The sequence below is a fragment of the Burkholderia lata genome, assembly GCF_902499335.1.
GTDB classification, from domain to species: Bacteria; Pseudomonadota; Gammaproteobacteria; order Burkholderiales; family Burkholderiaceae; genus Burkholderia; species Burkholderia lata_B.
In genome coordinates, this window is record NZ_CABVQK010000004.1 from 110811 (window position 1) to 226153 (window position 115343).

General features: G+C 67.6%; 105 protein-coding genes and 1 pseudogene (2 of these 106 cut by a window edge). 50 read left to right on the top strand and 56 right to left on the bottom strand.

The annotated features are described in order from the left end of the window. Together BCO18175_RS11115 and BCO18175_RS11120 are read left to right on the top strand one after the other, a co-directional pair. A protein-coding gene (locus BCO18175_RS11115; protein WP_254608041.1) for a DMT family transporter crosses the window boundary here: on the top strand, window positions 1-117 show its 3' portion. It extends 852 nt beyond the left edge of the window; the window shows 117 of its 969 coding nt (coding positions 853-969); its start codon lies off the left edge, out of view; it ends in the stop codon at window positions 115-117. 200 nt (window positions 118-317) lie between these two features. Continuing rightward, window positions 318-866, top strand: coding sequence for a permease (locus tag BCO18175_RS11120; RefSeq protein WP_174970336.1), 549 nt, complete (start codon window positions 318-320; stop codon window positions 864-866). 97 nt (window positions 867-963) lie between these two features. Here the strand turns inward: BCO18175_RS11120 and BCO18175_RS11125 are convergent, their stop codons facing one another. Further along, window positions 964-1098 carry an entericidin A/B family lipoprotein gene (locus BCO18175_RS11125; protein ID WP_009688930.1) on the bottom strand — a complete coding sequence of 45 codons (135 nt, stop codon included), beginning with the start codon at window positions 1096-1098 and terminating at the stop codon, window positions 964-966. Window positions 1099-1331: 233 nt separating this feature from the next. Here BCO18175_RS11125 and BCO18175_RS11130 point away from each other — a divergent pair, with 233 nt between their 5' ends. After that, on the top strand, window positions 1332-2627 hold the full coding sequence (locus tag BCO18175_RS11130) for an aspartate carbamoyltransferase (protein ID WP_174980677.1): 1296 nt from the start codon (window positions 1332-1334) through the stop codon (window positions 2625-2627). A gap of 113 nt (window positions 2628-2740) precedes the next feature. Here the strand turns inward: BCO18175_RS11130 and BCO18175_RS11135 are convergent, their stop codons facing one another. Then, window positions 2741-3160: a type II toxin-antitoxin system VapC family toxin gene (locus BCO18175_RS11135; protein WP_174980679.1), complete on the bottom strand. Its 420-nt coding sequence runs from the start codon at window positions 3158-3160 to the stop codon at window positions 2741-2743. Then, on the bottom strand, window positions 3157-3396 hold the full coding sequence (locus BCO18175_RS11140; protein ID WP_174914983.1) for a FitA-like ribbon-helix-helix domain-containing protein: 240 nt from the start codon (window positions 3394-3396) through the stop codon (window positions 3157-3159). The genes BCO18175_RS11135 and BCO18175_RS11140 overlap by 4 nt, the downstream gene beginning before the upstream one ends. Before the next feature lie 321 nt (window positions 3397-3717). Between BCO18175_RS11140 and BCO18175_RS11145 the strand changes: the two genes are divergently transcribed. The 5 genes from BCO18175_RS11145 (at window position 3718) to BCO18175_RS11165 (ending at window position 9110) form a co-directional block, all read left to right on the top strand. Continuing rightward, window positions 3718-5961 carry a TonB-dependent receptor gene (locus BCO18175_RS11145; protein ID WP_174980681.1) on the top strand — a complete coding sequence of 748 codons (2244 nt, stop codon included), beginning with the start codon at window positions 3718-3720 and terminating at the stop codon, window positions 5959-5961. Between the two features lie 3 nt (window positions 5962-5964). After that, the gene (locus BCO18175_RS11150; RefSeq protein WP_174980683.1) at window positions 5965-6732 is read left to right on the top strand and encodes a tetratricopeptide repeat protein; all 768 of its coding nucleotides are present in this window, start codon (window positions 5965-5967) and stop codon (window positions 6730-6732) included. Next, on the top strand, window positions 6729-7412 hold the full coding sequence (locus BCO18175_RS11155; protein WP_174980685.1) for a Fe2+-dependent dioxygenase: 684 nt from the start codon (window positions 6729-6731) through the stop codon (window positions 7410-7412). The genes BCO18175_RS11150 and BCO18175_RS11155 overlap by 4 nt, the downstream gene beginning before the upstream one ends. Before the next feature lie 329 nt (window positions 7413-7741). Further along, window positions 7742-8422, top strand: a complete 681-nt coding sequence (locus BCO18175_RS11160; protein ID WP_254608042.1) for a M15 family metallopeptidase — start codon at window positions 7742-7744, stop codon at window positions 8420-8422. Between the two features lie 103 nt (window positions 8423-8525). After that, entirely contained in the window at window positions 8526-9110 is a 585-nt protein-coding gene (locus BCO18175_RS11165; protein ID WP_174980687.1) for a nucleotidyltransferase family protein, read from the top strand. 189 nt (window positions 9111-9299) lie between these two features. Here BCO18175_RS11165 and BCO18175_RS11170 read toward each other — a convergent pair whose 3' ends face one another. Next, on the bottom strand, window positions 9300-10352 hold the full coding sequence (locus BCO18175_RS11170; protein ID WP_174980689.1) for an RNA-guided endonuclease InsQ/TnpB family protein: 1053 nt from the start codon (window positions 10350-10352) through the stop codon (window positions 9300-9302). Window positions 10353-10444: 92 nt separating this feature from the next. Here BCO18175_RS11170 and BCO18175_RS11175 point away from each other — a divergent pair, with 92 nt between their 5' ends. Further along, the gene (locus BCO18175_RS11175; protein ID WP_174981400.1) at window positions 10445-10585 is read left to right on the top strand and encodes a hypothetical protein; all 141 of its coding nucleotides are present in this window, start codon (window positions 10445-10447) and stop codon (window positions 10583-10585) included. A 50-nt stretch (window positions 10586-10635) separates the two neighbouring features. Here BCO18175_RS11175 and BCO18175_RS11180 read toward each other — a convergent pair whose 3' ends face one another. The 8 genes from BCO18175_RS11180 to panE all read right to left on the bottom strand — a co-directional run bounded on the left by BCO18175_RS11180 (window position 10636) and on the right by panE (window position 19892). After that, complete coding sequence (locus tag BCO18175_RS11180) at window positions 10636-11394, bottom strand: SDR family oxidoreductase (RefSeq protein WP_174980691.1); 759 nt, start codon at window positions 11392-11394, stop codon at window positions 10636-10638. Beyond that, entirely contained in the window at window positions 11391-12938 is a 1548-nt protein-coding gene (locus BCO18175_RS11185; RefSeq protein ID WP_174980693.1) for an FGGY-family carbohydrate kinase, read from the bottom strand. Before BCO18175_RS11185 ends, BCO18175_RS11180 begins: the two co-directional genes overlap by 4 nt. 29 nt (window positions 12939-12967) lie before the next feature. Beyond that, window positions 12968-14056: an alcohol dehydrogenase catalytic domain-containing protein gene (locus tag BCO18175_RS11190; RefSeq protein WP_174980695.1), complete on the bottom strand. Its 1089-nt coding sequence runs from the start codon at window positions 14054-14056 to the stop codon at window positions 12968-12970. Between the two features lie 46 nt (window positions 14057-14102). Then, window positions 14103-15116: an ABC transporter permease gene (locus BCO18175_RS11195; protein ID WP_174980697.1), complete on the bottom strand. Its 1014-nt coding sequence runs from the start codon at window positions 15114-15116 to the stop codon at window positions 14103-14105. Next, the gene (locus BCO18175_RS11200; RefSeq protein ID WP_174980699.1) at window positions 15103-16623 is read right to left on the bottom strand and encodes a sugar ABC transporter ATP-binding protein; all 1521 of its coding nucleotides are present in this window, start codon (window positions 16621-16623) and stop codon (window positions 15103-15105) included. Before BCO18175_RS11200 ends, BCO18175_RS11195 begins: the two co-directional genes overlap by 14 nt. Before the next feature lie 62 nt (window positions 16624-16685). Next, the gene (locus BCO18175_RS11205) at window positions 16686-17630 is read right to left on the bottom strand and encodes a substrate-binding domain-containing protein (RefSeq protein ID WP_174980701.1); all 945 of its coding nucleotides are present in this window, start codon (window positions 17628-17630) and stop codon (window positions 16686-16688) included. Between the two features lie 121 nt (window positions 17631-17751). Beyond that, entirely contained in the window at window positions 17752-18711 is a 960-nt protein-coding gene (locus BCO18175_RS11210; RefSeq protein WP_174915007.1) for an AraC family transcriptional regulator, read from the bottom strand. A gap of 233 nt (window positions 18712-18944) precedes the next feature. Further along, window positions 18945-19892, bottom strand: a complete 948-nt coding sequence (panE, locus tag BCO18175_RS11215) for a 2-dehydropantoate 2-reductase (RefSeq protein WP_174980703.1) — start codon at window positions 19890-19892, stop codon at window positions 18945-18947. A gap of 251 nt (window positions 19893-20143) precedes the next feature. Here panE and BCO18175_RS11220 point away from each other — a divergent pair, with 251 nt between their 5' ends. Continuing rightward, a complete protein-coding gene (locus BCO18175_RS11220) occupies window positions 20144-21697 on the top strand; it encodes a methyl-accepting chemotaxis protein (protein ID WP_174980704.1) in 1554 nt (517 codons plus the stop codon). Window positions 21698-21722: 25 nt separating this feature from the next. On the opposite strand, the gene BCO18175_RS11225 is transcribed toward BCO18175_RS11220, so the two are convergent. After that, entirely contained in the window at window positions 21723-22400 is a 678-nt protein-coding gene (locus tag BCO18175_RS11225) for a response regulator transcription factor (protein ID WP_174980706.1), read from the bottom strand. A 404-nt stretch (window positions 22401-22804) separates the two neighbouring features. Here BCO18175_RS11225 and BCO18175_RS11230 point away from each other — a divergent pair, with 404 nt between their 5' ends. Further along, window positions 22805-23299, top strand: coding sequence for a hypothetical protein (locus BCO18175_RS11230; RefSeq protein WP_174980708.1), 495 nt, complete (start codon window positions 22805-22807; stop codon window positions 23297-23299). A 25-nt stretch (window positions 23300-23324) separates the two neighbouring features. Here the strand turns inward: BCO18175_RS11230 and BCO18175_RS11235 are convergent, their stop codons facing one another. The 8 genes from BCO18175_RS11235 to BCO18175_RS40540 form a co-directional block, all read right to left on the bottom strand. Then, window positions 23325-23831, bottom strand: coding sequence for a hypothetical protein (locus tag BCO18175_RS11235; protein WP_174980710.1), 507 nt, complete (start codon window positions 23829-23831; stop codon window positions 23325-23327). Between the two features lie 132 nt (window positions 23832-23963). After that, entirely contained in the window at window positions 23964-25385 is a 1422-nt protein-coding gene (locus BCO18175_RS11240) for a sigma-54 dependent transcriptional regulator (protein ID WP_174980712.1), read from the bottom strand. Between the two features lie 111 nt (window positions 25386-25496). After that, window positions 25497-26081 carry a hypothetical protein gene (locus tag BCO18175_RS11245; RefSeq protein WP_174980713.1) on the bottom strand — a complete coding sequence of 195 codons (585 nt, stop codon included), beginning with the start codon at window positions 26079-26081 and terminating at the stop codon, window positions 25497-25499. A gap of 156 nt (window positions 26082-26237) precedes the next feature. Continuing rightward, window positions 26238-27899 (bottom strand): chemotaxis protein CheA, encoded by a 1662-nt coding sequence (locus BCO18175_RS11250; protein WP_174980715.1) that lies wholly within the window; start codon window positions 27897-27899, stop codon window positions 26238-26240. A gap of 44 nt (window positions 27900-27943) precedes the next feature. Beyond that, window positions 27944-28225, bottom strand: a complete 282-nt coding sequence (locus BCO18175_RS11255; protein WP_174915026.1) for a hypothetical protein — start codon at window positions 28223-28225, stop codon at window positions 27944-27946. A gap of 74 nt (window positions 28226-28299) precedes the next feature. Further along, window positions 28300-28890 (bottom strand): hypothetical protein, encoded by a 591-nt coding sequence (locus BCO18175_RS40985; RefSeq protein WP_174915028.1) that lies wholly within the window; start codon window positions 28888-28890, stop codon window positions 28300-28302. Between the two features lie 111 nt (window positions 28891-29001). Further along, window positions 29002-29325, bottom strand: a complete 324-nt coding sequence (locus tag BCO18175_RS11265; RefSeq protein ID WP_174970316.1) for a hypothetical protein — start codon at window positions 29323-29325, stop codon at window positions 29002-29004. Window positions 29326-30881: 1556 nt separating this feature from the next. Beyond that, window positions 30882-31244 (bottom strand): hypothetical protein, encoded by a 363-nt coding sequence (locus BCO18175_RS40540; protein WP_254608044.1) that lies wholly within the window; start codon window positions 31242-31244, stop codon window positions 30882-30884. A 169-nt stretch (window positions 31245-31413) separates the two neighbouring features. On the opposite strand from BCO18175_RS40540, the gene BCO18175_RS11280 reads away from it, so the two are divergent. From BCO18175_RS11280 to BCO18175_RS11295, 4 genes are read left to right on the top strand one after another with little or no spacing between them, the layout of a single operon-like run. Continuing rightward, window positions 31414-32421: a UDP-glucuronic acid decarboxylase family protein gene (locus tag BCO18175_RS11280; RefSeq protein ID WP_174980717.1), complete on the top strand. Its 1008-nt coding sequence runs from the start codon at window positions 31414-31416 to the stop codon at window positions 32419-32421. After that, window positions 32418-33407, top strand: a complete 990-nt coding sequence (galE, locus tag BCO18175_RS11285) for a UDP-glucose 4-epimerase GalE (protein ID WP_174980718.1) — start codon at window positions 32418-32420, stop codon at window positions 33405-33407. The genes BCO18175_RS11280 and galE overlap by 4 nt, the downstream gene beginning before the upstream one ends. Window positions 33408-33442: 35 nt before the next feature. Then, window positions 33443-34846, top strand: a complete 1404-nt coding sequence (locus BCO18175_RS11290; RefSeq protein WP_174980719.1) for a UDP-glucose dehydrogenase family protein — start codon at window positions 33443-33445, stop codon at window positions 34844-34846. Between the two features lie 26 nt (window positions 34847-34872). Continuing rightward, a complete protein-coding gene (locus BCO18175_RS11295) occupies window positions 34873-37542 on the top strand; it encodes a glycosyltransferase (protein ID WP_174980721.1) in 2670 nt (889 codons plus the stop codon). A gap of 37 nt (window positions 37543-37579) precedes the next feature. Here the strand turns inward: BCO18175_RS11295 and BCO18175_RS11300 are convergent, their stop codons facing one another. Continuing rightward, on the bottom strand, window positions 37580-38503 hold the full coding sequence (locus BCO18175_RS11300; RefSeq protein WP_174980724.1) for an AraC family transcriptional regulator: 924 nt from the start codon (window positions 38501-38503) through the stop codon (window positions 37580-37582). Between the two features lie 181 nt (window positions 38504-38684). Between BCO18175_RS11300 and BCO18175_RS11305 the strand changes: the two genes are divergently transcribed. From BCO18175_RS11305 to BCO18175_RS11335, 7 genes are all read left to right on the top strand, one after another. Then, complete coding sequence (locus BCO18175_RS11305; protein ID WP_174980726.1) at window positions 38685-39146, top strand: (2Fe-2S)-binding protein; 462 nt, start codon at window positions 38685-38687, stop codon at window positions 39144-39146. Window positions 39147-39148: 2 nt separating this feature from the next. Further along, window positions 39149-41359 (top strand): xanthine dehydrogenase family protein molybdopterin-binding subunit, encoded by a 2211-nt coding sequence (locus BCO18175_RS11310; protein ID WP_174980728.1) that lies wholly within the window; start codon window positions 39149-39151, stop codon window positions 41357-41359. A gap of 455 nt (window positions 41360-41814) precedes the next feature. Next, window positions 41815-42213 carry a winged helix-turn-helix domain-containing protein gene (locus tag BCO18175_RS11315; protein ID WP_089448117.1) on the top strand — a complete coding sequence of 133 codons (399 nt, stop codon included), beginning with the start codon at window positions 41815-41817 and terminating at the stop codon, window positions 42211-42213. Between the two features lie 369 nt (window positions 42214-42582). Further along, window positions 42583-43743 carry a type III secretion system cytoplasmic ring protein SctQ gene (gene sctQ, locus BCO18175_RS11320; RefSeq protein ID WP_174980730.1) on the top strand — a complete coding sequence of 387 codons (1161 nt, stop codon included), beginning with the start codon at window positions 42583-42585 and terminating at the stop codon, window positions 43741-43743. 3 nt (window positions 43744-43746) lie between these two features. Further along, window positions 43747-44421, top strand: a complete 675-nt coding sequence (gene sctR, locus BCO18175_RS11325; protein WP_069260399.1) for a type III secretion system export apparatus subunit SctR — start codon at window positions 43747-43749, stop codon at window positions 44419-44421. Then, on the top strand, window positions 44418-45206 hold the full coding sequence (locus BCO18175_RS11330; RefSeq protein ID WP_174980731.1) for a lytic transglycosylase domain-containing protein: 789 nt from the start codon (window positions 44418-44420) through the stop codon (window positions 45204-45206). Before sctR ends, BCO18175_RS11330 begins: the two co-directional genes overlap by 4 nt. A gap of 213 nt (window positions 45207-45419) precedes the next feature. Further along, window positions 45420-57155 carry an LWXIA domain-containing protein gene (locus tag BCO18175_RS11335; protein ID WP_174980732.1) on the top strand — a complete coding sequence of 3912 codons (11736 nt, stop codon included), beginning with the start codon at window positions 45420-45422 and terminating at the stop codon, window positions 57153-57155. A gap of 40 nt (window positions 57156-57195) precedes the next feature. Here BCO18175_RS11335 and asnB read toward each other — a convergent pair whose 3' ends face one another. From asnB to BCO18175_RS11410, 15 genes are all read right to left on the bottom strand, one after another. Next, window positions 57196-59163, bottom strand: coding sequence for an asparagine synthase (glutamine-hydrolyzing) (asnB, locus tag BCO18175_RS11340; RefSeq protein ID WP_174980733.1), 1968 nt, complete (start codon window positions 59161-59163; stop codon window positions 57196-57198). Window positions 59164-59430: 267 nt separating this feature from the next. Continuing rightward, complete coding sequence (locus BCO18175_RS11345) at window positions 59431-60462, bottom strand: EscU/YscU/HrcU family type III secretion system export apparatus switch protein (RefSeq protein ID WP_174980734.1); 1032 nt, start codon at window positions 60460-60462, stop codon at window positions 59431-59433. Between the two features lie 16 nt (window positions 60463-60478). Beyond that, entirely contained in the window at window positions 60479-61288 is an 810-nt protein-coding gene (gene sctT, locus BCO18175_RS11350) for a type III secretion system export apparatus subunit SctT (RefSeq protein ID WP_174980735.1), read from the bottom strand. Then, the gene (locus BCO18175_RS11355) at window positions 61282-61983 is read right to left on the bottom strand and encodes a hypothetical protein (protein WP_174980736.1); all 702 of its coding nucleotides are present in this window, start codon (window positions 61981-61983) and stop codon (window positions 61282-61284) included. The genes sctT and BCO18175_RS11355 overlap by 7 nt, the downstream gene beginning before the upstream one ends. Continuing rightward, window positions 61976-63352 carry a type III secretion system ATPase SctN gene (gene sctN, locus BCO18175_RS11360; RefSeq protein WP_174973628.1) on the bottom strand — a complete coding sequence of 459 codons (1377 nt, stop codon included), beginning with the start codon at window positions 63350-63352 and terminating at the stop codon, window positions 61976-61978. Before sctN ends, BCO18175_RS11355 begins: the two co-directional genes overlap by 8 nt. Continuing rightward, window positions 63349-63978 (bottom strand): type III secretion system stator protein SctL, encoded by a 630-nt coding sequence (gene sctL, locus BCO18175_RS11365; RefSeq protein ID WP_174980737.1) that lies wholly within the window; start codon window positions 63976-63978, stop codon window positions 63349-63351. Before sctL ends, sctN begins: the two co-directional genes overlap by 4 nt. Next, window positions 63960-64709, bottom strand: coding sequence for a SctK family type III secretion system sorting platform protein (locus BCO18175_RS11370; RefSeq protein WP_174980739.1), 750 nt, complete (start codon window positions 64707-64709; stop codon window positions 63960-63962). The genes sctL and BCO18175_RS11370 overlap by 19 nt, the downstream gene beginning before the upstream one ends. Beyond that, on the bottom strand, window positions 64706-65575 hold the full coding sequence (gene sctJ / locus BCO18175_RS11375; RefSeq protein WP_174915063.1) for a type III secretion system inner membrane ring lipoprotein SctJ: 870 nt from the start codon (window positions 65573-65575) through the stop codon (window positions 64706-64708). Before sctJ ends, BCO18175_RS11370 begins: the two co-directional genes overlap by 4 nt. A gap of 52 nt (window positions 65576-65627) precedes the next feature. After that, window positions 65628-66104, bottom strand: coding sequence for a hypothetical protein (locus tag BCO18175_RS11380; RefSeq protein ID WP_174980741.1), 477 nt, complete (start codon window positions 66102-66104; stop codon window positions 65628-65630). Window positions 66105-66252: 148 nt separating this feature from the next. Further along, entirely contained in the window at window positions 66253-66465 is a 213-nt protein-coding gene (locus tag BCO18175_RS11385) for a hypothetical protein (RefSeq protein ID WP_059239740.1), read from the bottom strand. 141 nt (window positions 66466-66606) lie between these two features. Beyond that, a complete protein-coding gene (gene sctD / locus BCO18175_RS11390) occupies window positions 66607-67947 on the bottom strand; it encodes a type III secretion system inner membrane ring subunit SctD (RefSeq protein WP_174980743.1) in 1341 nt (446 codons plus the stop codon). After that, entirely contained in the window at window positions 67928-69964 is a 2037-nt protein-coding gene (sctC, locus tag BCO18175_RS11395) for a type III secretion system outer membrane ring subunit SctC (RefSeq protein WP_174980746.1), read from the bottom strand. Before sctC ends, sctD begins: the two co-directional genes overlap by 20 nt. Continuing rightward, a complete protein-coding gene (sctS, locus tag BCO18175_RS11400; RefSeq protein WP_152856901.1) occupies window positions 69964-70242 on the bottom strand; it encodes a type III secretion system export apparatus subunit SctS in 279 nt (92 codons plus the stop codon). The genes sctC and sctS overlap by 1 nt, the downstream gene beginning before the upstream one ends. Beyond that, the gene (gene sctV / locus BCO18175_RS11405; protein WP_174980748.1) at window positions 70239-72446 is read right to left on the bottom strand and encodes a type III secretion system export apparatus subunit SctV; all 2208 of its coding nucleotides are present in this window, start codon (window positions 72444-72446) and stop codon (window positions 70239-70241) included. Before sctV ends, sctS begins: the two co-directional genes overlap by 4 nt. Before the next feature lie 234 nt (window positions 72447-72680). After that, a complete protein-coding gene (locus tag BCO18175_RS11410) occupies window positions 72681-73529 on the bottom strand; it encodes a helix-turn-helix transcriptional regulator (RefSeq protein WP_174915068.1) in 849 nt (282 codons plus the stop codon). 283 nt (window positions 73530-73812) lie between these two features. On the opposite strand from BCO18175_RS11410, the gene BCO18175_RS11415 reads away from it, so the two are divergent. Further along, a complete protein-coding gene (locus BCO18175_RS11415) occupies window positions 73813-74718 on the top strand; it encodes a helix-turn-helix transcriptional regulator (protein WP_174915069.1) in 906 nt (301 codons plus the stop codon). A 127-nt stretch (window positions 74719-74845) separates the two neighbouring features. On the opposite strand, the gene BCO18175_RS11420 is transcribed toward BCO18175_RS11415, so the two are convergent. Together BCO18175_RS11420 and BCO18175_RS11425 are read right to left on the bottom strand one after the other, a co-directional pair. Then, a complete protein-coding gene (locus BCO18175_RS11420) occupies window positions 74846-76492 on the bottom strand; it encodes an NRAMP family divalent metal transporter (protein ID WP_174980750.1) in 1647 nt (548 codons plus the stop codon). A 117-nt stretch (window positions 76493-76609) separates the two neighbouring features. Beyond that, complete coding sequence (locus BCO18175_RS11425; RefSeq protein WP_165765561.1) at window positions 76610-76747, bottom strand: hypothetical protein; 138 nt, start codon at window positions 76745-76747, stop codon at window positions 76610-76612. Between the two features lie 361 nt (window positions 76748-77108). Here BCO18175_RS11425 and BCO18175_RS11430 point away from each other — a divergent pair, with 361 nt between their 5' ends. From BCO18175_RS11430 to BCO18175_RS11440, 3 genes are all read left to right on the top strand, one after another. Next, a complete protein-coding gene (locus tag BCO18175_RS11430) occupies window positions 77109-77330 on the top strand; it encodes a hypothetical protein (protein WP_174915072.1) in 222 nt (73 codons plus the stop codon). A 487-nt stretch (window positions 77331-77817) separates the two neighbouring features. Continuing rightward, entirely contained in the window at window positions 77818-78087 is a 270-nt protein-coding gene (locus BCO18175_RS11435; RefSeq protein ID WP_174980752.1) for a hypothetical protein, read from the top strand. Between the two features lie 119 nt (window positions 78088-78206). Next, window positions 78207-79691 (top strand): carbohydrate porin, encoded by a 1485-nt coding sequence (locus BCO18175_RS11440; RefSeq protein WP_174980754.1) that lies wholly within the window; start codon window positions 78207-78209, stop codon window positions 79689-79691. Between the two features lie 104 nt (window positions 79692-79795). Here BCO18175_RS11440 and treA read toward each other — a convergent pair whose 3' ends face one another. Both treA and BCO18175_RS11450 read right to left on the bottom strand, forming a co-directional pair. Beyond that, entirely contained in the window at window positions 79796-81547 is a 1752-nt protein-coding gene (gene treA, locus BCO18175_RS11445) for an alpha,alpha-trehalase TreA (RefSeq protein WP_174980756.1), read from the bottom strand. Between the two features lie 136 nt (window positions 81548-81683). Next, window positions 81684-82313, bottom strand: a complete 630-nt coding sequence (locus tag BCO18175_RS11450) for a TetR/AcrR family transcriptional regulator (protein WP_174980758.1) — start codon at window positions 82311-82313, stop codon at window positions 81684-81686. A 22-nt stretch (window positions 82314-82335) separates the two neighbouring features. Between BCO18175_RS11450 and BCO18175_RS11455 the strand changes: the two genes are divergently transcribed. The 3 genes from BCO18175_RS11455 (at window position 82336) to BCO18175_RS11465 (ending at window position 85897) form a co-directional block, all read left to right on the top strand. Continuing rightward, a complete protein-coding gene (locus BCO18175_RS11455) occupies window positions 82336-82887 on the top strand; it encodes a darcynin family protein (RefSeq protein WP_174980760.1) in 552 nt (183 codons plus the stop codon). Window positions 82888-82913: 26 nt separating this feature from the next. Beyond that, entirely contained in the window at window positions 82914-84302 is a 1389-nt protein-coding gene (locus BCO18175_RS11460; protein WP_174915078.1) for an MFS transporter, read from the top strand. Between the two features lie 383 nt (window positions 84303-84685). Next, a complete protein-coding gene (locus BCO18175_RS11465; RefSeq protein WP_174980762.1) occupies window positions 84686-85897 on the top strand; it encodes a winged helix-turn-helix domain-containing protein in 1212 nt (403 codons plus the stop codon). A 51-nt stretch (window positions 85898-85948) separates the two neighbouring features. Here the strand turns inward: BCO18175_RS11465 and BCO18175_RS40545 are convergent, their stop codons facing one another. Beyond that, a complete protein-coding gene (locus BCO18175_RS40545) occupies window positions 85949-86167 on the bottom strand; it encodes a DUF1653 domain-containing protein (protein WP_006480837.1) in 219 nt (72 codons plus the stop codon). A 57-nt stretch (window positions 86168-86224) separates the two neighbouring features. After that, complete coding sequence (locus BCO18175_RS40550) at window positions 86225-86668, bottom strand: GNAT family N-acetyltransferase (RefSeq protein WP_205817950.1); 444 nt, start codon at window positions 86666-86668, stop codon at window positions 86225-86227. A gap of 227 nt (window positions 86669-86895) precedes the next feature. Between BCO18175_RS40550 and BCO18175_RS11475 the strand changes: the two genes are divergently transcribed. Both BCO18175_RS11475 and BCO18175_RS11480 read left to right on the top strand, forming a co-directional pair. Then, the gene (locus BCO18175_RS11475; RefSeq protein ID WP_060968669.1) at window positions 86896-87156 is read left to right on the top strand and encodes a type II toxin-antitoxin system Phd/YefM family antitoxin; all 261 of its coding nucleotides are present in this window, start codon (window positions 86896-86898) and stop codon (window positions 87154-87156) included. After that, window positions 87153-87419: a Txe/YoeB family addiction module toxin gene (locus tag BCO18175_RS11480; RefSeq protein WP_011354451.1), complete on the top strand. Its 267-nt coding sequence runs from the start codon at window positions 87153-87155 to the stop codon at window positions 87417-87419. Before BCO18175_RS11475 ends, BCO18175_RS11480 begins: the two co-directional genes overlap by 4 nt. 14 nt (window positions 87420-87433) lie before the next feature. Here the strand turns inward: BCO18175_RS11480 and BCO18175_RS41105 are convergent, their stop codons facing one another. Then, entirely contained in the window at window positions 87434-87790 is a 357-nt protein-coding gene (locus BCO18175_RS41105; RefSeq protein WP_438820492.1) for a DUF4087 domain-containing protein, read from the bottom strand. On the opposite strand from BCO18175_RS41105, the pseudogene BCO18175_RS11490 reads away from it, so the two are divergent. The 3 genes and pseudogenes from BCO18175_RS11490 to BCO18175_RS11500 form a co-directional block, all read left to right on the top strand. Beyond that, a pseudogene (locus tag BCO18175_RS11490) lies at window positions 87690-87953 on the top strand (substrate-binding domain-containing protein); the annotation flags it as partial. The gene BCO18175_RS41105 and the pseudogene BCO18175_RS11490 sit on opposite strands and share 101 nt — an antisense overlap. Continuing rightward, window positions 87950-88573, top strand: a complete 624-nt coding sequence (locus BCO18175_RS11495) for an HAD hydrolase-like protein (RefSeq protein WP_174915083.1) — start codon at window positions 87950-87952, stop codon at window positions 88571-88573. The pseudogene BCO18175_RS11490 and the gene BCO18175_RS11495, both read left to right, overlap by 4 nt. A gap of 394 nt (window positions 88574-88967) precedes the next feature. After that, window positions 88968-89546: a DUF4142 domain-containing protein gene (locus BCO18175_RS11500; protein WP_174915084.1), complete on the top strand. Its 579-nt coding sequence runs from the start codon at window positions 88968-88970 to the stop codon at window positions 89544-89546. Between the two features lie 98 nt (window positions 89547-89644). Here BCO18175_RS11500 and BCO18175_RS11505 read toward each other — a convergent pair whose 3' ends face one another. Next, complete coding sequence (locus BCO18175_RS11505) at window positions 89645-90244, bottom strand: GNAT family N-acetyltransferase (protein ID WP_174980767.1); 600 nt, start codon at window positions 90242-90244, stop codon at window positions 89645-89647. 55 nt (window positions 90245-90299) lie between these two features. Beyond that, entirely contained in the window at window positions 90300-91214 is a 915-nt protein-coding gene (locus tag BCO18175_RS11510) for a LysR family transcriptional regulator (RefSeq protein WP_174973663.1), read from the bottom strand. Between the two features lie 109 nt (window positions 91215-91323). Between BCO18175_RS11510 and lysA the strand changes: the two genes are divergently transcribed. The 6 genes from lysA (at window position 91324) to BCO18175_RS11540 (ending at window position 97103) form a co-directional block, all read left to right on the top strand. Continuing rightward, on the top strand, window positions 91324-92562 hold the full coding sequence (gene lysA, locus BCO18175_RS11515; protein WP_174980769.1) for a diaminopimelate decarboxylase: 1239 nt from the start codon (window positions 91324-91326) through the stop codon (window positions 92560-92562). A gap of 590 nt (window positions 92563-93152) precedes the next feature. After that, window positions 93153-93953 (top strand): transporter substrate-binding domain-containing protein, encoded by an 801-nt coding sequence (locus tag BCO18175_RS11520; protein WP_174915088.1) that lies wholly within the window; start codon window positions 93153-93155, stop codon window positions 93951-93953. 75 nt (window positions 93954-94028) lie between these two features. Beyond that, window positions 94029-94688, top strand: coding sequence for an amino acid ABC transporter permease (locus BCO18175_RS11525; RefSeq protein WP_174980771.1), 660 nt, complete (start codon window positions 94029-94031; stop codon window positions 94686-94688). Between the two features lie 43 nt (window positions 94689-94731). Beyond that, window positions 94732-95457, top strand: coding sequence for an amino acid ABC transporter ATP-binding protein (locus BCO18175_RS11530; RefSeq protein WP_174981403.1), 726 nt, complete (start codon window positions 94732-94734; stop codon window positions 95455-95457). A 50-nt stretch (window positions 95458-95507) separates the two neighbouring features. Then, entirely contained in the window at window positions 95508-96689 is a 1182-nt protein-coding gene (metC, locus tag BCO18175_RS11535) for a cystathionine beta-lyase (RefSeq protein ID WP_174980773.1), read from the top strand. A 69-nt stretch (window positions 96690-96758) separates the two neighbouring features. Continuing rightward, the gene (locus BCO18175_RS11540) at window positions 96759-97103 is read left to right on the top strand and encodes a DUF3088 domain-containing protein (RefSeq protein WP_174980774.1); all 345 of its coding nucleotides are present in this window, start codon (window positions 96759-96761) and stop codon (window positions 97101-97103) included. 79 nt (window positions 97104-97182) lie between these two features. On the opposite strand, the gene BCO18175_RS11545 is transcribed toward BCO18175_RS11540, so the two are convergent. Then, window positions 97183-97884: a helix-turn-helix transcriptional regulator gene (locus BCO18175_RS11545; protein WP_174981406.1), complete on the bottom strand. Its 702-nt coding sequence runs from the start codon at window positions 97882-97884 to the stop codon at window positions 97183-97185. 77 nt (window positions 97885-97961) lie between these two features. Between BCO18175_RS11545 and BCO18175_RS11550 the strand changes: the two genes are divergently transcribed. Next, entirely contained in the window at window positions 97962-98330 is a 369-nt protein-coding gene (locus tag BCO18175_RS11550) for a VOC family protein (RefSeq protein ID WP_174980776.1), read from the top strand. Between the two features lie 57 nt (window positions 98331-98387). Here the strand turns inward: BCO18175_RS11550 and BCO18175_RS11555 are convergent, their stop codons facing one another. Further along, complete coding sequence (locus tag BCO18175_RS11555) at window positions 98388-99275, bottom strand: DMT family transporter (RefSeq protein WP_174915092.1); 888 nt, start codon at window positions 99273-99275, stop codon at window positions 98388-98390. Between the two features lie 126 nt (window positions 99276-99401). Here BCO18175_RS11555 and BCO18175_RS11560 point away from each other — a divergent pair, with 126 nt between their 5' ends. Beyond that, window positions 99402-100862 carry a PLP-dependent aminotransferase family protein gene (locus tag BCO18175_RS11560; protein ID WP_174980778.1) on the top strand — a complete coding sequence of 487 codons (1461 nt, stop codon included), beginning with the start codon at window positions 99402-99404 and terminating at the stop codon, window positions 100860-100862. 48 nt (window positions 100863-100910) lie between these two features. Here BCO18175_RS11560 and BCO18175_RS11565 read toward each other — a convergent pair whose 3' ends face one another. Further along, window positions 100911-102344, bottom strand: coding sequence for a nicotinate phosphoribosyltransferase (locus BCO18175_RS11565; RefSeq protein ID WP_174980780.1), 1434 nt, complete (start codon window positions 102342-102344; stop codon window positions 100911-100913). A 74-nt stretch (window positions 102345-102418) separates the two neighbouring features. After that, on the bottom strand, window positions 102419-103459 hold the full coding sequence (locus BCO18175_RS11570; protein WP_174980782.1) for a bifunctional nicotinamide-nucleotide adenylyltransferase/Nudix hydroxylase: 1041 nt from the start codon (window positions 103457-103459) through the stop codon (window positions 102419-102421). Window positions 103460-103640: 181 nt separating this feature from the next. Between BCO18175_RS11570 and BCO18175_RS11575 the strand changes: the two genes are divergently transcribed. From BCO18175_RS11575 to BCO18175_RS11585, 3 genes are all read left to right on the top strand, one after another. Further along, window positions 103641-104093: a type II toxin-antitoxin system RatA family toxin gene (locus BCO18175_RS11575; RefSeq protein WP_011354432.1), complete on the top strand. Its 453-nt coding sequence runs from the start codon at window positions 103641-103643 to the stop codon at window positions 104091-104093. 214 nt (window positions 104094-104307) lie between these two features. After that, window positions 104308-105195 (top strand): DUF4261 domain-containing protein, encoded by an 888-nt coding sequence (locus tag BCO18175_RS11580; protein WP_174980784.1) that lies wholly within the window; start codon window positions 104308-104310, stop codon window positions 105193-105195. Between the two features lie 120 nt (window positions 105196-105315). Next, the gene (locus tag BCO18175_RS11585) at window positions 105316-106104 is read left to right on the top strand and encodes a lysozyme inhibitor LprI family protein (protein ID WP_174980786.1); all 789 of its coding nucleotides are present in this window, start codon (window positions 105316-105318) and stop codon (window positions 106102-106104) included. A gap of 76 nt (window positions 106105-106180) precedes the next feature. On the opposite strand, the gene BCO18175_RS11590 is transcribed toward BCO18175_RS11585, so the two are convergent. Genes BCO18175_RS11590 through BCO18175_RS11615 form a run of 6 tightly spaced genes read right to left on the bottom strand, consistent with a single transcriptional unit; the run spans window position 106181 to window position 110113 of the window. After that, entirely contained in the window at window positions 106181-106567 is a 387-nt protein-coding gene (locus tag BCO18175_RS11590) for a hypothetical protein (protein ID WP_174980788.1), read from the bottom strand. Window positions 106568-106593: 26 nt separating this feature from the next. After that, window positions 106594-106977 carry an adenosylmethionine decarboxylase gene (speD, locus tag BCO18175_RS11595; RefSeq protein WP_174980791.1) on the bottom strand — a complete coding sequence of 128 codons (384 nt, stop codon included), beginning with the start codon at window positions 106975-106977 and terminating at the stop codon, window positions 106594-106596. Beyond that, window positions 106974-107123 carry a hypothetical protein gene (locus BCO18175_RS11600; protein ID WP_155291822.1) on the bottom strand — a complete coding sequence of 50 codons (150 nt, stop codon included), beginning with the start codon at window positions 107121-107123 and terminating at the stop codon, window positions 106974-106976. The genes speD and BCO18175_RS11600 overlap by 4 nt, the downstream gene beginning before the upstream one ends. After that, window positions 107120-108637 (bottom strand): DUF4178 domain-containing protein, encoded by a 1518-nt coding sequence (locus BCO18175_RS11605; protein WP_174980793.1) that lies wholly within the window; start codon window positions 108635-108637, stop codon window positions 107120-107122. The genes BCO18175_RS11600 and BCO18175_RS11605 overlap by 4 nt, the downstream gene beginning before the upstream one ends. A 9-nt stretch (window positions 108638-108646) precedes the next feature. Next, window positions 108647-109699 carry an SPFH domain-containing protein gene (locus BCO18175_RS11610; protein WP_174980796.1) on the bottom strand — a complete coding sequence of 351 codons (1053 nt, stop codon included), beginning with the start codon at window positions 109697-109699 and terminating at the stop codon, window positions 108647-108649. Window positions 109700-109726: 27 nt separating this feature from the next. Next, window positions 109727-110113, bottom strand: coding sequence for a DUF350 domain-containing protein (locus tag BCO18175_RS11615; protein WP_011354425.1), 387 nt, complete (start codon window positions 110111-110113; stop codon window positions 109727-109729). 121 nt (window positions 110114-110234) lie between these two features. Between BCO18175_RS11615 and BCO18175_RS11620 the strand changes: the two genes are divergently transcribed. From BCO18175_RS11620 to BCO18175_RS11640, 5 genes are all read left to right on the top strand, one after another. Further along, window positions 110235-111749, top strand: a complete 1515-nt coding sequence (locus BCO18175_RS11620) for a polyamine aminopropyltransferase (RefSeq protein ID WP_174980798.1) — start codon at window positions 110235-110237, stop codon at window positions 111747-111749. Then, window positions 111749-113368, top strand: a complete 1620-nt coding sequence (locus BCO18175_RS11625) for an NAD(P)/FAD-dependent oxidoreductase (protein WP_174980800.1) — start codon at window positions 111749-111751, stop codon at window positions 113366-113368. Before BCO18175_RS11620 ends, BCO18175_RS11625 begins: the two co-directional genes overlap by 1 nt. A gap of 124 nt (window positions 113369-113492) precedes the next feature. Beyond that, window positions 113493-114257: an N-acetylmuramoyl-L-alanine amidase family protein gene (locus BCO18175_RS11630; protein WP_174971783.1), complete on the top strand. Its 765-nt coding sequence runs from the start codon at window positions 113493-113495 to the stop codon at window positions 114255-114257. Between the two features lie 53 nt (window positions 114258-114310). After that, a complete protein-coding gene (locus BCO18175_RS11635; protein WP_174980802.1) occupies window positions 114311-114700 on the top strand; it encodes a lysozyme inhibitor LprI family protein in 390 nt (129 codons plus the stop codon). Between the two features lie 93 nt (window positions 114701-114793). Next, window positions 114794-115343: the 5' portion of a hypothetical protein gene (locus BCO18175_RS11640; protein ID WP_174980805.1), read on the top strand. The gene runs 29 nt beyond the window's last position; only the first 550 of its 579 coding nucleotides appear in the window; its start codon is at window positions 114794-114796; its stop codon lies off the right edge, out of view.

A 115343-nucleotide genomic window follows, 5' to 3' on the forward strand; every position in this document is an offset into this window, starting at 1 on the left:
ATGGTCGTCGGCGCGACGCGGCGGCGCGAACCGCCAGCCGAAGCACGCGATGCGCACCCGGCGAATCCGGCTCGGCAGGCCAGCCCCGAGCCCGCCGCGCAGACCGCCGCCGACTGACTCGCGCTCATCGCCACGTTGCGAAAACGGCGGCGGCTCCGCCCCGCCGCCTGGCCTGTCGATCCCCGCATTCCCGCCACGCGGCCGGCAACTGTAGGAATGTGTCCGCGCGCCGCAAAACCGTTGCGCACCACCCCGCAAGATGCAATATTCGCGTGGCCGGGACCTTTGACAACCATCGAACAACAATCCGCCACGCAATGAACAGGAAGGAAGCCAAAACAAGAATCGCGGTGCTGCTGTCCGCGGGAACGAGGAAGGCCGACGCGCTGGCCGAACTGTCCGGACAGGGACTCAAGGATCGCGTGCTCGCGCACCTGATCGCGTCGCGCCCCGATCCCGAACGCTGCCGCAAGAACAAGCTGCACATCCGGATCCTGGTCGCGCTCGGCATCGCCCAGCTCGCGATCAGCCTCGTGCTCGCGTACTACTTCTTCGCAACAGGCGCCGGCAACGGCCTCGTGCTGGTGTTCCTCGCGTTGACGGTGCCGCTGTCGCTGCTGTTCATCTGGGGCTTTGCGACCAATCGTGTCGGCGCGTATCACGCGTTCATCGTGCTGTCGCTGTTACAGGTGCCGAAGACCATCGCCGAGCTCGGACGCGATCCGTCAACCGCGCTGCCGAGCCTCGCGATCACGGTCCTGCTGGTGGGCTACGTGTGGTTCGTCCGCAACCGCGTGTTCCCCGACTACGGCTGGTTCACGCCGCGCAAGGTCGAAGGCCGTTACGCGTTCGTCGAGCACGCCTGACGCTACTGGCTTCAGACGCCGGCCGCAAAAAAAGGCGCCGGACCGCCCCGCAATCGCGGGACGGCCCGGCGCCTTCTGCATTCCGGAACCGGTCGGCTTACTTCGCCTTTTCAGCCGTATCGCTGATCGCCTGGCCGCCCTTCGAAATGTCCTGCCCCATGCCGGCGACCGTGTTGCAACCGGCGAGCGCGGCGGTCACCACCAGCAGCATTGCAGCAATCGTACGCGTCATTCTCATTCTCCTTCGAATCAACAAGCCCGACGGGCGAATCGTATGCGGCGTGGCGCCCGGCAAGATGCAGGGCACGGGGCCTGACCTGATTATACGGAGACGGCCGCCGCGCGCCAGTACGAACCCGCCGCATGTCACACGGGCCACACAGCTGGCTCGCGCAGATTTTCCTTGACTTCAACGCGCCAGGAACTAATATACGCACCGCGTATATTTTTCGTCAGGAGCCGCCGATGACCGTTCCCCAGCAAGCCTTCCTCCGCGACGCCATGCGCCGCCTCAACATGACCCGCGAAGCGTTCGCCAATCGCATCGGCGTCAGCCGGCGCGCGCTAGATACCTGGCTGTTGCCCGACGACTCGCAGGAATCGCGCGGGATGCCCGAGATCGTCGAGCGCTTCGTGTCGGAAATCGTCGAGCGCTCGGTACCGGAAGGCGGCGGATATACGCAAAGCGTAGATAATCAGGGGCTCGCCAAGCAGTTCTTTTTCGAAGGCAAGCCGCAACTGCTGTCGGTCGACCAGTTCTCGCGCGAATCGGTCGAAGCGTTGTTCCGCGTGGCCGACGTGATGCAACCGATCGCGCGCCGCCACAAGATTTCGCGCGTGCTGGAAGGCGCGGTGCTCGGCAACCTGTTCTTCGAGGCCAGCACGCGTACGCGCGTGTCGTTCGGCGCGGCCTTCTGCCGGCTCGGCGGCTCGGTGTGCGACACGACGGGCTTCACGTTCTCTTCGATGGCCAAGGGCGAATCGATCTACGACACGAGCCGCGTGATGGCCGGCTACGTCGACGCGCTCGTGATCCGCCATCCGGAGAAAGGCTCGGTGGCCGAGTTCGCGCGCGCGACCAACCTGCCCGTGATCAACGGCGGCGACGGCCCAGGCGAGCACCCGAGCCAGGCGCTGCTCGATCTCTATACGATTCAGCGCGAGTTCTCGCGGCTCGGCAAGATCGTCGACGGTGCGCACATCGCGCTGGTCGGCGACCTCAAGTACGGCCGCACCGTGCACTCCCTCGTCAAGCTGCTCGCGCTGTACCGCGGGCTCAAGTTCACGCTCGTGTCGCCGCCGACGCTCGAGATGCCGGCCCACATCGTCGACCAGATCGCGACGAACGGCCATGTGATCGAGCAGACGACGGACCTCGCGGCCGGCCTGCGCGGCGCGGACGTCGTCTATGCGACGCGGATCCAGAAGGAGCGCTTCACCGACGAGTCGTTCGAAGGCTACACGCCGGATTTCCAGATCAACCAGGCGCTCGTCGATACGGTGTGCAAACCGGACACGCTGATCATGCACCCGCTGCCGCGCGACAGCCGGCCCGGCGCGAACGACCTGTCGGTAGACCTGAACCGCGACCCGCGCCTCGCGATCTTCCGCCAGACCGACAACGGCATTCCGGTGCGGATGGCGATCTTCGCGGTACTGCTCGGCGTCGAGAACCTCGTCCAGCATTCAATGCGCGACGCGACGTGGCGCCCGCCGGCGTATCTCGGGCCGGAGGATGCGGTGTTTCACGGGGTCGATTGAGAAGGAACAGCAGGGGGCGCACTAGTCAGGCGCCGCTACGCTCAGCGAAAAGCGCGCCGGACAACCCGGCGCGCTTTATTTTTTCGCGCGATGAACAAGTGAGCAATCGGCGCCTAGGACGCCCACGGATCGATCACCCGCAAGCCGACCGCCGTGAATGGCGCGACGTCGCGCGTCGCAATGATCAACCCGTTCGCCTCGGCCGTCGCGGCGATAAAGACATCGGCGGGTGCGATCGCGCTGCCTGACGCACGCGCACGCGCTCGAATGCCCGCATACGCTTTGCTCGCCGCATCGTCGAACGGCAGGATCCGGCCGCGAAACAGCGGCACCACGCGCTGCTCGATGCTTTGATGCAGCCAGTCGCGCCTGCGCCCTTCCGGCAACGCCGCCACGCCAAAGCGCATTTCGGCGAGGCTGATCGCAGCAAGAAACAGCGTTTCGACGTTCTGGGCATCGAGCCACTCGATCACGGCCGCGCTCGGCTCGCGCCGCAGCGGCTCGGACATCACTGTCGTATCGACAAGGATCATTCGAAGCTCAGCGGGTCGGTTGGCGTCTTGTCGCGTTGAACGTCGAAATCGACACCGCCCGCCTCCCGTCCGATTTCTGCCAGCAGCGTCCCCAGCTTGAGCCGCCCACCCGGCAGAACGGCCTGCTCGAGGATGTCTCGCACCTCTGCTTCGGTGCTGCGCCCATGCTGGGCCGCACGAATCCGAAGCGCGCGGTGCACTTCGTCGGGCAGATTTCGAACGGTAATCACGGGCATGATGCACCTCACCATATTTGCTTTCAATGCTGTCATATTAGCACCTTGATGTCATGGCGGGCGATCCGCAACAGACCCACTCTAACCCGCCCGACACGCCCGCCACACCTGGCCTTTCGGCCATCAACCCTGCCCCGCAAGCCCCTCAACCACCCCGTCACATTCGTCAACAATTTCCCAACAAACGAGAACACGAACGCTTCTCATTTAACAGAAAATTACATAGAATGCCGCCTGAAAACAAATCGTAATAATTCCCGACGGCATGCACATTTCCGCAGCGCAGCGCCCCGGGGCCACACCGCGAGGTCGAAGCGCACCATGAAGTCACGTTCCGACGAGCTGAAGCTCGGCAAATTCACCACCCTGTGCAGCGTGCTCGCCGCGAGCCCCGCGTTCGCGGCGGACGGCACGCCGCCGCCCGCCCCGGCCAGCACCGAAGGCCATCTCGCGCCGATCGAGGTCCAGGGCAAGGCCGAGCACAGCTACAAGGCCGACTTCTCCGCTTCCGCGAAATTCACCGCGCCGCTCGTCGACACGCCGAAATCCGTCACCGTGATCCCGCAGGAGCTGATCCAGAACAGCGGCGCGTCGACGCTGACCGAAGCACTGCGCACCGTGCCCGGCATCACGTTCGGCGCCGGCGAAGGCGGCAATCCGCTCGGCGATCGTCCGTTCATCCGCGGCTACGACACGCAGGGCAGCATGTTCGTCGACGGCATGCGCGACACGGGCGCCACGACCCGCGAAATCTTCAACACCGAGCGCATCGAGATCACCAAGGGTTCCGACGGCGCGTACGGCGGCCGCGGCGGCGCGGGCGGCAGCATCAACCTGATCACGAAGGCCCCGCACCTCGGCACCACCGCCGCCGCGAGCGCGGGCCTCGGCACTGACCGCTATCGCCGCTTCACGGCCGACGGCAACTGGCAGTTCGCCGATCACGCCGCGTTCCGCCTGAACCTGATGAGCCACAACAACGACATCGCCGGCCGCGACGCGGTCAACAACGAGCGCTGGGGCGTCGCGCCGTCGATCGCGTTCGGCCTCGGCACGGCGACGCGCGTGACCGCGAGCTATTACCACCTGTCGACGGACGACATGCCCGACGGCGGCATCCCGTACTTCTACGGCTTCAACCTCCCGAAAGGCGTCGCCACCGACGGCCCGGCGCCCGTCGACCGCCACAACTTCTACGGCCTGACCAACCGCGACTTCCGCAAGACCACGTCGGACATCAGCACGCTCAAGATCGAGCACGACATCACGTCGTCGCTGACGATCCGCAACACCACGCGCTACACGGAATCGACGCAGGACTACATCTGGACGCAGCCCGACGACAGCCAGGGCAACGTGGTCAACGGCAAGGTCTGGCGGCGTGCGAACACGCGCAACAGCTCGATCAACAGCATCGCGAACCAGACCGAGCTGTTCGGCGAATTCCGCACCGGCCCGTTCAAGCACAGCTTCACGACCGGCATCGAGCTGTCGCGCGAATGGGGCAAGCGCGACACGTACAACGTCGCCACCGCGAACGGCAAGATCTGCCAGAACGGCATCGGCGCGGCATCGGGCTACAACTGCACGAGCCTGTGGTCGCCGAATCCCAACGATCCGTGGGCCGGCTCGATCACGCGCAACAACGACTATGCGCATGCCCGCACCGTGACGAAGTCGATCTACGGCTTCGACACGATCGAGATCACGCCGCGCTGGCAGGTCAACGGTGGCGTGCGCATCGACGACTACTCGACCCGCTTCACCGACACCAAGGCCAACGGCGGCAAGACCACGACGCGTGACGACACCCTCGTGAACTGGCAGGCCGGCCTCGTGTTCAAGCCCGCGCAGAACGGCAGCATCTATGCGTCGTACGCGACGTCGTCGACGCCGGCCGGCATGATGCTCGGCGAAGGCAGCGAAACGCAGTCGCTCACGCCGGGCCGCGGCGGCGTCGGCTCGAACGCCGATCAGCTGTCGCCGGAAAAGAACCGCAGCATCGAGCTCGGCACGAAGTGGAACGTACTGAACGACAAGCTCGCGCTGACCGCCGCGCTGTTCCAGATCGACACGACGAACGCACGCGTGACGCTGCCGAACAACCAGTACGCGATGGTCGGCAACAAGCGCGTGCAGGGGCTCGAGCTCGGCGTCGCAGGCCAGATCACGAAGCAGTGGCAGCTGTTCGGCGGCTACACGTACATGAAGAGCGAGCTGCGCGACAACGGCAAGGACACGGCGAACAACGGCAACCGCTTCCCGAACACGCCGAAGCACAGCTTCACGATGTGGTCGAACTACGACGTGACGCCGAAGTTCACCGTCGGCGGCGGCGCGTTCTACATGTCGCAGGTGTTCGGCGATACCGCGAACCAGCACGCGGTGCCGTCGTACTGGCGCTTCGATGCCATGGCGCAGTACCGCATCAACAAGAAGCTCGACCTGCAGCTGAACGTGAACAACCTGTTCAACCGCACCTACTTCGATCAGGCGTATCCGGCGCACTACGCGTCGATCGCACCGGGCCGCTCGGCGTTCGTCACGCTGAACGCGCGCTACTGATCGATGGAGGCCGTGTCGCTGAAGGCGCTCGCGTCCGTTTCGCCGCGCGAGTTCGCCGACATCCTGGCCGGGCCGCCCGAGCGCGCCGCCGCGTGGGTCGCGGCGGCGGCCGACAACGGCATCGTCGATGCGCAGGCCGTCTACGGGCAATACCTGCTCGACGGGCATGGCGTCGCGCGCGATCCGGCAGCCGCGTTCAACTGGTTCCGGCACGCGGCGCGGGCCGGCCACGCGATGGCGATGAACATGCTCGGCCGCTGCTACGAATTCGGCTGGGGCACGGCCGCATGCGCGCCGGTCGCCGTGTACTGGTACCGGCTCGCCGCGCAGGCGGGGCTCGACTGGGGCATGTACAACTACGCGACGGCGCTCGCGCTCGGCAACGGCGTCGACGAGAATCGCGCCGATGCACTCGACTGGTTCCAGCGCGCAGCCGCGCTCGGCCATGCGAAATCGATCAACCTGATCGGCGGCTTCTACGAGGATGGCTGGGTCGTGCCAGTCGACCCCGACGCCGCATTCGACCACTATCGCCGCGCCGCCGTTGCCGGCGACTTCCGCGGCCAGTTCAACCTTGCACGTCTGCTCGCCGAGCGCGGGCGCATCGACGAAGCGCTCGCGTGGCTCGCGCGCGTGCCGGCCACCGCCACCCCCGCGTTCGTCGCGAAGATGCGCGCGTATCTCGCGTCGTCGCCGCTCGACGCGTTTCGTGCGGCGGCGCTGCAGTTGCAACCACAGCCGCAGCCGCACTGCATGGAATCCGCATCATGATGCTTCATATCCCCGGCGTACTGACGAAGGCGCAGGTCACGCAATGTCGCGAGCTGCTCGATGCGGCCGAATGGGTCGACGGCAATGCGACGTCCGGCACGCAGTCGGCGCTCGCGAAACGCAACCGGCAATTGCCGGAAGGTTCGCCGGCCGCACGCGCGGTGGGCGACGCGATCCAGGACGCGCTGGCACGCCATCCGCTGTTCTTTTCGGCGGCGCTGCCGCTCAAGGTGTTTCCGCCGCTGTTCAATCGCTACGAAGGCGGCGAGACGTTCGGCACGCACGTCGACAACGCGATCCGGTTGCTGCGTGGCACGGATTTCCGCGTGCGCAGCGATCTGTCGGCAACGCTGTTTCTCGAAGAACCCGATGCGTACGACGGCGGCGAGCTGTGTGTCGAGGATACGTACGGCACACATCGCGCGAAGCTGCCGGCGGGCGACCTCGTGCTGTATCCGGCGTCGAGCCTGCATCACGTCACGCCCGTGACGCGCGGCGAGCGCGTCGCGTCGTTCTTCTGGATCCAGAGCATGGTGCGCGACGACGGCGACCGCACGCTGCTGTTCCAGCTCGATACGCAGATTCAGGCGCTTTCGGCGGAGAAAGGCGCGAAGGATCCGATGGTCATTTCATTGACGGGGATTTATCACAACCTGTTGAGGAAGTGGGCGGATGCGTAGCCAGCTGAGTGCAATCCAGCCGCCAGACGTGTTGTGCGGCTCGATCTTGCACAACGGCAATCCCGTCGATCCAATCGAGGAAAGCGCCTGGGAAGCGCCGCAATGCGGCACGCGAAACGAAGGCGCCCACGCAGACACATCCATCGAGACGCCTCGATAAGACAATCTCGCCCCCGCAGCGAAAACCGCGACACATCCTCTCCCCGACTCTGGCATATTGGCGATTCGTCTGACCAAATCGACCGCGAGCGGCCGGCCTTGCGCCACGAAGCTTCCCGCAACCCGCCGGACGTGGCCCTCAATCGTCGTCGCACTCGCTGCCCGCTATCGTGATTTCGCTCTCCGATCCCGTTGTCCGGTCGATTGCCCTGCTGGAGTCGCACGAAGGATTTGTCGATCTCGCCGGCTTCCATGACCGCATCGCCGTTGCTCCCGGCCCCGACGACGTCGCGAACACGAGCGCACATTTCCTGAAAGTACGTCGTGGCGTGGCAGAACGGCTGATCGCCGCCGCGCACACGCTCCCGGCGGGCCTGCGCCTGTACGTCAAGGAAGGCTATCGTCCGCTGGCCCTGCAGCGCCGCTACTTCACCGGGCATCTCGCGCACCTGCGCCGCACGCTGAATCCGCTGCCGGACGAAGACGCGCTGATCGCACTGACGAGCCACTACGTCGCTCCGCCGGAAGTCGCCGCCCATCCGACGGGCGCGGCCGTCGACCTGACGCTGATCTCGGCGGAAGGCATCGAGCTCGACATGGGTTGCGTGCTCGACGCCACCGACCAGGAATCATCCGGCGCGTGCTACACGCACAACCCGTTCATCAGCCGGTCGGCCGCCCGCAACCGTCAGGTATTGATCACCGCGCTGACCGGCGCCGGCCTCACGAACTACCCGTCGGAATGGTGGCATTGGTCGTTCGGCGACCGCTATTGGGCCGTGATGCACGACCAATCGCACGCGATCTACGGCCCCGTCGAGGAAGACATGCTCGACGAAGTCGCGCGCTGACATTCTTTCCGACGAAACGCGCCCGCCTCGGTAACATCCTCACTTGTCGATCCCAGCCCGCTCCCGCACAATCGCGGCACCTGCGTCACTCTCCCCCGCGCTGATGTCCTATGCGTCACTCACCACCGGCGTCCTGCTCGCCGGCGGCCTCGGTCAACGCTTCGACCCGAGCGGCCTGCAAAGCAAGCTGCTGGCGCTGCTTCCCGACGGCACGCCGGTTGCGGTTGCGGCCGCCCGCCATCTCGCCGCGGCCACGGCCAACGTGATCGCCGTCGTGCGTCCCGGTGCCGAAAAACTCGCGATGCTGCTGAACGAAGCCGGCTGCCACGTCGTCTATGCGCCCGACACCGTACGCGGGATGGGCGCGAGCCTCGCGGCCGGCGTGCGGGCGACGCCCGACGCGAACGGCTGGCTCGTCGCGCTCGGCGACATGCCGTGGATCGCGGCGTCCACCTACGAAACCGTCACGCGCGCGCTCGACGCCGACGACGCATCGATCGTCGCGCCCGCGCATCGCGGCGTGCGCGGCCATCCGGTCGGGTTCGCCGCGCACCACTTCGATGCGCTCGCCGCGCTCGACGGCGACACCGGCGCCCGCGCGCTGTTCGCCAGCGCACCGGTCAGGCTGCTCGACGTCGACGATCCCGGCATCGTGCGCGACGTCGATACACCGGCGGACTTGCGCTGACTTCACTTGCGCGAGCCCGCAATATCCTGCAGGAACACTGCCAATAAGCGGATTTCCCCGACGATCGACAACCCATCGCAAGAATCCCGCTGCAAACGTGCGCCCGATTGGCTATAACGGAAACGAGGCGCGTCCGCCGCGCCACCGCCGTCACGCACCGCGCGAGTTCTCCTTGACGTCCTCGTCCGCCTAAAGGCGGAGGATTCCCACACCTGGCGATGCACGTCCGCATCGGAGAATGTTCAGCGCAGCGTTGATATCCCGATCATGCTCGACACCACAGTCACTGCAGGCCCACTCTCTTATTCTCAGTCCCGCGATACCTTTCGGCCGCGTCGTGCTGTCTTTCGATCCGCACGCCGAACAGGACTGGGTAGAACCGCTTTCGTCGACTTCCTCGAACGTGGCTCCGTGCGCGATCGCTTTGTAGCGGAGCTTGTTTCGGAAGGACGACCAGGATGCGTCGTAGACGCTCTTCGCCATCCTGGTTCTGGCGAGTTTGACAGCCGACACGTTGCCGACCGCGATGAAATCGAAGCGCCGCACCAGATCGAGCGCGAGCTTGTGCTGGAAATCGGCACGGGCATTCGCGACCTTGGCGTGCAGCTTCGCGATATGCCGCTTGTGCTTTCGCGCCCGTTGCGCTTTCGCCAGCTTTTCCGCCGCTCGTCGACCGAACTGGTCATTGGGCAGCTTCTCGCCGGTCGAAAGTGTGGCGAAGTCTTTCAGGCCGAGATCGATGCCGACGCCGGAACAGATTGGGCGGGCCTGCACATCGGGCATCTCGATCGCGATGTTCAGGAACCAGTTGCCACGCGCGTCCTGCGCAAAGTTGGTCCCGTCCTTGATCTTGCCTTCGGGAAGCGGGCGGCTGTTGAACACGCGAAACGTGTTGCCGGCGAAACGGAACGCGTCACTCTCTCGCTTCAGGTCACGGCCCTTCAGCGGCACCCAGCCCAGCGACTTCCTGCCGCGATAGCGCAGGTAAGGGCGACAATGCAGGCTGCGCGACTTCGCGTATTGTTCGCACGTTGCGTTGACCGTGCCGGAGTGGATGCCGAGCTCCTTGCTAGTACCGGTCGTCAGCACGTTCAAGTCGAATCCCGTCGGCCACTTCTTGCTCCACTTGAGCGCGTGCTTCTGCGTGTCATTGCAGAAGTTCCAGACGTCGTTCACCGCACGGCTCTGCTTGTTGAGCAGTCCGTTGAGCGACTTCACGCGGTAGCGGTAAACAAGGATCATGCCGGTGATCCTAACCCGTGGAAGAAGCTGCCTGTCAACAGCACGCCTTTCCTTCCCGCCATCAATGGCGGGGTTTCTCGGAGCAAATTCTGATGAGCGACCACACGACCCCGACGCCCGAGCCACCGGCCGACCCGAACCGCGATCCGGAAGACGATCCGTTCTCGCCGCCGCCCGGCCATCACGACAACCCGCAGCAGCCGGACGGACCGCCGAGCAAGGACCCGGTCTAGCCTCGCGCCGGCCGCGCCGCAAACTCGACCCGCTACTGACTTGACGGGTTCTAGCGCGCCGTATACCCGCCGTCGACCGGCAACGACACCCCGTTGACCATCGACGCCGCATCGCTCAGCAGGAACAGGATCGGTTCGACCACCTCGTCCGGCTCCGCAAATCGCCCGAGCGGAATCGCGGCCAGCATCGGCGCACGCTTTTCCGGTTCGCTCCACGCGAACTGCGCCATCGGCGTGAGCGTCACGGTCGGGTTCACACTGTTCACACGAATACCGTGCGGCCCGAGTTCGATGCACAGTACGCGCGTGATCGCGTCCATCGCCGCCTTCGACGCGCAATAGCTCAGATGCGCGGGCAACCCGACGAGCGCGGCCTGGCTCGATACGTTGACGATGCTGCCCCGCGCCTGCGCGGCGCCACGGCCGTCGCGCGCGATCATCTTCCGTGCGACGGCCCGTGCGACGAGCGCCGCGCCGCGCGCATTGACGGCCATCACGCGATCGAAATGCGCGGCGCTCACCTCGAGCGCCGATTCGAGCGACGCGATCCCCGCGCAATTCACGAGGCCGTCGAACGCATCGTCCGCGGCGAGGGCCGCGTCGATCGCATGCTCGTCGCCGCCGACATCGAGTCGCATCGTCTCGCACGCGGTCTCGCCGGCCAGCGCATCGAGCGCGGCCATGTCGCGCCCGGCCGCGACGACCCGCGCGCCCGCCTGCGCCAGTGCGACCGCGCACGCGCGCCCGATCCCGCTCGACGCCCCCGTGACGAGCACCCGCGAACCGCCGAAATCGAATCGTGTCTTCATGATGGCGTGTGCAACCCGTGCATGATCGGTTTGAGCGCCGGATACAGCGCCGTGTAGAGCGCAAAGCGCGCCGCATACGCTTTCGCGCGTTCGGCGTCGGGCCGCGCACGCTCGACGAGCGTGACCCAGCCGCCCTGCGCGTCGTCGTGCGACACGAGCCCAGCCCCGACGCCCGCGAGCAACGCCGCCCCCATCGCGGCTTCGACGTCCTGCTCGATGGTCCACACCGGGAAACCCGTCACGTCCGCGATGATCTGCATCCATAGCGCCGAATGCGCGGCCCCGCCCACGACGATCAGCCGGTCGTCGAGCGCAGCCGCACCACGCCGCCCGGCCTCGATGTTATGCCGCAATGCGAATGCGACGCCTTCGAGCACCGCGCGATACAGGTGCGCGCGCGTATGGGCCAGACTCAACCCGACGAACGCGCCGCTCGCCTTCGCGTCCCACACGGGGCTGCGCTCGCCCATCAGGTACGGCAGGAACAGCACGCCGTCGGCGCCCGGCGGCACGCTTTCGGCTGCTTCCTCGAGCAATACGTGCGGATCGCCATGCGGCAGCAGGCGTGCCGCATCGATTTCCGCGTGACAGAACTGGTCGCGAAACCACGCAACCGACGCGCCGGCCGTGATCGCGCCGCCGAACACGTACAGGTCGCGCTGTCCGTTGAACACGTGCGGCATGCTGACGAACCCGTGCCGCGCATCGACGTGCTGGCTCACGTAACCCCAGCACATGCTGGTGCCGATCATCGCGACATGCTGCCCCGTGCGCGTCGCGCCGGCCGCGAAGGTCGCGACGGCCGCATCGACGCCGCCCGCGACGACAGGCGTGCCGGCCGGCAGCCCGAGCTGCGCCGTCCATTGCGACAGCAGCCCGCCGACGATGTCCGTCGATTCGACGAGCCGCTCGGGCATCATCGTCGCCGGAATGCCGAGCATGTCGAGCGCGTCGTCGGACCACTCGCGACGCGCGACGTCGTACACGCCGCCGATATTGCCGGCCGAACTGTGATCGACCGCGACCTCGCCGGTCAGCAGGTAGATCACGTACGCGTTCGGCGGCAGGAAATAGCGCACGTTCGCCCACACATCCGGGCGCTGGTCGCGCAGCCACAGCATCTTCGTGAAGCCGTAATAGCTGTCGACGCCGTTGCCCGTGATCACGCGCAGCCGCTCGACGTTCACGTTCGCGTTGACCCAGTCGACTTCCGCGGTCGCGCGCCGGTCCATCCAGATCAGGCACGGATGGATCGGCCGCATGTCGCTGTCGACCGGAATGCCCGAGCCGCCGTACAGGCTGCTCACGCACACCGCGCGGATCGCATCGGCCGGCACGCCCTGCGCGCGCGCATCGCTCACGCAGCCCGCAATGCACGCGAGCACCGCGTCGAACCACACCTGCGGCCATTGCTCGGCCCACAGCGGGCGCGGCGTATCGGGCTGGTAGCCGGCCGAGCACCGCGCGACGATCGTGCCGTGCCGGTCGACGAGCAGCGCCTTGGTGCTCTGCGTGCCGATGTCGACGCCTATGACGTATTCCATGATGTCTCCGGTGAGGCGCACGCCGTCCGTCAGCGGGCCGGCTTCAGCAGCACCTTGATCGATTCGGGCGATTTCGCGACGCGGATCGCGTCGTCCCAGTCCTCGAGTGCGAAATCGTGCGTGACGATGCCTTTCGACGTGACGAGCCCGCGTGCGAGCAGGTCGATCGCGATCGGGTAGCAGTATGGCCCCAGGTGCGCGCCGCGCACGTCGAGTTCCTTGCGGTCGCCGATGATCGACCAGTCGACGGTCGCATCCTCGCCGAACACGCTGAATTCGACGAAGCGGCCGAGCTTGCGGATCAGGTCGAGCCCCTGGCTCACGCCGACCGGCGCGCCGGTCGTCTCGATGTAGACGTCGCAGCCGTAGCCGTCGGTGAGCGACCTGACGATCTCGCGCGCGTCGTCGCGCTTCGGGTTGATCGTCACGTCCGCACCGTATTGCCGCGCGAGTTCCAGCCGCTCGTCGATCAGGTCGATCACGACGAGCTTCTTCGGCGTCTTCAGGCGCGCGACCTGCGTCATCATCAGCCCGAGCGGGCCCGCGCCCGCGATCACGACCACATCGTCGAGTTGGACGTCGCCGCGATTCACCGTATGGATCGCGCACGACAGCGGCTCGATGATCGCGGCGTCTTCAAGCGACACGCCAAGCGGGATCCTGTGGACGATCGCGGTCGGCGGAATGCGCATGTACTCGGCCATCCCGCCGTCGGCCACCTCGCGCTGGAAGCCGAAGATGTTGTGCACTTCGCACATCCAGTACTGGCCCGACTTGCAATAGCGGCACTTGCCGCACGGCACGATCTGCTCGGCGATCACGCGGTCGCCCACCGCCACGCCGAAGTGCTCGGCCGCGCCGTCGCCAAGCGCTTCGACATAGCCGAAGAACTCGTGGCCGGGAATCACGGGCGCCTTCACCCACGGGCTCGGGCCGCCCCAGAACATCTTCGCGCCGGTATAGCACTTGCAGTCGCTCGCGCAGATCCCGCATGCGGCGATGCGGATCACGAGCTCGTTCGCGCCGGGGCGCGGCTTCGCGACCTGTTCGACGCGATAGTCCTCGGGGCCGTGGCAGACGACCGCGGTCATCCGCGGCGGGGCTTCGGGTGTCGTCATGGGTTATCTCTTTCGTTGATGATTCGGATGACTGATAAATCGATCGTTACCGCGACCGTTCGCGGCTGATGTAGATCGCGAGCAGGATGATTCCGCCCTTGATCACGTTCTGCACATACGGGTTCACGCCGATCATGTTCAGCCCGTTGTTGAGCACGCCGAGCAGAAGCGCGCCGACCAGCGTGCCGAGGATCGCGCCGCGCCCGCCGGAGATCGACGTGCCGCCCATCACGACGGCCGCGATCGCGTCGAGCTCGAAGCCCACGCCGGCGTTCGGCTGCCCGCTCATCAGCCGCCCGGTCAGCACGATCGCGGCGAGCGCCGACGTGAGCCCCGCCAGCGTGTAGACGATCAGCTTCACGCGCGCGACCCGCACGCCGGTGAGCCGCGTCGCCTGCTCGTTGCCGCCGATCGCATACACGTAGCGGCCGAACGGCATCCGGTCGAGCAGCAGCCATGCGATCGCATAGACCACCAGCATGATCAGCACGGGCGCCTGGATGCCGAACACCTTGCCGCTACCGAAGAATGCGACCCAGTCGGGCAAGCCGTCGATCGGATAGCCGCCCGTGTAGATCAGTGCGAGGCCACGCGCGATGCCCATCGTCGCGAGCGTGACGATGATCGGCGGCATCCCCGCGAACGCGACGAACACGCCGTTCAGGAAGCCGAAACCGAGGCCGACCGCGATGCCGATCGCGAGCGCGGCAACCGCGTTCACGCCCGCGACCATCAGCCCGGCCGCCAGCGTGCCCGACAGCGCCATCACCGAGCCGACCGACAGGTCGATCCCGCCGGTCAGGATCACGCAGGTCATGCCGACCGCGATGATCGCGTTGATCGACACCTGGCGCAGCACGTTCTCGAGGTTCGCGGCGGACAGAAAGCTCGGGCTCGCGATCATCATCGCGATGCACACGACGATCAGCCCGACGAGCGGATAGAACAGCGTCGAGCGCCGCAGTTGCGCCCACATCGCGCGTGGCGGCGGTGCGTCGCCATTTCCGGCGGTGGCCGCGAGCGTGGTGGAAGGCGTGGAAGAAGAATCAGGCAGGTTCATGGATCGCTCCTCGCGTGCCGGCCGTGGCATAGGTCATGACCGTGTCGGGATCGATCTCGTCGCCTGCGAGCGTCGCCTCGATGCGGCCCTGCCGGAACACGGCGACGCGATCGCACATGCCGACGATTTCCGGCAATTCGGACGAGATCATGATGATGGCGTAGCCGCGCGCGGTGAGTTCGCGCATCAGCCCGTAGATTTCGGCTTTCGCGCCGACGTCGATGCCGCGCGTCGGCTCGTCGAAGATCAGCACCGACGTGTGATGGTTCAGCCAGCGCGCGATCACGACCTTCTGCTGGTTGCCGCCGGACAGCGTCGCGACCTCGGTGTGGATCGACGGCGCCTTCACGCCGACGCGCCGCATCACGTCATGCGTCGCGCGCGCCTCGCCGCGGCGGTCGATCAGCCAGCGCATCGACCGGTACTTGCCGAGGTTGTTCAGCGAGATGTTGTCGCGGATCGAGAACGACGTGACGAGCCCTTCCGTCTTGCGGCTTTCCGGCAGGATGCCGATGCCCGCGCGCAGCGCGTCGGCCGGATCGGCAAGCTTCGCGGCCGCGCCGCGCACGCGCACGTCCTTGCGATGCGCCCGCGTCGCGCCGATCACCGCGAGCGCGGTTTCGGTACGGCCCGAGCCGACCAACCCGGCGAAGCCGAGGATCTCGCCGGCATGCAGCGTGAAGCGGTTCACCGGGCCGCCGCGCTCGATCTGCAGTTCATCGACCTCCAGCACCCGCGGCGCATCGGCCGCGCGCGCCGGCTTCGGCGGAAAGCTGCTTTCGATCCGGCGGCCGACCATCATCCGCACGAGCTGTTCGACGTCCGTGCACGCAACGTCGGTCGTCGCCACGTACTGGCCGTCGCGCAGCACCGTGATGCGGTCGCACACCGCGAAAATCTCGTCGAGGTGGTGCGAGATGAAGATCATCGCGACGCCCTGCCGCTTCAGCTCGCGCATGATCGCGAACAGGTGCCCGGCCTCGGCCGGCGTGAGCGTGGCGGTCGGTTCGTCGAGGATCAGGATGCGCGCGTCGAGCGACAGCGCCTTGCCGATCTCGACGAACTGCTGCTGCGCGACCGACAGCGCGCGAATCGGCGCATCGAGATCGATCGCCACGCCGAGCCGCGCGAAGATCGCGGCCGCCGCGTGACGCATCCGTTTGCGGTCGCGTGCGCCCCAGCGGGTGCGCAGCTCGCGGCCGAGGAACAGGTTGTCGACGGCATCGAGGTGCGGAATCAGGCTGAATTCCTGGAACACGATGCCGACGCCCGCCGCGACCGCGTCGTGATAGTCCGCGAAATGGCGTGCGGTGCCATCGATCTCGATCGTGCCGGCATCCGGCTGATGAATGCCGCACAGGATCTTCATCAGCGTCGACTTGCCCGCGCCGTTCTCGCCGAGCAGCGCGTGAATCTCGCCGCGCGCAATCTCCAGATGAATGTCGGACAGCGCCTTCACGCCCGGAAAGCTTTTCGTGATGTGGCTGAGCCTGAGTATCGTGTCCATCGGCTTCTCCGTACGAAGGGCGCCGGCCGTGCCGCCGCCCTTCGCGTCGCATCGCACGCCGTTCACCAGCTGAAGCCCTTCGCGTTGCCGCGATCGACCACCTTCACGTCGACCGGGATCGCCTTCGGCACCGTCGCGCCCCACTTGCGCGCGATCGCGATGCCGAGCGCGATGCGCACCTGGTCGGCCGGGAACTGCGCGGTCGTCTCGATGAACTTCGAATTCGGCTTCTGGATCGCGGCGATCGCCTCGGGCGCGCCGTCGACGCTCGTCAGCTTGATGTCCTTGCCCGAGCTCTCGATCGCGGCGAGCGCGCCCATCGCGCCGCCGTCGTTCACGCTGAAGATGCCCTTCAGGTTCGGATGCGCGGAGATCATGTTCTCGGTCACCGACAGCGCGGTCGCGCGCTCCTGCTTGCCGTTCTGCGTGTCGACCAGCTTCACGTTCGGATATTTCGCGAGCCCCGCCTTGCAGCCGCGCACGCGTTCGAGAATCGGCACGACCGGAATGCCGTCGAGAATCGCGACCTCGCCGCTGCCGCCGATCGCCTTCGCGAGGTAGTCGCACGACATCACGCCGGCGTCGTAGTTCTTCGAGCCGACGAACGAATCGACCGGGCCGTTCGCGTTCGCATCGACGGCCACCACCACCGCGCCGGCCTTCTTCGCCTGCGTGATCGCCGACTGGATCCCGGTCGAATCGGTCGGGTTCACGAGCAGGATGTCGATCTTCTTCTGCAACATGTCCTCGACATCGCTCACCTGCTTGCTGACGTCGTGATGCGCGTCGGTGACGACGACCTGCGCGCCGATCGATGCGGCCGCGTCGTTCAGCGCCTTCTGCATCGTCACGAAATACGGGTTGTTCAGCTCCTGGAACGTCATGCCGATCCGCAGCGGTGCGGCGTGCACGGCGGCAGCGGGCAGCCAGGCCGCGACGGCGAGCGCGGCAACCACCGCCATGCGGGCGGCGCGGCGGGGGGATGAAGCGGGCGATGCATGCGTCATGACGGTGTCTCCGGTTGTATATGCAGCTTTTTCGTGGGTGAACGCGCCCCTCGCGACGGGGGCGACGCGATTGCGCTGGGTGAAACGGTGGGGAAAGTTCAGGCGGGCCGCGGCCCCGCGATCATCCGGGCTGCGGCGCGAGCTCGGGGATGCCGGGCGTGACGACGCGTGGCGGCAGCGGATTGCCGGTGGGCGCCGCGTGAAGCGCAAGCTCGCGGCTGCGCGCGTTCAGGCGCTGCAGCGCGCGGAATTCGGACGGCGCCATCCCCTTCACCGCACGGAACTGGCGGTTGAAGTTCGACACGTTGTTGAAGCCGGCCTGGAAGCAGATATCGGTGATGTTCGCGTCGTCGGCGAGCAGCATCTGGCACGCGGACTCAATCCGCAGACGATTCACGTACTGGACGAACGGCATGCCCGTCTGGCGGTGGAACGCTCGCGAGAACGCGCTGACGCTCTGCCCCGTCAGTTGCGCGAGATCGGCTTCGCGCAGCTCGGATGCGAGGTTCTTGCCGATGTACGACAGCGCATGGCTGAGCCGCGTCGGCGTGACATCGGCCTGGTCGTACGCGGGGCTCGCGAGCAGCGTACGTTCGGCCGCTCCGCAAAGCCGTTCGAGGATCGTCATGAACAGCGCGATGCGGCGCATGCCGCGCGCGGCCAGCAGTTCGTCGAACAGCGGCGCAATCGCGGCGCTGGTCGCCGCGTCGAAGCCGACCCCGCGCCGCGCATCGTCGAGCAGCGCCTGCGCGTCGCGGCATTCGGGAAACGCGTCCATGCAGCGGCGCACGAACGCCGGGTCGAACTGGATCACGAGATTGCGGCGCTCGACGGTTTCGCCTTCGGCCATGTCGCTGACCCAGTTGTGCGGCAGGTTCGGGCCGAGCAGCACGAGATGGCCGGGGCCGAACGAGCCGATGTGATCGCCGACAAAATACTTGCCGCGCGTCGCGACGATCAGGTGCAGTTCGAATTCGGGATGGAAGTGCCAGCGGATCGTGCGATACGGATAGCCGTGCGACCAGACCTTGAACGACTCGTCGCGTCGCACTTCGACCACTTCCAGATCGGGGTGCATCATTGTTGGCGTCTCCATTCCCATGTCTCGCTGGCCGGTTCGTTGCGCGCGTGCGCCGCGCATTTCACGCGGCGACGCGACCGGTCGCATGGGAAGCAATGTAGGTCGATCAAGCGCGCGGCTCCACCAACTTTACGCCTGATTTCCGATACTTTTTTGCGCATTCCGGCCGCAAACGGCGCCGGACGGCAAATTTGTGCAGCGCGGAACGGCCGGGCGGCCGCCCGCTCCGGTGCTTACGCGGCCGCGTGCTCGCGCGCCGTACGCACTTCGTATGCCTTCAGGTGGTTGTACGCGATCCGCAGCAGCGACAGCGCATCGGCCGCCTGCGGGTCGCGCCGCGCGAGCAGGTCGCCGATCACGTGATCGGCTTCGACGCGCGCGTGGTTCTCGACGTCGCGCAGCATCGACGCGGTCAGCGGCGACGGCGTCAGCACCATCCGCTGCATCCGCTCGATCGCGGCCGGGTCGGGCCGGAAGCCGTTGTGCTCGGCAATCGCGCTGCATTCGCCGAGCATCGTCTCGAGCAGGCGGCGGCCGTCCGGCGCGGCGAGAATATCGCCCACCGAGCCGCGGAACAGCGACGTGCTCGCGGCGAGCGTCGCGAGGAACACCCATTTTTCCCACATCCGTGCGGCCACGTTGTCGCTGAGCGTCGCATCGAAACCCGCGCCGCCGAGCACCTCGGCCACCGCCCGTACGCGCGGCGATTCACCGCCCGCGAGTTCACCGAAGGTGACCCCGTGCGTGTCGTTGAGGTGCACGATGCGCTGCTCGCGATCGAGCGTCGCCGCGATCACGCACAGCCCGCCGAGCACCTGCGCGACGCCGAACCGGTCGCGCAGCACGTCGAGATGACGCATGCCGTTGAGCATCGGCAGGATCAACGTCTGCGGGCCGACGAACGGTGCGAACGAGTGAATCGCGTCGTCGAGGCTGTACGCCTTGCAGCTCAGCAGCACGAGGTCGAACGGCGCGACGCCGGCATCCGCATCGCTCCCGCGCACCGTCTGCACGTTCGCGAGCGTCAAGTCGCCGCGCGGGCTGCGGATCAGCAGCCCGTCACGCGCCAGCGCCGCCGCACGGCCGTCACGCACCAGGAACGTCACGTCGCGCCCCGCCGCGGCCAGCCGGCCGCCGAAATATCCGCCGACCGCGCCGGCCCCTACCACCAGAATTCGCATCGTTGCCTCCTTTCGGTTTCATTCGCCGCCGCGCCGCCGAGCCGGGCCCGCTGCGCGCACGCCATCGCCCCGTGAGTATAGCGACACCCGTTATGCATATGCATAGATACCCTTATCGTCATTAGAGGGATGCATCCACGGTACCGGTTCCTAGGGATAACCCGTCTACGGGGACGCACGCCGGGCGCCGTCAAGACACTTATCCCGTCACGCCGTTTCGGCGAGCTTCCACGACCGACCGACCACACACCATGCGCAACCTTTCACTGAATCAGAAACTCGCCTCGATGATCGTCATCCTCTGGCTCGGCCTGCTCGTAATCGCCGGGCTCGGCGCATGGCAGACGCGCGCATCGATGATCACGGACCGCCGCGACCAGCTCGCTTCACTGGTCGCGCAGGCCGCGAGCGTGACCGACCATTTCTACAAGCTGTCGCAGCAGAACGCGCTGCCGGAAGCCGACGCGAAGCAGAAGGCGCTCGAGGCGATCGCCGCGATGCGCTACGGCGCCGACGGCTACATCTCGATCAACGACTCGAAGCCGGTGATCGTGATGCATCCGATCAAGTCCGAGCTCAACGGCAAGGACGTGTCGAATTTCACCGATCCGAACGGCAAGCACCTGTTCGTCGAGATCGTGAAGGCCGGCAACCAGGAAGGCGGCAAGGGCTTCGTCGAGTATCTGTGGCCGAAGCCGGGCGCCGACAAGCCGCAGGAGAAAACCAGCGCCGTGCAGCGCTTCGCGCCGTGGGACTGGTATCTCGTGACCGGCATGTACATGAACGACGTGCGCTCGGCGGTGCTCGAAAGCGTCGGTCGCTGGCTCGCGATGACGGCCGTGCTCGGCGGGATCGCGACCGCCGTGATGGTGCTGGTGCTGAAAAGCGTGCGCGCGAACCTCGGCGGCGAACTGGAAGTGGCGCTCGACGCCGCGCAGCGCATCGCGCAGGGCGACCTGACCGCGCACGTCACCGTGAAGCACGACGATCGCGGCAGCCTGCTGCACGCGCTGCACACGATGCAGGGCGGGCTGATCGACATGGTGTCGCGCGTGCGGATGGGCACCGAGAACATCAACGTCGGCGCAAGCGAGATCGCATCCGGCAACACGGACCTGTCGCAGCGCACCGAGGAACAGGCGGCCGCGCTCGTGCAGACTGCGTCGAGCATGGATCAGATGACCGCGAACGTGAAGCAGAACGCGGACAGCGCCGCGCAGGCCGCGACGCTCGCCGGCCAGGCCGCGCAGGTCGCGACGCGCGGCAGCGCGGTGGTCGACGACGTCGTGCGCACGATGAACGAGATCACCGACCGCTCGCACAAGATCGGCGACATCATCGGCGTGATCGACGGGATCGCGTTCCAGACCAACATCCTCGCGCTGAATGCGGCGGTCGAAGCCGCGCGGGCGGGCGAACAGGGCCGCGGCTTCGCCGTGGTCGCGGCCGAGGTGCGCTCGCTTGCGCAACGCTCGGCGACGGCCGCGAAGGAGATCAAGTCGCTGATCGTGTCGTCGAACGAGACCGTCGAGCAAGGCGCGGCGCTGGTCACGCACGCGGGCGAGACGATGGCCGAGATCGTGCAGTCGGTGCGGCGCGTGAACGAGATCCTCGACGAGATCAGCCATGCGTCGCGCGAACAGAGCGCCGGGATCGAGCAGGTCAATCGCGCGGTGGGCGAAATGGACCAGGTCACGCAGCAGAACGCGGCGCTCGTCGAGGAAGCCGCGGCCGCCGCGCATTCGCTGCGCGATCAGGCCGAGGCGCTGCGGGATGCCGTGACGCGGTTCGCGTTGCCGGCCTGACGGTAGCCGCCCGGCGCGCGCATGCTCACACGGCGCCGCCGGGACATGACGGGGCGGCGGCGGTGCCGAGCCCCAGCCCCGCCGCCCGCTGGATCAGCTCGACATCGTTGTTCACGCCAAGCTTCTTCATCGCACTGATCTTCTGCGCGCTGACCGTCTGCTTGCCCTTGCTCAGGCGCTGCGCGATCGTCTTGATCGGCACACCCGACAGATACAGGCGAATGACCTCGATCTCGCGCGCCGACAGCTTCACGGGCGCCTCGCGGCGCTCGCCGCCGGCATCGACCGCGCGCCTGACGATCGGCGACAGGTAGCACCCGCCGCTGTAGCTCGAATGAATGGCCGTGACGATATGGCCGACCTCGTCGAACTTGCTGACGATGCTCACGCCGCCGATCGCGAGGATCGACCCGAAGATCAGCGGATTCTCGTTCGCGACCAGCGCGACGATCCCGACGTTCGGACGCGTGCGCCGCAGCCAGTGGAACAGCGCGAGGCCGTCCATCTGCTCGTCTCCGCGGATCGCATAGTCGACCAGCACGACGTCGCAGTCGACGCCGCCGAGCGACGCGACCAGTTCGGCCACGCTCCGGTAGACCGCGACGAGCTCGATCGCACAGCCGCTGCCCGCGACCTGCTCGATGCCGGCCAGCGTCAACGGCCAGTCGTACGCGAAAACGACGCGAACATTGAATTTCCTCATGCGCAGTTCCAGATGGTTCATCGGCCGCGCGACGCGGAACGCGCACGGCCGGTTTGGCGTTGAAAGGACGTTCAGGCTATTTTTAGCCCGAACGTCGATTCTATGAAGCGGCGTGCGGACGGGATATCGGACGGGATCGGGATCGGCCGCCGGGGACGTAATACGAGTTTGATATTTGCGCCGGTTCGAGCGCCCGGCGCACGGCGGCCGGCAGCTGCGGACATCGGCCGGATGGCCAACGTGGCGGGCCATGCGGGCCAAGCAGCCGGCCAGCAGGTAAAATCGACGCCTTTGCATGCCGCGCCGGGCCACCGGCGGCGAGCGACGCGCCGATGCCGGCCGCGCGCCGCCGCCCTGTCGCCGGCTGCCCGACCTCCCGGCTGCCCGTACTCCCCGCTTTCCTCATGACCGAATCCGACCTGCAATCCGACGACACCTCCATCCACGAAGACGGCCTCTGGCGCGACAACGGCTGGACGGCCCGCATCATCAAGAACGAAGACGACGACGGCTGGGCCGTCGAGATGATCAAGGACGGCGAGTCCGAGCCCGCGCTCGTCGGCCCGTGGACCATGGGCCGCGACAAGAAGAACCCGAAGCCGATGGACGCGAACGCGTTCCGCACGCTCGTGAAGACCGCCACCGAGGTGCTGATGCGCCACGAGCAGCAGCGGCGCGCGATGCTGCACAAGGAAGTGACGGTTCAGGGCGAAGACGACCAGGATGTGTCGGTGACACTCGACATCGTGCCGGACGAATTCGAGCCGTACGCGCAGCTCAAGGCATTCGATCCGTATGGCGCGCTGCTGGCCGAAGCAAAGGTGTCGGCCGGGTTCAAGCTCAACAAGGCCAGCGCCGAGCGCTGGGTCGCGTCGGGCTTCGAGCGGCCGGCCTCCTGATCGCGCGCGGCGCGCCGGGCCACGCTCAGGCGCCGGCGCCCTGCCGCGCACGCCGCAGCCGGCGCGCCGCCAGCTTGCGCCGCACGAGCTGCTCGAACTGTTGCGTCGCGACCTCCGGATCGCGCGCGGCCAGCCCGAGCGCGTTGCGCGCGAGCTGAATCGGCGTCAGCACGAGGCCCCACGGCAGCCCCCACCAGCCGAACGCGGCCGAGGCCAGCAGCGCGACCGCCTGCTTCCTGCGGCCGCAACGCCGGCAACACACGTGGCGCCGCGTCGCCCAGCGCGTGACGAACAGCAGCGACACGACGCGATGGGACGCATGGACATCGACCGGCTGGTCGTCGCGACGGCAGATCGGGCACGGCCCGTAACGCCAGTCGTGCACGTACTCCCAGACTTTCACGTCGGGCACCCGTTCTGCCTCGACGACGATCGGGTGCGCTTGCGCGCACGCCGGACTGCAATAGCGGCGGCCGTCGATCGACCGCCCGCCGACCAGGAACGTCCTGCCGCAGTGACTGCACTCTGCCACGATAACCTCGGATAAGCGTGATGCGCCGCGTGCCGGCCGCGCGCGCATTCCTGCGCCGGCGGGCCAGACGGGCCGTTTCCTGTCTTAACGGCCGACGTCGCGCGGTCTTGAGCGGCCGGGGGCCACGGCGCGTCAGCCGTGCAGCCCGTGCGCGGTCATCAGCCGATACAGCGTCGCGCGCGAAATGCCAAGGTCGGCCGCCACGTCCGCATGCTGGTGACGATGGCGCATCAGCGTTTCCTCGATCGCGCGCCGCTCGGCCTGCCGGCGCGCTTGCGCAAGCGTCGGCGGTTGCCGCGACGTGTACGGGTGCAGTTCGAGATCGGTGGCCGAGATCATCGGGCCGTTCGTCATCACGACCGCGAACCGGATCCGGTTGATCAGCTCGCGCACGTTGCCGGGCCACGGATAGTTGTGGATCGCTTCGATCGCGCATGGCATGAAGCCGCGAATCCGGTGCGAGCTGTCGGCGCGATAGCGCCGCAACACGTAGTCGGCGAGCAGCATGATGTCGCGGCCGCGCACGCGCAGCGGAGGCTCGTCGATGCGCAGCACGCACAGGCGGTAGTACAGGTCGGCACGGAACCGCCCCGCCTGCATCGCGGCCTCGAGATCGACGTGGGTCGCCGACACGATCCGCACGTCCACCGAAATCGACGCGTGCCCGCCGAGCCGCTCGATCGTGCCTTCCTGCAGGAAGCGCAGCAGGCTCGCCTGACTCTCGAACGGCATGTCGCCGATTTCATCGAGAAACAGCGTGCCGCCGTGCGCGGCCTCGATCCGGCCGATCTTGCGCTGGTGCGCGCCCGTGAACGCGCCGCGCTCGTGGCCGAACAGTTCGGCCTGCAGCAGCGTCGACGGAATGGCCGCGCAGTTCACGGCAACGAATGGCGCGTCGGCGCGCAACGACTGCCGGTGGATCGCCGCCGCCGTCAGCTCCTTTCCGGTACCGGATTCGCCGGCGATGAAAACGGTGGCGTCCGTGTTCGCGACCTTGCGGATCGTCGCGAACAGCCGGCGCATCGCATCGCACGAGCCGATCATCGTGTCACCCGGGGGCGCGGCATCGGCGTCCGGGCTGCCGTCCGCGAGCTTCAGCATCCCGTATGCATGGCCGACCAGATAGCCGATCGTCGTATAGGCAGTCGCATTGCGCACATAGTCGAAGCAGCAGTGGCGGATCAGCCGCGCGATGGTGAGATCCCGCAGCCGCTCATTGTCGGCGAGCGCGACCCAGCCGACGCGCGGATCGCGCAGCAGCGCCTCGAACGAGGTCACGTCGGGCGACGCGAAGCTGCCGAAATCGACGATGCCCGCGTGCGGACGGTTCACCTTGACGAGATTCAATGCGTCCGCAACGGTTTTCGCGCGCCACACGTCCCAGCCGCGCGATTCGAGACAGTCGACGAGCGCGGCATCGTGCTGCTGCGACAGGTAGACGAGCGGCCGCGACGGTACGACATGGTTGCGCCGGACGGCCAGGAACGGCGCCGTACCCGCATCGCGTTCGAGATCCTGCGGGCCCGACACCCTGATCTGGCAGCAATAGTTCACGATGGCCTCGTCGCTTGGGTTGGTTGTCGAAACGGCCGTTGCCGGATCGCGTGGGGCGGGGCATCGTGGTCCCGCGGCGCGGCGCCGGGCCGTCCTCGGATTGACGTTTCGTTATCGGCAGAAGACGACGCGCTGGGTGTAGATCTGCGGCTCGACGACCGGCTTCGCGGAGCGGTTGAGATCGTCACGATAGGCCCGGTAGGTCTTGCCGTTGACCGTCACTTCCGTCGAACGGGCCGTCTCGATCGAGTTGAGCCCGTTGCGCTGCCACCCGCTCACCCGATCCGCCGCCGTCACGCTCGACTCGCCGGCGATCTTCTGCGTGATCGCGCTGCCGTCGCTCCATGGCTGCGTCTGCATGTCCTCGGCATGCTGCATCGCGCCGATCGTCTTGCCGGTCGGCGTCGGCCCGTTCTGCGCTTCGAACGGCGCGCCACGGCCATACACCGGCGATTGCCACGACGGCGCGTGCCCCTCCTCCGGCATCATGTAGATCATCTGCGGATCGCCGATCATCATCATCGGCGCACATGCCGTGTTGTCGGCGCGACCGAGCGTCGACAGCGCCTGCGCGACGCTTGCGGCGTTCGCCGCGGTCTGCTCGCCCAGGATGACGAAGACCGCAGGGTTCTGAAAAGCCACCTGCGCCGCGGCTTGTGCGCTGTACAACAGCAGAGCGACCAAAAAGATCCTCATGGTTGAGGCCTCCTTGCATCCTCGTCAGGCAAAAAGAGGTGTTGATCTCGGGGATGGAACCAACACCCATCAAACAGGAAACGACCGTCGGGCATCGGGCTCGAACGACGCCCGTGCGGCCTGCGTTCCGGCCGCACGGGCGTCCGACCCGCGTGCTTACGACGACGTGCTCGTCGAGATGACAGCCGGAGCCGGCACGACCGGTACAGCCGGGGCGGCCTGCTGGTCGACCTGAGCCGGCGGCAATCCTTGCGCCGGATCGGACAACGCCGGCATGTCGGCGGGCTGCGCAGCGGCTTCTTCCGGCACCTTCGCATCGGCAGCCGGCATGTCGGCAGGCGCTGCTGCTACGGCAGGCTGCGCGGCTTCCGGCGCGGGCGCTTCCGCGGCGACCGGAGCCGGCTCGGCGGCCTTCGCATCGGCTGCCGGTGCGGGCATCGAAGCTTCGGCCGCGGGCGCCGCGACGACGGCAGCAGCCGGCATCGTGTCCGCAGCCGGCGCGGCAGCGGCCTGCGCTGCGTTGTCGGTCGCGGCCGGCATCGGCTCCGGCGCCTTGTCGGCGACGGGCTGCACGGGCTCGGGGGCCTTGTCGGCAACCACCGGTGCAGGTTCGGGTGCCTTGTCGGCAACCGCCGGTACGGGCTCCGGCGCCTTGTCGGCCACGGGCTGCACGGGCTCGGATGCCTTCGTGTCGGCAACCGGCGCGGCAGGCACCGGCGATGCCTTGTCCGCCACTGCCGGTGCGGCGATCACGGCGGCAGCCGGTACGGCTGCGATCGCGGCCGCCGGTACGACCGACGCTGCGGGTGCGGCGGCGACAGCGGGCGCTACGGCTGCGGCCGGTGCCGCGGCTGCGACGGCAGGTGCTGCAACGGCCGGGGCGGCGGCGGCAACTGCAGGCGTCGCCACTGCCGGTGCGGCAGCAACAGCCGGCGCTGCAACAGCCGGGACGGCGGCAACCGGCGCCATCGACGGCACGGGCACCGGTACCGGCACCGACACGGGTGCCGCCTGCACCGAGGTCGTCGCCACCGGGCGGGGCTGCGCCGGTGCCGGCGCGGCAGCGCCCAGCGGCGGCAAGCCCATGCGGTTGCGCACGATCGGATCGCGATACTTCACGTCGTCGGCGACGGTCGCTTCCACGCTCGGCGCCACGTTCGAACGGGCGAGCGGCGCGGTCGTGCCCGGGCACAGATGGCCGGTCGCTTCCACCGCACGCCGGTTCGCGTCGCTCTGGCAGAGCAGCGCGAGCGCCACGTCGGTCAGGCCCATCGCACGGAATTCACGCGCATCGAGACGGCGTACGCAGGCCTGGTCGACCAGCGTCGTGCCCCCCGTCGCGCCGAACCCCGGGAACGACACGCCGACGCTCACCGATCCCATGCAGGTATCGGACAGCGTGGTCGTGAGACCAGGCGCCTGGATCGAGGGGTTCGTCTTGATCGTCTGCGTCCCGGAGTAATTGACGTTTTCCGAGGTCTGGGTGTTGTACGGGTTGGTGCCGGGTGCGCCGGACGACTGGAGCGAACTTACGCTCTGCGGCGTCACGCTTGAACCGCCACTCGTGCCGGACGGCATCGTCACGTTCACGTTCACGCTCGAATTGCCGCTGCCGCGAACCCCGCTGGAGCTGGTGGCGTTGCCGCCGCGCGAGCTCGTGGTGTTCGTGTTCATGCTCGAGCCGCCGCCCTGGCTGATCGCCGTCGACGACGTCGACGACTGCGAGCTCGAAGTCGAGTCGGCGGTTTGCGCTTGGGCGCCGATCGTGGTCATCGCGAACATCGCTGCGCATGCCACCTTGATCCTGTTGCTGTTCATTTCACTCTCCGGACGAGGTTTGACCTCCCACCCAGGCAACCGTACTAGTTCCCCTGATTCCCTTCAGCCTTCGCTGCTTCCCCGAACTGTTTCCAGCCGTTGCCCAGCTGGGACCACGAGCCGGCCGACATGCCCTGCCACTGCTGGGCGTCTGGTCCGCCGATGGCACTGCCCGAAGAAAGCGTTTGTTGTTCTGACGGTTTGGTTGTCTGGTCAGGGTTGTTTGACGTCTGCAAATTCGATTGCACGTCGTTGGCAATACGGTCAGCGCCATACGCCGTCAGAGACGCGAGCATCAGAGCGGCGGCAATCAGTTTCTGCTTCATGCCAACTCCTTACGTGACAACAATGTGGGGAAAAGAGACCAGCGTCGCTGGGAAACTGGTCCCCCCACACCAGACTAATGACTGCTTCCGGTCGCACTTGCACTGCCCTGGCTTCCGCCCGATGCGGACGGCGAGCCGGCCGGACCGGTACTCCAAACGGTCGACGAGTTGTAGTGATTCGAACCCGTGATCGCGCCTGACCCACCACTGCCGGTCAGCCCAGCGGCACCCGCGTTGGCCACGCCCTGGTCGTTCGCACCCGAGGCCGTGTAGTGGTTTGCGCCGAGTACGATCGTGGCGCTCACCCCTCCCGACAACGCATTCGCGTTCTCGTTCGTGCTGCTGTTTCCACCGTACGAGCCTGCGGCACCGATACCGCCGCCTGCCGCGAACGCGCCCCCGTTCGTGCCCGAACCGCTGGCCGTCGAGGTCGAGTTGTGGAAGGCGGATGCCGTGCCGACGGAACCAGCGGGTGTCACCGTACTGCCCGCGTTCGCGCCCGCCGTCGAAGTCGAATTGCTGGTATAGCTGCCGGAGCCGACCAGGACCGAACCGGAAACACCCGCCGCAACGGATTGAGTCTGGTTGGTCGTGGAGGAACCCGCTGCCAATGCAGCCGACGCCAAGACGGTGAGCGCTGTCGCGAAAATGACTTTGGCTTTCATAGCAATTCCTTGCTGTGAGTAAGTTCGGCGGTGGCGGAGCCGGGTCAACCCCCATCGAGCGGAACCCGGCGTCCGTACCGCCAGCCAATGACGAACGCTACGCGTCGCGGCTTAGTGGTGAATCGTCCAGCCGATCGAACCGGCATTCGCACCGCTGGTGCCACCAGCTTGTGCGCCGCCGAAGCCGAAGCCGCTAACCGACGACGATTGGGTGTGGTTCGTGTACGAGACCGAACCGCTGCCCGGGCCGCCGGCAAGTGCGCCAGCTGCACCGAGTGCCGAGCCGGAATCGGTCGCGGTGAAATGGCCGAACCCTGCAACGCCAGCCATCGTCGAACCGCCGCTCGACGAATTGCTGCTCGACACCGTGCCGCTGCCAGCGAACGCTGCACCCGAAACCGCCAGAACTGCTGCTGCAATCAGAAGCTTCTTCATGGTCGACTCCAAAACGGCGTGGACGGAGTGAGTCAGGAAGATCGCACGCCATCAACCTTCCTGACTTGAGCAATCCTCAAAATTAAGGATCACTATGCAATTAATAAAATCGTATTTCCTTTTCGATTCATGTTTTTTGTGATTTCGGCCAGACGAAGCTTAGCTTCGCGATTTTTAGTTATCCAAATCTTTTTGCTAGGTGTTTTCTATTATTTTTATGAACATTTGTTTTTCAACGAAAACACCATTACCTGATAAACCGGAACGATGCGCACATCTTTCCGGCCTGCGATATTCGACACCCCGCCGGAAATAATGCCGGCACGCGGCACGTCATTCCGGAATCGAAAATTCGCGAATACATTAACCACCGCAAAACACAGCACCGTCTGAAATACACCCTTTATCCGGGCGACAACGGGCCTGCATTGCAGCCAGGTGGCATGGCTTCTCCCTGAGCTAGCGACGAAAGGTCTTCCGGATAATCCGGCCGACGGGCGTTCGATCTAATCCGGTTGGCGCCGGCATGGGCCAGGCGCGATCGAAGCGACCCTGCATGGTCGGAGACGAATCGGCATCACGCTGTCCGGCACGAACAGCCTGATCCATCCGGGTGAACTGAATGAAAGCGAGTACCGCTGTCGCCCGACTGCCGTGCGGCGCGACAACCGCGCCAGCACGCGAAGCGCGCGGCGGGCAAGAAACCGGGACAGCGCAACCCGCGAAGCTGGCACAGCGTCGCGAGCGTCACCCCGGCCTTTCCGACTACCCCATTGGTGCGCAAAGTACGCGCCGATCAAGCTACTGCTTATGATCTTCATCGCCGTTTCCCCGACTGCTTATTGACGAGTTGGCCGCCCCACCTGTTCGTTACTTCGTGTCGACCGCCCGCCGGTGCGTCCAGTACCGCAAGCAGCATGCCACGTGATATTCCACCGCATATTGCGCTCGGCAAACGGCCGCCACGGCGGCACGCAACGCCAGGAACGACATTTTTTGTTTCAGGAATGTATCGCAATAACAGTCTGACACCCTCTCCGATCGTTGAGCGCCACGAAGCAATAGCCGGATTAGACGGACGAATCCGGCTCACAGGCCTGCACCGGGAGGCCCGGTGAACGGGTGTTTCAAACTTGAGAAGCGCGCGGCCGCGCAAGGCAGGCGGGGCGGGCTTTTCCGCCCGCAAACCGTGGGGCGCGGCGTGTGCGCCCCCCTTCCCGGCCATCACAAACGAGAATCGATACGCCCGGCACCGGGCGCCGGGAGCCCGGCACAGCCGCCTCCGGCAAGCCGTCGCCACGCGTTTCCCCTGATGACCGAAACGAATTTGATTCATCCGTGAAAATACCGACGGGATCACACGCCGCCAGAGCACCGAAATGGACCGTAAAAAAGAAAACTTTCGTTACGGCGTAATATTTAAAAAAAATGAAAACGCTCACCCCTGGATCACGAGCATCATTTTTTCAATTTCACCTCCCCTTCCTTTCACGCGCAGAATCGCTCGATGAGCAGCACATTTCCGATACGTTTTTAATTCCTTAGCGACGCACTTCTCATTGATGAAACATTCCGATCCAACACATTTTTGACGAAGCCATTCCCGCAATAGCCTGATTTATCGCGCATTTCGTCGTATCGAACCGCATCGACCCGGCAATTGGCTTGCCCGCTTTTCTGTCCCCACGATACACAGATGAAACAGAAGCGCACATATCGCGCAGCAATCGCGCCGCAACGCCCGTGCGCATCGTGACGGCATCGTTCATGGCATGCCGATTGCCTGATTCCCGGCTCTCACCGAGCGGCACGCCAAGGCACAAGATTACGGTGGCGGCCTGCTCGTCAATCAGTGAATCGGGGAAAAGGCGATGAAGATCACCACCGATCGATCGACGCTTGCGTCGTTCAAGTTTCAACGGGGTAGTCCGCGAAACCGGAGCGCCTGTCGCGGCGCTTCGTCGACATCAGCCCATGCGAGCCGGCGCTTGCCGAAACGCTACCCGTGCAGCGGGATGGAACGCGTGCGCACCGCCGTCGAGCAAATCGACGTGTGGTTCCTTGAGCTGATCGACGAAGGAGAAAGCCATGAATGACAGGGTCGCGCTCGACACGCGCGCCGGTCAGCGCGTCCTCGTGACGGGCGGCGCCGGCTTTCTCGGCAGCTACGTATGCGAGCGCCTGGTCATGGAAGGCGCATCCGTCACGTGCATCGACAGCCTGCTGACGGGGCGCAAGCTCAACGTCGCCGACCTGAAAGCGTCCGGCCGCTTCGAGTTCGTGAAAGGCGACGTAGCGCTCGGCCTGCCGCAACTGCAGGTGGACGAGATCTGGAATCTCGCGTGTGCGGCATCGCCGCCCACCTACCAGATCGATCCCGTCCATACGATGATGACGAACGTGCTCGGCATGAACCACTGCCTCGCGCTCGCGCGCAAGACGGGCGCACGCGTGTTCCAGGCGTCGACCAGCGAGATCTACGGCGACCCGGGCGTGCATCCGCAGACGGAAACCTATCGCGGCAACGTGAACACGATCGGCCCACGCGCGTGCTACGACGAAGGCAAGCGCGCGGCCGAGGCGCTGTGCTACGACTACTACCGCGCGCACGGCATCGACGTGCGCGTCGCGCGCATCTTCAACACCTACGGCCCGCGGATGTCGCCGCGCGACGGCCGCGTCGTGTCGAACTTCATCGTCGGCGCACTCAACGGCGCGCCGCTCGAGATCTACGGCGACGGCAAGCAGACGCGCTCGTTCTGCTTCGCCAGCGACCTGATCGACGGCTTCTTCTGCCTGATGAGCACCGATCGCAACGTCGGCACGCCGGTCAACATCGGCAACCCCAGCGAGTTCACGATGATCGAGCTCGCGGAGAAAGTGCTCGCGATGACGGGCTCGAAATCGGAAATCGTGTTCCGGCCGCTGCCGATCGACGATCCGCACCAGCGCAGGCCCGACATCTCGATCGCGTCGGCCGAGCTTGGCTGGCGGCCGGCCATCGATCTCGACGAAGGCCTGCGCCGGACCGTCGACTATTTCAGCCGTGAACTGTGGCTCGAGCCGGTGCTGCGCATGACCGGGGCCACGGCATGAAGGTGCTCGTGACAGGCGGAGCGGGCTATATCGGCAGCCACACCTGCAAGGCACTCGCGGAAGCGGGACACGAGCCGGTCGCCTACGACAACCTGTCGACCGGCCAGCGCGACGCGGTGCGATGGGGGCCGCTCGTCGCGGCCGACATTCTAGACCGCGACGCGCTGTCGAAGGCGTTCGCCCTGCATCGGCCCGACGTCGTGATCCATTTCGCCGCACTCGCGTACGTCGGCGAATCGGTGCTCGCGCCCGACCGCTATTACACGGTCAACGTCACGGGCACCTGCACGCTGCTGAGCGCGATGCACGCGGCCGGCGTCGGCCGGATCGTGATGTCGTCGTCGTGCGCGACGTACGGCATTCCGGACGTGCTGCCGATCTCGGAGCGCACGCCGCAGCTGCCGATCAATCCGTACGGCTTCACGAAGTACGCGATGGAACGGATGGCCGCCGACTTCGAGCGCGCATACGGGTTGAAGTGGGTCGCGCTGCGCTACTTCAACGCGGCGGGCGCGGACCCTGACGGCGAGATCGGCGAATGCCACGAACCGGAAACGCACGCGCTGCCGCTCGCGATCCGCGCGGCATTCGGCACCGGCAACGCATTCCAGGTGATGGGCACCGACTACCCGACACCCGACGGCTCGGCGATTCGCGATTACGTGCACGTGAGCGACCTCGCCGACGCGCACCTGAAGGCAACCGCCTATCTGTGCGGCGGCGGCCACAGCGTCGCATTGAATCTCGGCACCGGCAAAGGAACGTCGGTGCTCGACGCACTGCGCACCGTCGAAGCCGTGACGGGCCGCCGCGTGCCGACGGTGACGGCCGCGCGCCGGCCGGGCGACCCGCCCGAGCTGTACGCCGACGCCACGAAAGCCGCGCTCGTGCTCGGCTGGCGGCCGCGTTTCACCGCGATCGAACCGATGGTCGAACACGCCGCGGCGTGGTTTCAGAAAGCACTGCAATTCGAATCCGGCAAGTGAGCAAGTTTCCTTGAACGCCACGCAGGGGAATCACCATGAAGGTACGGATCGCCATCGTCGGCACGGGCTACGTCGGGCTGGTGAGCGGCGCATGCTTTGCGGATCTCGGGCATGACGTCGTCTGCATCGACAACAATCACGGCAAGATCGACGCGCTGAACGAAGGCCGCATGCCGATCTACGAACCGGGCCTCGACGCCGTCGTCGCACGCAACGTCGAACGCGGCACGCTGCGCTTCAGCAGCGACCTTGCGGCGAGCGTGCGCGATCGCGATGCGGTATTCATCGCGGTCGGCACGCCGACGCTGCCGGGCACCGACCAGGCGGACCTGCGATACGTCGAGGCGGCCGCGCGTGAGATCGCGTCGAACCTGACCGGTTTCGCGGTCGTCGTCACGAAGTCGACGGTGCCGGTCGGCACCAACCGGATCGTCAAGCAGATCGTCGAACGCTGCGCACCGGACGGCATCGACGCGGCGATCGCATCGAATCCGGAGTTCCTGCGCGAAGGCTCGGCGATCGACGATTTCATGCATCCGGACCGCGTCGTGTTCGGCGCCGAGCATCCTCGCGCGATCGAGATCATGAAGGCCATCTACGCGCCGCTGGAAGCGGCCGGCCATCTCGTGCTCGCAACCGAGATCGAAACGGCCGAACTCGTGAAATACGCGGCGAATGCGTTCCTTGCGGTAAAGATCAGCTACATCAACGAGATCTCGGACCTGTGCGAAGCCGTCGGCGCCGATGTCGAACTGGTCGCGAACGGCATGGGCCTCGACCGCCGCATCGGCGCGTCGTTCCTGAAGGCCGGCCCCGGCTGGGGCGGCTCGTGCTTCCCGAAGGACACGCGCGCGCTGAAGGCGACGGCTTCCGAGCATGCAGTGCCGCTGCGCATCGTCAGCGCGGCGATCGAATCGAACGCGCTGCGCAAGGACCAGATCCTGCGCCGCATCGAGAAGGCCTGCGGCGGCTCGATCAAGGACAAGCGCATCGCGGTGCTCGGCCTCACGTTCAAAGGCCAGACCGACGACGTGCGCGAAAGCCCGAGCATCGACGTGATCCAGTTGCTTGTCGGCGCGGGCGCGCATATCCGCGCGTACGACCCGGCGCGTCCGCACGAAGCGTCGCGGCTGCTGCCGCAGGTGTTCATGGAGGGCTCAGCGATCGACGCGGTGCGCAGCGCGGACGCCGTCGTCGTGATGACCGAGTGGAAAGCGTTCGAGGCACTCGATCTCGCCGACCTCGCCGATCACATGGCCGATCCCGTGATGCTCGACATGCGCAACCTGTTCAGCGAACGGCTCGCGGTCGACAGCGGCTTTCGCCGTTACGAACGCGTGGGCCGCTCGTGCGGCGAACGCACGCCGGCCGACCCGGCACCCGAACAACAGCATGCAGGCGAGGACACCCGGCCGCAGCGCGGCCTGCTTCAAGACTGATGATCTGACCTTGACGGGAGAGCACCATGAAGAAGCTGGTTGCGTCGCTTGCCGGCGGCCTTGCGCCGGATACTGCCGATACCGCCGACACCACCGCCCCCACCGACGCCGAAGCGGACCGCACCGCATCGCCGCACGCGGAGGTCCCGCTCCTCGTCCCGTTGATGGACAGCGGGACCAGGATCGTCTTCCACATCCTCGCGCTGGGCTGGTTCGTCGCGCTGGGCATCTTCTGGCGCTGGTGGCTGCGCGACGAGCACTACGTCGACGCGTTCCGTTTCGGCGTCAACTGCTTCGTGCTGTTCTGGACCACCTTCATTCCCGGCTACTTCATCTTCATCATCCGCTCGGCGGTCGTGCCGAACCCCGCGCTGCAGGTGCCGCGCGACTGGCGCGTCGCGATGGTCGTCACCAAGGCGCCGTCCGAGCCGTTCGACATCGTCCGCACGACGCTGCTCGCGATGCTCGACCAGACCTACCCGCACGATACGTGGCTCGCCGATGAAGACCCATCGCCCGAAACGCTCGACTGGTGCCGCGAGCACGGCGTATTCGTGTCGACGCGGCGCGGCATTGCCTCGTACCACCGCGCAAGCTGGCCGCGCCGGACCCGATGCAAGGAAGGCAATCTCGCGTACTTCTACGACATGTACGGCTACGACAACTACGATTTCGTGTCGCAGCTCGACGCCGATCACGTGCCGACCCGCACCTATCTCGAGGAGATGCTGCGGCCGTTCGTCGATCCGAAAGTCGGCTACGTGTCGGCGCCGAGCATCTGCGACAGCAACGCGGCCGCGAGCTGGAGCGCACGCGGGCGCGTGAACGTCGAGGGGCCGCTGCACGGCACGATGCAGGCCGGCTATGCGGGCGGCCTCGCGCCGCTGTGCATCGGCTCGCACTATGCGGTGCGCTGCCGCGCGCTGCGCGAGATCGGCGGGCTCGGGCCCGAACTCGCCGAGGATCACTCGACCACGATGATCTTCAATTCGAAGGGCTGGCGCGGCATGCATGCGCTGAACGCGATCGCGAACGGCGAAGGGCCGCGCACCTTCGGCGACCTGGCTACGCAGGAATTCCAGTGGTCCAAGAGCGTGATGATCATCATGCTGCGCTACACGCGCCACTATTTCATGGGGCTGCCGCTGAAGCTGAAGGCGCAGTTCCTGTTCTGCCAGCTGTGGTACCCGCTGTGCGCGCTGGCGATGGCCGGCAGCGTCGTGATTCCGGTCGTCGCGCTGCTCACCGGCCGCGTGTGGGCACACGTCGACTACCTCACGTATCTCACCTACGCGCTGCCGCTGACCGTGCTGATCCTGTGCGTCGTGACCTGGGCCACGCAAACGACCCAGTCGTGCCGCCCGCTGAATACGAAGCTGCTGTCGTGGGAAGGCCTGTCGTTCGTGTTCGCACGCTGGCCGTGGGTCGTGCTCGGCTGCGCGTCGGCGGTGTTCGACTGCGTGCGCGGCAAGGAATTTCCGTTCAAGGTCACGCCGAAGGGCGGCACGATCGAACCGGACGCGCCGCTGCGCGTGGTCGCGCCGTACCTGCTGATCTCGCTGTTCTGCAGCCTGCCCGTCGTCACGGTCGAGAATCCGCGCAACGCCGCCGGCTTCTATCTGTTCTCGACGCTGACGAGCATCCTGTATCTCTTGATCGCGGCCGTCGTCGCGGTAAATCACGGCAGGGAGCAAGGGCTCGAGTGGTCGGCGTTCCGGCAGATGTTCCTCAGCCGCCTGCCCGTGCGCAACGCGCTGTTCGTGATCGCGCTCGCGATGCTGCTGTCGGGCATCGGGCTGCGCGCGCCGAAAGGCTGGCAGGCGATGATGTGGCGCTCGGGTTTGCCGGCCGTGGTCGCGCCCGTGCCGGGCGAACCGGTGAAGCAACCCGAACTCGGCGCCTACGATCCCGACAGGACGCTCGCAGCCAGCCGGGATCTCGCGTTCGACCATGTGTTCGTGTCGTGGAATGCGCCGGACATCCGCGCGGAAATCGACGATGCGTACCGGAACGCGCAGGCGCGCAACCGCTCGCTGATGCTGACCGTCGAGCCGTGGGCGGCCGGCGACACGCGACAAGGCGCGCTGCTCGACGATATCGCGCACGGGCGCTACGACGCGCGGATCGCGGCCACCTGCTCGGCGCTCGCCGCGTTGAAGGGCCCCGTGTTCGTACGCTGGGGCCACGAGATGGAGGCCGACACCGGACGCTATCCGTGGGCCATCGGCGATGCGTCGGCCTACGTGGATGCTTACCGGCGGGTCGTGACCGCGTGCCGCACGATGACTGACCGGATCCGCTTCGTGTGGTCGCCGGCCGGTAACCGGAACCTCGACGACTATTTCCCGGGCCGCGCCTATGTGGACGACATCGGCCTGTCCGTGTTCGACTGCCCGCGCTGCGCGGTCTGGCCGGCCGGCGGCCGCGCCTCCGCCGCGAGCATCCTGCGGACCAAGTACGAGCGCGTGGCCGACTACGGGCTGCCGGTGATGGTCACAGAGCTCGGCGTCGACGGGTCGAATGCGCGCAAGCGCGAGGCACTCGACGAATTCCAGCGGTCGCTGTGGCGCTATCCGCTGCTGAAGGCCATCGTGTATTTCAACGCGGTCGATACGCCCGGCGCGTGGCCGGCGCACTACGTGCCGGACTGGCGGATCGCGCCGGCGTTCCTGCAGACGTCGGTGGTCGCCAGGTGAATGGATCGGTGCCCGGTGGCGCGTCAGCAGCGCGCCATCAGCCGAGCAGCTCCTTCTTCCGCAACTGCACGACGTCGCGCATTGGCGGCGCGCCGAACAGCCGGCTGTATTCGCGGCTGAACTGCGACGCGCTTTCGTAGCCGACGACGGCGGCCACCGACCCGACGTCGCCGCCCTGCCGCAGCAACAGCCGCCGCGCCTCGTGCAGCCGCAACTGCTTCTGGTACTGCAGCGGGCTCAGCGTCGTCACGTGCTTGAAATGATGGTGCAGCGACGACACGCTCATGTTGACCGCCTGCGCGAGCGACTCGACGCGCATCGGCTCCGCGAAGTGATCGCGGATCCATTCGATCGCGCGTGCGATCCGGTGCGTCTGGCTGCCTGCGATCGCCATGTGCCGCAGCCGCGTGCCCTGCCCGCTCGTCATCAGCCGGTACAGCAGTTCCTTTTCGATCAGCGGCGCGACGACCGGAATGTCGGCCGGCGTATCGAGCAGCCGCATCAGTCGCAGCGCGGCATCGAGCAGCGGCGGCGTCAGCTCGGCGAGCGCGATCCCCTCGCCTTCGGGGCCCGCATCGGGTTCGGGCAGCCGCATCTCGGCCGCGAGCTCGACGATGCGCTGCGGATCGAGCGTCAGCGACAGGCACAGGTACGGCGCGTCCGGCGACGCGCGCGTCACGCGCGAGAGGATCGGCAAATCGATCGATGTAATCAGGCAATTCTGCGTGTCGTATTCGTAAGCCTGGCCGGCCACGATCACGCGCTTCGCGCCCTGCGCGGCGATCACGAGCGCGGCCCGCGACACGCCGCAGCCGAGATCGACCGGCCGCGTGTGCCGGTGCAGCATCAGGCCCGGCACGGCCGTCGATTGCGAGCCGTCCGCCGGTGCGAAACGGCTGATCAGCATCGCCAGCTCGCGCCGCCCGGATTCGCGCGACGTCGCGATATCGGTCATGTCCATGACACTTCCTCGATAGATTTCCTCATGTCGCGGGAGCATAGCGAAACCACCCGCGACCTGCCGGGGATTTGCAGGATTGTTCAATAAATTTGCAGGATTGGGTAGACGCAAAAACCGGGCACTCGCGCACACTGCCCGCTGACCGGGCGCATGCCGGGTTTTCCCCACGGAGACAATCAAAATGCCTACCTCGTTTGTCCTGAACGGCAAGAACGTCACGCTCGACGCCGATCCGTCGATGCCCGTCCTCTGGGCGATTCGCGAACACGCGGGATTGACCGGCACGAAGTTCGGCTGCGGCATGGCGCAGTGCGGCGCGTGCACGGTGCATCTCGAAGGCCAGGCCGTCCGCTCGTGCGTGCTGCCGCTCGCCGGCATCGCGGGCAAGCACATCACGACGATCGAAGGCCTGCAGAGCAAGCCGGCGCATGCCGTGCAGACCGCCTGGGTCAAGCTGCAGGTGCCGCAGTGCGGCTACTGCCAGTCCGGCCAGATCATGTCGGCCACCGCGCTGCTCGAACAGAACCCGAAGCCGACCGACGCGGACATCGACGCCGCGATGAACGGCAACCTGTGCCGCTGTGCGACCTACGCCCGCATCCGGGCGGCGATCCACGACGCGGCCGCGACGCTGGGAGCCTGACCATGACGATCGAACTCGACAACACCGGTTCGGTGCGTCCGTCGCGTCGCACGTTCCTGAAAGCCGCGGGCGCCGCGGCCGCCGTCAGCCTGACCATCGGCTTCGAATGGGCCGGCCTCGGCCGCCGCGCGCTGGCAGCGACCGCGCCCGCCGCCGATTTCGCGCCGAATGCGTTCCTGCGCATCACGCCCGACGGCGCCGTCACGGTCATCGCGAAACACGTTGAAATGGGCCAGGGCGCGTATACGGGCATCGCGACGATCGTCGCCGAGGAGCTCGACGCCGACTGGTCGCACGTGCGCGTCGAAAGCGCACCCGCTGATGCGAAACGCTACGCGAACCTCGCGTTCGGCACGATGCAGGGGACGGGCGGCAGCTCGGCCATGTCGAACTCGTGGCAGCAACTGCGCGAAGCGGGCGGCAAGGCCCGCGCGATGCTGGTATCGGCCGCGGCGGCCCGCTGGAAGGTGCCGGCGAGCGAGCTGACGACGGCCAATGGCGTCGTCAGCCACGCGAAGAGCGGCAAGACGGCCGCGTACGGCACGCTCGTCGCCGATGCCGCGAAGCTGCCGGTGCCGGACAAGGTCACGCTGAAGCAGCCGGCCGATTTCAAGCTGATCGGCCACCAAATTCCGCGCGTCGACGCGTCGGCGAAATCGAACGGCACCGCGCACTTCACGCTCGACACGACCTTCCCCGGCATGCGCGTCGCGCTGCTGCAACGCCCGCCGCGCTTCGGCGCGAAGGTGAAGTCGTTCGACGCGACGGCGGCCAAGGCCGTGCCGGGCGTCGTGTCGGTCGTGCAGGTGCCGGGTGGCGTCGCGGTCGTCGGAACCGGCTTCTGGGCCGCGAAACAGGGCCGCGACGCGCTGAAGGTCGAATGGGACGAAGCGAACGCCGAAAAGCGCGGCTCGAACGAGATCATGCGCGAATACCGGCAGCTCGCCGACAAGCCGGGCACGTCGGCCCGCAAGGACGGCGATGCCGATGCGGCGATCACGGGCGCCGCGCGCAAGATCAGCGCGACGTACGAATTCCCGTATCTCGCGCACGCGCCGATGGAGCCGCTCGACGCGGTCGTCAAGCTGACGGCGAACAACTGCGAGATCTGGGCCGGCGACCAGTTCCAGACGGTCGACCAGGCCAACGCGGCCCGGACGGCGGGCCTGAAGCCCGAGCAGGTGCAGATCCACACGCTGTACGCAGGCGGCAGCTTCGGGCGGCGCGCGAACGCGTGGTCGGACTACGTGGTCGAGGCCGTGTCGATCGCGAAGGCGCTCGGCGCGGACGGCAAGCCCGTCAAGCTGCAATGGACGCGCGAGGACGACATCCAGGGCGGCTTCTACCGGCCGATGTACTTCCACAAGCTCGACGCGGGGCTGACCGCGGACGGCAAGCTGGTCGGCTGGCGCCACCGGATCGTCGGCCAGTCGATCCTCGCCGGCACGCCGTTCGAGGCGTTCATGGTGAAGAACGGGGTCGACGCCACCTCGGTCGAGGGCGCGGCGAACCTGCCGTACGCGGTGCCGAACGTGTCGGTCGAGCTCACCACCACCAAGGTCGGCCTGCCCGTGCTGTGGTGGCGTGTGGTCGGCAGTTCGCACACGGCCTACGCGGTCGAGGCGTTCATCGACGAAGCCGCGCACACGGCCGGCAAGGATCCGTACGCGTTCCGCCGCGACCTGCTCGCGAAGGAGCCGCGCATGCGCGCGGTGCTGGACCTGGCCGCGCAGAAGGCCGGCTGGGATCCGGCCAAGCCGCTGCCGAAAGGCCGCGGGCGCGGGATCGCGGTCGCCGAGGCGTTCAAGAGCTATGTCGCGCAGGTGGCCGAGGTGTCGGTCGACGCGGACGGCAAGGTGAAGGTCGAACGCGTGGTGTGCGCGGTCGATTGCGGGATCGCGATCAATCCCGACATCGTCGCCGCGCAGATGGAAGGCGGCATCGGCTTCGGGCTCGGCGCGGCGATGCACAGCGCGATCACGCTGAAGGACGGCCAGGTCGAGCAGCGCAACTTCGACGGCTACAACGTGCTGCGGATGGCCGAGATGCCGAAGGTCGAGGTGCATATCGTGCCGTCGGCCGAGGCGCCGACCGGCGTCGGCGAGCCGGGCGTCGCGCCCATCGGGCCGGCGGTCGCGAACGCGATCTTCGCGGCGACGGGCAAGCGGCATTACGTGCTGCCGTTCGATTCGGCGGATAGCGCGAAGGCTTGATGGCGACCGGAACGCCGGCCGCGGGGCGGAGACGTCTCGCGGCCGGCGTTTTTTTGCCGGACGCGGCCGATGCAGGGTTCGATGTCGGCAAAAATCGCGCGTAACACATTGATCCATATAGAGAACCCATCGATCCGCGCAGGGTTCGATGTCGGGTTCGCCATTCGGCCGCAGCGATGCTCCGCCCCGCCCTCCGATTCCCGCGCCCCCACACGTTACGCCCGACGTAACGCCCGTAACGTCGCACGCCGATGCTACGTAACAATCCTTCACCGTTGCCCCGGCCCCATTTTTTATCCGCCCCGCGCCTCCCGTTAAAAATTCTTTTAAATTCAAGGCTGCCGCGCCGCCTGCGCAGGCGCCGCCCCCGGTCGATACGTGGCGAATCTCTCCCTGGCCCGGAAGTTGCAGCACAGGACCCGCAAACACTCCTTTATGGACATGCGAGGGCCACCATGGATTGCAAATACCTGTACATCGACAACATAAAAATCAACTTCGTGCGCCGCACGATCGAAATCGACAACAAGATCATTGATGTCACGCCGCGTGAGTTCGACGTCGTCGAATTCCTGCTCGACAACATGAACAAGATCGTGCCGCGGCAGGCAATCCAGGAAGCCGTGTGGGGCCGTGAACTCGGCGTGTCGTCGCGCACGCTCGACACCCATATCTCGCGTATCCGTTCGAAGCTGCAGCTCGATCACGACAAGAACCTGCGGATCATCCCGATCTACGCGGTCGGCTATCGCCTGGTGCTGTTCGGGGCGGCGATGACGCACGTCGAGCGCCATGAAGCGGCGCCGATCCTGCGCGTGGCGCCGCAGGCCGTGATGGCCGCCGACTACGCCTGACGATTCGCCCGCACGCCGCCCGTTCGCGGCGCGCCGGCCACGCTCCCCCCACCGCGCTGCGCCAACCCGCAGCGCCTCGCGGCCCGCCCGTCGGGCGCGGCCTGCACGCCGCCCGGCCCGCCAGCCAGTCGCGACCCGACCGCCGCCTCCGGGCGGCGGTCGCTTTTGGGCGCCGCCCGCAGCCTGCGCTTCGTCACGCTTCGTAGCGCCCCGCTTCGGCGCTCGTCTCACGATGCACGCGACTACGGATTCCGGCGCGGCACGCGGCCATGGCCGTCCCTACAATCGACGCAGCAGCCGCGTGCCCCCGAGCGCCACCGGCCCCAGAACAACCCGTCGAACCAACGCCGAATCCGCCCCGATCCCGCCGTGCCTGCGCTGTTCCTGACGAATGCCGACGCCGGCGATGCCGCGAACCGGGCGATGCCCGGCGCTTCCGCGCCGCCCGCCGCATTGCCGGCCGCGGCCGCGGTCGTGCTCGACGCGTCGCCCCACCTGCCGCGCCTGTCCGCTGCCGCCGCGCGCGGGCTGTCGCACGCCTACTGCGCGACCGGCGCCGTTCCGGTCATGCTCGGCGAGCACGCGTACGAAGTACGCTGGCGCGTCGACGCCGAGCCGGCCGCCGATGCGCACGCGTACCGCTTCGTCGTCGGCCCGGCCGCCGGCACGCTGTGGATCGACCCGGTCGCGGAAGCGGCATGGCTGGGTGACGCGGCCGATCCGGCCGTGCCGGCCGTGATCCGCGCGGCGCTGCTCGCCGATCTGTGCGCGCCGCTCGCGACCGTGCTGCAGGCCGCAACGCGGCAGCGCGTGGAATTGCTGCCGCCGCCCGTCAGTGTGCCCGCATGGCGCGCGGCGCCGGCCGCGCTGCGCTTCGAGCTGCGGCGCGCCGACGCCGCATGGCGCTGCCATGGCGCGCTGCTGTTCGACGCGCCGGATGCGCTGGCCGTGTTCTTCGCGGCTGCGCCCGCCGCACCCGCCGACACGCGCGCGGCCTACGCGAACCTGCCCGTGCCGCTCGTGTTCGAGATCGGCCGTACCGAGCTGACGACGGCCGAGCTGGCCGACGTCGTCGGCGGCGACATCATCGCGATCGAGCGCTGGCAGGCGCACGAGCAGAACCTGCTGTGCGTCGCGCGGCTGCCGGCCGCGCCGGCGTGGGAGATTACCGGACGGCCATCGGGCAACCGGCTGACCGTCGAACGAATCAGGGAGATGCCTTTGGAACCGACCCGCACCGACATCGCGTCCGCGACGACGCACGACGCGCCGCCCGCCGATGCGCGGCGCCCGCTCGACGGCCTCACGGTCGACCTGCGCTTCGAGCTGCCGCCCACGTCGATGCCGCTCGGCGAGCTGAGCGCGCTGCAGCCCGGCGCCGTGATCGAACTGCAGCAAGGGATCAACCAGAGCGTGATCCATCTCGTCGCGAACGGAATGCTGATCGGCACCGGGCACCTGATCGCGGTCGGCCAGAAGCTCGGCGTGCGGGTCGTCACGCTGACCCAACCCGCGCCGCGCGAGCGCTGAACGATGGGCAACCTGCCGAATCCGGTCGCGCTGATCGCGGTGATCGCCGCGCTCGGCATCGCGCCGTTCGCGGCGCTGATGGTCACGAGCTACACGAAGCTCGTCGTCGTGCTCGGCCTGTTGCGCTCCGCGCTCGGGATCCAGCAGGTGCCGCCGAACCTCGTGCTGAACGGCATCGCGCTGATCCTGTCGCTGTTCATCATGGCGCCCGTCGGGATGTCGATCCGCGACGCGCTGCAGGCGCGCCACTTCGATGCGTCGGGGCAGTTGTCGACCGCCGACGTCGGCGCGCTCGCCGATGCCGCGCTGCCGCCGATCAAGGATTTCCTCGTGTCACACACACGGCAGCGCGATCGCGAATTCTTCGTGCGCACCGCGACCTCGGTGTGGCCGAAGAACCGCGCGGACGGCATCAAGGACGACGACCTGCTGGTGCTGGTGCCGAGCTTCACGCTCGCCGAGCTGACGAAGGCGTTCCAGATCGGCTTCGTGATCTATATCGTGTTCATCGTCGTCGACCTGCTGGTCGCGAACATCCTGCTCGCGCTCGGCATGCAGATGATCTCGCCGACCACGATCTCGGTGCCGTTCAAGCTGCTGCTGTTCGTCGCGCTCGACGGCTGGTCGCTGCTCGTGCACGGGCTCGTGATGTCGTACCGGGTGACGGGCGCGGGATGAGTACGCACCGCCTGCGAACCGCCGCCGCCTGCCTGTGCGCGCTGGCAGCGCTCGCGTTCTCATGCCTGCCGCTGCGCTGCGTGCAAGCCGCCGGCACCAGTACGGGCTTCGCGCCGCTCGCGCGTGCATGCGCGCCGAACGTCGATCCCGACACGCTCGCCGCGCTCGTGCGCACCGAGTCGGGCTTCAATCCGTATGCGATCGGCGTGGTCGGCGGCCATCTGGCGCGCCAGCCCGCTTCGCTCGACGAAGCGCGCGCGACCGCGCGCGACCTCGCGGCGCGCGGCTTCAGCTACAGCGTCGGCCTCGCGCAGGTGAACGAACGCAATTTTGCGAAATACGGGCTCGATGAAGCGACGATGTTCGAGCCGTGCCGGAACCTGCGGGCCGGCGGCGCGATCCTGACCGAATGCTTCGCGCGCTCGTCGGGCACCGGTCGCGACGCGCAGGCCGCGTTGCGCGCGGCGCTGTCGTGCTACTACAGCGGCAACTTCACGACCGGCTTCTCGAGCGGCTACGTGAGCCGCGTGGTCGCCAGCGCGCAGCGCAACGCGCGCGAAGGCGGTGCAGAACCGATTCCCGTCGTCAGCGACACGCCGCCGCCCGCGCGCCAGCGGCGCATGGACGCGGCCGCCACCACGCCGCCCGAACGCGCGCGCCGGCTGCCCTCGTCCGCCGCGTCCGCCGATCCACCGTCGTGCCATGCCCGCCGGGTCGTGATGATGTGCCGCGGGCTCGGGGCCAGCCAGGCGAAGCGGCTATGCGTGAAGTGTCTCGACGAGTAACGGCGCACGGCCCGTTTTAAAGGGCGCGAACGCCGCCGGCGCCCCGCCGCCGCAGGGCCGCCCGCGTCTCGTAGCGTGCGGCGCGCCCGCGCGCCGGCCGCGCCGCAGCGCTACGAAACAGCGGCGATCCGGCCGCAACCCGTGTCCCTACACTCGTCGGATCGCATCGCGGCGCGCAGGCGCCGTGCGCCGCGCGGTTCAAGGGAGACAAGCATGCTGTTGATCGACGGATTGGGACTGGGCGTCAACTGGCAGCGCTTCCTGTCGGAAACGCTGAACCCGGTCGTCGCGCCGCCACCCCCGCCTCCGCCCCCGCCCAAGCAGGACGGTCCGTCGGCCGGCCCCACGAACCCGAGCGTGGCGCCGCCGATTCCCGTGACGGCCACGCCGTCCACCGATCCGTCGAAGCCGACCAACGCCGAGATCGCGTCCGCGACGTCGCTGGTCCAGAGCATGGCCGCGCAGTACACGGTGCCGCCGCCCGACATCACGGTCGAAAACGACAAGACGCGCGCCGTGCAGAAGGCGATGCAGGACGCGCAAACGCAATACGACAACGCGTCGCAATCGCTGCAGGGCGCGCAGAACGTGCTGCGGCTCACGAACCGCGATCCCGAGTCGACACCCGACGACCGCAAGACCGCTCAGGACGCCTACGCGAAAGCGCGCACCGCCGCCGACAGCGCGCAGCGCGACCTGAACGTGACGACCGACGCGGGCTACATGATCCTGTACGGCGAACAGGCGAACGCCGACATGCCGGCCGGGATGAAGATCGACGACACCGGCAAGGTGACCGACCCGGGCGACGCGCAGCACGCCGCCGACCAGCAGTTCAAGGCGCTGCTGGCCGCGTTTCCCGATCACGCGAACGATCCGAACTGGGTGCCGCAGCCGGGCGACTGCAAGAACCCGCTGCAGACCCGGCTCTACGACGACTGGCAGACGGCCAGCGCAACGGCCGCGGTCGGCGCGTCGAAGTATTACGCGGACGTCGCGAATTCGAATCTCGCGTACACGCAATTCCAGTCGTACCTCGCCGATCCGGATTACAAGAGCGCGCTCGACGCGGGCGTCGGCCGGCTGAACGACGCGCTCCAGCCGCTGGAGCTGCAGGTCACGATGCCCGACGCGCCCGCTTCGCAGGACGCCGCGCAGCAGGCCGTCACGGCGGCCGCGAAGGATGCGAACTACGCGAACGCCGCGGCCGGCGCGGCGAACGACAGCCTGGCGCTCACGACCGCGCAGCAGCGCTACGATGCGGCCAGCGGCAAGGAAGGGCCGACGGTGATCGTCCCGAATGCGGTGTCGGACGCGAAGACCACCCTCGCCCGCGCACAGACGGCCGCGAACACGAGCGGCAGCTACCTGCAGATGCTGTCCGCGCAGCAGCAGGTCGACACGCTGCAGGCCGACTACACGAAGAAGACGCAGGCGGCCGACGCCTGGCACAAGGCCAACCCGAATTCGACGCTGAAGGACCCGCAGGTCGATCTCGACGTGGGCGACGCGTACGCGAAACTGACGCAGGCGCAGCAGCAGGCGGGCATCGCGCACGACGGCTTCGTCGCCACCTACGGCGCAACGCTCGCGCAACAGTACGACGATCAGGCGTCGCAGATCCAGGCGCAGGTCAACGCGCGCTCGATCTTCACGAAACCGACCGCGCAATCGCCGTTCCTTGCGCCGCCGCTGTCGACCGCGAACGGCTTGCCGGCGCAGCCCGCGCCGTCGCTGTCGACCGCCGCGACCGCCACGCCCACCGCCACGCCGACCTTGCCGACGGCATCACCGTTGCCGGCGCCGTCGCTGTCGACCGCGAACGGCGGATTACCGCAGTCGCTCACCACGCCCTTCGCGCTGCCGCAATCGACGGCCACGCCGGCGGCGCCGACGGGCCCGACGATGCTCGACGCGAAGCGCCTGCAGGTGGTGGCCGGCGCGATCCGCGCGGCCGACAGCCGGCTGTCGGATTCGGTCAACGAGCGCGCGACCCAGGCCGCGCTGTCGCAGGCACGCATCCAGCAGACGGGCGCGAAGAGCACGCTTGCGTCGGTGCAGCAGCAGTACGACGACTGGGCGGCCGCCAATCCGCCGCCCGTGCGATTTCGCACCGTCGCGGGCGACGACATGATCCCGGCGCCGTCGACGCCGCGCCCGAACCTGTACCAGGACCAGCTCGACAAGGCGAAGGCGGCCGTCACGCAGGCGGACAACGCGGTACAGCGCCTGCAGTTGCTGGGCGAGACGTCCCACCAGCAGGTGCTGATGGACCAGTTCGACGCGGGGCTCGACGAGCGGCTGCGTAACGCGGCGCCCGACTCCGACGCCGGGAGCGACTACGGGAAGGCGCTGCACGACTTCTACGAGGCCCATCGCGGCGAGCTGTCGAACTCGCTGCTAGACGCGGCGAGCGCGAGCACGCAGAACGGCAACACGATCGCATTCGGCAAGCTGACCGACAACGAGCAGCGCAACCTGATCGGCGTCGCGCTCGGGATGCAGCCCGACGTGCAGAGCCCTGCATCGGCGAGCGACGGTTCGGATCCCGTATCGCCGACGCGCGACGACGTCGCGCGCTTCACCGACAAGGACAAGCTGAAGACGATCAACACCGTGCGCGACACGCTGCTGTCGGCCGGCGGCGGCGCGAACACGCAGGTCAGCGTGCTGCCGATGGTGTATGCGGCGAAGGACGCCGGCATGACGACGAGCGCGATCTTCAAGGTCACCGGCAAGGACGGCACGCAATACGTCGACGAAACGGGCAGCACGTACAACGACATCAACGACTACATCAACAACAACGAACTCTCGAAGGACGGCACCGTCGATATCGCGACCGGCCACAACGCGGACGGCACGCTGCAGCTCGTATCGAAGGCCGCGCATCACGAAAGCGGCTTCGACAGTTTCCTCGGCGCGCTGACCAGCACCGGCGCGAATATCGGCATGATGCTCGGCGGGATGGCGCTCGAAGGCCTCGGCGGGCTGCTCGACGGCACCGGTATCGGCGCGATCGTCGGCGTGCCGCTGAACGTCCTCGGCGCGACGATGATGTACACGGCGATCGGCTCGACGATGACGAGCGCCGGGCTCGACATCGCGACGCGCATCGAGCACGGCCGCAGCATCAACCCGTTCACCGACGCGGGCGCCCGCTCCGACTTCATCAATCTCGTGCCGATGGGCGCGGCGGGTGCCGCGAAGCTCGCCGGCAGCAAGCTGTTCACGCGCGCCGTGACGGCGCTCACGCGCACGCCGAAAGTCGCATCGCTGCTCACCACCGGCGCGAAGGCGACCGCGCTCGTGACCGGCGTCGGCGGCGCGGTCGAGGCGTTCGGCGAAGCCGGCGTCGACTATTTCACCGGCAACAAGAAGGCAGCCGGCGAGGAACTCAAGGCCGGGCTCACCAACGTCGCGCTGATGGCCGCCGGCGGCCTCAAGGAGCGCGCGGTCACGTCGCAGCGGATCCGCTCGGGCCGGCCGGTGCCGATCCGCACGGCCGACGGCCAAACCGTCACGGTCGACAGCAAGCTGCTCGGCCAGATCCTGAACAAGGGCGACGCGTCGTCGCTCGCGTACGGCCGCACCCGCGCGACGCTCGACGGCGACGCCGTGAAGGTGTCGCCCGAAGGCATGCTGATGGTCGGCGACAAGATCCTGACCTACGACAACAAGCCGATCCGCGTGCTCGACAAGGTCTCGAGCAAGCAGATGCCGCCCGGCGAAACCGTGGTGCTCGGCGAAGACGGTACGCTGTCCGTCGTGAAGGCGTCGCCGAAGGCCTGGACCAACGGCACGCGCGTCGACGACGTGACGGGCACCGGCGAGCGCCTGTCGTTCGGCCCGGACGGCGAGATGAGCACGACGCCGAACATCGTCGCGAAGACGAAGCTCGCGCTCCTCGACCATGAGATCGCGCAAACGCGCGATGCGATCCGGCAAGCGAACGACACCGAAGCGCAGGGGCCGCGCAGCCTCGAACAGACTGCCGCCGAGGGCGAGACGGCAAGCACCGCGAGCAACGCCCGCAGCACGCAGCGCACGAGCCAGGAGCGCGCGCGCGTCGATCAACAGCACGACGAAACCGAGGTGAACCGCACGGCGGCTGCGCGCAGCGACCGGCGCAGCGCGGATGCGCAGGCACTGCGCGCCCGCACCGCCGAACTCGACGAGCCGGCGGGCGCCGGCACGCGTACGAAAGCCGACGGCGCGCCGCCGCGCGTCACCGTGAAAGTGATCGACCTGACCGATGAAGCGCCCGCCACGCGGCCGGCCACGCGCGATCCTGCCGGCATCGCGGTGCCGCGCGGGCCTGGCGCCGAACCGATGGAGGTCGGCGACCGCACCGTCTACGTCGTGCGCGACGGTGCAGCGAAGGAGGCACCGGGCGCACGACCGGCCGCGCTGCGTCCGCAGGATCTCGAGGAACCCGTGATCGTCGTCGCGGGCGAGCACGACGCGGCACTCGCGCCCGAACTCGCGAACCGCTGGCAGAAACCCGTCTATGCAGCCGCGCCCGACGCGTTCGGTGCCGACGGCCAACTGCACGCGGGCGCACGCGTGCTCCGCTTCGATCCCGCGCCGGAAGCCATGGCGGCCGAACCCGGCGTGCCCGGCGCCGCCGCGGCCGCGGCCGAAGAAACGCCGCCGGCACCGCCCCGCCCGGCCGCCGCCGACGACACCGTGATCGTGCTCGCCGGCAAGCGCGGCCCGAACGAACCGGCGCTGCCGCGCCCGGCCGCGACGGCCGAACCCGTCAGCGCGCTCGACGGCATCTTCAGCGCGCCGAATCGCGTGCTCGTGCTCGTCAAGCCGGAGCGTCCCGCCACCGTCGAACGCACGGCGGAACACGACACGGGCACCGAAGGCGCCCCCGCCGGCAAGGCGGCAGACGCCGGCGCCGACGGCAAGACCGCCCGCACGAACGCTACCGGCGAGCGGCCGTCCGCCGCGAACGACGATATCGGGCTCGCCGCCGCGCATCCGGAAATGACGGAAACGCCGCCGCCCGACCTTGCGGCGCCGAACCCCGGCTGGATCACGCGGATGCAGATGCGCTTTGGCGGCGCGGCACTGCCCGAAGCCGCGCAGGCGCTGGCGATGCAGTCCGGCACGCTCGCGACGCAACTGCGCATGTTGCAGGACGCCGGCTGGCGCGTGACGCTCGGCAAGCGCGGCGGCGGCAGCCGTATCGATCCGCGCAAGCGCCGCGTGACGATCGACGGCGCCCTCCAGCACCCGGGCAGCATCACGTACACGCTCGCGCACGAAGCGCGGCATGCGGTCGAGGCGATGGCCGGCGTGCTGAACCTCGACTATCGCAACCGCAGCGGCTTCACGCGCAAGGCGCTCGAAGCCGAGGCACGCGCGCAGATCAACGCGTTCGAAGCGCGCTACGAGATCCAGCTGGCCGGCGGCGGCGACATCGCCGCGCACGTGCGGCTGCCCGACGCAATCGAGCACGAAGGCAACGTGTGGCGCGCGCCGTCGCACGACTACGCGGGCACGGTCGGCCGGCTCGTCGATGCGTTCGCCGACGCGCCTGTGTCGGGCCGCAACGGCGAGACCTACCGCGAGTTCTACAACGACGTATGGGCTCGCCAGAAGCGCCGCGGCGGCATTCCGCGCCGGATGCCCGCGCCGCAGATGCGCGAGACCGGCGACGCGCCGCGCGGCGTGCGCAGCTTCGACGAACGCGTGGCGTGGAGCCAGGCGCATGCCGAATACGCGTCGCCGTTCGGCGACGGGCCGGTGCCGGCCATCGCCGATTTGCAGGCCGCGCGCAGCCGCCACTTCACGGTGATGCAGGACGAAGGCGTGCTGATGCTGCACGCCGACACGCTGCCGGACGGCACGCTGCTCGCCGGCGGCCGCCCGGTCGGCGTGCACGAATACGCGCTCGACCAGGCACCCGCGTTCATCATCCAGGACGGCTATTCGATCGTGCTGTCCGCGAAGCACGGCGGCGATGCGGCCGCCGCGCAGCTCGCGAACCTGTGGCAGCGCCCGGTGTACGCGCCGCCCGGACGCGCGGTCGGCGAGCACGCGGCGCTGCTCGACACCGGCACGTTCCGCCGCTTCGACCCGGCGCCCGCGGCGCCGCACGACCTCGGCCCACTGACGGCCGACGCCGAAGGCGTGCACGTCGAAGGTCATCCGGCCAGGCGGATCGACGTCGACCGTCACGTCGGCGAACTGCTCGGCAGCGGCGGCGAGAAAACCGTGTTCGCACTCGGTCACGACGCCGCGCTCGCGGTGTACGACAAAGGCCCGCATACGTCGGAGGGCGGCCAGCTTGACGCGGCGATCGACGAAAGCATCGCGCTCGACGATCTCGCCTCGTACGGCCTGCAAACCCTGACGATGAGCGGCCCGTTCTCCGCCCTCAACCGCGTCGCGGTGCTGTACCGGCCGCTCGGCGTGTTCCACAGCTTCGGCTTCGAGACGGGCGCGCTGCCGCGCGTGGTGTCGCGCGCCGCGCTCGAGCACATCCGGCAGATTCGCGAAGTCGTCGAACGCACGGGCATCGGCTTCGACCTGCAGGGGTTGTTCACGCGCCGCGGCGATTTCCTGCTGAGCGACCCGGGCCCGATCGGCATGGGCGCGGGCGAGCATTTCACCGCGCTGCAGCGCCTCTCGGTCATCGAGCGCGCGCTGACGCAAGGGCTCGAGCGCGGCAACATCGAACTCGCGCATCCCGAACTCGCCGAAACGCCCGCGCCCGACGCGTTCGTGCAGAAGCCGTCGATCATCACGCGCGTACGGATGCGCTTCGGCGGCGCGCCGCTGCCGAAGGAAGCGTATGCGCTGGTCGACCGCTCGACGCTGCTGAGCGGACAGGTCGCGCTCGCGCACGATGCCGGCTGGACAGTCGTGGTCGGCCGCCCCGGGCGCGGCAGCCGGATCGATACCGCGAAGCAGCGCATCGTGCTGGACGGACGGCTGCGCGGCACGGGCACGCTCGTGTACGCGCTCGCGCACGAAGCGCAGCACGCGGTCGAAACCATCACGCGCCAACTCGCGCTCGACCACGCTTCGCCCGACGCGCTGACGGAAAGCGCGCTGATGGCGGAGGCGCGCGCGCAGGCGAATGCGTTCGCGGTGCGCCGCGAGCTCATCGACGACGCGGGCATCGACATCGCGAAGGGCGCGCACCTGCCCGACGCGATCGCGCGCGAAGCCGATCGCGTGATGCCCGGCGACGAAGCCGGCCTGCGCCGGCTCGCAGCCGCGTTCGGCGACGCCGCGCCGTCGGTGCCCGGCCACGCAACCTATCGCGACTACTACGCGAGCCAGGCCGCACACATCCAGGCCGGCGGCGTACCGCGCGAAATGCCGGCCCCCGCACCGCTCTCGCGACGCAATGCGCCGGTACCCGCACGCGCCGCGAGGCAGGCCGCCAAGCGCACGCAGCGTGCGCTCGACCAGCTCGCATCGCACGGCAAGCGCGACCTGGTCCGCATCGACGGCGACCAGCTCCCCACTGTCGCCGACATGAAGGCCGCGTTCGGCAACGACGCGCATGTGCTGATCGCGCCGCACATCGACCGGCCGGCCGACCGGATCGACGCACGGCATCCGCAGCCCGAGTTCATCGCGAGCATGCGCACGGGCGCCAACGGCAAGTTCATCGACAAGAAGCCGGCATCGGACAATCTCGATCCGAAGGTGGCGCAGGACGCCTTCCATCCGCTCAAGTCGAAAGGCGACGCGAACCGCAAGGACTACGACTACTACGTGTCGCCCGTGCCGCTCGACGAGTTGCTCGCATTCGGCGGCGCCGCCCGCATCGAAGCGTATTTCGGCGAGCAGCGCCAATGGGACGTCGAGCCGTCCGCGACGGGTGCCGCCGACGCGGTCGTCGCCACCATGAAGCAGCTCGACGACGCGCCGCGCTTCCAGCGCCCCAAGCAGGCGGCGAAGCACGCGAGCAAGCAGGCCGGCACGGACAAGACGGTCTATGCGATCGACCGCAAGACCGGCAAGGTGCTCGGCTATGCGACGCTCGATGCCGCGCAGAAATGGACCTACGTCGAAACCACGTCGCTCGGCGACGCGACGATCGCCGATCGCGAACTCGCCGATGCGTTCCGGCGCCGCTCGCGCCTGTTGCCCGACGGGCGCCGCGGCGTGCGGTTCGTCGTGGCCGACGTCGCGCACGACGTCGTCGACAGCTACGGCGGATTCGCGCCGGCCAAGATGCGTCGCGCGCTCGACGACCGGAAGACGCCGCTGTCGAAGCCGGACGCGACCGTCCAGCGCGTGCTCGGACAGGTCCGCCCGTCGCTGCGGCAAAAGAACCGGGAAGCGGCCGACGCCGCCACGCCGAACCTGCTGCCGGCGAACGCGGACACCGCGCTCGACTTCAACGCGCAGCACGCACCTCAGCTGATTCGCGCGCTCGAGATGGGCGAGATCCCCGACGGCCGCTTCGTGTACGTGTACGACCACGAAGGGAGCGTCACCGACGCGCTGCGCGGCACGCTCACCGGCATCGTCGCGGTGGAGAACGGCACGGTCCGCTGGTACGACGATGCCGCCCAGTTCCACGACGGCACGAACGAAGGCCTGCCGCTCGAACGGGCGACGATCGGCCGCGGGCCGTTTGGCGGGAATCAGCACTTCCTGCTGTCCACGCTCGCGCCCGATGCGTTCGTGCCGCGCGCGACCGCGCTCAAGGAGGCCGCGCTGCAAGCCGAGGAAGCGGCCCGGCAAGCCGCGGCGGCAGCGGCGGCCGCTGCCGCGCCGCCGGCCGCGGGCAAAGGCGCGAAAGGCGGAAAAAGCAACAACGGCGGCAATGGCGTCCAGGCCGGCAAACCCGGCCGCAAGCGCATGCGCGGCAAACCTCCATCGAAGCAACCGAAGCAACCCGCCGCCCAGCCCGCCAAACCGCCCGCCGTCCCGGCCGCCAAGCCGATCGCGCTGGAGCCGTATCAGCCTGCGTTCGTGTCGAGCACGATCGTCGAATCGGTCACGCGCTACGGCAAGGCGAAGGTCGGCGATTTCGCATCGACGCTCGAACGCCTCAAGGAATGGGGCAAGCGCGACCAGGGCAAGCACGATGGCGACGGCCTGACGTTCAGCGACACGCCGCAGGCGATCATGGCCGATGCCGCGCTATGGAAGAAGATCTTCAAGACGCTGGACATGTGGCGAGAGGCATCGAGCCTCCATCCGCACGGCTTCCTCGCCAATCCGGGCGGCGGCCGCAACCGGCTGGTGCGCCGTTCGCAGCAGTTCGCCATCGACCACGGCGCCGCGCGCACCACCGACCGGAAGCTGATCGACGCCTACGTCGAACTCCCGGCCGACATCCGCGACCGGCTCGTCCCGATGTCGCGCTCGTTCTCGCTGCGCGACGACCCCGAGCAGATGAGGCAGACCATCGAGCAATACGGCGGCGCGCTCACGGCCGTCGCGCTCCAGGTCGATCCGTATTCGCAGGCCGCCGCGGTCGGCGGCAAGCAGGACCCGGGGCTGATCCGGCGCGCCAGGCAATTCGGTGACCCAACCGGCGCCCGCTATGACGACGACACCGCGACGATCACGCGCACGGACCCCGACGGCACGCAGCGCACGCTCGAACTCGACGACCTCGCCCACCTGCACAAGTGGCTCACGGCAGCCTCGAAATACGGCTTCCTGCTGCGGCTCGAAGCCGCGCCGGCACGCCCGCTCGTGTCGCTCGAGGACGGTCATGCGATGGCCGGCACGAACAACGGATACGCGGAGATCCGGCGCATCGGCGAATCGCTCGAGACCTGGGCGAAGCAGAACGAAGGCGAGAAGGCGCCGCTCGTGATGCTGACCTTCCACGGCGCGGACGCCGTGCTCGAGCCGGTGCCGGGCGAAGGCCACGTGCAGTTGCTGGACGAGATCCTCGGCCGGGAACAGCTCGACTGGGTCCACGTCGGCCTGTCATGGGGCACGCACGGCGACGACTTCATCGCGAATGCGGACCTGACGCGCGCGCTGGCGCAAAAGATCGTCGAGTACAAGCTGGACGGCTCCGGCAAGTTCGACAGACTGCACGGCGGCGATGCGCTGACACGCGTGTACGAGCCGAACAGCACCGAAGACTTCGCGAACCAGCAACGGATCCTCTTCACGGAAATCGAGCGCATCGCGAAAAAGAACGGGATGACGGACGATCAGATCGCGGCATTGCGCGATCAACTGTACGAGCGCAACACGTCGACGCTGCTGAACCAGGCGCGTCGTGCGACGAACGAGTACGGGCAAAGCATGTGGCGCCGCAAAGGCGACAAGGGCATCGGCACACGGGAGAAGAAGGCGCGTGAAGTCGGCCGCGACTGGCTCAAGCGCAATCGCGACAGCACCGCCGAACGGCCGGAACTGGCACAGACGCCGGCTTCCGACGCCCGCCTGCACTGGAAGGCGGTCACCAGCCGAAAGGCGCTGCAAAACGACGGCTCCCATCCGATCGGCGCCAATCGCAAGGCGATCGCGCAGCCCGACCAGCCCGCCGCGACGATGGACGAGGCCACCGCGCACCTCAATGCGCTGCGCGTGCACCGGCATTCGAAAGACCCGTCGGACCGGAGGAAAACGAAGATCACGGGCGGGATCGTCCTCGGCGCATCGAGCCTGATCGGCCTGGACGCCAAATTCCACTGGATGAGCCCGGTCTTGATGAGCAACATGTCGTCGTCGTTCCTGCTCGCGTCGCGTCTCGGGCGCGTGTTCCAGGTGATGCACCAGGGCGCCATCCGCAGCCTGCAGTCGGGCGATCCGAAGGCGGCGATCGCGGCGCTCTCGCATCTCGAGGCGACGCTCGCCCGGCAATTGGGCTCCGATACGCACGAATACGGCGAGCACCGGCCGCTGCAGCTCGACGCCGCGGTGCGCGACGCGCAAGCGATGACCATGCAATACGTCGAGCAATACAAGCGCGGGACGATGAGCTTCGACGACGCCAAGGCGAACATCACGGCACTCGCCGACGACGTGCTCACGCAAATGCAGGGATTCGTCGGCGGCACGTCGCTGCAGCAGCTTCACGCGGGCAATCCGCGCAGCGTGCTGGGCATCTCGGCGCGCGCGGGCATGACCGTCGCATCGGTCGCCACGCTCGCGAGCGGCATCGGCAAGATCGCCGGCGCGCACGACTGGTTCAGCCTGGCACTGGGTACGACCGGCGTCGCGAGCGGCGTGCTCGGCGCCGCGTATGCAGGCGCGTCGTTCGTGATCGTGTCGCGGCGCGTGAACGCGGACAAGCGCAGCCGCGTCGTGCGCGTATTCGATTCGGCGGGCGATTTCGCATCGGTCGCGCTCGGCGGCCTTTCCACCGTATCGCAATGGAAACAGGGCGAAGTCGATCTCGCGGTCGCGACCGCGACGTCGACCGCGCTGCTGCTCGCCGGCCGCCTCAACACGCACTTCCCGAACGCAACGCCGCTCGTCAAGAAGATCCCGACCGCCATCGTGATGATTCCGGTCGCCGCATTCGGCTACAAGTTCATCATCGGCGTCGCGCCGCTGGTCGGCGGCCTGTTCAACTGGATCTTCGGCGGCGGGGGGCCGTCGCAGTCGAATCTCGCGCCGGGCGCGTTGCCGAGTGCTTCGCCTAGTGCTTCGCCGAGCACGTCGCCCAGTGCAGCGCCGTCCGCCACGTCGTCGCCCGCTGCGATCACGTCGCCGTCGTCGCAGCCGCAGCCGTCGCAGGGGACGCCGTCAAGTCCGCCATCGCCGTCGAATTCGCCGCAGCCGTACATCGTCGTCGCCGGCGATTCGCTATGGGTGATCGCGGACCAGCATCGCCAGTCGCTGCTCGACGCCGCGCACGTGTCGCGCGCCGAACAGCAGGCGATGACGCAGGGCGAGCAGGACGCGCGCGCGCTGAGCGAGATCCTGCAGCTCAATCCGTCGGTTGCCGCTGATCCGGGCCGTCTCGCGATCGGCACGCCGCTGAACGTCGGCTGACGTCCGTCGCAACGGCCGGCCGCCCCGGCCGCGCACCGCGTCACCCCGCGCGCTGATGTTCCAGCCATGACTGGAACATCAGCACCGTCCACAGCTGGTGCTGCCAGTTCATCCGGCCGGTCTGGTGCTGCCGCCACAGGCGCTCGACCGCGGCCGCGTCGAAGAAGCCCTCTTCGCGCAGCCGCGACGGCCGCAGCAGCGCCTCGGCCCAGTCGCGCAGCGAGCCACGCAGCCAATGATCGACAGGCGCGCAGAAGCCCTGCTTCGGCCGGTCGATCAGCGCGGACGGCACGTAACGGTCGAGCAGGCGCCGCAGCAGCGCCTTCGACTGCCCTTCCGGCAAGCGCACCGCCGCAGGCACGCGCCACGCGAATTCGACGACGTGATGATCGAGGAACGGCATGCGCGTTTCGAGGCTGACGGCCATCGCCGCGCGATCGACCTTCGCGAGGATGTCGGTCGGCAGGTAGGTGAGCGTATCGATCGCCATCGCCTGCTCGGCGAAGCTCAGGTGCTCGGGCCATGCGGACACCGTGTCGAGCGGCGTCGGCGGCTCGCGCCCCGACAGCGCGATGCGCTCCGGATGATGCACCGCCGACATCAGCAGCCGGTACAGCCCGATGCGGCTCTCGGCCGTCATCACGTGGCCGAGCTTGTGCAGGCGGTCGCCGATGCGCGTCGCCGATTCGCGCGCCTCCACGCTGCCCCACGCGCCCTGCGCGACGGCCGCGAGCTGGTCGGCGTGATCGGGCCGCAACGCATGCAACGCGGCGGCGATCCGCGCACGCACCGCCGCCGGCACGCGATGCAGCTTGCGCCACAGGCGCGGCGTCAGGAAGTAGCGCGTATAGCCGCCGAACAGCTCGTCGCCGCCATCGCCGGACAGGCTCACCTTCACGTGCCGGCGCGTCAGCTCCGACACGAGGAAGGTCGGAATCTGCGAAGCATCGGAGAACGGCTCGTCATAGATCGACGGCAGTTTCGGCACGACGCCGAGCGCATGGTCGGCCGTCACGTAGAGTTCGGTATGGCGGGTGCCGAGGTGGCGCGCGACCGCCTTCGCGTAACCGGCTTCGTCGTAGCCGGCTTCATGGAAGCCGATCGTAAACGTGTCGACCGGCGTCGCCGATTGCGCCTGCATCAGCGCGACGATCGTCGATGAATCGATGCCGCCCGACAGGAAGGCGCCGAGCGGCACGTCCGCTTCCATCTGCCGCGCAACCGCCTGGCGCAGGATCGTGTCGAGCTGGCCGACGGCTTCGTCGGCGCTGCCCTCGAACGGCTGCGCACGGCCATCCTCGATGGCCTGTTCGAGCGTCCAGTACGTACGGATGCGCGGCGTGTCGCGCGCATGCTCGAACTGGATGAAGGTGCCCGGCGGCAGCTTGTGGATGCCGCGATAGATCGTGTAAGGCGCGGGCACGCTCGACTGGCGCAGGTACAGGCACAGCGCGTCGCGGTCGATCGCGCCGTCGAAGCCCGGATAGCCGCGCAGCGCCTTCAGCTCGGACGCGAATACCAGCGCGTCGCCGATCCGGCCGTAATAGAGCGGCTTCTCGCCGATCCGGTCGCGCGCGAGCGTCAGCACCCGCGACGCGCGGTTCCACAGCGCGAACGCGAACATGCCGGTCGCGCGCCGCAATGTCGCCTCGACACCCCACGCGACGATCGCCGCGATCAGCACCTCGCTGTCGGAGTGGCCGCGCCACGCCGGTGCACGCCCTGCACGCTCGAGTTCCGCGCGCAGTTCGCGATGGTTGTAGATTTCGCCGTTGAAGACCATGACGTAGCGACCGCACGCGGATGCCATCGGCTGTCGGCCGTGCACCGACAGGTCGACGATCGCGAGCCGCCGGTGGCCGAGCGCGATGCCGGCTTCCGGGTCGACCCAGATCCCCTGCCCGTCCGGCCCGCGATGCGCGAGGCTTGCCGTCATCCGCGCGAGCGTGCCGCGCGCAGTCTCCTCATCGAAGGCGACGCTATTCAGAAAGCCGTCGATTCCGCACATTTGATTTGTCCGCCCCTGTTGACCATGTTCGTCACGCGTGGCGCCACCTCGCGGCCCACCGTCCGGCGTGACGGTCGAGCCATATTACGAAGAAATAAATCAGCAATAATTCACAGGTGAACTTCCGCGCGAGCAAGAAAAAAATATCGTCAAGCGCGGCGCACGCATGACCGCCCCTAGGGGCCATATCGGAAAGGAACGAATGGCCGCGCACGTGCGCGGAACGAAAAAAGGGGTGGCATGCCGAAGCGGCTGCCGTCGCACGCATCAGCCCGCGCCGGTCGCCCATTTCAGCAACTGCGCGACCTCGCGGAAATGCTGCGGCTGGATCGTGCCGTTCTCGGGCGTCGTCTCGTACAGCGCCTGCGCGAGCCCGACGTTCGCGAGCGTCGGGCGCAGCGCATCGCGCGCGGCACGCACGATCCGCTCGGCCGCGTCGCCCTCGCCGCGCGCGAGCACCCATGGCAGCGTGCCGATCCCGCCGTAATACAGCGCGACCGCGACGCGCGGCGAATAGACGACCACCGATGCATAGCCGATCCGGTCGGGCAGCGACGCGAACTGCGCTTCGCGCGCGAGCTGGCGGCGCTTCGCTTCGATGTGCGGATCGCCTTCGTCTTCCTTGTGCTCGCGCCGCACTTCATCGATCGACATTTTCATCTTCTGATTGAATTCGTGCCGCTGATGCACGATGTCGATCAGTGCCATCACGATGTAGATCAGCGCGGCCCAGCCGAACAGCAGCATCAGCAGCTTCACGATCAGCGCGAGGATCGAGATCGGCCGCGTGAAGCCCGACTGCACCGACGGGTCGAGCGACTCGACGATCAGCCAGCCGAGCGTCGCGACGAGCAGCGCCGTCTTCAGCAGCATCTTCGCGAGATTGACGAGGTTGCGCAGCGACCACAGGTTCTTCATCCCTTCGGCCGGATTGAGCCGCGACAGCTGCGGCACGAGGCGGCTCCACGCCATCACGCCGCCGACCTGCACGAAGCCCGCAAGCAGGCCCGCGAGCAGCCCGGCCGCGACGATCTGCGCGGACAGCGTCGCCCAGTCGCGCGCGGCGCCGTCGATCAGCACCGCGATCCGCGCGGACGGGTCGGCCGCGCCGACCGCATCGAACACAAGCCGGAACAGCGCCTGCAGCCGCGCGAACAGCGCACCGATGCCCACCGCGAGCGCGACGCACACGCCGACGAAGAACGCCGACGAAATCGTTTCCGCGCTCTTCGGCACATCGCCTTTCTCGCGTGCCTCGCGCAGGCGTTTCGCAGTCGGCTTCTGGTCCTTTTCGGCCATCGCGGCTCCGTCGCGCTCACGCGCCGCCGTGCGCGGCGAACAGCGCGCGCAGCAACGCCATCAGCCCGCTGTCGGGGCTCAGCAGCGCATGCAGCGACGCGTACACCGCCGGCAGGAACAGCACCATCATCAGCAGCGCGAGCGCGCTCTTCAGCGGCTGCGAGAACACGAAGATGTTGAGCTGCGGCACCGCGCGCCCCACGAGGCCGACGCCGAGCTCGACGAGCACCAGCACGATCGTCACCGGCGCGGCGAGCTTCACCATCCATTCGAAGATCGTGTCGGTCTGGCGCACGACGAAGGTCTGCAGCATCGACGAGAAATCGGGGCCGAGCGAGCCGATCGGCCACCACGCATACGACTGCGCAAACAGCTGCACGAGCACCTGCAGCCCGCCCGCGGTGACGAACAGCGCGATCGCGACGAAGTTGAGGAATCCCGACGTCGGGCCGCCCTCATGCCCGCCCATCGGATCGAAGAACGCGGCGCTGCCGCTGCCGGTCTGGAAGTCGATCAGGTAGCCGACGCCCTGGATTGCGAACAGCACCGCGCTGAACGCGCCCGCGAGCAACATGCCGACCATCGCCTCCTTCGCGACGAGCAGGCACCACATCAGGAACGGCAGCGCGGCCACCTGCGCGGCGTCGATCGCCGGCGCGACGAACGCGGCGATCACGACGGCGATCCCGTTGCGCACGAGGCCCGTGACGATCTGCTCGTTGAATACCGGCACGACGAACATGATCGGCAACAGGCGCGGCATCACGTAGAGCAGCGGCCGCAGCATGCCCGCGACGTCGTTGAAGCCCGAGGCCGGGTCTAGCATCGGCGCTCCACGGCGGCGGGCGATGCGATGTCGGGGGGATCGTCGGAGTCGCGGGGAGCGTCGCCATCGGCGGCGGAAGCGGCCGCGTCGTCCGGATCGGCTTGCGTGTCGGCCGGCGGCGTGGTCATCTCCGCATCGAATGCCAGCGTTGCCTCGGACGAGGCCTCCCCGTGGCCGGACGCGTCGGCAGCCGTGGCCGCCCATGCGCCGGCCGTCGCGAAGCGTCGCACCGCATAGCCGTCCGCGACTTCATCGGCATCGCGCTCGACCCGCGCGGCGCGCGCATGCAGCGCCTTCTCGCCGGCCTTCCCGAGCTTGTCCTCGGCGGCCTGCGCCTTGCGCGCGGCGCGCTGCAGGTCGGCGAGCGTCGCTTCGTGGCCGCGATGCACGTGCGCGGCCTCGTTCACCGACGCGTTCGCGGTGCCGATATGCCGGTCGAACGTGCGCGTGTCGGCTGCCGCGTTCTGCAGCGCGCGCGCCTCGCGCACGTCGTCGGCAAGCCGCGTCTGGATCGCGGCCTTCGCGGCGACCTGCTGCGCAAGCTGCGCGTGCGCGGCGTCGAGCGTGCGCCGGCTCTGCACGGCGATGCCCTGCTGGCGCGCGGCCGCGACGCGTGCGATCTGGCTGCGCATCTCGCGCACGCGCTTCAGGCGTGCGAGCGTCGCAAGCACGAGGCGGTCGTCGGCTTCAGACATGATCGTTCGCCAGCTTCGTCAGCTTCGCGAGCAGCGTGTCGAAGCGCACGTCCTCGTCCGACGCCTGTGCACAGAACGCACCGATCGCGTCGCGTGCACGCAGCGCGAGATCGCCGAGCCGGTCGCTGCCTTCGCGATATTCGCCAATCTGCACGAGCAGCTCGATCTCCTGGTACTTCGCGATCAGCTCGCGCACGCGCGCGGCCGCATGCTGGTGCGCGCGGCTCGCGACGAGCGGCATCACCCGCGACAGGCTCGCGAGCACGTCGATCGCCGGATAGCGGTTCGCGAGCGCGATCTTGCGCGACAGCACGATATGGCCGTCGAGAATCGAGCGCACTTCCTCGGCGATCGGGTCCGATTCCTCGTCGCCTTCGACGAGCACCGTGTAGAGCGCGGTGATCGAGCCGCGCGCGCCCTGCCCCGCGCGCTCGAGCAGGCGCGGCAGCACCGCGAACGTCGACGGCGGGAAACTGCGCCGCGTCGGCGGCTCGCCGCTCGCGAGGCCGACCTCGCGCTGCGCGCGCGCGAAGCGCGTGAGCGAATCGACCAGCAGCAGCACGCGCTTGCCCGCATCGCGGAAATGTTCGGCGATCGCGGTGGCGACCAGCGCGGATTTCACGCGCTCCATCGCCGGGCGATCGGACGTCGACACGACGACGATCGAACGCGCGCGCACCTCGGGCGACAGGCTGTGCTCGATGAATTCGCGCACCTCGCGGCCGCGTTCGCCCACGAGCGCAATCACGTTCACGTCGGCCTGCGCGCCGCGCGCGATCATGCCGAGCAGCGTGCTCTTGCCGACGCCGGACGGCGCGAAGATGCCGACGCGCTGCCCGATGCCGAGCGTCATCAGGCCGTCGATCACGCGCACGCCGGTCGGAAACGGTGTGTCGATCATCTTGCGCGCAAGTGGATTCGGCGGGTCCTGCTGCGTCGACACCCACGCGGCGCCCGCCACCGGCCCGCGATCGTCGAGCGGCCGGCCGAGCCCGTCGAGCACGCGGCCGAACAGCCCTTCTCCCACCGGAAACACATGCTCGCGCCCGGACGGCACGACGGTCGTCTCGGGCGACAGGCCCGCCACGTCGCCGAGCGGCGTGAGCAGCGTCGTCTGCCGCGAGAAGCCGACCACTTCGGCGAGCAGCGTCGGCTGGTTCGGCGTGCGCAGCTCGCAGATTTCCCCGAGGCGCGCCCGGATGCCCGTCGCATTCAGGATCTGCCCGACCGCGTGATTGACGCGGCCCTGCACCGACACCGGCGAGAAGAACGCGAGCCCCGCGTCGAGTTCGCCGACGAGGCGGCCGCGATCGAACGGCGCGCCGTCGTCGTCGCCGAACGGCTGCGTATCGTCGAGCGGTGCGTTCATCGCGCGGCACCCTTCAGCGCATCGCGGCGGATCGCCTGGCGCAGTGCGTCGATCTGCAGGTCGAGGCTCGCGTCGATGCGTCCGGACGGCGTCTCGACCGTGCACGCGTGGCGTTCGAGCTGCGCGTCCTCGACGATGCGGATCTTCTGCCGGTTCGACTGCCCGGCGAATGCGCCGTCGAGCGCTTCGCGCATTTCGTCCTTGCGGCCGGGCGCGATCCGCACGATCAGGAACGCCTCGTCGCGCACGAGCGGCGCGATCCGTGCGAGCGCGGCCTCGTACAGCGTCTTCGTGCTCATCTCGCCGACGATCGCGCGCACGGCTTTCACGACGATGTCGGCCATCGCATCCTTCATCGTCTCCATCGTGCGCGCCGAGGCGAGCGCCTGCGTATAAGCCTGCGCGGCCTGCTCGCGCTGCGCGCGGCGCATCCCTTCGTCGTAGCCGGCCGCCTGGCGCTTGTCGAATTCGCGCTGCGCGTCGGCGACGATGCGCGCAGCCTCGTCGCGCGCGGTGGCGATCACCGCGGACGCGTCGAGCAGCGCCGCGTATTCGCGCTCCTTGAGCACCTTGCGCTCCGACAGGAGTTGCAGGTTGTCGCTCGTGATTAGAAAAGCCAGTCCCATGACGCAAGCCTCTCGGGAATCAGAAACAGGAACATCAGTTCGCCGAACTGGTCGCGCTGTGCGCGGTTCAGCCAGTACGGCGCTTCGTCGTCGATCGCGCGGTGGAATTTCAGGCGCGTGCGCCGCGCGACCGCGTCGCCCGCCACGCCGATGAAATCCGCCAGCAGCCGCCCGCCACGCGCGCGAATCACGGCAGGCAACGCAGCGGGATCGGCGCGCCACGGCTCGAGCGTTTCGGCGAGCGCACCGAATTCCGGCGCGCGTTCGAGCGCGAGTTCCAGTGCGTCGGCGCCGAGCTTCGCCGCCACTTCGGCGCGGATGCGCCGCGCGGCCAGCGCATCGCGCAGCCAGGTGCGATGCAGCAGGAGCCCCGCATACGCGGCCAGCTGCTCGAGCGCCGCGCCCGGTAGCAGCGCGAGCCGCGCGCACGGGTTCGCCACGTCGAAGTCGTGCCGGCCGGCCACGCCGTTCGCCTCGAGCAGGTGCCGCGCAAGCAGCTTGCGGCCGGCCGCGCCGAACGCATCCGGCGAACGGTAGCGCGCGGGCCAGTCGGCCGGCACGCGCGTCACGTGCAGATAGCGGTCGGGCCGCAGGTTGAAGTCGCAGACGAGCGCATGAAACGCGGCACGGCGTGCCGCGGGCGGCGGCCCGAGCGGCTGCAGCCACGGCAGCGGCGCCGCGTCGGATGCGGCGGGCCCGTCGCCCGGCAGCGGCGCGTGCGGATCGCTCATGCGCCGTCGCGCGCGCCGTCCGGCGTGCGCAGGCCGCCGGAACCGGCCGTACCGTGCCCCGCGCGCGATGCGCCGAGCAGGCCCGCGAGCCGTGCGCCGAACATCCCGCGCCGCGCCGCCGACAGCGCGATCACCGCGCAGGTCAGCAGGATCAGCGCGAACACCAGCCAGCCGAGCGGCGAGCGCAGCCGCACGATGTCGGTCACCGCGCTGCCGATCCCGTCCACGCGCGTCGCGCGCGCGGCGGCCGGCTGCAGGAACAGCGACACGTTGTCGTACTGCAGCCCTTCGATGCTGTGCGCGACGAGATCCTTGACCATCGGCGCCATCGCGCGCAGGTCGACGCCGGGCCGGTAGCGGATATACACGGCCGCGGACGACGGCTTGATCTTGTCCGCGAGCGGATCGTTCTCCGGAATCACGACCTGCACGCGCGCGACGACCACGCCCTCGATGTCCTGCAGCGTGCGCGACAGGTCCTGCGACACGCCGTACAGGTAGCGCACGCGCTCCTCGGCCGGCGTCGATACCAGGCCCTGCTTCTGGAACAGCTCGCCGAGGCTCGCGTAGCTCGGCTTCGGCAACCCGTTCGCCTGCAGCACCGTGAGCGCCGACTGCATGTCGCCGTCCGCGACGCTGACGAGCCACGCGTTGCGGTCCGACGTGTCGCGCGCGTCGTTGTCCTTCGACGCGCTGATGCCCGCATCGCCGAGCACCGCGACCATCTGGTTCGCATCGCGCTCCGACAGGCCCGAGTACAGCTCCTTCTGGCACCCGGCCAGCAGCACGAGCAGCCCCGCGAGCAGCGCGCGCGCCGCCCGGCTGCGCCACGCATGCGCGCGCGGCGTCGAATCGATCGTCGTCATCGTTTGTCCGCTTCCGTGTGAGCGCGGCCGTGTGCGGCACGCGCACACGCCATCACTCCTGCGTCTTCAGCACCGTGTGCGTGAAGCCGTTCGCCGCCTGCGCGACCGACAGGCTCAACTGGTATTCCGAAATCGTGGTGGTCGCCGTCCACTGAAAATCCATCGCCTTCACCATCGTCATCATCGGATCGCTGCGGCTGTCGGCCATCGACGTCAGCATCTCGCTGCGATGCTTGTCGATGTTCGCGTACCGCGCGTCGAGATCGTTGCCGTAGGTGCGCAACCGCTCGACGAGCGACGACTGGTTCACCTGCGCGGGCGTCATCTGCACGGCCGGCGCCGCATCCGCCGGTGCGCGCGACATCGCGACGCCCGACGAAGACGGTGGCGCGGCCGGCGATGCGCCCGGCTGCATCAGCGCATCGAACTGGCGCACCTGCGCCGGATCGGACGCCGCGCCCGTTTGCTGCGCGGCTCCCGCGAGCGCGGCCGCACCCGGCGCCGCCGCGCCTACGCCTGTCACTGACATGTCCATGTCCTCCTCGAAAAGCAGGCGCCGGACCGGACCGGTCGGGCCCGCCCGGAACGGGCCGGCCGGCACGCGCACAGCCGCCACCGGGCGCCCTTCGCGGGCAGGCCCGGCGCACGGCGGCACGCGGCGTGGCCGGCGGCCGGCGTCATGCGCGGCCGGCCGAGCTCAGGTGTTGCGCGACCTGGGCGTTCGCCGTCCCCTCCTGCGCGGTTACCGCGTTGCTGGTTTCGAACGTCGCGGTCGACTGCTGGACCTGGAAGTTGATCTTCGTCAGTTCGAGCTGCGTCTTGGTCAGGTCGTCCGCCTGCTGCTGGACCTGGTTCGTGTTGGTTGCACCACCTGTTGCCTGCGTACCCATGTTGCGCTCCTTTACGTGAACGTCATCCACCTGGCGACGGGAGCCCCATGCTCCGCCGTCGACGTGAGCCGCCGCACGCTCGCGACGCCCCGCGTAATGCGCGCACCGCGCGCCGCGCGATGCGCATGACCTGTCGCGGCGCTAGTGCGCCGCCTCCTTCGATGCGCGTGCCGCCGCAGCATCGGCCGCCGAACCATCCGGCAACAGCGTCGGCACCGGCTGCGCGATCCCGGCCGCCGCGCCGCTCGCGAGCGGCGCCACGGGCGGCGCCGGTACCTGCTCGGGCGCGTTCGCCTGCGGTCCGCCGAGCGGCATCGTGATCCGCTGGCCGTTGCGCTCGAACACGACTTCGTCCGGGCCGATCGACACGACCGTCGCGCCCTCCTTCAGCCGCGCGCCCTCGAAATAGCGGCTGCCGTCGGCCGTCTCGATGTAACGCTGGTCGCCGTCCCCGGCGAACACGGTCGTGATCTCCGGTATCCCGGCCATCCCGCCGAGCGTCGTCGCCGTGCGCGGCGCAGCCGGATCGGCGTCGCGCACGTGATCGACCACTTCGAGCGCCGGACGCGCATCCTTCATGTAGTTGCGGATACGCGGCTCGATCTGCGCGCGCGCGGCCGCGCCGGCCACCTCGATCCGGCCGCGGCCGAGATACGCGACGGTCAATGCCGTGTCGCTGAAATAGGTCTGCGCGGTCGCAACCAGGTCGCTGACCACATAGATATTGCCGAGCGCCGCGTTGTCGACACCCGAGACGATCTGCGCGACGCGTTCGCGCGCGGCCGGATCGCTCACGTAGCCCGACACGATCACGCCGTCGTCGCGCGGCGCGACGGCCAGCTCCGGGTACGCGCGCAGCAGTTGCTGCAGCCGGTGCGTGCGCGCGAGCACCGATTCGTGCTGCCACGGCAGGCGCCCCGACCAGGTGACGAAGCCGTAGCCGAGCGCGCCGAGCAGCACGCCGAGCCACAGCGCGACCAGCGCGATCACGAGCCGCCGGCTGCCGAGGCGGCGCAGCCCGCCCGCGAGCCAGCCGAGCCACGCGGCCTCGCGCGCAGGGTCCGGCGCGCCGGCTTCATCCGGCAGCGCGACGCTTGCCTGCGCGTGCCGCGCAATGCCGAGCCGGATCGAGCCGACCGTCACGACGTCATGCGGCGTCAGCGAGCGGCGGCCCGCGCCGAGCGGCTCGTCGTTGAACAGCACCGGTGCACCGGCGTCGCCGCCGTGATTCTGCACGGTCACCGCGAGCGCACCGACCTGCAGGCACACCTGTTTCGCACCGATCTCGCGATCGGGCAGGATCACCTCGCAGTCGGCCGCGGTGCCGACCCAGTTCGCGCCGCGCGCGAGCGACATCGTGCGGCCGTACATCGGCCCGCTCAGGAAGCACAGGTTCCACGGCGACGCGGGCGCGGCCGTGCCGCCTCCCGCGCCGCCGGGCAATGCGCCGTCGCCGTGCGGATCAATGATGGTCGTCGACATGCGTGGTGACTCCTGCGGTCGTCGCCGCCGGCTGCGACGCCGAAATCGACGGCGGCGGCAACGCGGGCGGCCCGAACTTCGTGCCGGGCAGCGGCTTCGGCGTCAGCGGCACCGCGACGTCGTTGTCCGGCGGCCGGTACATCGACATCCCTTCCGGATTGGCCGGCCCGTCGGCGCCCGGGTTCACCGGCGAGCCGTCGGGCGCATACATCGACGCGGTCGTCACCACGCGCGGCGTCAACAGGTAGAACCGCTCCATGTGGTTGCCCGACTTGTCGGTGTACTTGAACAGGTTGCCGATCAGCGGAATGTCGGACAGCCAGGGCACGCCGCTCTTGTTCAGCCTCACCTCGTCGTCGTTGAAGCCCGCGATCAGCAGGCTCTTGCCTTCGTCGATCATCGTCTTGGTGACGATGTTGCGCTGCTGGATCACCGGCACGTTCGACACGGCCTGCCCCGGCACGATGTTGCCGTCCTGGATATCGATCGACATCATCACGCTCTGCGGATTTCCGGAGACGGCGGCCGCGTTGCGGATCGCCTCGTCGACGATCATCGGCGTCACCTTGATGCTCGTGCCGGTCGTCACGCTGTACAGCGACGAATCCTGGTAGCCCGGCACCTGCACGTAGAACTGCGTGAGGTTCTCGAGGATCGCCTCGGTGTTGTCGAGCGCGAGCACCTTCGGCTTCGATCGCAGTTGCGCCTGCCCCTTCTGCGCGAGCGCGTTCACGCGCGTGAGCAGGTAGTTGCGCAGCGACCCGCCGATCGACGCGGTCAACGCGATGCCGGTCGGCATGAAGGTACCCGTCTGCCCGGTTTCCGACGTGCCGATCCCGAACGTCAGCGGCGGATTGCCGACGCCGTTGTACTGCGTGTTGCCGTTCAGCGGGTTCTGGCCATTGCCGATCTGCACGTCGCCGTGCGTCGTGTGCAGGCGCCAGTCGATCCCGAGGCTGTCGAGCGAATCCTCGTTGATGTCGATGATCGTCACGTTGATCTCGACGATGCGCGGCCGCTCGTCGAGCTGGTTGATCAGCGACTGGTAGCGGTACATGTTCTCCGGCAGGTCGCGCACGATCACCGCGTTGATCGCCGGGTCGGCGACGATCTGCGGCAGCGTGTCGCCGCCGCTGTTCGAGAACGGCGAGAACCCGCCGCCCATGCTGCCGTCGCCGGAATAGCCGCCCGAACGCGGGCCGCCGGAGATATCGGGGAAATCGAGGCGCGGCACCGCGATCGTCAGCCCCGAGCCGAGCTTCACCTGGCGCGCGGCCTGCCCGAGCGACGGGCTCGACGGCGCCGCGGTCGTGTCGCCCATCTTGCCGAACAGCCGCCGCAGGATCGTCGCGACGCCCGGCACCGTCACTTCCTTGCCGGAGCGGTTGATCGTGAAATCCGACGCCCAGCCGTACTTGAGCCGGAACGCGCGGATATCCGCGTGCGCGCCGTTCGCCGACGGGTCTCCGACCGAGCCCACCGCCTGCCGCACGAGCTCGACGTAGCGGCGCGGGCCGGCCACGTACACGCTGTTCGCGCGGTCGTTGATCACCAGCGTGTAGCGCTTGTCGGGGATCTGCATCGCCTGCAGCGCGCGGCCGATTTCTCCGGATGCATTCGGCGGGATCGGGATCATCTGCGTCTGCGACTGATCGGCCGGATCGACGTACAGGAACGAGCCGTCGTAGTACCAGGTCAGCCCGTAGGTCGAGCAGATCGTTTCGAGCGTCTGCTGCGGCGTACCGGAGAAGCGGCCGCTGATCACGCCGTCGACCTTCGGGTCGACCACCGCCGTCACCCCCTGCGACGACGCGAGCTCGCGGATGAAGTCGCCGATCTTCTTGCCGTTCGCGACGATCGTGAACGGCTTGTTGCGCCAGCGCAGGTCCGCGGCGCGCGCGGGCTGCGCGGGCGCCATGCACAGCGATGCCGCGAGCAGCGCGGTCGCGCACACGGCAAGCGCGGCCCGTTGCAGGCTGCGCGGTTGAAACCGGATCGAGGCGACGCGTCGACGCATCAAAGGACTCCTGTGGAAGAAACGAACATGCGTTCCAGCGCCTGCTGCGCAAAGCGCAGCACTTCGCCGCCGAGCCAGCCCGACAGCAGCACGAGGGCGACCATCACGGCGATCAGCCGCACCGCGATGCCGATATTGGCGTCCTGCACCTGCGTGACGGCCTGCAGGATCGCGACGATGAGGCCGGTCACGGTGGCGATCAGCACGATCGGCAGCGACAGCAGCAGCACGAGCATCAGCGCCTGGCGCGTCAGGTCGAGGATCGTCGAGCTGGTCATTGCACGGCTCCCGGCACGCGCACGTCGGCGCCCGCGCCGACCGTCCCGTCGTCCGGCGGGTTCTTGACCCAGCCGACCGTGTGCAGTTGCACGTCCTCCTCGACCTCCTGGTACGACAGCACCGCGAGTTCGGGCAGCACCGGCTGCAGGATCGTCTTCACATAGCGGCGCGCGCCGAGCGCAACCATCACCGCGAGCCGCGCGGCGCCCTGCGCAGTGCCGTGGCCGCCGGGGCCGGCCGCCTGCGCGGCCTGCACGATCGCGCGCACCTGCTCGCCGATGTCCTGCTTGACCGCGCTCGACAGCGCGAGGAAATTCCCCTGCTTCGTGCGCATCACCGCACTCTCGATCCGCTCCTGCAGGTTCTGCTCGAACAGCACGACCCTCAGCTGACGCGTCGTGCCCGCATGGCGGTCGGTGATCATCCGGCGCAGGTCGACACGCACGAGTTCGACCAGCGCGATCACGTCGTCGGGTTCGTTCGGCGCCCAGGTGATCAGGCTCTCGAAGATCACGCGCAAATTGCGGATCGGCACCTGTTCCGCCAGCAGCCGGCGCAACACCTCGGTCACGCGCTGCAGCGGCACGAGCCGCGTCAGTTCGCCGACGAGCTCCGGGTGATCGCGGCGCACCAGATGCACGAGCGCCTGCGTCTCCTGGATGCCGAGCAACTCGTCCGCATGCTGGCGCACGATCTGCTCGACGTGCGCGGCGAGCGCGCTTTCGCTCGACAGCCACTTGCCGTCGGGCGCGGCGCCGTCGGGCTTGATCCACAGCGCGGTCGCAAACGGGCCGAACGCTTCGGCCGGCTGGCGCTCCGCGCGCTCGGGCAGCGGCGCGACGCCGTCCCACAGCAGCCAGCCCGGCTTCAGCGCGCCTTGCGCGGCGAGCACGTCCTGCAGGTAGATCCGGTACGTGCCGGCCGCCGCGCCTTCATCGTCGTTCAGCGTGATGCGCGGGAACACCGTGCCGATGTCCGCGTCGACACGCGCCTTCGCGCTCGACAGCGCGGCCTGCAGGTGCGCCAGGTTCAGGCTCGTGCGCAGGTCGTCGGACAGCGACACAGCGATCAGCGACGTGACGCCGGCCGCATGCGACACCTTCGCGGGCTGGCCGTCGTCGGCCGCACCGACGCGCCCCGCGACATGAATCAGATTGAAGCTCGGCGCGGCCGTCTTGCGCCTGAGCTGCGAGAACGCAAACGCGCCGAGGCCGAGCGCGATCAGCGCGAACGACCATTTCGGAAAGCCGGGCACGACGAGGAACCCGCTCAGCACGAACGCCGCGATCAGCAATGCGCGCGGATGCGCGCCCAGTTGCTCGCCGAGCTGTTCGCCGAGCTGGCGCTGCCGCGCATCGCGCGTCGCGACACGCGTCGTCACGATGCCGGCCGCGATCGACACGAGCAGCGACGGGATCTGCGACGCCATCCCGTCGCCGACCGTCAGGATCGCGTAACGTTGCAGCGCATCGCCGATATCCATTCCGTGCATCAGCGTGCCGACCGCGATCCCCGCGACGATGTTGATGAACGCGATCACGAGGCCTGCGATCGCGTCGCCCTTCACGAACTTCATCGCGCCGTCCATCGCGCCGTGCATCTGCGATTCCTGCTCGAGCTTCTCGCGGCGTTCGCGCGCTTCGTCGGCGCTGACGATGCCCGCGCGCAAGTCCGCGTCGATGCTCATCTGCTTGCCCGGCATCGCATCGAGCGAGAAGCGCGCGCCGACCTCGGCCACCCGCTCCGAGCCCTTCGCGATCACGATGAACTGCACGACCGCGATCACGAGGAACACCACGCCGCCCACCACGACGTTGTTGCCCACCACGAGCCGCCCGAACGCGTCGATCACGTGGCCCGCGTTCGCGTGCAGCAGGATCAGCTTGCACGACGCGATGTTCAGCGCGAGCCGGAACAGCGTCGTGAACAGCAGCAGCGCGGGAAACGACGAGAAGCTGACCGCCGACGGCACGTAGGTCGACACCGTCAGCAACACGACGCTCGCGGCGAGATTCAGCGAGATCATTCCGTCGAGCGCGGCCTGCGGCAGCGGCAGGATGAACAGCGCGACGACCGCGACGATGAACGTCGCGAGGAACAGGTCGGCGCGCGGCGACGCGCCCCCGAGACGCCGTCCGGACACGCCGCGGCCAGCGGAAAACAACCGCTGCCAGTCGCGGGGGAGCGCCTTCGGTTCTGCCATCGTGCCGTTGTCCTGTCGTTATTGCCGGCTGGTACGGGCAACCCTGCCCCATGTCGCACGGACCGTTGAATGGGACGAGTGTAGCGACGGGGAACGACGGAAAAAGGGACGCGCCTCGTAGCGTGAAAGCGCGTTTTCCGGCGACGATCGAATCGGACTACGAAACCCGGCGGCACGTTCTGGCACGCGCCGCCGGAACCGCTTCCATCGCGCGCCGGGCCGCCGGCGCGCGCGTCAGGCGGACGTCAGGTCGGACGGCATCCGCCGCGCGGCGAGGTATGCGAGCTGCGCGCGATTCTGCACGTTGAAGAGTTTTTCGAGCGAGCGGATGTGGTGGCCGACCTTGTGCAGCGACGTGCGCAATGCGCTCGCGATCTCCTGGTCGGACAGCCCGTGCACGAGCCGGTCGAGCACCTGCTGCTGCTCGTCGCCGAGGGCGAAGCCGCGCATGCGCGCGATGCGCGCCTCGAGGAACGGCAGCGCGACGCGATGCACGGCGAGGCTGACCGACAGCGCGCCGCCGATCACGCGATCGTCGATCCAGTCGGTGCCGTGCGTCTCCGACGTCACGTTCACCGCGACACGCAGGTCGAGGCGCGGCGCCGACAGGCCGAAGATCACACCGCTGTTCATCGCGTGCGCGCGCAGATGGCCGGCAAGCGCCAGCACCTTGCGGTCGCCGCTGCCCTGCGCGGCCGCTTCGATCTCGTCGAGCCGCCACGCGACCGGAAAGCCGCTCTGCCGCACCTGCGCGAAGCGCGGGTCGCTTTCGTAGAGCATGCCTTCGATGAACGGCTGCATGAACGTCGCCGGTGCGAGATCGCGCAGCAGGTGCGCGCACAGGATGCGCCGCCCGATCATTTCGTACGCGCCGTAACCGAGCGTGCTGAATCCGATTTGCCGTAATCGCGCATGGCATTGCGCGAAATCGACCGGTGCGAAGTCGGATTTACCGGGCGTAATTTGGAGCCCGGTAAAAACGTCGCGCTCGATTGCCTGATATTCGCTCGAATAAGCGGCAGCAGCCGTTATATCGGCTTGTGAGAACCATTCGACGCGTGGTGCGCCGTCAGCATGTGTCATGAGGAGCCCGCCCTTTCCCAATATGTGAAACTGCGCCCCGTCACGATCTGGTCTTTTCTTTATGATTTTCTGGTCGTCGTTATATGCGTGCGAATATGAACCTTTCGCCGCAATTAGTATTACGGCATATTACGCGGATACAAGCATTTTTGTACAATGCCCCCGCGTTTCGTCAGGGATGACGATCGGCCCATATCAAAACGATGCTCGATCGCACCGCCGCGAATGCCGTACACGATACGGCCACCGCCAGGCGATGCGCGTCGATTCCGAGGGATGGCTCATGTCCGATATTGCATTGCATGAAGAAGCGGTCGCCCCAACCTATTCCCGCCCGTCACGCGGGTTGAACGCATGCGCGGATGCGCTGCGGGAGCGTGCCGTGCAGGTCGTCTGGTGTGACGACGTGAAGCGCGGCGACGTCGCGCAGCCGCACGCGCCGAAGCTCGGCGTCGCCGATACGCTCGCGCACGCGCAGAGCACGGCCGAGCGCAACCGGATCGTCACGAGCCTGCTGCATCTGACGGGCTTCTCGACGTTCGCGTACTTCGCGCTCGAATTCGCGCGCGAGCGGGTCGAAAGCCTGTACCTGCACGAAGCCTTCACGCCGGCCACCTATCGCGGCGACTACGTGCGGCACAACCACCACGACATCGATCCGCGCACGCTCGGCGCGCGCGTATGCAACATGCCGATCGTGTGGGACCTGCAGCAGTTGCGCCGCGAACATCGCGAGCGCGATGATGGCCCGCACGTGACGCCGGCCGCGCTCGACGGCTTCCTGCAGACGATGCAGGACGACGGGATGTGCAGCGGCATCATGTATTCGATGGCCGTGCCCGGCACGCGGCTGCACGCGTTCATGAGCTTCACCGCGCCGCGCCGCACACGCGAATGGATCACGCCGGCGACGATCGAGCAGGCGCTGTCGATCGGGCTGTCGGTACACAAGTTCGCGTCGCCGCAGCTGATCTCGACGTCGCGCGAGCGCGCGGTGAACGGGCTCACGCCGTTCGAGCAGGAACTGCTGCTCGGCATCGCCGAAGGCGCCTCAGACAAGGAGATCGGCCGGCGCCTCGACACGAGTGCGCACAACGTCGACTATCACCTGCGCAAGCTGCGCAAGCGCTTCGGCGTCGCGAACCGGATCCAGCTCACGTACCTGACGTCGAAGCTCGAGCTGATCTGACGGCCGCGCGGCGCATGCGGCGTGCCGCAAGCGGACGCGTAAACGCACATGCCGGCCACGGAGGCCGGCATGTGCGGGTTGCGGCGCGGTGCCGGGTCCGGCGCCGCTTCCTGGAAGACGACCTGCGTTACTTCAGCAGCGTCATCTGCACCACCTTGACGATCACGAGACCGACCGCGATCACGAGATAGCCGCGCAGCACGGCCATCCACACGCGCGTCGTCAGCGTCATCTTCTGCGGCTCGAGCGTCTCGAGCGGCGGCATGCGCCACGTGTCGCGTTGCGAACGGTCGACGCCCGGTTCGACGACACGCTTGTTGCGGCGGATCAGCACCGTCGCGAGATAGCCGACGATCGCGAGCACGCTGCCGCCCACCAGCACGTCGAGGATTGCTTCGCCGCTGATATCCGGGTACATCACCGATGCGGTCAGGATGATCGACAGCATCACGAGCACCCAGATCACCGCGCCCGTGAACACGTTGAGCTTCGTCGAGTTGATCCACGGGCCGAGCACCTGCTTGTCGTTGCAGAGCAGCAGCAGGAACACGGTCGCGCTCGGCAGCAGCACGCCCGCGAGCGTCTGCACGGCTTCCGTCAGCAGGCCCAGCGGGCTGCCCGGGATCAGCACCAGCGCGGCGGCGGCCGCGACGATGCCGAAGTAGACGAGATAGAAGCCCTTCGCGTCCGACACGTTACGGTGCAGCGAGTGACGGATCTTGAACACGTCGCCGATCGCATAGGCGGTCGACAGCGACACGGCCGCCGCGCCGATGATGCACGCGTCGAGCAGCGCCACCGCGAACAGCGTCGCGCTCGTGCGGCCCGAATACTTTTCGAGGCCTGCGATGATGCCGCCGGCGTCGGTGAAGTTGCCGAATTCCGGATGACCCGCGAACAGTTGCGCGGAGAACGCGATCATCGCGACCGCGCCCACCAGCACGAAGGCGATGCCGATCCACAGGTCCGCCTTTTCATACTTCATGAAGCGCGGCGTGATGCGCTTGTCGATCACGTAGCTCTGCTGGAAGAACAGCTGCCATGGCGCGACGGTCGTGCCGACGATGCCGATCACGAGCAGCATCACGTCCGACAGCTTCGCGTGCGCGGGCCAGTTCGGCACGAAGAAATCGCGCGTGATCTGCGCCACCGGCGGATGGATCGACACGAGCACGGGCACGAGCAGCAGGCTCAGCAAGCACAGCCCGATCGCGAACCGCTCGAAGCGCCTGAAATCCCCGGTACTCACCGCGGCCATCGTCAACGCCGCGGCCACGCACACGCCGGCCACCTTCGGCAGCCCGAAGAAATCCAGCACGAACGTGATGCCGATGAACTCGGTGACGATGGTGAGCGCATTGAGCAGGAACAGGTCGATCACGCTGAACGCGCCCCAGAACTTGCCGAAGCGCTCGAAGATCAGGCGGGCATGGCCGACGCCCGTCACCGCGCCAAGGCGCAGCACCATTTCCTGGTTCACGTACAGCACGGGCACGAGCAGCAGCAGCGTCCACAGCAGCGTCGTGCCGTAGTTCTGGCCGGCCTGCGTATAAGTGCCGAATGCGCCGGCGTCGTTGTCGCCGACCATCACGATGAGGCCCGGGCCGATGATTGCAAGCAGCGTGCGCAGACGCGCCCACCACGTGCCGCGTGCACCGGTGTCGTGACGCGAGATCGTACCGAGCGCGCCGCGAATGTCGCCCAGGTGGGCTTCGTCGAGCACGGCGCTGCGTTCGACGGCGATCGGTGGAGAAACGTTGGATGGCGTGGACATGATTTATTCCGTACGGCTAAGGGTTATCTGATGAGCGTGTGACCTTGGAATGCGCGCGGGGCGGCCGCTCGATGGCGGCCACGCGTGCGCATGCCGAGGCGCGCTCGGCGCTTCTTTTCAGCGGATCAACGATTTCAGCTGGTTCAACAGGCGGGAGAACACCCGCGGACGGGCGTCGAGCGTCAGCATCGCGTCGTAGTGGTTGCGCGATTCCGTGACGTGCGGGAGATTCGACAGCAGAAGGCCGAAGTTCATGGTCTGGCTCCGTGCGGCGACGGCAGGCGTGCCGGCCGCGTATTGGGCGCGGGGCCAGTCCGGGGCCTGAACGACGTGTCAGGCTAGTCGGCCGGATTGTCCCTGCGACCCGGGTTCAAAAGGGTCTGTGTGTGCAACGGGCATAAGGGACAACTGTCACTGTCGTTCATGGCGGCTCCTGTGCGGTGTTCCGGAAAACACGGTTGACCGCCGTCAGGCGTGCGGGCCGGCATTCGCGAGCCCGGAAAAGGCATGCGCGAACGCGGCCGCCAGCCAGGCGGCGGTGAAACCGGACGGCGCATGCGAAAACGCATCACGCTAACCGGCGCGAATCAGGGTGCACGTAGGAATTTGCTGCGGAATGCTGCTGCGCGCACCGTTTGCCTGGGAGACAAACGGCGGCTTCGATGAGGCGCGGACGTCGGTCGCTCAGGCGGAAATTTCGTTCGAAGATCGACTACTGCAGGCGTCCAAGGCGGCGGCCCCAAGAGTGAAGATGGCGGATTCTATGGACGGCCCGAAAGTGAAGTCAACCCCTCCCAACCCCATTTCTCGAAATAAATTTCCTGCCTTGCGGCACTGAAAGATTTGCCCTTGAAAACACGCGGCGCAACCTTTCAGGGCACGCGGTGCAGCCGGTGATCGATGCGTATGAACAACGGGGGGACGCCTCCCGCCACGTTCAACCGCCACCCGTCCCGCGCCGGAACGGGCCGTCGCGGCGCTCGTGCAACGCGCCTCGCTTTTTATGCGTTTTTTACTTGCGCTGCAGCAAACGACACGAATACAATCCGCCGCAATTCATCAAGGGAGTCCCTCCGTGGACACATGCTCTAGTTGCAGTTCGATGCCGGTCCAGGCCGGCCAAGCCATCGCGAGATAGCAGCCAGACGCATGTCTTACGCCGCTAGCTCGCATTCGTCGGGTTAGCGCGCTTCCTTCCGGGCCGGCCATCGCCGGTTCGTCCGTTGCACGCTCCATTACGTTCCACCCTCCGATCGCAGGCCGCGTCACGCGCCCGCGCTCGATCACGTCGTCCGGCCCGAGCCGGACCGGACGGAGGCAGCGTCATGTTTCTTCAATCGTTCGCGGTCAGACTCAAGCGCATCGTGCATCTCGCATGCGACCGCTCATTCGTTTCCGGCCTCTCGCCGCTCGCCCACGCGTTCACCAACTGGCGCGGCACGGCGCTCGCCCACGTGCCGGCAGCGCCCCGGCCGCTCGACTGCCTGCTGCTCGCCGTGATGGCAGCCGCGGTCGCGCTCGTCGCGCTGCTGTGCTCGGCCGCGCCGCGCCTCGGCTTCGCGCAGGTGTGGCGCATTGGCGGCTGGCTGCCGTAAATCCCGCGTCGCGCGGCAGCATCACGCGCCAGGTGCCGCCGCGCGATCGTCTTGCCGCGCATCCCGTATCACGTTTTCGTTTCTTCAGCCCAACTAATCAAACCGCCAACGGAACCCACATGAAGAACTACCTCGAACCCGTCCCGCGCCAGGTCCGCGTCAATGCGCTCGCCACGCTGCTGCTGTCGCTCGCCGCCGCGCCGGCGTTCGCGCAAGCGTCGTCGGCAGCAGCCGAACCGGCGGCCGGCGCCAGCGACGCCGCCGCTCCCGCACAACAGGCCGCCGATGCTGCCGCGCCCGCCCCCACCGGCTTCTGGGAGCGTTCGAACCTGCTCGGCAACATGGGCGGCCTGCGCGACAAGCTCGGCGATCACGGCATCACGCTGAGCCTGCAGGAAACCAGCGAGTACCTGTACAACACGTCGGGCGGCACGAATCGCGGCGGCGCGTACCAGGGGCTCACGCAATTCGGTTTCAACGTCGACACGGGCAAGGCGGTCGGCCTGCCGGGCGGCACGTTCAACGTGTCGGCGCTGCAGATTCACGGCACCAACCTCACGCAGCGCTATCTGCAAACGCTGCAGACCGCGACCGGCATCGAGGCGAATTCGACCACGCGCCTGTGGGAACTCTGGTACCAGCAGTCGCTGCTCGACGGCAAGGTCGACGTGAAGGTCGGCCAGCAGAGCGTCGACCAGGAATTCATGGTGAGCCAGAACGCGGCAACGTTCATGAACGCCACGTTCGGCTGGCCCGTACTGCCGTCGACCGACCTGCCGGCCGGCGGCCCCGCGTATCCGCTGTCGTCGCTCGGCGTGCGGCTGCGCGTGAAGCCGTCCGATGCGTGGACCGCGATGGTCGGCGTGTTCGACGGCAACCCGGCCGGCCGCAGCGACGGCGATGCGCAGGTGCTGAACGCGCACGGCACGAACTTCAACCTGCGCAGCGGCACATTCGTGATCGGCGAAGTGCAGTACGCGCTGAACGCGCCGCCCGCCGATCCGAAGGCGCCGCAGCCCGCCGGCCTGCCGGGTACGTACAAGCTCGGCTTCTGGTATCAGTCGCAACATGCGAACGACCCGCGCTACGGCACCGACGGCCTGTCGCTCGCGAATCCGGACAGCAACGGCATTGCCGCCACCCATCGCGGCAACTACTCGTTCTATGCGGTCGCGGACCAGATGGTATGGCGGCCGTCGGCCGACAGCCCGCGCTCGGTCAACGTGTTCGCGCGCGTGATGGGCGCGCCGGGCGATCGCAATACCGTCGATTTCGCGGCCAACGCAGGCGTGACGCTGAAGGCGCCGTTCAAGGGACGCGACAACGACGTCGCAGGCATCGCGGTCGGCTACGCGAAGATCGGCTCGCATGCGCGCGGCCTCGACGGCGACACCGGCGTGTACACGACGCCCGGCTATCCGGTGCGCCGCGCGGAAACGGTCGTCGAGGCGACGTACCAGTACCAGGTCGCGCCGTGGTGGCAACTGCAGGCCGACCTGCAGCACTTCTTCCGTCCGGGCGGCGGCATCCCGAACCCGAACGCGGCCGGGGCGCGCATCGGCGACGAAACGGTGGTCGGCGTGCGCACGACGATCACGTTCTGACGCGCCAAAGCAAGCCGGATGCTGACACGGGCCGGACGGCCGCTTGTGCGACGGTCCGGCCCGTGCATTCTCTTGCGGTGCAGGCGCGCGTCACTTGCCGCGCGTCACTCGCCGTATAGCCCGAGCAGTTTCAGCGTGACACCGTTGGTCCAGCCGAAACCGTCCTGCAGCGGATATTCACCACCACCGCCGCCGCCCGTGCCGGCGCCTTCGACCACGTACTTCTCGACGAGCTTGCCTTCGGTCGCATACACATGCTTCACGTCGGCCAGGAAGCGCGTGCCGATGTCCTTCGCGAGCGCCGGTTCGCCATAGCGGCGCAGCCCGTCGATCGCGATCCACTGCAGCGGCGCCCAGCCGTTCGGCGCATCCCACTGCTGCCCGGTGTTCTCGGTGGTCGTCGCGAGGCCGCCCGGCTGCAACAGCGTCTTGCGTACCTCGCGCGCAGTCGCCTTCGCGCGCTCGGGCCAGGCCACGCCCGCGAGCAACGGATACAGCGCAGCGGCCGTCACGGCGTCGCGCGGCTTGCGCAGCTGCCAGTCGTAGTCGCCGTAGTAGCCGCGGCGGTTCCACAGATAGCGGTTGATCGCGGCCGCACGCCGCGCCGCGCGCGCTGAAAAATCCGTCACGCATGCCATGTCGCGCGTGACCGTGCAGCCCTTCACGATCGTCGTCTCGAGATGGAACATCAGGCTGTTCAGGTCGACCGGCACGATCGACGTCGTGCGGATCGTCGCGAGCGTCTTGCCGTCGCCGAACCAGCGCGAGCTGTAGTCCCAGCCGCTTTCGGCGCCCGCGCGCAGGTCGCGGTAGACCTCGTTCGCGGGACGCCCCGCCGCCGACTTCGCGGTCGTCACGTCCTCGAGATACGACTCGTCGCGCGGCGTATCGCTCGCATCCCAGTAGCGGTTCAGCACCGCGCCGTCGGGCATCGCGACCACATGGCGCGCGGCCTGCCCGCGCGGCGTCGTGGTTTCGCCCTGCATCCAGTACGCATGCTCCTTGCGCAGTGCCGGCAGGTATTTCTGGTAGACCTTGTCGCCTTCGGCCTGCGCGGCGAGCGTGACCATGTACGCAAAGAACGGCGGCTGCGAGCGGCTCGCGTAGTACGTGCGGTTGCCGTTCGGGATGTGCCCGATCGTGTCGATCAAATGGGCGAAGTTGTCGAGCATGTTGTCGACGAGATCCTCGCGGCCCGATACCTGCAGCCCGAGCATCGTGAAATAGGTATCCCAGTAGTAGCCTTCGCGGAAGCGGCCGCCCGGCACGACGTACGGCTTCGGCAGCGGGATCAGCGAGCTGTAGGGCGGCACCGTCGTGCTCGTGCGCGTGAGCTGCGGCCACAGCCAGTCGATGTGCTGGCGCAGCGTCTGGTTCGGCGGCGGCGTCACGCCGCCCTCCGGGGGCGGCGTGAAATGCTGGCCGACGAACGCCTTCAGCGAGAAGCCCGGCTGCGATTTCTGTTGCTGATACAACTGCACGATCGTCGCGGGGTCGCTATCAGGCGTCGCGTCGACGAAGGTTTTCTGGTCGGGATAGATCTGCGCGGTCTGCACCGCGACGAACAGGTCGCCGTAGAGCTGGCTCGGCGGCGGCAGCAGCGTGCCCGACGCTGGGGCGGCAACGGCGGCCGTAGCGCGCGGTGCCGACTGGGCAGCCGCCTGCGCGGCGGCCTGGTTCGCGTTGTCGGCCTGCGCGGCGCAGCCGGCAACGGCGAGATACGCGACGGCCAGCGCTGCGGCCCAGCGAAGACGCGGCGCGGGTGGCGTGAGAGGCGGTGAGAGACGGGATGAGAAGCGGCTTGAAAAGCGACTCGAGAAGCGCGATGCAATCGATGCGGCACGACGTGACGTCATGACGTGTCCCCTCCTTTCGATGGTGAGTGGGTCGGCACGAGGTCTCGTTCGCGCACGCGCTCGTCTCGATGGCCCTCGATCGATACGCGTCGTTTTGTGTTGCGAGTGGGTCCGACTGTCGCACGAAACGTGCACATCAAGCAAGTTTCGATTCGCGCGACTCGCGCAGATAACCGCGTACGGCCCGCCACGCACGCGCGTCGAGCGCATCCGCGTCGGTCTCGCCGCGCGCGCCCGCCGCATCGACGATCCCTTTCACGATCGCGAGCAGATCGTGCGCGACGACGTCGGGCGCAGCAACGCGCGGCGCATCGCGCAGCGTGAGCGCATGCAGCAGCGTCGCGTGGATGCTGTCCGCGACGTGTGCGGTGCGCGCGCCGAGCGGCAGCCGCGCCTCCTCGAAATCGATCAGCCGCGCGAGCGCGGGACGGCGCATCTGGTGCGCGACCGCCGCGCGTACCAGGGCGCGCAGTACGTCGTCGCATGACGACAGCGCGCCAGCCCGCTCGACGTCGTCGAGCAGATGCGCACTCTCGCGCTCGACGAGTGCGGCCGTCAACGCATCGCGATTCGGGAAGTATTGATAGAGCGAACCGATGCTCACGCCGGCCAGCGCCGCGACCGCGTTCGTCGTGTAGCCGTCGAAGCCGTCGCGCTCCAGAATGCGAGCGGCGGCCTCGACGAGCGCGTCGACGGTGGCCACCGAGCGGCGCTGGCGCGGCGCCTTGCGGGGCGACAGCGGGATTCGCGGGGACGATTCGGACATGGCTGGAATGCGAGTTTCGAATATGAGCAAACGCTCATATTCTAGAAACGCCCTTCCACTCTGTCAAAAAGGAATCCGCGTGCCCCTGCTAGCCGCGCCCCCGCCCGCCCTCATCCTCGTGAAGACGCACCCACAATGGCTCGGCTCCCCCGTGCCGAAGCGCTTGCAGCCGCTGCGCGACTACATCGCGCCGATTCGCAAGACTCACGGCGAACGCGTATCGCTGCATTGCCACGACACCGCGTTCCACTCGGCTCGCGTGACCGATGGGTGTATCGGAAACGCGCACGATCACCACGCATGCGAACGCGTGATCGACACGCTTCGCGAGACGCCGTTCCGGGATCGCTGCTTCGACATCGTCGAGATCCTGCCAGGTGTCGAGAACGTATATGCGGCCAACGGCGAAGCGGCCGCGCTGCCTGCCGTCCGGGCGCACGCGGGATACAGGCGCGATGCAGGCGCCGCGTTTGCGCAGTCGTTCTTTCTGCGCCGCCCGCTAACAAAGACGACTGTTGCAACATGCGGAACAACTGTTGTCGTACGTGACTCAACGGTCACATTGTGGGCATAATGGCGTCTTTACCGCGCGCCCAACCCATGTCGCCCGTCTTTCTAGCACCGCTCATCGTTGCCTGTGCGTTGTTCATGGAAAGCGTCGACGCGAACATCATCGTCACCGCCCTCCCCGCGATGGCGAGGGACTTCGGGCACAGCCCCGTCACGTTGAACATCGCGATCACGGCCTACGTGGTCGGGCTCGGCGTATTCATCCCGATCTGCGGCTGGCTGGCCGACCGCTTCAGCGCACGCTCCGTGTTCCGCACCGCGATCGGCATCTTCGTCGTCGGCTCGCTGATGTGCGCGGCATCCAATTCCCTCGGCGTGCTCACGTTCGCGCGCTTCATCCAGGGCGTCGGCGGCGCGATGATGGTGCCCGTCGGCCGCATCATCATCTTCCGCGCAGTGCCGCGCTCGGATCTCGTGCGCGCGATGAACTACCTCGCGATTCCCGCGCTGTTCGGGCCCACGGTCGGGCCGCTGGTCGGCGGCTTCATCACGACCTACCTGCACTGGCGGATGATCTTCTTCATCAACGTGCCGATCGGCATCTACGGGATCTACCTCGCGAGCAAGCACATCGCGAACACGCGCGAACCCGATCCGGGCCCGCTCGACTGGTTCGGCTTCCTGCTGTCGGCCAGCGGCGCCGCGCTGCTGCTGATGGGCCTCACGCTGATCGACGGCTCGCTCACGTCGCGCTCGAACGCGCTCGTCATGTGCGTGGCCGGCACCGCGCTGCTCGCGCTCTACGTTCCGTACGCGCGCCGCAAGGAGCGCCCGGTGCTCGACCTCAGCTTCCTGAAGATCCCGACGTACCACGCGAGTGTCGTCGGCGGGTCGCTGTTCCGCATCGGCCTCGGCGCGGTGCCGTTCCTGCTGCCGCTCGCGCTGCAGGAAGGGCTCGGCATGAGCGCGTTCCATTCGGGGCTCATCACGTGCGCGTCCGCATTCGGCGGCGCGATGAGCCGCTCGACGGCCACCCACACGCTGCGCCGCTTCGGCTTCCGCACGGTGCTGATCTACAACGCGGCATTCGCGGGGCTCGCGATCGCCGCGTACGGCGTGTTCCATCCCGGCATGGCGACCTGGGCGATCTGGCTGATCGTGCTCGTCGGCGGCATCTTCCCCGCGCTGCAGTTCACGAGCCTGAACTCGATGATCTACGCGGACATCTCGCCGCGCGACGCGGGCCGCGCGACGAGCCTCGGCAGCGTCGTGCAGCAGATGTCGCTCGGCCTGGGCGTGACCGTGGCCGGCCTCGTGCTGCACATTTCGCACTGGCTGCAAGGTCATCAGAAGATGGTGTGGTCGGATTTCTGGCCCGCTTTCCTCGTGGTCGGGCTGTGCTCGCTCGCGTCGATTCCGATCACGCGGCGGCTGCCGCCCGGCGCCGGCGACGAAGTCGCGCGCGGCAAGCGGCAATAGCCATCAGGCAAACGAGCGGGAAATAGCGAAAGGGGCAGAACGGGCAAAAGGACAAACCGCCCGCGAAGCAAACCGGAAAATACAAAAAAATCAGCGGACATCCACACGGGGCCGGTGCACAGCCGCATGGATGTCCGCTCAGGGCTCCGGGTCTCCCGATGGGGGTTGAGAATCCCGGATTCACTTCCTGCGTGCCATTGACATATGTGCGTCGGAAGCAAAATTGTTGCGCGTATTTATCGTCGCGCCATGAACTGCACTATAGGGAAACTTGCAAAACGCGTCTGTCAACCATTGTCAGACACGGTGCATCGGCACGTCGCACGCGCGCTCCGCATTCGCGCTAAAGTGGTTCCCGACCATCACTCCCGGCCGCCCTTCCGATGCTTACGCTCTCGACCGCCGCCGCCCGCGCGCTGCATCTCGCCGCACAGGGCCTGCTGACGCCGCCCCGCCGCAAGGCGACCAAATCCGACGTGCTCGACACGATCCGCCGGATGGCGCAGCTGCAGATCGATACCATCCACGTCGTCGCGCGCAGCCCGTATCTCGTGCTGTTCAGCCGTCTCGGCGATTTCTCGCCGCAGTGGCTCGACGAACATCTCGCCGAAGCGCGCCTGTTCGAATACTGGTCGCATGAAGCGTGCTTCCTGCCGGTCGAGCAGTTCGGCCTGATGCGCTACAAGATGCTCGACCCGTCGGGGATGGGCTGGAAGTACGCGGCCGAGTGGCATGAGCAGAATCGTCCCGACATCGAGCGGCTGCTCGCGCGGATTCGCGCCGAGGGCCCCGTGCGGTCGGCCGATTTCTCCCGCGAGGATGGCGTGAAAGGCAACGGCTGGTGGGATCGCAAGCCCGAGAAGCAGCATCTGGAAGTGCTGTTCACGACGGGCGACCTGATGGTGTCGGAACGCCGCAATTTCCAGCGCGTGTACGACGTGCGCGAGCGCGTGCTGCCCGACTGGGACGACTCGCGCGACCTGCCGCCGCGCAGCGCCGTGCTGACCGCGCTGCTCGACTACACGTGCCGCGCGCTCGGTGTGGTGCGTGCGGACTGGGTGGCCGACTACTATCGGCTGCCGCGACGTTCGTACCGCGCGGAGCTCGAGCAGCTCGCGGACGCGGGCGACCTGATTCCGGTGGCAATCGACGACTGGAAGGAGCCGGCCTACGTGCACCGCTCGCTCGAAGCGCTGCTGCCGGCCGCGGAGGCCGACACGCTGCGCTCGACGGTCACGACGCTGCTGTCGCCGTTCGACCCGGTCGTCTGGGACCGGCGGCGTGCATCGACGCTATTCGGTTTCGACTACACGATCGAATGCTATACGCCCGGGCACAAGCGGCGTTACGGCTATTTCTGCCTGCCCGTACTGCATCGCGGGCGGCTGGTCGGGCGCATCGACGCGAAGGCACATCGCACGCTCGGCACGTTCGAACTGAAGGCCGTGCATGTCGAGCCGGGCGTGCGGTTCGGCACGGGGCTCGCAGCCGATGTCGCGAAGGCGGTGAAGAAGCTCGCGGCGTGGCACGGCACGCCGGAAGTCACGGTCGGGCAGGCCCCGCCGGAATTGGTGAAGGCGCTGGCCGGCGCGTAGACGTTCACGCAGCCGGCTGGCACGGCGGCGCCACGCGCCGCCGCCCGCAAATCAGTCGCGCAGCTTGCGGAAACGCGGCGTGCCGTCTTCGAGGTTCCCGTTGAACATCGCTTCCGGCCGCACCCACAGCCCGCGTGCATGCGGCCACAGGTGTTCGTACACGACCACCGATTCCTCGGTTTCGGAATGGCGCGCAACGCCGATGTAGCGATACAGCCCGCCCTTGTAATGGCGGTGCGTCGCGAGCTGTTCGGCTTCCTGTTCGGTCATGATGGGCTTCTCTTCGGCAAAAACGGAAAGCGCGTATTGTATGCGCTGCGCCGCGCGTCAGCGTTTCGCGTAGATGTCCGGGCGGCGGATCTCCATCACCCGCTCGGGATTCGCCGACGGCCCGAAGCCGACCGGCCGGTACAGCTCGTGCGCATCGGACGTCACGAGCATGATGCGACGCAGGCCCTGCACCATCTCCTGCGCGAACACGTGGTCGATCAGCGCGCGGCCGTAGCCGTTGCCGCGTTCGGCCGGCAGCACGAACACGTCGCACAGGTACGCGAACGTCGCGTGATCGGTCACGAGCCGCGCGAAACCGACGAGCCGGTCGCCCACGTAGGCCCCGAAGCATAGCGAGCCCTCGATCGCACGTTCCACCACGTCGCGCGGAATGCCCAGTGACCAGTACGCGTCGCGATGCAGGAAGTCGAAGATCGCGTCAACGTCGAGTTCGCGCTTGTCGGTGGAAAATCTCAGCGTGGCGGGGGTGGCAGCGGGCACGTCGGTCTCCGGTCGGGGTGGTGGAAGGCGAAATGCTGACGATACCGCGCGGCGCGAGGGGCTACAAGCGGCGCCGCTCATCGCTACGGCGGCCCAATGAATGTGCCCGCTCGTTGCGGACGAATGTGGTGTGCAACCAGGCTGGGGGTAGTCGACCTGTACAGCAAACCGTACACATTCAACGACTGTGCTACACTTGTACGGTTATATGTACAAGTGAGGCAATCATGCGCACGATTCATTTTTCGGATGCCCGAGGCAATCTGAAGACCGTTATCGACCAGGTCGTCGATGATGCGGACGTGACGCTCATCACGCGCCGCGATGCACCGAACGCCGTCATCATGTCGCAGGACTACTACGATAGCCTGATGGAGACGGTTCACTTGCTCCGGTCCCCGGCCAACGTCGCCCATCTCGAACGTTCGATCGCGCAACTGCGCAAAGGCAAGGCGAAAGAACACAAGCTCGCGGCGGATGACGAATGAGCGTACGCCGCGTGCTCTTTACTTCCGACGCGTGGGACGACTATGTCTACTGGCAGGGGCAGGATCGCAAGACGCTCAAGCGCATCAACCAGCTCATTCGCGAAGCCCAGCGAACGCCGTTCGAAGGCATCGGCAAACCCGAACCGTTAAAGGCCAATCTCTCCGGCTTCTGGTCGCGCCGTATCGACGACACGAACCGTCTGGTCTACGAGGCTGACGATTTGCAGATCAGCATCGTGTCCTGCCGCTATCACTACGAATAGCATCGCCCCGTGGCTCACGGCGCCCGCAACGTCCGATCTGCCTTGCACCGCTTCAACGGCAGCGGCCGGGCTGCGACGATCCGCGTCACCTCGCGCGTGCGCGGGTCGATTTCGAGGTCGAGGCATGCGCAACCGTAGCCATGCCCGCCGGCGTTGGTGACGACCCAGCCCTTCGTCGACATGTCGGGCATCTCGTCGAGGCCCGGCACCGTCGACCGGTTGAAGGACGTGCTGCTGAATACGAAATCGTTCGCGTAGTCGGACAGCACGAACGGTGACTCCGAGATCGGCTTCCACCAGGTCGGCGAGCTGCTGCCTGTACCGGGCGTCACATATGCGGGCACGGTGCCCGAATCCGTACAGTCGGTCACGCGTTTCGTCGGCGGGATCCCGATCGGCGCCGCTCATCCGGAAGAAGCGAGTAAGCTGCTCGACTATCTCGCGTCGCCGCAGACGCAATCGACCATGCGGGCGACGGAGCTCGATTCGGTGGCAATGTCGCCTGCCCAATCAACCCGCCACGCCGCGTCATGACCTTCCGCCTCATCGCATTCGACTTCGACGGCACGCTCGCCGATTCGCTCGACAGTTTTCTCGCGGCACTGTCGGAAGCGTCGCGCATGCACGGCTTTCGCGATGCCACGCCCGAGCTGCGCCCTGCGCTGCGCGGCATGTCGGCGCGCGACATCATTCGCGCGCTCGACGTGCCGATGTGGAAAGTGCCGCGCGTGACGATCGACATGCGTCGCCTGATGCAGCCGCGCGTCGCGCAAGTGGCGCTGTTCCCCGGCGTCGACGAAACGTTCGACGCGCTCGTCGCGCGCGGCATCCGCATCGCGATCGCCACATCGAATACCGAAGAAATCGTGCGCGACCGGCTCGGCCCGCACGCCAGCAGCCGTGTCGAGCATTTCGCGTGCGGCATTCCGTTGTTCGGCAAGGCACGTCGCCTGCGCGCGCTCGTTCATGAGGCCGGCGTGCGCAACGACGAAGTGCTGTATGTCGGCGATGAAATCCGCGACGCCGACGCGGCACGGCGCGCGCGCATCGCATTCCAGGGCGTCGCGTGGGGCTACACCGCGCCGGACGCGTTGCAGGCACATTGCGCGACGCCATTGCTGCCGCGTCTCGACGCATTGCTCGATCGCGTGTGACGCATTCGAGCGCTGCGCGCATCCGTTCCGACCCGTCACTCGATGCGCACGTCTTCGCACGACACGGCAGCACGACGATGAAAAACAGATGACACCCACCTGCATCTCGCTCGCATCGGGCGCGCAAAAATTGCCACCATCGCGCACGCAACAGGTACGCACTACCTGTCGCCACGCTGGCTCATCGATTCGTCTTACCAACCGTTACACAAACCACAGCGCGGTTGCACCTGCTACCGGATCGCTCTCCTAGAATCAGTCGGGCCGGGAAACACTTCGACCGGCGCCGCGGCAGAGCGGCGGTCGAATCCGGCCCGGGCGCGCCCGGTCTCTCGCACAGCGACGGATCACGTGATCCGTTTTTCAACCAGAGCCCCGATCGAAAGGAGGTCCCATGAACCGCTTTCCCCACATCTCGCGCCTTGCTTTGTCTGCCGCTGGCCTGCTTCTCGTCGCCGTGACGGCGACCGCGCAAACCGCACAACCGGCACCGGCCGCACCGAACGCACCGGCCGCCGCCGCGACGCGTATCCACGAAGCCGACCAGGCGTTCATCACGGACGGCACGAAGACCGTGTCGACGCAGCACGACGCGGCGCGCATCGCCGATTCGCGCACGTCGGACAGCCAGGTGAAGGCATTCGCGCAACGCGTGTCGACCGACGATGAAAAGATCATCCAGGCGATGCGCGCAGCGAGCCCGCGCGGCGTCGACGTGCCGGCCAACGACCCCGACACGGCCGTGCTGGGCAGCATCAAGAACCTGCGCGGCGCCGAGTTCGACAAGGCGTATATCGAGCAAGTCGCGCTTGCCGGCCAGCAGAAGGCCATCTCGGCATTCCAGGCCGAAATCGCGTCGGGCCGCGACACGAAGCTGAAGGAAGTCGCACGCCAGTCGCTGCCGATCCTGCAGAAGCACTACGCCGACGCGCAGAAGCTCGCGGAACGCCACCACCTCGCATCGGCGCAGTAACGCGCCGCAGCGCCGCGCTTCGGGCGCGGCGCCCTGCCTCCCCTGTCGTCCCGCCCTTTCCGGCGGCGCGACGCACGTCAAACGTCACGCGTCACACGTTACGTCGCGAGCTTCGCCAACAGCCGCGCACGCACTTCCGGCCATTCGTCATCGATGATGCTGAAGCGCACCGAATTGCGCTTGCGACCATCCGGCATGATCCGTTCGTGCCGCACGATGCCTTCCTGCTTCGCACCGAGCCGCAGGATCGCCGCGCGCGATTTCTCGTTCAGCTCGTCGGTCGTGAACTGCACGCGCACGCATTGCAACTCGTCGAACGCGTACACCAGCAGCAACCATTTCGCCTCGGTATTCGCGCGCGTGCGCTGCGCCGATTCGCTCAGCCACGTATGGCCGATCTCGAGCTTGCGGTTCTTGCGATCGATCTTCCAGAAACGCGTGCTGCCGATCACGCGGCCCGATGCGCGATCGACGATCGTGAACGGCATCACGGTGCCGGCCGAACGCCCTTGCAGTGCGGTATCGATATATGCGTCGATCGTGTCCGGGCCCGGCACGACCGTGACCTTCAGGTTCCACAACTGGCCGTCGGCGGCAGCGTCCAGCAGCGCCTGCCGGTCGGATCGGTCGAGCGGCCTCAGTTCGACGCGTTCGCCGGTAAGAATCGGTGGTTCGAGGGAAGCAGAAACATCGGTCATGAGGGGTTCCGGAATGAGACGACGATGACGGCGAAACGCCCATCATACGGCCGCGTCAGCCGAGGAGCGCGCCCAACCGGCGACGGATCGCCTTCGCCTCACTGCGCAGCGCGTCGGCGAACGCATCGACGAGCAGGTTCTTCGGCCGGTGCTCGGGCACGATCACGCTGACCCGGTACGGAAACGACCGCGTGAGCGGCCGCACGTGCAGGTCGCGCCCGACGAAATCGAGCGCGGTCAGCGGATTGACGATCGCCGCGCCGAGCCCCTGTCGCACGAACGCGCACACCGACACGGCGGACGGTGTCTCGACGACCGAGCGCGGCGCCACGCCGAGCTGCGCGAACGCCTCGTCGATCAGGATGCGGTACGGATCGTTCAGCGACAGGCTCACGAACGGGCGATCGGCGAGATCCAGCAGATCGATCGCATCCTGCGCGAGCAGCGGATGACCGTCGGGCAGCACGCACACTTCGTCGAACTCGAACAGCGGCGTGAGCACGGTGCCGGCCGGCGCGACGTCGCGCTCGGTCAGCCCGAGGTCGTAACGCTGCGCGGTCAGCCACTCCTCGAGCACCGGCGATTCCTGCGTCGCAACCGACACGCTGGCGCCCGCGTGCTTCTCGTTAAAACGCCGGCACGCGCCGGGCAGGATCGCGTGCGAGAACGCCGGCAGCGCGATCACCGACAACTGACCGTCGCGAAACTCGCGCAGGCGCGCGGCCGTCGCCGCGACGCGTTCAAGCCCCACATACGCGAGCCGCACGTCGTCGAACAGCGTGAGCGCCGCCATCGTCGGCCGCAGCCGGCCATGCGCGCGCTCGAACAGCGCGAAGCCGACGACCTGCTCCATCCGCGCGAGCTCGCGGCTGATCGTCGGTTGCGACGTATAGAGCATCTCGGCCGCGCGCGTCGTGCTGCCGGTGACCATCAGCGCGCGAAAGACCTCGATATGGCGGTGCGTGAGCATGTTCTTCTATATCAGATATGAATCGAATCTCGATAATCAGGCATTTTACTGTATAGCCGATCAGGTGCATCATCCACGTTATCCGTTCATTCGTCCCGATTCATCTGCCATGTCCCTCGATTCCCGCCAGCTCGCGACGCTCGCGCAGCAATACGGCACCCCGCTGTGGGTGTACGACGCCGACGTCATCCGTGACCGCATCGCCCAACTGCGTCAGTTCGACGTGATCCGCTATGCGCAGAAGGCGAACTCGAACATCCATATCCTGAAGCTGATGCGCGAGGAAGGCGCATGCGTCGATGCTGTGTCGCTCGGCGAGATCGAGCGCAGCCTCGCGGCCGGGTTCAGCCCCGCCGGCGAACCGGAAGGCGTCGTGTTCACGGCCGACCTGATCGACCGCCCGACGCTCGCGGCCGTGCTGAAGCACGGCGTGACCGTGAACGCCGGTTCGCTCGACATGCTCGCGCGCATCGGCGAGCACGCGCCCGGCCACCGCGTGTGGCTGCGCGTCAACCCCGGTTTCGGCCACGGCCACAGCAACAAGACCAACACCGGCGGCCCGCAGAGCAAGCACGGCATCTGGATCGACGACGTGCCGCGCGCGCTCGAGATCGTGCGCCAGTACGGGCTGAAGCTCGTCGGCATCCACATGCATATCGGTTCGGGTGTCGACTACGGCCACCTGTCGCAGGTGTGCGATGCGATGGTCGATCTCGTCACGTCGCTCGGCCACGACATCGACGCGATCTCGGCCGGCGGCGGCCTGTCGATCCCGTATCGCGACGGCGAGCCGCGCGTCGACGTCGGTCACTACTTCAGCCAGTGGGACGCCGCGCGCAAGCGGATCGAACGCCATCTCGGCCACCCGGTGCGCATCGAGATCGAACCGGGCCGCTTCCTCGTCGCCGAAGCCGGCACGCTCGTCACCGAAGTGCAGGCCGTCAACCGCCGGCCGAAGCACGATTTCGTGCTGATCGACGCGGGCTTCAACGACCTGATGCGCCCGTCGATGTACGGCAGCTACCACGCGGTGTCGGTGCACACGCAGGATGGCGCGCTGCCTGCCGGCCGGCCGCTCGTCGATCTCGCGATCGCGGGGCCGCTGTGCGAATCCGGTGACGTGTTCACGCAGGACGCGGGCGGCGTGGTCACGCACCGCAAGCTGGCGCAGCCGCAGATCGGCGACCTGCTGTTCCTGCACGACGCGGGCGCATACGGCGCGTCGATGTCCTCGAACTACAACAGCCGGCCGCTCGCGCCGGAAGTGCTCGTCGATCGCGGTGCGCCGCGGCTGATCCGCCGCCGGCAGACGATCGACGAACTGATCGCGCTCGAAACGTTCGAGTAACGCGCATCCCGCGTGACGATGGCCAACGGCCAGGCTTGCCGCTAACGGCAGCCTGGCCGTTCTGCTTTTCGGCGTAAGGCCGGATCGCAGCCTGGAGCAACCGTTCGCCCGTACCGTAGCACCTGATCCTTCTCATCGCGCGCAACCGCAGCAGATCGCATGCGCCACCTCTCGCACGCAGAGAAAAACATTCCACGTCGCGTGAAAAGTGCACGCATCTTTGGAAACACATTCCCTTTTGACAAAACTAAGATTGCCCTCAGTCGCACCGCATTCCTGTCGCCGGATACGCATTGACGATGCGTCCGGTCCACAACACTCGCAATGCTGCACGGGCAATCATGAATCGCACGCTTGAACGCTTAGCAGCGCACGCCGGCCTTCGCTGCCGCTCGCGCGCCTGCCTCATCCATCCGTACGCACGCCGGTCCTCCATCGCCCACGAACGCATGCCGTAACGCACGGCATCGCGCACGGCGGACAGCAACGCTCGCCGCCTCACGCCTCACCGACTTCCCGCTCACGGCGACGCCGCCCGTCGCCGCGGCGTCGCACACCCTGAATTTTCGACAACAACCACGGAGACAACCATGAAGCACTTCACCCCGACGTTCAAGCAAGGCATCGCGGCCGCCCTCCTCTGCATCGCGACCGCGACATCGCACGCGGCTGACCTGCTCGACACCGTCAAGCAGGCCGGTGTGCTGAAGATCGCGCTGGAAGGCACCTACCCGCCGTTCGACTACCGCAATGCCGACGGCCAGCTAGAAGGCTTCGACGTCGACGTCGCGAAGGCGGTTGCCGCTCGCCTCGGCGTGAAGCCGCAGTTCGTGACGACCGAATGGAGCGGGATTCTTGCCGGCCTGCAGGCCGGCAAGTTCGACGTGATCGTCAACCAGGTCGCGATCACGCCGTCACGCCAGCAGGCGCTCGACTTCAGCGTGCCGTACGTGTATTCGTCCGCCCAACTGCTGCAACGGCAAAACGATGCGCGCGCATTCAAGTCGCTCGACGAACTGAAGGGCAAGAAGGTCGGCGTGACGATGGGCAGCAACTACGTCGATCTGGTCAAGACCGTGCCCGCGATCGACCTGCAGGTCTACCCCGGTACGCCGGAGAACCTGCGTGACCTGGCGGCCGGCCGGATCGACGCGGCGGTCAACGATCGCCTGATGCTCAGCTACCTGATCAAGAACTCGCACCTGCCGCTGCGCCCGGGCTCCGTGCTCGCGGGCGGCGAGGACCGGATGGGCATCCCGTTCCGCAAGGGCAATCCGAAATTCGCGAAGGCGATCGACGACGCAGTGGCATCGCTGCAGCAGGACGGCACGATGAAGAAGATCTCGATGCAGTGGTTCGGCGCGGACACGACCAAGCCGGTGACGCAATAACGCAGCCCGCCCCACGCCCGCGCGCACAAATGCACGAACGCGCGGGCCGTCCGGCACACAATCAGGAGACACGCAATGGAAGCACTCCAACTGGTCGTACATACGCTGCCCGTGATGGTCAAGGGCGCCATGCTCACGCTGAAGTTTGCCGTCGCGTCGATGGCGTTGGGGCTCGTCGTCGGGCTCGTGATCGCGATCATGCGCATCGGCAGCAACCGGTTCGCGGCAGCGCTCGCGCAGGGCTATGTCAGCCTGATGCGCGGCACGCCGCTGCTCGTGCAGATGTTCGTCGTCTACTACGGGCTGCCCGACCTCGGCATCACGCTCGATCCCACGACGGCCGGCATCTTCACGCTGACGCTCAACGCAGGCGCCTACCTGTCGGAGAGCATGCGCGGCGCGATTCTCGGCATCGGCCGCGGGCAATGGGCGGCCGCACACAGTCTCGGTCTCACGCACGTGCAGACGCTGCGCTACGTCGTCTGTCCGCAAGCGCTGCGTCTCGCGGTGCCGAGTCTCGGCAACACGCTGATCAGCCTGATCAAGGACACGTCGCTGGTCTCCGTGATCACCGTCACCGAATTGCTGCGCTCGACGCAGGAGGTGATCGCCGCGACGTTCCAGCCGCTGCCGCTCTATCTCGCCGCCGCCGCGATCTACTGGGTGCTGAGCACGCTGCTCACGCGGCTGCAGGGTCGCGTCGAGACGCGCCTCGCGCTGCCGTCCACGCATTGAACGCGCACCCGGCATTCACATGAACTCCATCGACGGACAGAACATGATTACGCTCGACAACGTATCGAAATGGTATGGCAAGCACCAGGTGCTCTCGGCATGCAGCGCGGCAGTCTCGAAGGGCGAGGTGGTCGTCGTGTGCGGGCCGTCGGGCTCCGGAAAATCGACGCTGATCAAGACGATCAACGGGCTCGAACCGTTCCAGAAAGGCAGCATCACCGTCGACGGCACGCGGCTCGGCGATCCCGCCGCGAAGCTTGCGCAATTGCGCGCCCGGGTCGGCATGGTGTTTCAGCACTTCGAACTGTTCCCGCACCTGTCGATCACCGAAAACCTGACACTCGCGCAGGTCAAGGTGCTCGGCCGCCGCAAGGACGAAGCCGTCGAGAACGGCATGAAGCTGCTCGATCGCGTCGGCCTGAAGGCGCACGCGCACAAGTACCCGGGGCAGTTGTCCGGCGGGCAGCAGCAGCGCGTCGCGATCGCGCGCGCACTGTCGATGAACCCGGTCGCGATGCTGTTCGACGAACCGACTTCCGCGCTCGATCCCGAGATGATCAATGAAGTGCTCGACGTGATGGTCGAGCTCGCGCGCGACGGGATGACGATGGTGTGCGTGACGCATGAAATGGGCTTCGCGCGGAAGGTCGCGCATCGCGTGATCTTCATGGACCAGGGCGCGGTGGTCGAGGACGCGGCCAGCGACCGGTTCTTCGCCGCGCCGCGCTCCGAACGCGCGCGCGACTTCCTCGACAAGATCCTGCATTGACCGTGCGACGGCTGCCCTGCTTCGATTGATCGACACTCAAAGGAGACATCTTGAACCACCTGCATTCGACCGACACCGTTCTCGCCCATGAAGGCCGCTCGCACGGCCAGCCCGGTTCGCCCGTGAACCCGCCCGTCTACCGGCAGTCGACGCTGCTCTTTCATGGTACCGACGCGCTCGACGCCGTACGCGGCACACCACTCGCATACGGGCGCCACGGCAGCCCGACCACGCGCGCGCTCGAGAAGGCGCTCGCTCGGCTCGAAGGCGCGCACGCCGCCCTGCTGACACCGAGCGGCCTTAGCGCCATCACGACCGCACTGCTCGCGGTGCTGAATCCGGGCGACCATCTGCTGATGGCCGACTCGGTATACGACCCGACCCGTTCGTTCTGCGACGAAACGCTGGCGCGCCTCGGCATCGAGACGACTTACTACGATCCGACGATCGGCGCGGACATCGCGTCGCTGATGCGGCCGAACACGCGTGCGGTATTCACCGAATCGCCGGGCTCGCTCACGTTCGAAGTGCAGGATATTCCGGCCATCAGCCGCGTCGCGCACCGGCACGGCGCGGTCGTGCTGCTCGACAACACGTGGGGCACGCCGCTGAATTTCCGCTCGTTCTCGCATGGCATCGACGTGTCGATTCACGCCGCGACCAAATACATCGCAGGACACTCGGATGTACTGATGGGGGCGATCCTGACGACCGAGGCGCTCGCGCCGAAAGTCACCCGCTTCTACCGGCAACTCGGGATGACCGTCAGCGGCGACGACGCGTATCTCGCGCTGCGCGGCCTGCGCACGCTGTCGGTCCGGCTCGAACGGCACCAGCGTAACGCGCACACGCTGATCGAATGGCTCGCGCAACAGCCGGAAGTCGCGCAAATCCTGTATCCGGCAAGACACGGTGATCCGAGCCACGCGCTGTGGCAGCGCGATTTCACCGGCGCATGCGGGCTATTCGGCATGGTGTTGCATCCGCAGCCCGACGATGCGGTGCGTGCGCTGCTCGACAGACTGACGTGCTTCGGCATGGGTTATAGCTGGGGTGGCTTCGAAAGCCTGATCATTCCGTCGAATCCGTCGCGCCATCGCACCGCCACGCAATGGGCCGCGGCAGGCCCGCTGCTGCGGATTCACGCGGGGCTCGAGCATCCCGACGACATGATCGCCGACCTCGCCGCCGGTTTCGCACGGATGCGCGCCGCCGCGCTCGCGGAAGCCTGACGTCCGGCGATGTAGCCCCACCGCATCACGTTTTATTCACCGGTTTCCCCAACCCTTAGCGAGACCATCATGAAAGACAAGCTTTTCATTCTCCGCCCCGATTTCTTCAAGGAGTCCGAAGGTCCGTTCTACTGCGGCGATTCGGTTTCCGTCGAGGGACTGCTGAGCTTCTATCCGCGGTTGCGCGATGCCGTCGACGTCGAATACATCGACGCACCGCGGCCGCGCCAGCCGATCGTCGTGCTGATCGGCACGGACAACCAGTCGGCGCCGGTACTCGTGCTCGGCGACGGACAGACGCCGAACGACGGCGCACTCGCAATTCGCGAGCACGACGGCCGGCGCTTCATCGATTCGCCGGCCGATATCCGGCGGTATCTGTCTTCGCAGTACGGGGTGGCGCACGTCGCGTAAGCACGCAGGCGGGTGCCGTCGCCTGACGGCATGGAACGGGACGCGCGACGCGCGGCCCGTTCGTCGCACCGCCCGCACACTACCTCACCGTCACGCGCACGTCGGCGCCCGCTGCGCGCCACGCCTTCAGCAAGGCCGCGCGCCGCCGCGGGTAACGCGTATCCAGCGGTTCCAGCGCGACGATGCGATCCGTCCGGAAATGCCGGAAATCGTTCCGGCCTTCGCACCACGCCGCCAGGATCCGTACGTCATTGAAGTAACCGAGCGCGAACGGCCACACGATCCGTTCGTCGAGCGTTTTCCGGCCCTCGCTGGCGTAGCGGATCCCGAGCTTGCTTTCGGTGCGGATCGCCGCGCGCACGACACCCATGTCGACCGTTTCCCGATCCACGATCGTGCGCGGGCCGACGAGCAGCGTCGTGCATTCCATCTCGCGGCGCAGCTCGGCCGGCAACACTGCTGAAATCTTCGCGAGTGCATCGGCAGCAGCCGTCGTGAGCTGTGCATCCGCAAACTTCCCGACCCAGCGAAAGCCGAGCATCAGCGCTTCCAGTTCCGTCTGCGAGAACATCAGCGGCGGCAGCATGAACCCGGCGCGCAGCACATAACCGACACCGGGCTCGCCGTCGATATCCGCCCCCTGCGCCTGCAGCGACGCGATGTCGCGATAGACCGTCCGGAGGCTGACGCCGAGTTCCCCGGCCAGCAAGCGGCCACTCACCGGGCGGCGGTGGCGCCGCAGCACCTGCAGCAGCGAGAGCAATCGTTCGGCACGCGTCATCGTTTCATGCTGCCACTTTCTGGCAGCATCCATTCATAGAATGGAACGCATCTTAATCGATCCCAGGACGGCTCAGCATGACTTCCCCGAATCTCGTTCTTCTGTATGTCGAGGACCCGGCGCGCAGCGCGCAGTTCTACGAGCGCCTGTTCGGACGCCCGCCCGTCGCCGCGTTTCCCACCTATGCGGCATTCACGTTCGACAACGGGTTGCATCTGGGCCTGTGGTCGACCAGCGCGCGCGATTTCGTGTCGGGCGGCGCCGGCCACCGTTCGGAGCTGGCATTCATGGTCGACGACGACCGCGAAGTCCGGCGCCTGTACGAGGCGTGGAAGGCACTCGGCGTGCCGTTCGAGCAGGCGCCCATGACGGCCGTGTTCGGGCTGACGTTCGTCGCGCTCGACCCGGACGGCCACCGCTTGCGCGTATGCACGCCGGACGATTGAGCGCGAGCGGGCGCGCCTTCGACGGGTCGCGCCCGCACACGCGTTCAGGCGCGCGCGTCAGCCCGCGCGCTGCACGGGCGCCATCTTCGAGAAGTACTTCGCGCCCGCCACGCAGCCAACCACGACGACCGTCACCACGACCATCGACGGCGGCACCGTCTCATGCAGCAGACCGGCAGCCAGCAGCAGGCCGAAGAACGGCTGCAGCAACTGCAACTGGCCGACGCCCGCGATCCCGCCGAGCGCGAGCCCGCGATACCAGAACACGAAGCCGATCAGCATGCTGAACAGCGATACGTACGCGAGCCCCCACAACGCGGCGGCATCGACGCCGTCGAACGACGCGGGCCATGTGAGCCACGTGAGCGGCAGCATCAGCGGCAGCGACAGCACGAGCGCCCACGAGATCACCTGCCACCCGCCGAGCTGGCGCGACAGGCGTGCGCCTTCCGCATAGCCCAGCCCGCACGCGACGATCGCGGCCAGCATCAGCGCATCGCCGACCACCGACGCCTGGCCGCCGTTACGCAGCGCAAACGCGGCCACCGCACCGCTGCCGACGATCGAGAAGATCCAGAACGGCAGCTGCGGCCGTTCGCCGCCGCGCCACACGCCGAACAGTGCGGTCGCGAGCGGCAGCAGCCCGACGAACACGATCGCGTGCGCGGAGGTCACGTGCTTCAGCGCGAGCGCCGTCAGCAACGGAAAACCGACCACGACCCCGAGCGCGACGATCGCCAGCGACACGGCTTCGGCACGAGTCGGCCGGCGCTGCTTCAGCACGACGAGCAGCAGCAGGCCGAGCGCGCCGGCGATCGTCGCGCGCGCGAACGTGAGGAACAGCGGGTCGAGCCCCTGCACCGCGATACGCGTCGCGGGCAGCGAGCCACTGAAGATGATCACGCCCAGCAGGCCGCTGAGCCATCCGTCGGTCGTCTTTTGCACGGGAAATCCTGAACGGGGAATATGGATTACCGATGATCCGCCGCCCGTGAAAAGCGCGTAAGCTACAGCCCAATACAATTCGGACAAACTGTACTGGACAACTGGCCGTACAGTTCATTCTTCGCCATGAGCCAGACCACCCCGCATCCCGTTCCGCCCACTCCGTCGCGCACGCGCGTGGAAACCGTGATGGACACGTTGCGCGCACGGATCGCGAGCCGTGCGCTGATGCCCGGCGCGCGCGTGCCGTCGATCCGGATGATGGCGGACGGGCTGGGCGTGTCGAAATCGACCGTCGTCGATGCGTACGAGCGGCTCGCGAGCGAAGGCGTGCTCGTCGCGCGGCGCGGCTCGGGGTTCTATGTGTCGGGGCACGCGCCGCCGCTCGCGCTCGCCGATCTCGGCCCGCAGCTCGATCGCGGGCTCGATCCGCTGTGGCTGTCGCGCCAGTCGCTCGAGGCCGCGCCGACGTCCGTGAAGCCCGGGTGCGGATGGCTGCCGCCGTCATGGCTGCCGGACGAGAGCCTGCGCCGCGCGCTGCGCGCCGCGTCGCGTGACGAATCCGACGCGCTGACCGACTACGCGACGCCGCTCGGCCTGCCCGCGATGCGCCAGCAGCTCGCATGGCGGCTCGCGCAACACGGCGTCCAGGCCGAACCCGCGCAGATCATGCTGACCGACGGCGGCTCGCACGCACTCGATCTCGTCTGCCGCCTGCTGCTGGAGCCGGGCGACACGGTCGTGCTCGACGATCCGTGCTACTTCAACTTCCAGGCGCTGCTGCGCGCGCACCGTGCGCGGATCGTCAGCGTCCCGTACACGCCGAACGGCCCCGATCTCGCACGCTTCGAGCAGGTGCTCGCCGAGCACCGGCCGCGCCTGTACATCACCAACGCGGCGCTGCACAACCCGACCGGCGCGACACTCTCGGCGCCCGTCGCGCACCGGCTGCTGACGCTCGCGGCCGAGCATGGCCTGCTGATCGTCGAGGACGACATCTTCGCGGATTTCGAGAGCACGCCCGCGCCGCGTCTCACGGCCTTCGACGGGTTGTCGCGCGTCGTGTCGATCGGCAGCTTCTCGAAGACGCTGTCGGCCGCGATCCGCTGCGGCTATGTCGCCGCGCGCCCGGAATGGATCGAGGCACTCGTCGACCTGAAGCTCGCGACGTCGTTCGGCCATGCGCAGATCGGCGCGAACGTCGTACACCGGCTGCTCGTCGACGGCACGTACCGGCGCCACGTCGACAGCCTGCGCACGCGCCTCGCGGACGCGATGGGCGAAACGCTCCGACGTCTCACACGCGCCGGGCTGCGGATCTGGACGGAGCCGCGCGGCGGCCTGCTCGTGTGGGCGGAATTGCCCGACGGGCTCGACGCCGCGCGTGTCGCGCGCCAAGCGCTGGACCACGATGTGGTGCTCGCGCCCGGCAACGTGTTCAGCGCGTCGCACAGCGCGACGTCGTACCTGCGTTTCAACGTGTCGCGCTGCAAGGGGCCGGCGGTGTTCGATGCGCTGGCGCGGGCGATGGAGGCGGTGCGGGTGGACGAACGCGGCAGCGTGCCGGTGGAGGCGAACGACCGGTAAATGCTTGAAGCGGGCGGCGGAGGAGGTTTGATGCCTCCCCCGCCCGCTTCACACCTCCCCCGCGTGCGCCCTCGCCCGCACTTCCGCAAACGACGTATCGACGAGCAACCGCCCCGTATCGAACACCGTTACGAGCGCTTCCTCCCATTCGCCTTCCAGCATCCGGTCGTCCCACGCGGCGGGCAACGTCGTCGTCCGATACTCACCGGTGCGGAAACTGCGCAGCAGCGCGAGCCGTCCCTTCTTCGAGCGCTTGCCCTGGTCGGTGACCGGATCCTTGCGGACGTCGTGCCACACGCCGCCGCGCCGGATCGCCGAGCACTTCATCGCGAAGCGCTGCGTATCGCGGTTCACCTGCTGCAGCAGCGCGCCGCCCATGCCGAACACGACATTGCCGGCCGCATAACCCGCGTCGTCGAGCGCGGAAAGAATCGCATCGATCGACAGCTCGTCGACACCATCGCCCTGAATCACCCGCACGCGATTCAGCACGCGCCGCCCCTTGCCGTTCACGGTCGAGCCGAACGATTCGTCGAGCGCGCGCACGGTCTGCAGCACGATCGCCACGGGGTCGCCCGAATCGGGACGCACGACCAGTGTCGCGCCCGAATCGAGCACGGCCTGCCGAAGCTCGCCGCCCCACAGATCGAGCGCGGCGAACAGATCGTAGGAGTCCGACACGACCGACACGATCGCACCAGGCAGGCCAAAGCGGCGAATCATGTTCCGGTACGCATCGGCTTCGTGTTCGCGGCCCCACGACGTGATCGTGCTGTGCTCGGCCGCCGGCACCGAGTACGCGGCCATCGGCTCGCGATAGAAGCGGTTCGCGGCCAGCACGCCGAGCACCGTGTCCGAACCCATGAAGTTCACGAGGTGCGCCGCGCCGCCGATCGCGGCCGACTCCGCGCTCGATACGCCGCGCGCGCCGAAGTCGTGCAGCTTGAACGGCAGTTGCGCGAGATCGTCGTCGGTCTTTTCGAGGAAGCGGCGGATCGTCTGCCGCAGGTGCCAGCTGCGCGTCGCGACCGTCACCGGATACCACACGCGCAGCAGCATCGTCTCGAGATACGACGCGAGCCAGAACACCTGCGGGTCGTCGCATTCGACCGTCATCAGCACGTTGTGCACCGGTACGACCGAGCCCTCGGGCACCGCGCGGATTTTCACCGGCAGGTAGCCGTCGTAGCGTTCGACGATGTATCGCCACCCCGCTTCGTTGAACGGCTCGCCGTGCACCGTGAAGAAATCGCGCGCTTCGTCGATCATCGCGTGCGTGATCGGCTTGCACAGATATTCCTTCAGCAGCATCTGCAGGCCGAAGAACACCGTGCGGTCGTAGCGGCCGCCGCGCGATTCGACGTACGAGAACATCGCCGACGCGTCGGGCGGATATTGCAGGAAGTGGGAAGCCTTGTACGAATCCGTGTTGAGAATCGGATTGGCGAGAACCACGGCAAAGCCGCCGAGATCGTCTTGCATGGCTAGAGCTCCTCTAGGCCGTTGAAGTGCCGCCGCGTCTGTCGCGGCGGACCGAAGTGCGGGGAATCAGCGGATCACAGCTTCCCCAGGAAGTGATACGCGATGTCGAAGTGATCCTCGAACATCACGCCGCGCATCTGCGCGAATTCGTTCAGCGGCACCCAGCGCGCCTTGTCGGCGTCGTCGCTGCCCTTCACGCGCGGCAGCTCGCCGGTCGGGAAGTTGAACAGGCACGCGTGCGTGATCGTGCGACCGCGCAGCGAACGCGTCGGGTGATCGAACACCTGGCGATCCTTGATCGAGCCGCGCAGCACGGGCTCCGGCAGCTTCAGGCCGGTCTCCTCGCGCAGTTCGCGGATACAGGCCGCGTCGAGCCGCTCGTCCTGGTTCACGAACCCGCCCGGCAGCGCCCACAGGCCGCGGCCAGGCTCGCTGCGGCGGCGCACGAGCAGGATATGGCCCGAGTGCACGACCACCGCGTCGACCGTCACGAACGTGACGGGATACGGCGCGGCCGCCCACGCCTTGCGATACCCGGCGATGAATTCGGCTTCCGATTTCAGCTGCGCGAATTCCGGCTGCGTGCGGAAACGCTCGAGCCAGCCGAACACGGGTTCCGGCACGGCCCACTGCACGAAGCTGTTGGTGCGTTCGGCGAAATACTGGTCGCGGATCTCGGTGGCGGAAATGTCTTCCGTCGCGTCGACGTCGACGAGCTCCCATTGCGGGAACATCCGCAGGTAATACGAAGTGGCGTCCTTCTCGTGGCCGATCAGCCCGACCTTGCGCTGTGCGAGATCGCCGAGCGCGGACGCGACGGCGTCCTGCACCCAGCGCACCCAGTCGCCGTCGTTGTAGGTCGAATCCTGCAACGGCGCGACCGTGACGCGGTCGCGCTCGGACGCGTCGAGCAGCGAAGCCAGCATCTGGCGGCGCTCGTCGAACGAGAACGGATCCTTGATGGTGCGGGGCTTGTCGGTCGATCCGATCAGCACGCACACGCGCTCGGCCCGGCTCAGTGCCGACTTCAGCACGTTCAGGTGACCACGATGCGGAGGCTGGAAACGACCAATGAAAACGAGCGCGTCGAAGCGCCGGTTCTGTTGCGTACTCATGAGGCTCCCTCAAGAGATTGAAACGCTTCGGGTCTTTCCCGAAGGGTTGGAGTAAATCCTAGGGGAAATCCCGGGGTGCGTCAATCGAGCCCATCCTCGACTTGACCAAGTCTGAAGAAATGCGCGGCATTGGCGGGTTACACTCGATTCCATCCCAATCCGCGCCATTGCGCCCGCCATCATGAGGATCTCAGTCAGCCGGACCGTCGGCGTCGATCGCAGACGCCTCTTCACGTGGTCGCAGGATTACGCGCGACGGCTCGTGTGGGACAGCTTCCTCACCGACGCCTATCTGCTGGACGGCATGACGGCCGACGTCGGCGTCGATGCGTTCTGCCGCAGCCAGTCGGGCGCGACGATGGTGTCGCGCTATATCTCGTACCGTCCGCCGCAGGTCGCCGCCGTCGAAATGGTCGACGGGCCGAAAGTGCTCGAGCGCTTCAGCGGCAGCTGGAACTTCACCGAGCACACGCCCGGCACGACCGAGGTGAAATTCACGTACCACTTCCGCGTTCAGCCGGCCTGGCTGCGCTGGCTGCTCGAACCGCTGATCGGCGCGTTCTATCTCGTGCAGACGCGCCGGCGTCTCGATTCGTTCAAGCGCTGGGCCGAAGCCGAAGCGCTGCCGCACTGACCGGCGGCCACGGGCCGCACGGCCCGGCGTGTCCACACCCCCTCCTCCCGAAAGTGTTCGAACGCGCCATTGCCGCGCCGTCGGGCCTTCACCACGCATTTGCCAGATTCGTCGAACCCGGGGAAACTACGGGCGGCCGTCACCCTGACGGCAAGCCCCGACCGAGAGAACGGGGCACACCTCCCTGAAACGGCTTCGACACGAACATAATCCGATGAGCCTGATATCCCGATTCTTTGGCCGCAAGGAAGAACCCGAAAACCCCGTCGCGCTGGTCGCGGCACCCGACGTCGAGAATCCGCTGAGCGTGACGGTCGTCTTCGACGGCCCGCTGCAGATCGATATCGCCGCGCTGACGGCCGCACTGCGCGCGTACCACCCGAGCATGAAGCAGGCGCGCGTCGAAACCGAGCCGACGCTCGAGCAGGTATTCGGGCTCGCCGGCTGGGGCAACCACGTCGTCCGGCTCGTCGGCTTCGACGCGCCCTATCCGTCCGAGGCACTGGAAGTGTGTGTCGCGCCGGCCCACTACGGGCAGGACCTGAAGCAGCAGGTGCGCACAAGCCGCAGCCACGTGATCCTCTACTACGCCGGACACGAAGCGAATCCGCTCGACCAGTATGTCGCGCTGGCGGCCGTCGCCGGCGCGCTGGCCGAACAGAACGGCCTCGCGGTGCTGAACGAGCACGCGCACACGTCGCTGCCGGCCGGCGTCTTCAATGCGAAGGAACTCGGCGAGGAAAGCCTCGAAGTGCTGCGGGATATCCCGCTGAACCTGTTCTTCTGCGGCTTCGTGAAATACGAAGTCGAAGGCGTCGACGGCGTGTGGATGCGCACCTATGGCGCCGACGTGTTCGGCCTGCCCGATTTCGCCGCGCTCGCGGAAGGCCATCACGAGGGCGAACGCTATTCGGGCATCTTCAACAACGTGATGCATTACCTGCTGGAAAGCGGCGCGCGCATGCATGCGGGCGAAACGATGCAGATCGGCGCGGAAACGTTCATGAAGCTGCGTGAACCGCTCGAGCACGAGTACTACCTGCAGGGGCCGGCACCGGTGCTGGTGGCCGAGCTGATCTCGGCGGACGAAATCAATCGCTGATTTCGCCCGCCGTATCTTGCAGCACGGCGCATGGGTTCAACGCTTCGCGAACCGCGTGCGCCGCTGTGTCACCTGACGGCGGCGCGACAGCCGCCGCTTGAACCCCACCAGGAGCGATCCGTGTTCGGCATCCGCATTGGTCTCATGCTGGCCGCCATCGGCCTCTCGTTGCCGGCGCACGCCGACAGCATCGACTGCTCGCGCGCGAAGACGCGCACCGATCGCCTGATTTGCAGCGACAAGGCGCTCGTGTCGGCCGACAGCACACTGGCAGGCGCCTACTACAACGCGATCGACATTGCGGCCGACCAGCAGGCCGTGGTCAGGTCGCAACGCGCATGGCTCGCGCAACGCGATGCGTGCGCCGATGCAGCGTGCATCGCCACCGCTTACCGCGACCGTACCGCAGCGCTGAAGCAAGTGAAACACGCAGGCTGGAAAACCTATCGCGATCCGGCGCTCGGCATCTCGTTCGAGTACCTCGGGAACCGCCAGATCAAGAAGCCGTGCCCTGAAATCGGCGGCGACCGCTGCGTCGCGGTCGTCGGCCGCAACATGACGAACAGCAGCTATTTCATCGCGTTCGAGATCGTCGACGGCGCGCTCGAACCCGTTGCGGAAAAGGAAGCCGGTTTCGAGCCGCAGGATGACGGCAAATGGATGTCGACGTACGGTCGCGGCACGCCGCAAGAGGTCGAACGCTTCTCCGGCGCCGGCTGGCGCGGCATGCGCGCGACGATCACCTGCGGCATCAGCGATCCGGAAACCGGCTTCCACGCGGCCGGCGGCGAATGCTACTGGGCGGTGCTGAGCAACGGCAAGCGCGCTGCCGTCGCGAATACGCAGGGTATCGTCGGCACTGACGACGCGACGCTGCACAGCGTGTCATCGTTCCGGTTCGAGCGTTAGCGGGCATCGCGCGACGCGCGTCCGCCCGGGCAGGAATCGACGGGCCGGCGCCGTCACAGGGCGCGATGGCGACGCGCTAACGCGCACCGTCCCCGCGCAACGGGAACGTTTCCGCCCCCGCATCGCGGCGCAGCGTGACCTCCGTACCGGTCAGCCATCCTGACGATTTCAGGATCGGGCGCGCGATCGCGTACAGGCGGTCGGCGCTCGTACCATAGAAGTACAGATAACCGTCGTTGCCGTCTCGATGCAGTTCGGTCTCGCCCAGTTCGCCGGCCCCTGCCTGTTTCACCGCGCGATCCAGCCGCTGCTCCAGCGCGCGAAGGCGCGCCTTGTCCTTCTCGTAGTAATCGAAGTGAACCATCACGACCGGCCCGGGCGGCTTCGGCGGCACATCGGCGGCAGCGTTGCCCGCGAGCAGCGCCCAGCCAAGCAACGCGGCGAATCGGATTCTGTTACGCATATCGGTAAAGGAAGTGAATCACCCGCTCACGTCGACGCGCCGCCGCGCGCAACCTGCTGCCGGACTTGCGCCTGCGTGCCGAGCGCCGCGGCGATCGCATCGACCGCATCGGCCGCACGCGCCGCGCCGCACATGAACGCGTCGACGGCCGCGAAGCGATGCTCGGGCCACGTGTGGATCGTGATGTGCGATTCGGCCAGCAGCACGACACCCGTCACACCATGGTCGCCGCCGAAATGATGGAAATGCGCGCCGATCACGCGCGCGCCCGCCTTTTGTGCCGCTTCGGTGAGAAGCGCCTCGAGCCGCGCCGCGTCGCGCAGCAGCGCCGCGTCGATGCCGGCCAGATCGGCCAGCACGTGCGAACCGAACGTCGCGCGCGGTGGCGCGATCCCGTCGCGCGCGGTCATTTGTGCGACCCGTACGACGAGTAGCCGCTGCGGGCCGACGAACTGCCCCAGCCGCTGCCGCCCGAACCGCTGCCGCCGATCGATGCGCAGCTGAACAGCGTGACGACGATCAGGCCGTAGATGCCGTAGAGAATGTACCGGATCACGCGTTGCCCCCGTCCGACGCAAAGCTCTTCCACAGCCATTCAGGCAGCCACAGCACCAGCAAGCCGACCATCACGTAGACGGAGCGGCCGCTGAACGAGAACAGCGAGCCCATGTTCAGGATCACGAGCAGTGCGCTGAACACGAGCGGCAGCGGCGCGAAACTGTGCGGGCCTTTCCGGCCGAACAGGCCCGTCGACGCGGTGGCGCCCGTAGCCGCCGCAGCCGCGGCTGTCGCGAGCGCCGGCGTGCCGAAGCGTTCGGCAAGCGTACTGCCCGACAGCGGCCGCGCGCGCGACCAGACGATCTCCGCGTCGCTGCGCTCGCGCGTCAGCTTGTCCTTCTGCCAGCCGTAGTCGATGATCGACGTGCGATCGCCGACCTGCACGCGCCAGTTGAATGCACCGACCACGTAGACGACCTCCGAGTCGTATTCCTCGCGCAGGCGGTAGGTCTTGTCGCCATCGCTCACGTCGGCATCGCTGCCGATCGTCGGCCATTGGTCGAGCACCTGCACGCGCTCCCAGCGCCCTTCGCTCTGCACGAGCCACAGGAACCCGCGCTTCGGGTTCAGCAGCAGGTATTCGTCCCACGTCTCTTCGTCGTCCGGCACGCGGCAACGCATCATCCCGATCACCGTGTACTTCACGCCGTCGAACGTGCCGATCGCGCCGAGCTCCAGCGCACCCTTCACCGCTTCGAGCTTGCGCTGCGCCGCGAACACGGTCTGCTGCTCGGCCGTGCACTGCACGCCGGCATGGCAACTGCCGCACACCACGTAGTCGGCGACGTTCGGTGCATACGACAGCGGCGCGCCGCAGCTTGGGCACGCGAACGGCACCATCTCCGAGCCGCGCTTCTCGCGCGTATCGTTTTCGGTATCGCGCAGCCCGGTGAACGCGAGCGCATCGAACGCCAGCGCTTCGCCCGTATAGACGGCCGGACTCCCGCCGTTCGCATCGGCGTCGGAATAGTCGTAGGTCGCGAATGCGTTGCCGGTGCGCAGGTCGACGACGCGCGCCTCCCAGCCGGCATCGACGCGAAACGGCAATTCGCCGTCGCCGCCCGTGCAGCGCGCGGTGCGCACGTCGGACACGAGAAACGCGCGGCCGCCGTGGTCGATCCGCATGCCCGGTTCCAGCGTGCCGAACGCGGGCCACGCGCCGCCTGACGCATCGTCGGGCTCGCGCACGGTGATCGCATACTGGCCCGACGCGTCCGACAGCCAGCCGAACGTGCCGTCGTCGAACACGACGTACCACTCGCTCCACGCGCCGGCGTCGTAGGTCATCTGGATGCGCCCGAGCACCGTGAACGCGCGCTTGTCGTAGCGCCCCGCCGTGCCGATCTGGATCGGCGACGCATCGTCGAGCACCGTGGCCAGTTCGCCGATACGTTCGACGTCGGACCCGCGCTTGAACAGCGTGCTGCGGCAGAACGCGCAGACGGCCATCACCGCCGCCGCCGAGCGAAACTCGACCGGCGCACCGCACTGGGGGCACGAGGTACTGAACATGCGCGACGCTTACCGGGTGAGCTTCGCGAGGATCTCGGCCTTCGCGCGCGAGTACTCGTCTTCGGTCACGAGGCCCTTGTCGAACAGCGCCTTCAACTGTTCGAGCCGCTGCACGTAATCGGTGCCTTCCACCGGAGCGGCAGGCTGCGCGGCGGCCACCTGCGCCGCCGCGGGCGCAGGCGGTGCGGCCGGCGCCGGTTGCGCGGCGCCCGCGATCTGGCCGGCCATCGCCTGCCCGATCGCCGCGCCCGCGGCGAGCCCCGCACCGACCCCGGCGATGCCGCCCGGGTTCTGCGCGGCGAGCGGAATCGCCTGCGCGGTCTGGTATTGCGTGGCGCGCGCGAGATCGCCGGCCATCCCCGCGCCGATCCGCAGGTCGAGCGCCTTCTGCAGCTCCGCCGGCAGCGACACGCTCTCGACCGCGAACGCGTCGAGCGCGAGGCCGTAGCGCGTGAACACCGGCGCGAGCGCCTCGGCGATGCGCTGCGACAGCAGCGACTGGTTCGCGGCCATGTCGACGAACGGCACGTCGGCCGAGCCGAACGTGGTGCTCATCGCCGTGACGACCAGGTTGCGCAGTTGCTGTTCGAGATCGTCGACCGTGTACTGCGCGCGCGTGCCGCTGACCTCGCGATAGAACGCGCCCGCGTCGACGATCCGGTACGAGTAGATGCCGAACGCACGCACCTGCACGAAGCCGAATTCGCGGTCGCGGATCGTCACCGGCTGCGCGGTGCCCCAGCGCCGGCCGAGCTGCAGCCGCGTGCTGAAGAAATAGACGTCCGACTTGAAAGGTGACTGAAAGAGTTTGTCCCAGTTCTTCAGGTACGTGAGCACCGGCAGCGTGTTCGTTTCCAGCGTGTACAGCCCCGCCTGAAAGATGTCGGCGATCTTGCCTTCATTGACGAAGATCGCGACCTGCGTCTCGCGCACGGTCAGCTTGCCGCCATACCGGATTTCCATGTCTTCCATCGGATAGCGCCAGGCCAGCACGCCATCGGTGTCTTCGGTCCATTGCAGGACGTCGACGAACTGCTTGCGGATAAACGATCCCAGACTCATGTCGGTCTCCTCGAAACGCGTGGTGCGTCAGGTCAGGCAGGCGGCATTGATGATGCCGACGACGAGCGACGCGGTGCCCATCAGGCCGCCCATCGCGACGTTGCGATCCTCGATCGCATGATTCATGCCGGGCATCAGCCGTGTGAGCGCCGCATAGGTAATCAGTTGCACGGCCATCGCGCCGACGGCCCAGATCACGACTTCGCCGAGCGTGGAATTGTGCGCGATGCTGGATGCGAGTGTCAGGCAGAAACCGATCAGTGCGCCGCCGAACGACAGCGTCGCGGCCGCGTTGCCGTCGCGGATCAGCGCCAGTTCGTCGAACGGGGTGACCTTCAGGTACACTGCCGCGAACACAAGAAGCAGCACGAACGCCGACAGTAAATGAACCGCATAGAGATAGGCACTATTCATTCTTTCCCTCGGATTTTGTGCTCGGTTCGCCGCCCCGTCGCCGGCCGGCCCGCGCAGGGCCAGCTGACAAAATTCCGCGCCAGTATATCCACATTGCCGACCGCCGCACAACGGACGCACCATGCTGCATAAGCGCGCGCTCGTCCTGTCGATTCTCGTGCTCGCATCGTGCGGGCTCGGCTACGAACTGATCAGCAGCGCGCTGTCCAGCTACCTGCTCGGCGATTCGATCCTGCAGTTCTCGTCGGTGATCGGCAGCTACCTGTTTGCGATGGGGATCGGCTCGTGGCTCGCGAAGTTCGTCGAGGACGACGACGTGCTCGACCGCTTCGTCGATATCGAGCTGCTCGTCGGCCTGCTCGGCGGCGTCTCGGCAGCCCTGCTGTTCGTGGTGTTCGCGTGGCTCGCCGCACCGTTCCGCGCGGCGCTCTATGCACTCGTGCTGGCGCTCGGCCTGCTGATCGGGATGGAGATCCCGCTCGTGATGCGCGCGTTCCAGCAGCGGCGCCAGGCGTTTCGCCATACCGTCAGCGAGGTGCTGACTTTCGACTATCTCGGCTCGCTCGCCGTGTCGCTGATCTTCCCGCTGGTGCTCGCGCCGCGTCTCGGCCTGCTGCGCACCAGCTTCCTGTTCGGGCTCCTCAACGCGTTCGTCGCGCTGTGGACTACCCACCTGTTCCGCGACGAGATCCGCAACGTGCGCGCCAAGCTGATGCGTGCGTCGCTCGTGATCGGGCTGCTCGTCGCCGGCTTCGCGCTGTCGGACCGCATCACGCACTGGGCCGAACACGGCGTGTACGGCGACGAGACGATCTATTCGGAGACGACGCCGTACCAGCGCATCGTGCTCACGCAGTGGCACGACGACATGCGGCTGTACCTGAACGGCAACCTGCAGTTCTCGTCGCGCGACGAGCATCGCTATCACGAGGCGCTGATCCACCCGACGATCGACGCGCTGCCGTGGGCGAAGCGCGTGCTCGTGCTCGGCGGCGGCGACGGCCTCGCGGTGCGCGAACTGCTGAAGCACCGCAACCTCGAACAGATCACGCTCGTCGATCTCGATCCCGCGATGACGAAGCTGTTCTCGACCTCCGCACCGCTCCTCAAGCTGAACCAGGGCTCGCTGAAGGATTCGCGCGTGCACGTGATCAACGACGACGCGGTGCGCTGGCTCGAATCGAACGCCGACGTGTACGACGCGATCGTCGTCGACTTCCCCGACCCGACCAACTTCGGCCTCGGCCGGCTGTATTCGGTGCCCGTGTTCCGGCTGCTTGCGCGCCACCTGTCGGAAAACGGCTATGCGGTGATCCAGTCGACGTCGCCATATTTCGCGCCGCACGCGTACTGGACCATCATCGCGACGCTGCACGAGGCCGGACTCAACACGTGGCCGTACCACTGCTACGTGCCGTCGTTCGGCGACTGGGGCTTCGTGATCGCCGGCAAGCGCCGCGACTTCACGGTGCCCACGCACTACTCGGTGCCCACGCGCTGGCTCGACGCGCAGACGGCCGCCGAGATGTTCCACTTCCCGGCCGACATGCCGGCGCTGCCGATGTCGCCGAACGAACTCAACGACCAGCCGCTCGTGCGCCGCTTCGACGACGACTGGAAGCACGTGCTGCGCTGATGGACCGCCGCACGTTCCTCGTCGCGTCCGCGGCCGCGTCGCTCGCCGCCTGCGGGCGCACCGGCTGGATCGAGACGACACCGCATGTCGGCTACCCCGGCATGCGCGAAGGCCACGCACTGCGCGACCATGCCGCGCTGCCGCCGCCTTCCGGCACGATCGAGACCGACGTCGCGATCCTCGGCGCGGGCGCGGCCGGGCTGTCGTGCGCGTGGCAGCTTGCGCGCGCGGGGCACAAGCGCTTCACGGTGCTCGCCGGCCCCGAATTCGGCGGCAATGCGTCCGGCGGCCGCTTCGGCGATCTCGGCTATCCGAAAGGTGCGCACTACCTGCCGCTGCCGTCGCTCGAATCCACGCATCTGCGCGACATGCTCGCCGATCTCGGCGTGATCGAATCGGCGCCGCTCTCCGCGCGCCCGGTGTACGACGAGCGCGTGCTCGTCCATGCGCCCGACGAACGGCTCTTCATCGCCGGGCAGTGGCAGGACGGGATCGTGCCGGCAACCGGCCTCGGCGCCGACGAGCTCGCGCAACAGGCACGCTTCTTCGCGTACACCGACGGGCTGCGCACCGCACGCGGCGCCGATGGCCGCAAGGTGTTCTGCATCCCGATCGCGGAATCGTCACGCGACCCGCGCTGGCTCGCGCTGGACCGGTGCTCGTTCCGCCAGTGGCTGCTCGACGAGGGCTACACCGCGAAGGCGCTGCACTGGTACCTGAACTACTGCTGCCGCGACGACTACGGCGCCGGGTACGAGCACGTGTCCGCGTGGGCCGGCCTGCACTATTTCTCGTCACGCGGCGGCCATGCGGGCGATGCGAGCGACGGCGCGGTGCTGACCTGGCCCGACGGGCTGCACACGATGGTGACGAAGCTCACCGATTCAATCACCACGCGCACCGGCTCGAACGCATGGTCGCGCGACGGCTTCGCGGTGCGTGCGACCGAACGCGCGGGCGGCGTCGACGTACTGTGCGCGCGCATCGGCAATGACGGCACGCTGTCGACGTTCACGCTGAAGGCGCGGCGCGTCGTTTGCGCGATGCCGCTGTTCGTCGCGGCGCGCGTGTTTCCGCAGCTCGCCGCGTACGGCTTCGACCCCGCGCGCGACCTGCCGCCGCGCGCGCCGTGGCTCGTGTCCAACTTCCTGCTCGACGGCATGCCGGCCGAAGCAGCCGGCGTACCGCTCGCGTGGGACAACGTCGTCTACGACGGCGCGGGGCTCGGCTATGTCGTGTCGACGCACCAGCTGATCCGCATGTCGCCACCGACGCGCTCGGTGTTCTCCGCGTACCAGGCGTTGAGCACGCAAGCACCGGACGACACGCGCCGCTGGCTCGCACAGGCCAGGCCCGACGCGTTGCGCGAACAAGCGGCGATCGACTTGCAAGCCGCCTACGGGCGCGAACTGTGGAAACACGCGACGGCGCTCGAGATCACCGTGCGCGGTCACGCGATGGCGACGCCCGACGTCGGCTTCCTGAGCCGGCCGGAGCTGCTCGCGCTGCGCGATGCCGACGGCCCCGTCGTGTTCGCCCACGCCGATCTGTCCGGGCTGTCGCTGTTCGAGGAAGCGTCGTACTGGGGCATGCTCGCCGCCCGGCGCGTGCTGGCCTGACGGCCGTCATCCGTCATTGCGGCGGCATCGCCACCCGCTATAATCGCGCGACATTCCGACTGCATTGAGCAGGCCGACGGTGCCGCGCCGTCCGACGCGCCGTATGCCCTCCTCGACAACAACAATGACGAACCGAACCATCCGACGCCTTCGCCCGTTCGTGCGTGCCGCCGCGCGCGTGCTCGCCTGTGCCCCGCTGCTCGGCGCACCGCTGGCGCTGCATGCGGCCGACACCGCGGCCACCACCGGCACCGCGCCCGCCTCCGGGCGCTACGTCGTCGTCGACACCGGCCACACGCCGGCTCACCCGGGCTCCACCGGCGCGAGCGGCCGCGTCGAATACCTGTACAACCTCGACCTGTCCGCGGCGGTCGCAGAGAAACTCTCCGCGCATGGCGACCGCGTGCTGCGCACGTCGGCCGATGGCCGCGAGATCACGCTCGACCAGCGTTCGACGCAGGCGCCCGACGCGAACCTGTTCGTGTCGATCCACCACGACTCGATGCAGCAGCAGTTCATCGACGCGGGCCGGCAGCGCGAATTCCGCGGCTTCTCGGTGTTCGTGTCGGAACGCAATCCGCACTATGCGGAAAGCCTGCGTTGCGCGAAGGCGATCGCCGAGCGGCTGGTCGCGGCCGGCGAGCGGCCGTCGCTGTATCACGCGCAGCCGATCCGCGGCGAGAATCGCCCGCTGATCGACCCGCAACTCGGCATCCACCGCTTCGACGATCTCGTCGTGCTGCGCACCGCACCGATTCCGGCGGTGCTCGTCGAGGCCGGCGTGATCGTCAACCCGGACGAGGAAGCACGGCTTGCGCGTCGCGAGACGATCCAGAAGCTGTCCACTGCAATCGCGGGCGGGATCGACGCGTGCACGGTGCCGCAATAAACAACGATAACGCCCATCGGGCCAACGGTTTTCACCCAGTCAGGAGCATCACCATGAAAATGAAGAATCTGCTCGCATCCTGCGCCCTGTTCGCGCTTGCCGTTCCGTTCGCCGCGCACGCGGCCGGCTGTGCGAAGCCGCACAGCGCGTTCGACCAGGTGTACTGCAGCAGCACCCAGTTCTCGCAGACCGACCGTGACCTCAACGACGAGTACGGCCGCCTGCGCAAACAACTGAGCAGCGACCAGCAGGCGACGCTGAAGGCCGGCCAGCTCGCGTGGATGAAGCAACGCGACGCGCAGTGTAGCGAGACGCGCAACAACGGGTACCTCGTGGATCTCCAGTGCGCGACCGACATGACGCAGTCGCGGCTGTCTTTCCTGCGCGAGCGTGAACGCGAGTGCACCAGCACGGGTTGCGTGACGTCGAAGCTCGGCGATTAAGGGCGTCGCGCGTGCCGCGCCGCGAAGCGTTTCGCGGCGCGGCGCTTCATGCCCTTGCGAACCTTCCGCTTCGGCACCGCAAAAGGAGCGGCGATGCGACATGAATTCTCCGAAGTCCTCAACGATCTGGTCGACTATTTTCTCGTCGGCGATCTCCTGCTGCTGAAGCGCTTCAAGGAACGGCACGCGTTGCCGGACGACGTCGCAACGGCGTTCACGACGAGCGACAGCGGCGACCGCGCCGTGCTGGAAGGCATCGTCATCCCGCTGGCCGGCATCGAGAACCATCCGTACACGGTAATCTTCACGCTGGATGACGCAACACCCGAATTGCTGAAGACGGGAAGCCGCCTGCAGCATCGGCGCGGCGGGTACGTGCTGCGCGTCGAACATCGTTCGATCATGCTCTATACGTGGCGGATTCTCGAACGCTTCAATGACGCGACGGTCAGCGCACTGCTCGCGCGTTACCGCGAACCGGGCAGGCCCGTGATTGAAATCGACAACGGCTGGTATGACGTCGAGATCCTCGGTGGAGAAGTCCCGCGCGACGGCTGGTTCGAGCCGGCGTTCGAATTCGTGCTGAAGAAAGCCGACGCACCGGGCGACGCATCACAGGTGGATATCAACTACAGTTTCGCGA

Coding starts and splice junctions, on each gene's coding strand:
- sctV (WP_174980748.1), bottom strand. CDS start 72,446: ATGGCAGAACCGAAGGCGCTCCCCCGCGACTGGCAGCGGTTGTTTTCC.
- BCO18175_RS11460 (WP_174915078.1), top strand. CDS start 82,914: ATGTCGCCCGTCTTTCTAGCACCGCTCATCGTTGCCTGTGCGTTGTTC.
- BCO18175_RS11425 (WP_165765561.1), bottom strand. CDS start 76,747: ATGAACTTCGGCCTTCTGCTGTCGAATCTCCCGCACGTCACGGAATCG.
- BCO18175_RS11550 (WP_174980776.1), top strand. CDS start 97,962: ATGACTTCCCCGAATCTCGTTCTTCTGTATGTCGAGGACCCGGCGCGC.
- BCO18175_RS11495 (WP_174915083.1), top strand. CDS start 87,950: ATGACCTTCCGCCTCATCGCATTCGACTTCGACGGCACGCTCGCCGAT.
- sctD (WP_174980743.1), bottom strand. CDS start 67,947: ATGTCGACGACCATCATTGATCCGCACGGCGACGGCGCATTGCCCGGC.
- BCO18175_RS11475 (WP_060968669.1), top strand. CDS start 86,896: ATGCGCACGATTCATTTTTCGGATGCCCGAGGCAATCTGAAGACCGTT.
- BCO18175_RS11155 (WP_174980685.1), top strand. CDS start 6,729: ATGATGCTTCATATCCCCGGCGTACTGACGAAGGCGCAGGTCACGCAA.
- BCO18175_RS11200 (WP_174980699.1), bottom strand. CDS start 16,623: ATGGACACGATACTCAGGCTCAGCCACATCACGAAAAGCTTTCCGGGC.
- BCO18175_RS11245 (WP_174980713.1), bottom strand. CDS start 26,081: ATGAGGATCTTTTTGGTCGCTCTGCTGTTGTACAGCGCACAAGCCGCG.
- BCO18175_RS11210 (WP_174915007.1), bottom strand. CDS start 18,711: ATGATGCACCCCGATCTGGAAGTGGTCGAAGTGCGACGCGACGAGTCG.
- BCO18175_RS11610 (WP_174980796.1), bottom strand. CDS start 109,699: ATGAGTCTGGGATCGTTTATCCGCAAGCAGTTCGTCGACGTCCTGCAA.
- BCO18175_RS11145 (WP_174980681.1), top strand. CDS start 3,718: ATGAAGTCACGTTCCGACGAGCTGAAGCTCGGCAAATTCACCACCCTG.
- BCO18175_RS11295 (WP_174980721.1), top strand. CDS start 34,873: ATGAAGAAGCTGGTTGCGTCGCTTGCCGGCGGCCTTGCGCCGGATACT.
- BCO18175_RS11580 (WP_174980784.1), top strand. CDS start 104,308: ATGAGCCTGATATCCCGATTCTTTGGCCGCAAGGAAGAACCCGAAAAC.
- BCO18175_RS11250 (WP_174980715.1), bottom strand. CDS start 27,899: ATGAACAGCAACAGGATCAAGGTGGCATGCGCAGCGATGTTCGCGATG.
- BCO18175_RS11530 (WP_174981403.1), top strand. CDS start 94,732: ATGATTACGCTCGACAACGTATCGAAATGGTATGGCAAGCACCAGGTG.
- BCO18175_RS11540 (WP_174980774.1), top strand. CDS start 96,759: ATGAAAGACAAGCTTTTCATTCTCCGCCCCGATTTCTTCAAGGAGTCC.
- BCO18175_RS40545 (WP_006480837.1), bottom strand. CDS start 86,167: ATGACCGAACAGGAAGCCGAACAGCTCGCGACGCACCGCCATTACAAG.
- BCO18175_RS11435 (WP_174980752.1), top strand. CDS start 77,818: ATGTTTCTTCAATCGTTCGCGGTCAGACTCAAGCGCATCGTGCATCTC.
- BCO18175_RS11355 (WP_174980736.1), bottom strand. CDS start 61,983: ATGTCTGAAGCCGACGACCGCCTCGTGCTTGCGACGCTCGCACGCCTG.
- BCO18175_RS11265 (WP_174970316.1), bottom strand. CDS start 29,325: ATGAAGAAGCTTCTGATTGCAGCAGCAGTTCTGGCGGTTTCGGGTGCA.
- BCO18175_RS11575 (WP_011354432.1), top strand. CDS start 103,641: ATGAGGATCTCAGTCAGCCGGACCGTCGGCGTCGATCGCAGACGCCTC.
- BCO18175_RS11290 (WP_174980719.1), top strand. CDS start 33,443: ATGAAGGTACGGATCGCCATCGTCGGCACGGGCTACGTCGGGCTGGTG.
- BCO18175_RS11170 (WP_174980689.1), bottom strand. CDS start 10,352: ATGATCCTTGTTTACCGCTACCGCGTGAAGTCGCTCAACGGACTGCTC.
- BCO18175_RS11310 (WP_174980728.1), top strand. CDS start 39,149: ATGACGATCGAACTCGACAACACCGGTTCGGTGCGTCCGTCGCGTCGC.
- sctN (WP_174973628.1), bottom strand. CDS start 63,352: ATGAACGCACCGCTCGACGATACGCAGCCGTTCGGCGACGACGACGGC.
- BCO18175_RS11620 (WP_174980798.1), top strand. CDS start 110,235: ATGCTGCATAAGCGCGCGCTCGTCCTGTCGATTCTCGTGCTCGCATCG.
- BCO18175_RS11545 (WP_174981406.1), bottom strand. CDS start 97,884: ATGACGCGTGCCGAACGATTGCTCTCGCTGCTGCAGGTGCTGCGGCGC.
- BCO18175_RS11125 (WP_009688930.1), bottom strand. CDS start 1,098: ATGACGCGTACGATTGCTGCAATGCTGCTGGTGGTGACCGCCGCGCTC.
- BCO18175_RS11175 (WP_174981400.1), top strand. CDS start 10,445: ATGAGCGACCACACGACCCCGACGCCCGAGCCACCGGCCGACCCGAAC.
- asnB (WP_174980733.1), bottom strand. CDS start 59,163: ATGTGCGGAATCGACGGCTTTCTGAATAGCGTCGCCTTCGATGAGGAG.
- BCO18175_RS11380 (WP_174980741.1), bottom strand. CDS start 66,104: ATGTCAGTGACAGGCGTAGGCGCGGCGGCGCCGGGTGCGGCCGCGCTC.
- BCO18175_RS11630 (WP_174971783.1), top strand. CDS start 113,493: ATGACGAACCGAACCATCCGACGCCTTCGCCCGTTCGTGCGTGCCGCC.
- BCO18175_RS11510 (WP_174973663.1), bottom strand. CDS start 91,214: ATGCTCACGCACCGCCATATCGAGGTCTTTCGCGCGCTGATGGTCACC.
- BCO18175_RS11305 (WP_174980726.1), top strand. CDS start 38,685: ATGCCTACCTCGTTTGTCCTGAACGGCAAGAACGTCACGCTCGACGCC.
- BCO18175_RS11605 (WP_174980793.1), bottom strand. CDS start 108,637: ATGTTCAGTACCTCGTGCCCCCAGTGCGGTGCGCCGGTCGAGTTTCGC.
- sctC (WP_174980746.1), bottom strand. CDS start 69,964: ATGCGTCGACGCGTCGCCTCGATCCGGTTTCAACCGCGCAGCCTGCAA.
- BCO18175_RS11230 (WP_174980708.1), top strand. CDS start 22,805: ATGACCGAATCCGACCTGCAATCCGACGACACCTCCATCCACGAAGAC.
- BCO18175_RS11430 (WP_174915072.1), top strand. CDS start 77,109: ATGCTGCTGCGCGCACCGTTTGCCTGGGAGACAAACGGCGGCTTCGAT.
- BCO18175_RS11415 (WP_174915069.1), top strand. CDS start 73,813: ATGTCCGATATTGCATTGCATGAAGAAGCGGTCGCCCCAACCTATTCC.
- BCO18175_RS11205 (WP_174980701.1), bottom strand. CDS start 17,630: ATGACGCATGCATCGCCCGCTTCATCCCCCCGCCGCGCCGCCCGCATG.
- BCO18175_RS11410 (WP_174915068.1), bottom strand. CDS start 73,529: ATGACACATGCTGACGGCGCACCACGCGTCGAATGGTTCTCACAAGCC.
- BCO18175_RS11565 (WP_174980780.1), bottom strand. CDS start 102,344: ATGCAAGACGATCTCGGCGGCTTTGCCGTGGTTCTCGCCAATCCGATT.
- BCO18175_RS11140 (WP_174914983.1), bottom strand. CDS start 3,396: ATGCCCGTGATTACCGTTCGAAATCTGCCCGACGAAGTGCACCGCGCG.
- BCO18175_RS11335 (WP_174980732.1), top strand. CDS start 45,420: ATGCTGTTGATCGACGGATTGGGACTGGGCGTCAACTGGCAGCGCTTC.
- panE (WP_174980703.1), bottom strand. CDS start 19,892: ATGCGAATTCTGGTGGTAGGGGCCGGCGCGGTCGGCGGATATTTCGGC.
- BCO18175_RS11440 (WP_174980754.1), top strand. CDS start 78,207: ATGAAGAACTACCTCGAACCCGTCCCGCGCCAGGTCCGCGTCAATGCG.
- lysA (WP_174980769.1), top strand. CDS start 91,324: ATGTCCCTCGATTCCCGCCAGCTCGCGACGCTCGCGCAGCAATACGGC.
- BCO18175_RS11255 (WP_174915026.1), bottom strand. CDS start 28,225: ATGAAGCAGAAACTGATTGCCGCCGCTCTGATGCTCGCGTCTCTGACG.
- BCO18175_RS11570 (WP_174980782.1), bottom strand. CDS start 103,459: ATGAGTACGCAACAGAACCGGCGCTTCGACGCGCTCGTTTTCATTGGT.
- BCO18175_RS11120 (WP_174970336.1), top strand. CDS start 318: ATGAACAGGAAGGAAGCCAAAACAAGAATCGCGGTGCTGCTGTCCGCG.
- BCO18175_RS11165 (WP_174980687.1), top strand. CDS start 8,526: ATGTCCTATGCGTCACTCACCACCGGCGTCCTGCTCGCCGGCGGCCTC.
- BCO18175_RS11345 (WP_174980734.1), bottom strand. CDS start 60,462: ATGGCCGAAAAGGACCAGAAGCCGACTGCGAAACGCCTGCGCGAGGCA.
- BCO18175_RS11195 (WP_174980697.1), bottom strand. CDS start 15,116: ATGAACCTGCCTGATTCTTCTTCCACGCCTTCCACCACGCTCGCGGCC.
- BCO18175_RS11420 (WP_174980750.1), bottom strand. CDS start 76,492: ATGTCCACGCCATCCAACGTTTCTCCACCGATCGCCGTCGAACGCAGC.
- BCO18175_RS11525 (WP_174980771.1), top strand. CDS start 94,029: ATGGAAGCACTCCAACTGGTCGTACATACGCTGCCCGTGATGGTCAAG.
- BCO18175_RS11455 (WP_174980760.1), top strand. CDS start 82,336: ATGAGCAAACGCTCATATTCTAGAAACGCCCTTCCACTCTGTCAAAAA.
- speD (WP_174980791.1), bottom strand. CDS start 106,977: ATGACCGCGCGCGACGGGATCGCGCCACCGCGCGCGACGTTCGGTTCG.
- BCO18175_RS11315 (WP_089448117.1), top strand. CDS start 41,815: ATGGATTGCAAATACCTGTACATCGACAACATAAAAATCAACTTCGTG.
- BCO18175_RS40985 (WP_174915028.1), bottom strand. CDS start 28,890: ATGAAAGCCAAAGTCATTTTCGCGACAGCGCTCACCGTCTTGGCGTCG.
- BCO18175_RS11370 (WP_174980739.1), bottom strand. CDS start 64,709: ATGAGCGATCCGCACGCGCCGCTGCCGGGCGACGGGCCCGCCGCATCC.
- BCO18175_RS11130 (WP_174980677.1), top strand. CDS start 1,332: ATGACCGTTCCCCAGCAAGCCTTCCTCCGCGACGCCATGCGCCGCCTC.
- BCO18175_RS11185 (WP_174980693.1), bottom strand. CDS start 12,938: ATGGAATACGTCATAGGCGTCGACATCGGCACGCAGAGCACCAAGGCG.
- BCO18175_RS11220 (WP_174980704.1), top strand. CDS start 20,144: ATGCGCAACCTTTCACTGAATCAGAAACTCGCCTCGATGATCGTCATC.
- sctS (WP_152856901.1), bottom strand. CDS start 70,242: ATGACCAGCTCGACGATCCTCGACCTGACGCGCCAGGCGCTGATGCTC.
- sctR (WP_069260399.1), top strand. CDS start 43,747: ATGGGCAACCTGCCGAATCCGGTCGCGCTGATCGCGGTGATCGCCGCG.
- BCO18175_RS11590 (WP_174980788.1), bottom strand. CDS start 106,567: ATGCGTAACAGAATCCGATTCGCCGCGTTGCTTGGCTGGGCGCTGCTC.
- BCO18175_RS11505 (WP_174980767.1), bottom strand. CDS start 90,244: ATGACCGATGTTTCTGCTTCCCTCGAACCACCGATTCTTACCGGCGAA.
- BCO18175_RS11225 (WP_174980706.1), bottom strand. CDS start 22,400: ATGAGGAAATTCAATGTTCGCGTCGTTTTCGCGTACGACTGGCCGTTG.
- BCO18175_RS11135 (WP_174980679.1), bottom strand. CDS start 3,160: ATGATCCTTGTCGATACGACAGTGATGTCCGAGCCGCTGCGGCGCGAG.
- galE (WP_174980718.1), top strand. CDS start 32,418: ATGAAGGTGCTCGTGACAGGCGGAGCGGGCTATATCGGCAGCCACACC.
- BCO18175_RS11615 (WP_011354425.1), bottom strand. CDS start 110,113: ATGAATAGTGCCTATCTCTATGCGGTTCATTTACTGTCGGCGTTCGTG.
- BCO18175_RS11450 (WP_174980758.1), bottom strand. CDS start 82,313: ATGTCCGAATCGTCCCCGCGAATCCCGCTGTCGCCCCGCAAGGCGCCG.
- BCO18175_RS11480 (WP_011354451.1), top strand. CDS start 87,153: ATGAGCGTACGCCGCGTGCTCTTTACTTCCGACGCGTGGGACGACTAT.
- sctT (WP_174980735.1), bottom strand. CDS start 61,288: ATGCTAGACCCGGCCTCGGGCTTCAACGACGTCGCGGGCATGCTGCGG.
- BCO18175_RS11150 (WP_174980683.1), top strand. CDS start 5,965: ATGGAGGCCGTGTCGCTGAAGGCGCTCGCGTCCGTTTCGCCGCGCGAG.
- BCO18175_RS11300 (WP_174980724.1), bottom strand. CDS start 38,503: ATGGACATGACCGATATCGCGACGTCGCGCGAATCCGGGCGGCGCGAG.
- BCO18175_RS11330 (WP_174980731.1), top strand. CDS start 44,418: ATGAGTACGCACCGCCTGCGAACCGCCGCCGCCTGCCTGTGCGCGCTG.
- BCO18175_RS11385 (WP_059239740.1), bottom strand. CDS start 66,465: ATGGGTACGCAGGCAACAGGTGGTGCAACCAACACGAACCAGGTCCAG.
- treA (WP_174980756.1), bottom strand. CDS start 81,547: ATGACGTCACGTCGTGCCGCATCGATTGCATCGCGCTTCTCGAGTCGC.
- BCO18175_RS11280 (WP_174980717.1), top strand. CDS start 31,414: ATGAATGACAGGGTCGCGCTCGACACGCGCGCCGGTCAGCGCGTCCTC.
- BCO18175_RS11560 (WP_174980778.1), top strand. CDS start 99,402: ATGAGCCAGACCACCCCGCATCCCGTTCCGCCCACTCCGTCGCGCACG.
- BCO18175_RS11635 (WP_174980802.1), top strand. CDS start 114,311: ATGAAAATGAAGAATCTGCTCGCATCCTGCGCCCTGTTCGCGCTTGCC.
- BCO18175_RS11180 (WP_174980691.1), bottom strand. CDS start 11,394: ATGAAGACACGATTCGATTTCGGCGGTTCGCGGGTGCTCGTCACGGGG.
- sctL (WP_174980737.1), bottom strand. CDS start 63,978: ATGGGACTGGCTTTTCTAATCACGAGCGACAACCTGCAACTCCTGTCG.
- BCO18175_RS11465 (WP_174980762.1), top strand. CDS start 84,686: ATGCTTACGCTCTCGACCGCCGCCGCCCGCGCGCTGCATCTCGCCGCA.
- BCO18175_RS11625 (WP_174980800.1), top strand. CDS start 111,749: ATGGACCGCCGCACGTTCCTCGTCGCGTCCGCGGCCGCGTCGCTCGCC.
- BCO18175_RS11190 (WP_174980695.1), bottom strand. CDS start 14,056: ATGACGACACCCGAAGCCCCGCCGCGGATGACCGCGGTCGTCTGCCAC.
- BCO18175_RS11500 (WP_174915084.1), top strand. CDS start 88,968: ATGAACCGCTTTCCCCACATCTCGCGCCTTGCTTTGTCTGCCGCTGGC.
- sctJ (WP_174915063.1), bottom strand. CDS start 65,575: ATGACGACGATCGATTCGACGCCGCGCGCGCATGCGTGGCGCAGCCGG.
- BCO18175_RS11520 (WP_174915088.1), top strand. CDS start 93,153: ATGAAGCACTTCACCCCGACGTTCAAGCAAGGCATCGCGGCCGCCCTC.